Annotated in this window: 83 protein-coding genes and 2 tRNA genes (2 of these 85 cut by a window edge); 28 read left to right on the plus strand and 57 right to left on the minus strand. The window is 65.7% G+C overall.

Going from position 1 to position 115,343, the window contains the following annotated elements; all coding sequences use genetic code 11:
* Positions 1-791: the 5' portion of a peptidoglycan-binding protein gene (locus KHZ24_01575; protein ID MBS5449894.1), read on the minus strand. 163 nt of this gene lie to the left of the window's left edge; 791 of the gene's 954 nt are visible here — the first part of the coding sequence; it begins with the start codon at positions 789-791; its stop codon lies beyond the left edge, outside the window.
* Between the two features lie 300 nt (positions 792-1,091).
* Between KHZ24_01575 and KHZ24_01580 the strand changes: the two genes are divergently transcribed.
* A complete protein-coding gene (locus tag KHZ24_01580; GenBank protein ID MBS5449895.1) occupies positions 1,092-2,282 on the plus strand; it encodes a L,D-transpeptidase family protein in 1,191 nt (396 codons plus the stop codon).
* A gap of 233 nt (positions 2,283-2,515) precedes the next feature.
* Here KHZ24_01580 and KHZ24_01585 read toward each other — a convergent pair whose 3' ends face one another.
* The 6 genes from KHZ24_01585 to mazG all read right to left on the minus strand — a co-directional run bounded on the left by KHZ24_01585 (position 2,516) and on the right by mazG (position 9,578).
* The gene (locus KHZ24_01585; protein MBS5449896.1) at positions 2,516-3,532 is read right to left on the minus strand and encodes a polyprenyl synthetase family protein; all 1,017 of its coding nucleotides are present in this window, start codon (positions 3,530-3,532) and stop codon (positions 2,516-2,518) included.
* Between the two features lie 91 nt (positions 3,533-3,623).
* Positions 3,624-3,708, minus strand: a tRNA-Leu gene (locus tag KHZ24_01590).
* Positions 3,709-3,828: 120 nt separating this feature from the next.
* A complete protein-coding gene (locus tag KHZ24_01595; protein ID MBS5449897.1) occupies positions 3,829-4,914 on the minus strand; it encodes a phosphatase in 1,086 nt (361 codons plus the stop codon).
* 94 nt (positions 4,915-5,008) lie between these two features.
* A complete protein-coding gene (locus KHZ24_01600; protein ID MBS5449898.1) occupies positions 5,009-6,754 on the minus strand; it encodes a septum formation initiator family protein in 1,746 nt (581 codons plus the stop codon).
* Positions 6,755-7,344: 590 nt separating this feature from the next.
* A complete protein-coding gene (eno, locus tag KHZ24_01605; GenBank protein ID MBS5449899.1) occupies positions 7,345-8,637 on the minus strand; it encodes a phosphopyruvate hydratase in 1,293 nt (430 codons plus the stop codon).
* Positions 8,634-9,578 (minus strand): nucleoside triphosphate pyrophosphohydrolase, encoded by a 945-nt coding sequence (mazG, locus tag KHZ24_01610; protein MBS5449900.1) that lies wholly within the window; start codon positions 9,576-9,578, stop codon positions 8,634-8,636. Before mazG ends, eno begins: the two co-directional genes overlap by 4 nt.
* 288 nt (positions 9,579-9,866) lie before the next feature.
* Here mazG and KHZ24_01615 point away from each other — a divergent pair, with 288 nt between their 5' ends.
* Together KHZ24_01615 and KHZ24_01620 are read left to right on the plus strand one after the other, a co-directional pair.
* Positions 9,867-11,006, plus strand: coding sequence for a 4Fe-4S binding protein (locus KHZ24_01615; GenBank protein MBS5449901.1), 1,140 nt, complete (start codon positions 9,867-9,869; stop codon positions 11,004-11,006).
* A gap of 264 nt (positions 11,007-11,270) precedes the next feature.
* Positions 11,271-13,328, plus strand: a complete 2,058-nt coding sequence (locus tag KHZ24_01620) for a DEAD/DEAH box helicase (GenBank protein MBS5449902.1) — start codon at positions 11,271-11,273, stop codon at positions 13,326-13,328.
* Positions 13,329-14,065: 737 nt separating this feature from the next.
* Here the strand turns inward: KHZ24_01620 and KHZ24_01625 are convergent.
* Positions 14,066-15,502, minus strand: coding sequence for a flavocytochrome c (locus KHZ24_01625; protein MBS5449903.1), 1,437 nt, complete (start codon positions 15,500-15,502; stop codon positions 14,066-14,068).
* A gap of 347 nt (positions 15,503-15,849) precedes the next feature.
* On the opposite strand from KHZ24_01625, the gene KHZ24_01630 reads away from it, so the two are divergent.
* From KHZ24_01630 to KHZ24_01650, 5 genes are all read left to right on the plus strand, one after another.
* Entirely contained in the window at positions 15,850-17,496 is a 1,647-nt protein-coding gene (locus KHZ24_01630; protein ID MBS5449904.1) for a hypothetical protein, read from the plus strand.
* A gap of 248 nt (positions 17,497-17,744) precedes the next feature.
* Positions 17,745-19,151, plus strand: a complete 1,407-nt coding sequence (locus KHZ24_01635; GenBank protein ID MBS5449905.1) for a GntP family permease — start codon at positions 17,745-17,747, stop codon at positions 19,149-19,151.
* A gap of 163 nt (positions 19,152-19,314) precedes the next feature.
* Entirely contained in the window at positions 19,315-20,484 is a 1,170-nt protein-coding gene (locus KHZ24_01640; protein ID MBS5449906.1) for a glycerate kinase, read from the plus strand.
* Between the two features lie 200 nt (positions 20,485-20,684).
* Entirely contained in the window at positions 20,685-22,127 is a 1,443-nt protein-coding gene (locus tag KHZ24_01645; protein MBS5449907.1) for an APC family permease, read from the plus strand.
* A gap of 60 nt (positions 22,128-22,187) precedes the next feature.
* The gene (locus KHZ24_01650; protein MBS5449908.1) at positions 22,188-23,075 is read left to right on the plus strand and encodes a proline iminopeptidase-family hydrolase; all 888 of its coding nucleotides are present in this window, start codon (positions 22,188-22,190) and stop codon (positions 23,073-23,075) included.
* A gap of 223 nt (positions 23,076-23,298) precedes the next feature.
* On the opposite strand, the gene KHZ24_01655 is transcribed toward KHZ24_01650, so the two are convergent.
* The gene (locus KHZ24_01655; GenBank protein ID MBS5449909.1) at positions 23,299-25,254 is read right to left on the minus strand and encodes a Tat pathway signal sequence; all 1,956 of its coding nucleotides are present in this window, start codon (positions 25,252-25,254) and stop codon (positions 23,299-23,301) included.
* Positions 25,255-25,667: 413 nt separating this feature from the next.
* Here KHZ24_01655 and KHZ24_01660 point away from each other — a divergent pair, with 413 nt between their 5' ends.
* Complete coding sequence (locus KHZ24_01660; GenBank protein ID MBS5449910.1) at positions 25,668-27,044, plus strand: MATE family efflux transporter; 1,377 nt, start codon at positions 25,668-25,670, stop codon at positions 27,042-27,044.
* Here the strand turns inward: KHZ24_01660 and KHZ24_01665 are convergent.
* From KHZ24_01665 to KHZ24_01675, 3 genes are all read right to left on the minus strand, one after another.
* Complete coding sequence (locus tag KHZ24_01665) at positions 27,041-27,229, minus strand: hypothetical protein (protein ID MBS5449911.1); 189 nt, start codon at positions 27,227-27,229, stop codon at positions 27,041-27,043. The two genes, KHZ24_01660 and KHZ24_01665, sit on opposite strands and share 4 nt — an antisense overlap.
* Before the next feature lie 23 nt (positions 27,230-27,252).
* Positions 27,253-28,257: a glycosyltransferase family 2 protein gene (locus tag KHZ24_01670; protein MBS5449912.1), complete on the minus strand. Its 1,005-nt coding sequence runs from the start codon at positions 28,255-28,257 to the stop codon at positions 27,253-27,255.
* Positions 28,258-28,456: 199 nt separating this feature from the next.
* The gene (locus KHZ24_01675; protein ID MBS5449913.1) at positions 28,457-29,914 is read right to left on the minus strand and encodes a helix-turn-helix transcriptional regulator; all 1,458 of its coding nucleotides are present in this window, start codon (positions 29,912-29,914) and stop codon (positions 28,457-28,459) included.
* Positions 29,915-30,154: 240 nt separating this feature from the next.
* Between KHZ24_01675 and KHZ24_01680 the strand changes: the two genes are divergently transcribed.
* Entirely contained in the window at positions 30,155-32,095 is a 1,941-nt protein-coding gene (locus KHZ24_01680; protein ID MBS5449914.1) for an FAD-dependent oxidoreductase, read from the plus strand.
* Positions 32,096-32,180: 85 nt separating this feature from the next.
* Here KHZ24_01680 and mfd read toward each other — a convergent pair whose 3' ends face one another.
* Positions 32,181-35,645 carry a transcription-repair coupling factor gene (gene mfd, locus KHZ24_01685; protein ID MBS5449915.1) on the minus strand — a complete coding sequence of 1,155 codons (3,465 nt, stop codon included), beginning with the start codon at positions 35,643-35,645 and terminating at the stop codon, positions 32,181-32,183.
* A gap of 453 nt (positions 35,646-36,098) precedes the next feature.
* Positions 36,099-37,775, minus strand: coding sequence for a twin-arginine translocation signal domain-containing protein (locus KHZ24_01690; GenBank protein MBS5449916.1), 1,677 nt, complete (start codon positions 37,773-37,775; stop codon positions 36,099-36,101).
* Positions 37,776-38,113: 338 nt separating this feature from the next.
* On the opposite strand from KHZ24_01690, the gene KHZ24_01695 reads away from it, so the two are divergent.
* A complete protein-coding gene (locus KHZ24_01695; GenBank protein MBS5449917.1) occupies positions 38,114-39,631 on the plus strand; it encodes an FAD-binding protein in 1,518 nt (505 codons plus the stop codon).
* A 141-nt stretch (positions 39,632-39,772) separates the two neighbouring features.
* Here KHZ24_01695 and KHZ24_01700 read toward each other — a convergent pair whose 3' ends face one another.
* The 5 genes from KHZ24_01700 to KHZ24_01720 form a co-directional block, all read right to left on the minus strand.
* A complete protein-coding gene (locus KHZ24_01700) occupies positions 39,773-40,114 on the minus strand; it encodes a helix-turn-helix transcriptional regulator (GenBank protein MBS5449918.1) in 342 nt (113 codons plus the stop codon).
* Positions 40,092-40,451 (minus strand): type II toxin-antitoxin system RelE/ParE family toxin, encoded by a 360-nt coding sequence (locus KHZ24_01705; protein ID MBS5449919.1) that lies wholly within the window; start codon positions 40,449-40,451, stop codon positions 40,092-40,094. The genes KHZ24_01700 and KHZ24_01705 overlap by 23 nt, the downstream gene beginning before the upstream one ends.
* Before the next feature lie 299 nt (positions 40,452-40,750).
* On the minus strand, positions 40,751-43,069 hold the full coding sequence (locus KHZ24_01710) for an FAD-binding protein (protein ID MBS5449920.1): 2,319 nt from the start codon (positions 43,067-43,069) through the stop codon (positions 40,751-40,753).
* A 285-nt stretch (positions 43,070-43,354) separates the two neighbouring features.
* Positions 43,355-44,359, minus strand: a complete 1,005-nt coding sequence (locus KHZ24_01715; GenBank protein MBS5449921.1) for a LysR family transcriptional regulator — start codon at positions 44,357-44,359, stop codon at positions 43,355-43,357.
* A 227-nt stretch (positions 44,360-44,586) separates the two neighbouring features.
* Positions 44,587-45,690 (minus strand): P1 family peptidase, encoded by a 1,104-nt coding sequence (locus tag KHZ24_01720; protein ID MBS5449922.1) that lies wholly within the window; start codon positions 45,688-45,690, stop codon positions 44,587-44,589.
* 188 nt (positions 45,691-45,878) lie between these two features.
* On the opposite strand from KHZ24_01720, the gene KHZ24_01725 reads away from it, so the two are divergent.
* Positions 45,879-47,036, plus strand: a complete 1,158-nt coding sequence (locus tag KHZ24_01725) for a GTP-binding protein (protein MBS5449923.1) — start codon at positions 45,879-45,881, stop codon at positions 47,034-47,036.
* A 436-nt stretch (positions 47,037-47,472) separates the two neighbouring features.
* Here KHZ24_01725 and KHZ24_01730 read toward each other — a convergent pair whose 3' ends face one another.
* From KHZ24_01730 to KHZ24_01740, 3 genes are all read right to left on the minus strand, one after another.
* Positions 47,473-48,123 carry a hypothetical protein gene (locus KHZ24_01730; protein MBS5449924.1) on the minus strand — a complete coding sequence of 217 codons (651 nt, stop codon included), beginning with the start codon at positions 48,121-48,123 and terminating at the stop codon, positions 47,473-47,475.
* Positions 48,124-48,248: 125 nt separating this feature from the next.
* The gene (locus KHZ24_01735) at positions 48,249-49,277 is read right to left on the minus strand and encodes an aldo/keto reductase (protein ID MBS5449925.1); all 1,029 of its coding nucleotides are present in this window, start codon (positions 49,275-49,277) and stop codon (positions 48,249-48,251) included.
* A gap of 329 nt (positions 49,278-49,606) precedes the next feature.
* On the minus strand, positions 49,607-51,142 hold the full coding sequence (locus tag KHZ24_01740; protein MBS5449926.1) for a flavocytochrome c: 1,536 nt from the start codon (positions 51,140-51,142) through the stop codon (positions 49,607-49,609).
* A gap of 227 nt (positions 51,143-51,369) precedes the next feature.
* Between KHZ24_01740 and KHZ24_01745 the strand changes: the two genes are divergently transcribed.
* Positions 51,370-52,311 (plus strand): LysR family transcriptional regulator, encoded by a 942-nt coding sequence (locus KHZ24_01745; GenBank protein ID MBS5449927.1) that lies wholly within the window; start codon positions 51,370-51,372, stop codon positions 52,309-52,311.
* A 566-nt stretch (positions 52,312-52,877) separates the two neighbouring features.
* Here the strand turns inward: KHZ24_01745 and KHZ24_01750 are convergent.
* On the minus strand, positions 52,878-54,341 hold the full coding sequence (locus tag KHZ24_01750) for a sodium:alanine symporter family protein (protein MBS5449928.1): 1,464 nt from the start codon (positions 54,339-54,341) through the stop codon (positions 52,878-52,880).
* A 283-nt stretch (positions 54,342-54,624) separates the two neighbouring features.
* Between KHZ24_01750 and nth the strand changes: the two genes are divergently transcribed.
* Positions 54,625-55,485 carry an endonuclease III gene (gene nth, locus KHZ24_01755; protein ID MBS5449929.1) on the plus strand — a complete coding sequence of 287 codons (861 nt, stop codon included), beginning with the start codon at positions 54,625-54,627 and terminating at the stop codon, positions 55,483-55,485.
* Between the two features lie 88 nt (positions 55,486-55,573).
* Here nth and KHZ24_01760 read toward each other — a convergent pair whose 3' ends face one another.
* From KHZ24_01760 to KHZ24_01820, 13 genes are all read right to left on the minus strand, one after another.
* Positions 55,574-57,841 carry a hypothetical protein gene (locus KHZ24_01760; GenBank protein MBS5449930.1) on the minus strand — a complete coding sequence of 756 codons (2,268 nt, stop codon included), beginning with the start codon at positions 57,839-57,841 and terminating at the stop codon, positions 55,574-55,576.
* A 154-nt stretch (positions 57,842-57,995) separates the two neighbouring features.
* Positions 57,996-60,617 carry a homocysteine S-methyltransferase family protein gene (locus KHZ24_01765; GenBank protein MBS5449931.1) on the minus strand — a complete coding sequence of 874 codons (2,622 nt, stop codon included), beginning with the start codon at positions 60,615-60,617 and terminating at the stop codon, positions 57,996-57,998.
* Positions 60,523-61,224 (minus strand): vitamin B12 dependent methionine synthase, encoded by a 702-nt coding sequence (locus KHZ24_01770; GenBank protein ID MBS5449932.1) that lies wholly within the window; start codon positions 61,222-61,224, stop codon positions 60,523-60,525. The genes KHZ24_01765 and KHZ24_01770 overlap by 95 nt, the downstream gene beginning before the upstream one ends.
* Positions 61,225-61,236: 12 nt before the next feature.
* Positions 61,237-62,109, minus strand: a complete 873-nt coding sequence (locus KHZ24_01775) for a methylenetetrahydrofolate reductase (GenBank protein MBS5449933.1) — start codon at positions 62,107-62,109, stop codon at positions 61,237-61,239.
* A gap of 108 nt (positions 62,110-62,217) precedes the next feature.
* Positions 62,218-62,799, minus strand: coding sequence for a hypothetical protein (locus tag KHZ24_01780; protein MBS5449934.1), 582 nt, complete (start codon positions 62,797-62,799; stop codon positions 62,218-62,220).
* A 38-nt stretch (positions 62,800-62,837) separates the two neighbouring features.
* Positions 62,838-63,743, minus strand: a complete 906-nt coding sequence (locus tag KHZ24_01785) for a hydrogenase maturation protease (protein ID MBS5449935.1) — start codon at positions 63,741-63,743, stop codon at positions 62,838-62,840.
* A 128-nt stretch (positions 63,744-63,871) separates the two neighbouring features.
* Positions 63,872-64,606 (minus strand): cytochrome b/b6 domain-containing protein, encoded by a 735-nt coding sequence (locus KHZ24_01790; protein MBS5449936.1) that lies wholly within the window; start codon positions 64,604-64,606, stop codon positions 63,872-63,874.
* Complete coding sequence (locus KHZ24_01795; GenBank protein ID MBS5449937.1) at positions 64,607-66,274, minus strand: nickel-dependent hydrogenase large subunit; 1,668 nt, start codon at positions 66,272-66,274, stop codon at positions 64,607-64,609. It lies immediately after the preceding gene.
* Entirely contained in the window at positions 66,275-67,612 is a 1,338-nt protein-coding gene (locus KHZ24_01800) for a hydrogenase small subunit (protein ID MBS5449938.1), read from the minus strand. It abuts the gene before it with no gap.
* A gap of 880 nt (positions 67,613-68,492) precedes the next feature.
* Positions 68,493-69,032: a rubrerythrin family protein gene (locus KHZ24_01805; GenBank protein ID MBS5449939.1), complete on the minus strand. Its 540-nt coding sequence runs from the start codon at positions 69,030-69,032 to the stop codon at positions 68,493-68,495.
* A 168-nt stretch (positions 69,033-69,200) separates the two neighbouring features.
* Positions 69,201-70,100, minus strand: coding sequence for an adenine glycosylase (locus tag KHZ24_01810; protein MBS5449940.1), 900 nt, complete (start codon positions 70,098-70,100; stop codon positions 69,201-69,203).
* Positions 70,101-70,110: 10 nt separating this feature from the next.
* A complete protein-coding gene (locus tag KHZ24_01815) occupies positions 70,111-70,815 on the minus strand; it encodes a haloacid dehalogenase-like hydrolase (protein ID MBS5449941.1) in 705 nt (234 codons plus the stop codon).
* Positions 70,816-71,018: 203 nt separating this feature from the next.
* Positions 71,019-71,095: transfer RNA gene (locus KHZ24_01820), tRNA-Asp, on the minus strand.
* A gap of 241 nt (positions 71,096-71,336) precedes the next feature.
* Between KHZ24_01820 and KHZ24_01825 the strand changes: the two genes are divergently transcribed.
* A complete protein-coding gene (locus KHZ24_01825; protein MBS5449942.1) occupies positions 71,337-72,839 on the plus strand; it encodes a DHA2 family efflux MFS transporter permease subunit in 1,503 nt (500 codons plus the stop codon).
* Between the two features lie 326 nt (positions 72,840-73,165).
* Here KHZ24_01825 and KHZ24_01830 read toward each other — a convergent pair whose 3' ends face one another.
* A complete protein-coding gene (locus KHZ24_01830) occupies positions 73,166-74,557 on the minus strand; it encodes a radical SAM protein (GenBank protein MBS5449943.1) in 1,392 nt (463 codons plus the stop codon).
* A gap of 557 nt (positions 74,558-75,114) precedes the next feature.
* Between KHZ24_01830 and KHZ24_01835 the strand changes: the two genes are divergently transcribed.
* The 3 genes from KHZ24_01835 to KHZ24_01845 are packed head-to-tail and all read left to right on the plus strand — an operon-like array spanning position 75,115 to position 77,876.
* The gene (locus KHZ24_01835; protein MBS5449944.1) at positions 75,115-76,641 is read left to right on the plus strand and encodes a molybdopterin-dependent oxidoreductase; all 1,527 of its coding nucleotides are present in this window, start codon (positions 75,115-75,117) and stop codon (positions 76,639-76,641) included.
* Between the two features lie 31 nt (positions 76,642-76,672).
* Positions 76,673-77,536: a molybdopterin-dependent oxidoreductase gene (locus tag KHZ24_01840; GenBank protein MBS5449945.1), complete on the plus strand. Its 864-nt coding sequence runs from the start codon at positions 76,673-76,675 to the stop codon at positions 77,534-77,536.
* 55 nt (positions 77,537-77,591) lie between these two features.
* On the plus strand, positions 77,592-77,876 hold the full coding sequence (locus KHZ24_01845) for a sulfite oxidase (protein MBS5449946.1): 285 nt from the start codon (positions 77,592-77,594) through the stop codon (positions 77,874-77,876).
* A 160-nt stretch (positions 77,877-78,036) separates the two neighbouring features.
* Here the strand turns inward: KHZ24_01845 and KHZ24_01850 are convergent, their stop codons facing one another.
* Positions 78,037-78,912, minus strand: a complete 876-nt coding sequence (locus KHZ24_01850) for a MerR family transcriptional regulator (protein MBS5449947.1) — start codon at positions 78,910-78,912, stop codon at positions 78,037-78,039.
* A gap of 450 nt (positions 78,913-79,362) precedes the next feature.
* Positions 79,363-79,758 (minus strand): SDR family NAD(P)-dependent oxidoreductase, encoded by a 396-nt coding sequence (locus tag KHZ24_01855; protein ID MBS5449948.1) that lies wholly within the window; start codon positions 79,756-79,758, stop codon positions 79,363-79,365.
* 50 nt (positions 79,759-79,808) lie between these two features.
* Between KHZ24_01855 and KHZ24_01860 the strand changes: the two genes are divergently transcribed.
* The gene (locus KHZ24_01860; protein ID MBS5449949.1) at positions 79,809-80,042 is read left to right on the plus strand and encodes a hypothetical protein; all 234 of its coding nucleotides are present in this window, start codon (positions 79,809-79,811) and stop codon (positions 80,040-80,042) included.
* Positions 80,043-80,160: 118 nt separating this feature from the next.
* Here the strand turns inward: KHZ24_01860 and KHZ24_01865 are convergent, their stop codons facing one another.
* The gene (locus KHZ24_01865) at positions 80,161-81,915 is read right to left on the minus strand and encodes a carbon starvation protein A (protein MBS5449950.1); all 1,755 of its coding nucleotides are present in this window, start codon (positions 81,913-81,915) and stop codon (positions 80,161-80,163) included.
* The gene (locus KHZ24_01870; protein MBS5449951.1) at positions 81,916-82,692 is read right to left on the minus strand and encodes a hypothetical protein; all 777 of its coding nucleotides are present in this window, start codon (positions 82,690-82,692) and stop codon (positions 81,916-81,918) included. It abuts the gene before it with no gap.
* Positions 82,693-83,388: 696 nt separating this feature from the next.
* Here KHZ24_01870 and KHZ24_01875 point away from each other — a divergent pair.
* Entirely contained in the window at positions 83,389-85,092 is a 1,704-nt protein-coding gene (locus KHZ24_01875) for an FAD-binding protein (protein ID MBS5449952.1), read from the plus strand.
* A gap of 679 nt (positions 85,093-85,771) precedes the next feature.
* On the opposite strand, the gene pth is transcribed toward KHZ24_01875, so the two are convergent.
* From pth to KHZ24_01905, 6 genes are all read right to left on the minus strand, one after another.
* The gene (pth, locus tag KHZ24_01880; GenBank protein MBS5449953.1) at positions 85,772-86,362 is read right to left on the minus strand and encodes an aminoacyl-tRNA hydrolase; all 591 of its coding nucleotides are present in this window, start codon (positions 86,360-86,362) and stop codon (positions 85,772-85,774) included.
* A gap of 248 nt (positions 86,363-86,610) precedes the next feature.
* Positions 86,611-87,585: a ribose-phosphate pyrophosphokinase gene (locus KHZ24_01885; protein ID MBS5449954.1), complete on the minus strand. Its 975-nt coding sequence runs from the start codon at positions 87,583-87,585 to the stop codon at positions 86,611-86,613.
* Between the two features lie 199 nt (positions 87,586-87,784).
* Positions 87,785-89,224: a bifunctional UDP-N-acetylglucosamine diphosphorylase/glucosamine-1-phosphate N-acetyltransferase GlmU gene (gene glmU / locus KHZ24_01890; GenBank protein ID MBS5449955.1), complete on the minus strand. Its 1,440-nt coding sequence runs from the start codon at positions 89,222-89,224 to the stop codon at positions 87,785-87,787.
* Positions 89,225-89,874: 650 nt separating this feature from the next.
* Positions 89,875-90,561: a methyltransferase domain-containing protein gene (locus tag KHZ24_01895; GenBank protein MBS5449956.1), complete on the minus strand. Its 687-nt coding sequence runs from the start codon at positions 90,559-90,561 to the stop codon at positions 89,875-89,877.
* Between the two features lie 402 nt (positions 90,562-90,963).
* Positions 90,964-92,067, minus strand: a complete 1,104-nt coding sequence (locus tag KHZ24_01900) for a citrate transporter (GenBank protein MBS5449957.1) — start codon at positions 92,065-92,067, stop codon at positions 90,964-90,966.
* 295 nt (positions 92,068-92,362) lie between these two features.
* Positions 92,363-93,394 carry a lactate dehydrogenase gene (locus tag KHZ24_01905; GenBank protein ID MBS5449958.1) on the minus strand — a complete coding sequence of 344 codons (1,032 nt, stop codon included), beginning with the start codon at positions 93,392-93,394 and terminating at the stop codon, positions 92,363-92,365.
* A gap of 401 nt (positions 93,395-93,795) precedes the next feature.
* On the opposite strand from KHZ24_01905, the gene KHZ24_01910 reads away from it, so the two are divergent.
* From KHZ24_01910 to KHZ24_01920, 3 genes are all read left to right on the plus strand, one after another.
* Positions 93,796-95,199: a helix-turn-helix transcriptional regulator gene (locus KHZ24_01910; GenBank protein MBS5449959.1), complete on the plus strand. Its 1,404-nt coding sequence runs from the start codon at positions 93,796-93,798 to the stop codon at positions 95,197-95,199.
* Positions 95,200-95,429: 230 nt separating this feature from the next.
* A complete protein-coding gene (locus KHZ24_01915) occupies positions 95,430-97,580 on the plus strand; it encodes an FAD-binding protein (protein MBS5449960.1) in 2,151 nt (716 codons plus the stop codon).
* Positions 97,581-97,585: 5 nt separating this feature from the next.
* Positions 97,586-98,020: a hypothetical protein gene (locus tag KHZ24_01920; GenBank protein ID MBS5449961.1), complete on the plus strand. Its 435-nt coding sequence runs from the start codon at positions 97,586-97,588 to the stop codon at positions 98,018-98,020.
* Between the two features lie 159 nt (positions 98,021-98,179).
* Here KHZ24_01920 and KHZ24_01925 read toward each other — a convergent pair whose 3' ends face one another.
* Positions 98,180-99,907, minus strand: a complete 1,728-nt coding sequence (locus KHZ24_01925) for an FAD-binding protein (protein MBS5449962.1) — start codon at positions 99,905-99,907, stop codon at positions 98,180-98,182.
* A 262-nt stretch (positions 99,908-100,169) separates the two neighbouring features.
* On the opposite strand from KHZ24_01925, the gene KHZ24_01930 reads away from it, so the two are divergent.
* Positions 100,170-101,603, plus strand: coding sequence for a helix-turn-helix transcriptional regulator (locus KHZ24_01930; GenBank protein ID MBS5449963.1), 1,434 nt, complete (start codon positions 100,170-100,172; stop codon positions 101,601-101,603).
* A gap of 87 nt (positions 101,604-101,690) precedes the next feature.
* Here the strand turns inward: KHZ24_01930 and cadA are convergent, their stop codons facing one another.
* The 6 genes from cadA to KHZ24_01960 all read right to left on the minus strand — a co-directional run bounded on the left by cadA (position 101,691) and on the right by KHZ24_01960 (position 107,193).
* Positions 101,691-103,625, minus strand: coding sequence for a cadmium-translocating P-type ATPase (gene cadA / locus KHZ24_01935; GenBank protein MBS5449964.1), 1,935 nt, complete (start codon positions 103,623-103,625; stop codon positions 101,691-101,693).
* Positions 103,626-103,685: 60 nt separating this feature from the next.
* On the minus strand, positions 103,686-103,904 hold the full coding sequence (locus KHZ24_01940) for a cation transporter (protein MBS5449965.1): 219 nt from the start codon (positions 103,902-103,904) through the stop codon (positions 103,686-103,688).
* A gap of 53 nt (positions 103,905-103,957) precedes the next feature.
* A complete protein-coding gene (locus KHZ24_01945; protein MBS5449966.1) occupies positions 103,958-104,335 on the minus strand; it encodes a winged helix-turn-helix transcriptional regulator in 378 nt (125 codons plus the stop codon).
* 158 nt (positions 104,336-104,493) lie between these two features.
* Positions 104,494-105,000 (minus strand): DUF188 domain-containing protein, encoded by a 507-nt coding sequence (locus KHZ24_01950; protein ID MBS5449967.1) that lies wholly within the window; start codon positions 104,998-105,000, stop codon positions 104,494-104,496.
* Between the two features lie 7 nt (positions 105,001-105,007).
* Positions 105,008-105,556, minus strand: coding sequence for an adenine phosphoribosyltransferase (locus KHZ24_01955; GenBank protein ID MBS5449968.1), 549 nt, complete (start codon positions 105,554-105,556; stop codon positions 105,008-105,010).
* Positions 105,557-105,657: 101 nt separating this feature from the next.
* Positions 105,658-107,193, minus strand: coding sequence for an FAD-binding protein (locus KHZ24_01960; protein MBS5449969.1), 1,536 nt, complete (start codon positions 107,191-107,193; stop codon positions 105,658-105,660).
* Between the two features lie 368 nt (positions 107,194-107,561).
* Between KHZ24_01960 and KHZ24_01965 the strand changes: the two genes are divergently transcribed.
* Positions 107,562-109,031, plus strand: a complete 1,470-nt coding sequence (locus KHZ24_01965; protein ID MBS5449970.1) for a helix-turn-helix transcriptional regulator — start codon at positions 107,562-107,564, stop codon at positions 109,029-109,031.
* 360 nt (positions 109,032-109,391) lie between these two features.
* The gene (locus KHZ24_01970) at positions 109,392-111,227 is read left to right on the plus strand and encodes a helix-turn-helix domain-containing protein (GenBank protein MBS5449971.1); all 1,836 of its coding nucleotides are present in this window, start codon (positions 109,392-109,394) and stop codon (positions 111,225-111,227) included.
* 160 nt (positions 111,228-111,387) lie between these two features.
* Here KHZ24_01970 and KHZ24_01975 read toward each other — a convergent pair whose 3' ends face one another.
* The 3 genes from KHZ24_01975 to KHZ24_01985 form a co-directional block, all read right to left on the minus strand.
* Positions 111,388-111,828, minus strand: coding sequence for a (deoxy)nucleoside triphosphate pyrophosphohydrolase (locus KHZ24_01975; protein ID MBS5449972.1), 441 nt, complete (start codon positions 111,826-111,828; stop codon positions 111,388-111,390).
* A gap of 513 nt (positions 111,829-112,341) precedes the next feature.
* Positions 112,342-112,857: a YbhB/YbcL family Raf kinase inhibitor-like protein gene (locus KHZ24_01980; protein MBS5449973.1), complete on the minus strand. Its 516-nt coding sequence runs from the start codon at positions 112,855-112,857 to the stop codon at positions 112,342-112,344.
* 138 nt (positions 112,858-112,995) lie between these two features.
* On the minus strand, positions 112,996-113,616 hold the full coding sequence (locus KHZ24_01985) for a hypothetical protein (protein MBS5449974.1): 621 nt from the start codon (positions 113,614-113,616) through the stop codon (positions 112,996-112,998).
* 619 nt (positions 113,617-114,235) lie between these two features.
* Here KHZ24_01985 and KHZ24_01990 point away from each other — a divergent pair.
* The gene (locus KHZ24_01990; GenBank protein ID MBS5449975.1) at positions 114,236-114,748 is read left to right on the plus strand and encodes a ferritin; all 513 of its coding nucleotides are present in this window, start codon (positions 114,236-114,238) and stop codon (positions 114,746-114,748) included.
* Positions 114,749-114,976: 228 nt separating this feature from the next.
* A protein-coding gene (locus KHZ24_01995; protein ID MBS5449976.1) for a tRNA (cytidine(34)-2'-O)-methyltransferase crosses the window boundary here: on the plus strand, positions 114,977-115,343 show its 5' portion. Its footprint extends 257 nt past the window's final position; only the first 367 of its 624 coding nucleotides appear in the window; the start codon lies at positions 114,977-114,979; its stop codon lies beyond the right edge, outside the window.

A 115,343-nucleotide genomic window follows, 5' to 3' on the forward strand; every position in this document is an offset into this window, starting at 1 on the left:
GCCGACGCGACGCGCCCCGGCAGCAGCGCCAGATCGCTCACGATGACGTTGAGCGTTCCCTCGGACAGCTCCTTGTGCTCGGGCAGCTCGACAGTCGATACCGTGAGCACGACGTCGGCCTTTGCCAGCATGGCAGGGTCGCGCTGACCCGCCGTGTCCGTCAGCGTGAAGCTCGCGTCGGGCGTCGTGGCACACGCCACGTTCCACATGCGGCTAACCATGCTGCGCGAGATGGGATCGACGCCGCAGGCAAGCACGCGCGTCCGGCTCAGCACGTCCACCGCGCGCACCAGGCCCGTGTGCGGCTTGCTGAACTCAGGCGATGCCGTCTTGCCCATCCACACGTGATGCAGGCGCTCGATGGCGTCGAATGTGTCTTGGAACGCCATGCCGTCGGCGTACAAGCCCGCGTTGTCCTGAAACTCGCGCACGGCCGCTTCCGTGTGCGGGCCGTAGTAGCCGTCCACCTCACCGCACGAAAAACCCAGCACGTTGAGGGTCATCTGCAGATGCGACACGTCAGCGCCGTGGAAATATGGCAGGCGCAGGTAGAGCGTGCGATCGCCCAGCTGGTACGTCGCGTCGACGAGCGCCGCCCACGCCTGATCATCGATCTCGTCACCCGCCGGCAGGCCCTCGGCGCTACGGAACGCCCGCACGGCAACTAGCGTCGTGGGGCCAAACTCCGTTGCCTCGCACTCGCCAGGGTCAACCGTATAGTTGAGCGTAATGAGCCTGTGCTGCACGTCCTCGACCGCAGGCCCCGTCTGTCCCTTGCAAATCGGCTTCACGAGCAGGTCCCCTCGTCGTCCGGCCTGAGCAGGGCCTTCCGTACGACAAATCGCATAACCGCACGTAGTCGCAGGAGTAAAAATCCCTACTTCATTGGTAGTTTATTCATGGGTTCACCCGTACCAACACACAGCGTGCGCATACGAGAGAGCCCTTCCACGGTATTCTATGACATGTAGGCGTGTACGACCAACGCCCGCACCGTTTGAGCAGAGCGCGTCCGGCGGAATGACCGTCCGCGCTCACGCCTCCACGCCACCGAGACGGGGCATCGTCCCCACGCAAAGGCAGGCCTACCCATGCGTCTCAGCACTCCCCTCAAGGTTGCGCTCATCGTCGCGTTCGCCGCAGTGCTCGCCGTCGGCGGCGTCGTCGGCGTCGCATTTGCGCACGACCGCTCCGAATACGACATCGTCCCCGACAACACGTCCGTCAACGGCGTCGACGTCTCGGGACTCACGGAGGACGAGGCCATCGCCCTCGTCAGATCCCAGCTCACCGCAGCCTCACAGAACGTCTCCGTGACGCTCGTCGACCCCAACACCGGCGAGACGTACCCCCTCACTGTCGAGAACAGCGTGTCGTACAACATCGCCGCCTCCGTCGAGGATGCCCTCGATCGCAATCGCGACCGCTCAGCGCTTAGCCGCATCATGGAGGACGCGACGGGCGACGAGCTCGCGCCGCTCGACATCCCGCTCGAGTACCAGGTTGACAGCTCATCGGTCTACAGCCTCGTCAGCTCCATGGCGGGGACGATCAACCGCGATCCGGCCGACGCCTACCGCGACTTCAACGACGACGATACCGTGACGCTACACAACGAGGTTTACGGCCGCACGCTCGACGTCGACGCGACCGCCGCTGCCGTCACCACTCAGCTCCAGAGCGCCGTCAGCTCCGGCATGTCCGCCGCTGACCTCACGGCCAATCCCATCCAGGTTCCGATGACCGCGGCGACGGCCGAGCCTGCCGTGAAGGCCGCCGACCTGCCCCCCTGCATCATCATCAACTACGACACGACGACGCTTTACGTTTACGGCACCGACCCGACGACGCCCATCTTTGAGTGCGCCATCGGCTACGGACGCGGCACGGATGAGGACGGCACGTTCACGAGCCCCGAGGGCCTGCACTACATCGAGTACAAGGACGCCGCTCCCACGTGGAGCAACCCCGATCCCACGGGTTGGGGCTCCAACCTCCCGGCTTTCGTCGAGGCGGGCCCCGACAACCCTCTGGGCCTGCGCGCACTCAAGGTCAGCGACGCCCCGATGATCTACCTGCACGGCGTCAACAACCCCTGGCTGACGCACAACAATGAGAGCCACGGCTGCATCAACATCTACAACGACGACATTGTGCAGCTGTTCGACCTGATCCCCGACCCGTCGACCGTCTCGACGCCCATCTACGTCTACTTCCACGGTACGCAGGCCACCTACCCCGGCGGCGCCATCGACGCCTACTACGCGTCGCTCGGGTACTAAGGACAGGCCGACCTGCCCCAAAAGTGTCGCTCGCCACACATGGGGATGACAGCATATCGGTAGGAAACGGAGCCTGTGCCTGGTTACGCCGGGGTACAATGAAGCCACCGGCGGCCCGCAGGTCTACTTAACCTTGGGGCGGGCGGCGCGGTTGTTGTTATAGGGCCGAGGGTGCCACCTCGGCCCTATTCGTTTTCGGAACGTACGCCTCCGCCAAAATGGCAGCGCCCCTCTTACGCCAGGCGCTCGACGAAGAAGTCCGCCATGGAGAGCAGAAGCTCCTTGGGCTTGCGCTCGAGCTTGACGGACTCCAGAGCCCGCTTGGCACGCGCCGTCAGGTCAAGCGAATACGTGCGCGCATAGTCGAGCGCACCCGCCTCGTCCATGAGGCTAACCGCACGCTCAAGCCGGGCGGGATCAGCCGTATGCGCCGAGAGGATGCCCCTGAGCTCGTCGGCAACGCCGGCATTCTGGAGCGCGTACACCGCCATCAGCGTGCGCTTGCCCTCCGTGATGTCATTGCGGAAGTCTTTCTGCGCCGACTCTTTGTCGCCCACAAGGTTGAGCAGGTCATCCTGCAGCTGGAAGGCCAAACCCGTTGCCAGGCCAAACGAACGCAGGGCCTCGATCTGCTCCTCGGAGCCTCCGCCAATGATCGCGCCACAGGCCAGCGGCACCGCAGCGGAATAGTATGCCGTCTTGTGCGTCGCCATGGACAGGTAGTCGTCAACCGCAAGATCCCAGCGATCGTCGCGTGCCCAGCCGATGTCGAGCGCCTGACCCTCAATCGTGCGCGTCGTCATGTCGACGAGCTCGCCGAGCACGCGGACCTTCGTAGCGTCATCGAGTCGGTCGTCGCGCAGCACGATGCCCGTGACCTGCGAGAGCGCAAGGTCACCGTCGTTGACAGCCAGACCAATGCCCTGTGTGATGTGCAGGCACGGCTCGCCGTGGCGCAGTTCGCCCTCGTCAGCGATGTCATCGTGGATGAGCGCGGCGATGTGGAAGTGCTCGACAGCCGCCGCGGCGCTCGAGGCAAGGCGGGGATCACCGCCCACCGCAGCGCATCCCAGCATGCACACCATGGGCCGATGGCGCTTACCGCCGTTGGCCGAGTACGCGGAGAGTGGACCGTAGAGGTAGCGCCCCATGTCGGAGTGCTCGCCCCGCCCCTTGTAGTACGAGGCGATGAGCTCGTCCACCTGCTTGTAATGCTTGTTGAGAAACGCCGCGAACTCGTTCTGCTTCATGCTGGCAGCACTTCCTGATCGTCATGGATGGTGCCGGCCCAGGCCCGGACAGAGCCACCGGAACCTCGCACCGGGCGCCGAGAATCCATGCTGGTAGGAGCGGCGGGACTCGAACCCGCAAGCCTTTCGGCGGGAGATTTTAAGTCACCTGCGTATGCCAATTCCGCCACGCTCCCGTCAGCGTGAAAACTGTAGCACACGCTGCGGATATGGCCGCGCGGCACCCCCGCAACGCACACGACGCACAACGGGCAGATCTGTGGCGAAAGACAGGTGGCAAGCCAGGAAATACGCCGCTAGGCCCGACACGCCTCAAGGAACGGGCGAGCCGGCGTCGACCTCGGCAGCCAGCCGATGGGAGAGGGCGCGCCGTCACACGCACAGCGCAGGCAGGTCAGCAAGCCAAAGAGCGAGTCGGACTCGCTGGCAACGTAGGCATCAAACCCACCCACATCCATGAGCTCGTCGAGGATAAGTGCGCCCGCGGCGATGACGTCGGCGCGCTTCGGCTGCAGGCCGGGCAGGGCTCTGCGCTCGGAGGCGCCCAGGGAGAGCAAGCGTGCCGTCAGCTCGGCAACCTGAGAGCGCGACGTGCTATGCAGGTGGACAAAGGACGAGTCGTAGGGCACGAGCTCGTTAGCAACGGCGACAAGCGACGTCGCCGTGCCACCCACGCATGCAAGCGTCCCAGGGATGGCCTCTCGAGAAGAGGCGCCCTCGAAAAACGCGCCGAGCGTCGTGCGGATAAACACGCGGGCAAAATCGACATCCCGGGACGAGGGGATGTCGGAGGCACCGAAGAAGCGCTCTGTGACACGGCGGCATCCCACGTCGTACGAAACGCCGCACCCCACAGCCAGGGCTCCCTTACCACCGGCATTACGCACGCCCTCGATGAGCTCCGTCGATCCGCCACCGATGTCGGCGACCAGAACGCTTTCGCCGGGAAAGTCGGACGTCACGCCGAGCAGGGACAGCCGCGCCTCGGTCTCGCCGGGGATAACCTGCGCGTCGAGCCCAAGCGCTGCGAGGCGCCCCAGCAGCTCATCGGCGTTGGAGGCGTCGCGAGCAGCGCTCGTCAGCGTTATGGCGATGTCACTAGCAGCCTGGCCCGCATCTGCGAGCTCGGCAAGGCGCGCGCCGTAGCCAGCGATGGTCGCGCACGTTCGCTCGATGGCGACAGGATCCAGCGCGCCGCTCGCATCGACGCCCGTCCCGAGGTTCGTGATGATGGCCTGACGCTCAAGCGGCCGTACCCGTCCATCAGCAAAGACATCAGCAAGGATGAGCCGCGTCGAAACGGTCCCCACGTCGATAGCGGCGAGCAAGCGCGCATCATGCGGGGTACATGGCGCCTCGGAAGCGGTATGTATGTTGGTCACGAGCGTCCTCCTCTCGTATGGGGTGCACGCGAAACTGCGGCGAGCAGTCTCCTGCTTGCGGGCTGAGCCGGCACGCCGCCCGCGTTCCACGCGCCTACTGCTGAGCAGGCTCGCCCTCGACGACGATGTCAGCGCCCCCGTTGGCAGTGTCCCCTTCGTCCACAGCTTGAGGCGCGTCCGTCATGGCGCTGTCGCCTGCGCCCTCAGTAACCTGCGCAGGCTCGTCAGCAGGGGCATCGCTCGTCACCGCAGCCGAAACGTCGACGCCAAATATCCGATCGAGCAGGTCTGTCCCCCACGTGTGGGCGTTCTGGCCCGAGCCGCGCGGCACCTCCGCCGGCGTGGCAAAGTCGCTCTGGGTCGAGTCGTCAACGCCGACGACCTTCACGAGGTTCTCGCCGGGGAGCACGAGCCCGAAGCGAGCGCGCGCCTCATCCTCGATGCCCTCCTGGGTCTGGAGGTTGTTGACGCGCGTCTGCATCTGCTCGTTACGCGCAACGTTCTCGTTGAGCTCGTCGGCAAGGCGTTCGTTCTCGCGCACGGCAAGGTAGTAGTCCTGCGCTGGGAAGTACAGCATCGCAATGGCCAGCACGACGACGAGCCCCGACGCAACGAGCGAGACAACGGTCTCCGGCAGGCGAGCCCGCCGCCGGGCGCGCTTGGCGGCACGGTGTGCAGCTCTGCGCTCCTTGCGTGCCGCACGCAAAGCCAGGCGCGTGGGATTGTCCTCGTGACGGCGCGGCAGAGACGGGCGCCAGCCGGCGCGGCCGCGCACGCGACCGTTCGCAGTTTCGGAGGCGTTGGCAGCAGCAAACAGGTCGTCAGCGATGCCGGAGCTCGCAGCAGGATCGGCGCCCTCGGCAGGCTCCTCAGCGGAGGCGCTCGAAGCCGCCGGCGTCTCTGCGACCGAAGGATCAGCGGTGCTGCTTTGGGGAGCCCCAGAAGCATTTCGACCGGGTAGGGGCAGCGACGCCAGCAAGTTTTTCATGCCGCCCGCACGCCTCAGGCCCCGGTGCGAGGTGCGCTCGGGCACGCCCCGCTCCGCCTCGGATGCGGCGGCGTCGGCAGGCGTCGAGACAGGCTCACCCGGCAGGGGCATGTGGGGGTCGGCAGGCTGCTGGGCGTGCGCTGCAACCTCCGCAACGGCAGAGCCGTCCGCAGAAGAAACCGTCGACGGGGAATCCGACACCGCGCTCGCGACCACAGCGCCGGTAATCTGGGGCGCTGAATCGAGCTGGCCGGCAGAGGCGGCGCCCGCCGAAGCGCCCGCGTTTGGCGCCATCCACGGATAGACAGCCGCAGGATGCGCTCCATCGACGGTCGGAGATGTCCCCTGGACTCGCTCCGGGACAGCAGGCCGCACGCCCGTCCCGTGAATATCCTCGTAATCGCGCACGACCGACGTGGGCACAGACGACAGGGGGCCCGTACCAGCAAGGCGCGTCTCCCGGGGAAGCGTCGGCACAGGCGGTTGGGGCAGCGACGTCTGAGGGGGAATGTCGGGCACAACGAACAGCACGCCGCGGCGTTCCTCAGCGTGAGACGCGCTCCCTCGTGAGCTCACAAGCGTCGAGTGCGGAATGGCAGAATCAGCCAGATGCCCTCCGTCACGCACCTGACCAGCAGGAAATGCAGTCGATACACGCTGCACGCCAGCAGAAGCAGAGGGGGCGTCTGCGAAGTGCGGTCGCACCGGCTCAGCGACGCGCTCGGATGGCGCGGGATCCACGGGCGCAACCGAGGCGTCGTCCGCAGACACCGTTGAGGATACCCCCGCAGGCTGGACTCCAAACGCGCCCGGAACCGCCGGGTTGACGGGAGCGTCGGCGTTGGGCAACACGCGCGAGGAGCGCCCCCGCCCAAAGAGTCCACGCTTTTTCGGACGCGCATACGGGGAGGCGTCCTCCCTGGGAGATGGAGTCGAAAACGCAGCAGGCGCGGCATGGCGTGGCGCGCGGCTGTAGGGGCTCGGATCGTCCGCCCCCCAAGTGCCAGCGCCGGAATCAGCGGCATGGCTCAGCGATCCGGCGGGCACGCCCTGCGGCGTCGCCTCGCCAGACAGTCCCCGTTCGCCTCTGTCCTGTCGCTGGCTCATGGTGTTCGTTTCTGCTTCGCATGCGAGCCGACCACCCGCCGTATACAGGCGGGCTCAGTGCAACGATATATCATAGCCGACGCCACCAGCACCCCGAAGCGCCCCGTTCAACCCACAGATAAGCAACGGAGCCCCGTCGCCCTTCCTCCCGCCAGATAAGGACGCGCCGGCTGCCAGGGGACGAGGCATAACCCGTGAATGCGAGTTCTGCAGAAAGGGCCCCGCGTAGCGCCGCACCTCAGTGCATGCGCCCCACGGGGCCCTTTCGAAGCTGTCTGAGCAGGCACGGGTTATGCCTCGGCCCCGCAGAGAGGCCAAGCCCTCGTCCTTATCCCTTATCGCTTGATGCTGTAGAACGTGCTCTCGCCGGGGTAGTCGGCCGCGACGCCGAGCTCGGCCTCGATGCGCAGCAGCTGGTTGTACTTGGCCACGCGGTCGCTACGGCACGGGGCGCCCGTCTTGATCTGGCCGGCGTTCGTCGCCACGGCCAGATCAGCGATGAACGCGTCCTCCGTCTCGCCGGAGCGGTGCGACACGACGGCCGTGTAGCCGGAGCGCTTCGCCAGCTCGATCGTGTCCATGGCCTCGGACAGCGAGCCGATCTGGTTCACCTTCACGAGGATGGAGTTAGCCACGCCCAGCTCGACACCACGGGCCAAGCGCTTGGCGTTCGTCACGAACAGGTCGTCGCCCACGAGCTGCACGCGCTTGCCGATGCGCTCCGTCAGCGCCTTCCAGCCATCCCAGTCCTCCTCGGCCATACCATCCTCGATGGACACGATGGGGAAGCGATTCGTCAGGTCCTCGTAGTAGTCGACCATCTGATCGGCCGTCAGCTCGACGCCCTGGCCCTTGAGGCAGTACAGCTTACGCTCGGCGTCGTAGAACTCCGTCGACGCTGGGTCGGTCGCGAACATGATCTGGTCGCCCAGCGAGTAGCCGGCCTTTTCGCAGGCCTTGGCGATCCACTCGAACGGCTCGGCGTTCGTCTTGAGGTTCGGCGCAAAACCGCCCTCGTCGCCCACGCCGCCACCCAGGCCGGCCTCGTGCAGGACCTTCTTGAGCGTGTGGTAGATCTCGGAGCACCAGCGCAGGCCCTCGGCGAACGTGCTCGCGCCCACGGGCATGATCATGTACTCCTGGAAGTCCACCGTGTTGTCGGCGTGCACGCCGCCGTTGAGGATGTTCATCATCGGGACGGGCAGCACGTGCGCACTCACGCCGCCCAGGTAGCTGTAGAGCGGCATGCCCACGGAGTTGGCGGCCGCGCGGGCCACGGCCAGGCTCACGCCGAGGATGGCGTTGGCACCCAGGCGCGTCTTGTTGGCCGTGCCGTCCAGGTCGATGAGCATGGAGTCGATGGCGCGCTGGTCGAGGGCATCCTCGCCCATGAGGGCGTCAGCGATCTCGCTGTTGACGTGGTCGACAGCCGTCAGCACGCCCTTGCCCAGGTAGCGTGCGCAATCGCCGTCGCGCATCTCGCAAGCCTCGAACGCGCCGGTCGAAGCACCGGAAGGCACGGGGGCACGACCGAACGCCCCGTCGTCGAGCAGGACCTCCACCTCAACCGTGGGGTTGCCGCGCGAATCGAGGATCTCTCGACCGTACACGTCAATGATTTCGCTCACTGGTGCATCTCCTTCGACTTGGCCTCGGCCCAGAGGGCCTCCTGCTCGCTATTGGAAAGGTCGGCGATGTCCCGACCGGATTCCCATGCCTTGTGCTCCATGTACGCCCAGCGGCGGCGGAACTTGGCGTTGGCAGCCCGTAGCGCGCTCTCGGCGTCAATGTGCTCCCATCGTGCCACGTTGACGAGCGCGAAGAGAATGTCGCCGAACTCGAGCTCCCGCTCCGGGCTGCCCGGCTCGGCGGCGTCAAACTCGGCGATTTCCTCGCGCACCTTCGCGCGCACGCCTTGTTCGTCGCCCCACTCAAAGCCCGCCGCGGCTGCCTTGCGCGAGATCTTCTGGCACGCCATGAGCGACGGCAAGGCGGTGGGAACGCTGTCGAGCAGCCCCTCGCGAGCCTGACCGGCGGCGTCGGCCTCGGCGGCCTGCGAGGCGTGCTCGGCAAGCTTTACCTGCTCCCAGATGCCGAGTACCTCGCCATCGTCCTGCGCTGCCGTATGGTCGCCAAAAACGTGCGGGTGGCGGCGGATGAGCTTCTCGTTGAGGTCGCGGCACACGTCATCAATCGTGAACTCGCCGGCGTCTGCGGCGATCTGCGACTGCAAGACGACCTGCATAAGCACATCGCCCAGCTCTTCGGCCAGGTGACGCCGCGTGCGGTTGAAGTCGGGCAGGCCATCGGGCTGCGGAGCGGCGTCGGAGCGTGCGGCCTCGTCTGCCTCGATGGCGTCAACGGCCTCGTAGGCCTCCTCGACCATATTCTTCGCAATGGACGCGTGAGTCTGCTTCCTGTCCCACGGGCAGCCGTCGGGCTGGCGCAGCCGCCAGATCGTGCGCACGAGCGCATCGAAGGCAGGGTGCGCGCCGGGGGCTCCGGGGCGATCGGCGTCGGCTGGCTCGAGCACAGCCGCAGCCTGCTCGTTCGTGCCGGTATCTGCCATATGCAGGCGTCTCCCCTCGTAAAGCATCACGTCGGGTGCATACATGTAAGAAGTATAGTCCGCGCGACAGCCCCGACACGCGCGCGACGGCAACGCGGCCCCGCCCGGCGGTCACACTCGCATCGCCAGCGCCCCCTCGGCGGCCTCGCTCCACCAACCCGCCACACGGGAGCGACGGTCACTCCTGAAGATTGCGCTACGGAAGCCCTCCCTTACTTGAAATAATGCCGCTCGTCTGGGCACAATGAATTGATTCATGCGCGGCACCGTGGAGAGGATTGGGGCGTTATGGCTCGACAGTCAAAGCTGCACGTTGCGGGAGAAACCGCAGAGACGTTCGTCCGGGCCATCGGCCATGAGCCGACGCTGTGCCTGCGCGAGAACTGCAAGGACGCCAAGTGCAGCCTGTGCGTCGATGTCTGCCCCGGCCATGCCGTGCGCGTCCCTGCGACAAAGGACACGCCCGGCGGCGTAAAGCTCACCGTGTCGAAGGGCTTCTGCGTCGACTGCGGCCTGTGCGCCGCCGTGTGCCCCACGAACGGCCTCATCGTCATGGAGCCGGCCATGCGCACGCTGCGCCGCCGGCTGCGCAAGGCCTCCCAGGTGGCGCCCCAGGACGGCCACCTCTACCTCACGTGCGTCGAGACGGGCCTCGCCCAGAAGGATCCCTGCGTCGTCGAGCTCGCCTGCTTGGGCATGCTGACGTGGGAGATGTGGGTCAACCTGATGCTCGACTTCCCCAACCTCGCCGTCTACCTGCCCGGCGAGCTGTGCGGCCGCTGCAAGGCAAAGAAGGCCGAGAGCATGATCGTCGACGCCGTGTGCCAGGCACAGGAAGTTGTGGGCCGCGACATCCTGCTCGTCGAGACGATGCGCGAGCTCGACTTCACGAACAGCGTGGGCGCCGTCGACCCCAAGCGCACGGAGGCATTCTCCGGCGTAGGCAGCGGCCTGGCCGACATCGTGAAGGACATCACGACGACGTCCGACGACGACCTTCCCTCCAACGAGCTGTGCCAGCTCGACTCCCGCAAGATGCGCGTGCGCCTGCGCAAGGAGATGGCGGCCGAGAAGGGCGAGAACACCCCGGGTCTCAAGGGAATCGACGAGCTGGGCGGCACGCTAACGCACGCTCGCTGGGCCATCCTGGACGCCGCCATGCGCTTCCCCGAGATCGCCGAGCGCGTCGAGCTCGACGGCGTGCGCATCGACCCGGCCATCTGCGCGGGCAGCGAGGACAAGGACTGCTCCGCCTGCGCCGACGTCTGCCCGCTCGGCGCGCTCGTCGTGCAGGAGGACGGCAGCCTGGGCGTGCGCGACGCGATCTGCGTGGGCTGTGGCCTGTGCGTGCAGACGTGCACGGAGGGCGCCATCACGCCTTGCAAGGTCCCGTTGGCCACGCTGATCGGCGACGCGCCCACAAAGTAGGGCCCGCGCACTGAACCGCGCGCTCCATATGCATAATCATGTGCTTCTCGCGAATACTTCCGTATCGTGCCGCTGCATGCTGTCCGAAAAGTAATGCCGCGCGTACAATAAATCGATTGCTGAGCCTACGCATCCCTGGGGAACCCACGCACCCTTGCGATTCTGCACCGCTGCTTTCGTGACTTTCGCACGGCACGTCGTGCACACGCGTGGCAAAGCATCCGGAAAGAACCGTAATCGATCAACATGGGAAACTGGAGACACATGGCTACTTTTAACGAACTCGGCCTGTCCGAGAAGACGCTTGCTGCCGTTGAGGCGATGGGCTACACCGAGGCCACGCCCGTTCAGGAGCAGGCTATCCCGCTGGTGCTGGCCGGCCACGACGTGCTTGCCGCCGCCCAGACGGGCACGGGCAAGACGGCCGCGTTCACGCTGCCCGTCATGGACAAGCTCGGCCACTACAAGAAGGGCCAGGGCCCGCTCGCCCTTATCATCACCCCCACCCGCGAGCTCGCGCAGCAGATCGACACCGTCGCGCGCGCCGTCGGCAAGAAGACGGGCCACTGGGTGCTCACCGTCGTCGGCGGCCTGAGCTACCGTCCGCAGATCAACGGTCTGCGTCGCGGCGTCGACGTGCTCGTCGCCACCCCCGGCCGCCTCATCGACCTCTACGAGCAGGGCGCCCTGCAGCTCGACTCCGTGCAGACGCTCGTCCTCGACGAGGCCGACCGCATGCTCGACATGGGCTTCTGGCCCGACGTCAAGCGCATCATCGACGTGCTGCCCAAGGAGCGCCAGACGCTGCTGTTCTCGGCCACGCTCGACGAGAGCGTCATGAAGACGATCGGCAACGAGGTTCACGATCCCCAGTACGTCGAGATCGCCCACAAGGGCACGGCTGCCGAGACCGTCGAGCAGTTTGTCGTGCCCGTCTCGTCCATGCAGAAGCCCGACCTGCTCAAGGCCGTGCTCGACGAGAAGGGCCACAAGAGCGTCATCGTCTTCACGCGCACGAAGTTCCGTGCCGAGAACCTGGCCGAGCGCCTGTGGCGCGAGGGCTTCGAGACGGAGGCCATCCACGGCGACCGCTCGCAGGCCCAGCGCAGCCGTGCGCTCAAGGCGTTCCGCGACGGTCGCGTTGACATCATCGTGGCCACGGACGTTCTGGCCCGCGGCATCGACGTGTCCGGCGTCAACTACGTCATCAACTTCGACGTGCCGATGGATCCCGAGGACTACATCCACCGTATCGGCCGTACGGGCCGTGCCGGCGAGGAGGGCTTCGCCATCACGTTCGTGACGCGCGAGGAGCTGTTCGACCTCTACAACATCGAGTTCCTCATGCAGAAGACGGTGCCGACGCTCGAGATCGCCGACTTCGACTTCGATGACAACGCCCCCTACCTCGACCCCGAGCGCACGTGCGACCGTCGCCCCCGCAAGGGCGGCAAGGGTGGCAAGGGCGGCCGTGGCCGTGGGCGCGGCGGCGATCGCGGCGGCCGCGGCGGGTTCCGCGAGGAGCGCCGCGACCGCGAGGGCTTCCGTGGCGATCGCGGCGGCCGCGGCGGCGAGCGTGGCGGGTTCGGCGGCGGCCGTCCCCGTCACGGCGAGGAGGGTAACTTCGAGCGTACGCGTCGCCAGAGCGACCACGTCGAGGACGTCGTGCGCGCCGACGCCGCGCTGACGGGCGAGCCCGCTCCCCGTCGCGACGAGCGTCCGAGCTTCCCCGAGAGCAGCGCCGGCCGTCCCGCGCGTCGTGACCGCGGCTATCGCTCCGACGAGCGTGCCGATCGCGGCGGTCGCAGCTACGGTGAGCGCTCCGAGCGCGGCGGGTTCCGCGAGGACCGCGGCTACGGCGATCGTCCCGAGCGCGGTGGCTATCGTGGCGACCGCGGTTATGGCGAGCGTTCCGACCGTGGCGAGCGCGGTGGGTTCCGCGAGGATCGCGGCGAGCGTGGCGGCTATCGCTCCGAGCGTTCCGGCTCCGATCGCGGCTATCGCGGCGGTCGCTCCGACGAGCGCGGCGGCTCGCGTGATGATCGCGGATATCGCGGCGGCTCCAACTCCGAGGGTCGTGGTTACCGCTCCGAGCGTTCCGGCGGCAACGACCGCGGTGGCCGCAGCTACGGCTCCGGTGAGGACCGCGGCTACCGTGGCAAGAGCGGCAGCGGCTCTTCGCGCGTCTCGAGCAAGTACTCCTCGGGCGGCTACAAGAAGAACGAGGGCGGCAGCGGCAAGCCCGGCGGCCCCCGTGCCTACGGCGAGTCGCTCCGCAAGGGCGGGCGCGACCGTCGCCCCGGCGACCGCGGCGGCTACTAGGCCGACAACTGGCGCGCTCCCGCGCCTCCTGACATAGCGTGACCCAAACGGGCCGCAGGTGGAAGCGATTCCCCCTGCGGCCCGTCTTCGTATGCGCACTCGGCACCGGCCGTCGTGCGGTCAGGCGGCAGCCGCATCCGCTGCCGCGAGCAGAGGGTACCCCATCCAAACCCGGAACGCGTCGCCACTCGCATCAGCGCCCGCCCGCCGGCAACGAAGCTCTCTCCTGAACCCAGTTCGCCGGCTCGAAGGCCCGCCTTCGTCGCCAAGCCGCCCGTTCGCGGCCAGGAATCGAGCTCGTGTACGGCCGCCCCTCAGAACGCGGGACGGCTCTCTGACGCGACCTGCGGTTTCGCTGCGATGCACGGCCAGCCGGCCTAGATTCGGCATACACGAGCTCGATTCCTGGCCAGGATTCCTCTTTGCGCCGCAAAACACGCGCGCGACGTCCCCGGAAGCTCCCCGAGAAGGCGCCGCGGGCCACACGGGTGCCCTCGGAAGGCATCCCGCCCGCTCCCGCAAATCCGCAGGGATCCCTTTCGGGCCCTCCAGCGCCAGCCCGTCCTCTCCAGCAAACGCAAAGGGCCCCGCACGCCGAAGCGTACAGGGCCCTTGGGGAGCGCACGAGCCACGTCAGCGGCAGGGCCGCCGGCGGGCTCGAATACGCGCAAGAAAAGGGAGGCGTACCCGGACTCGCGTAAAGCTCACGGCCGTCCGGGCACGTTCCCGTGGGAGAGCTACAGCGTCGCAGCAGCCTTCTGGCCAGCGTTGATGCCGAACACAGTGATGTCACAGATGGCGTTGCCGCCGATGCGGTTGGCGCCGTGGATGCCACCGGTGACCTCGCCGGCCGCGAACAGGCCGGGGATCTTCTCGCCCAGGATGTTCAGGGCCTGGGAGTCACCGTCAACGTAGATGCCGCCCATGCAGTGATGGATGCCCGGGTACACGGGGATGGCGTAGAACGGTGCCGTCTCGAGCGGGGACACGAAGCCCGTCGTGCGGCCGAACGGATCCTCGGCGCCGCCCACGGAGGCGTTGTACGTGTCGACGGTGGCCTGCAGCGCATCGGCAGGCATGCCGAGCGTCTCGGCGAGGCCGGCAAGATCATCGGCCTTGATGCTCATGCCCTTGTTCTCATAGTTGGCAGCGGCCTTGTTGTTGTCGTAGACCGTCTGGTCGTAAATGACCCAGATCTTGCCGTCGGTCTGCTCGAGCTCGGCGGCGGACACGACGTCACGCGTGCCCATGTCGTTGACGAAGCGGTTGCCCTCGACGTTAACGAGGATGCCGCCACCGCCGCGGATGCCCTCAGCGACGAGCGAGCCGTCCGCATAGACGGTCGGGTGAATCTGGATCTGGCTCATCTGGATGAGGTTGGCACCGACCTTCTGGGCCATGACCATGCCGTCGCCGGTGATGCTGGCGGCGTTGGTGGAGACAAACGTCTCCAGGTCGGGGCGGTACATCTTGATGAGGTCCTTGTTGGAACCGAAGCCACCCGAGGCCAGGATGACGGCCTTGGCGCTGTACTCCGTGCCGTCCTCAGCCTTGACACCCACGACGGCGCCGGACTCGTCGGTCAGCAGCTCGGAAGCGCGGCACTCGTACACGACCTCGATGCCGGCCTCAACGCAGGCGGCAGCGATAGTGGGCACGTAGGAGGCGCCCACCGCGGAGCCGTCCGTGGGACGGTGGCAGCGCGGCACGGACATGCCGCCCGTCGTCGTGATGTTGTCGAGCACGAGGCCGTGCGCGGCAAGCCAGTCGATGGCGGCAGCAGAGCCGTCGCACATCTGCTCGACGAGAGCGGCGTTGTTCCAGTTCTTGCCGCCCTTGATCGTCTCCTCGATGAACAGGTCCGTCGAGTCCTCGATGCCCTGGTCCTTCTGGTACACGGTCTCAGAGGCGTTCATGCCCGACGACGAGAAGATGGTGTTGCCGCCCTCCATGGCGTTCTTCTCAAGGATGACGACCTTCTCAGCGCCAGCCTCCTTGGCAGCCAGCGCGGCGCACATGCCAGCGCCACCCATGCCCACGACGACGATGTCGTAGGCAGCGTCAGCGGCAGCGGAGCCCTCGGCAGCGAAGGCGCTCACGGCGCCAGTGCCCAGAGCGGCGGCGGCCACAGCAGCGGCGCCAACAAACGAACGACGATTCATCTCAATAGCCATGTGCACTCCCCTAGTCTTAGTGGACAATCCACTACTCGTGAGCACGACACAAAAATGTGGACGCGCTCGCGTTCTGCCTCCGGCCAGGCGCGGTCGCGCAAGGGCACGTGCTAAACCGACCCACGCCGTAGGCTTGCAATAGTATGCCCCATTTCACTCCTCTTTGTCTTCACATATTCGGAGGGAAATGCCACAAGGTTCGTGAGCTGGAGAAACGGGGAGCGAATGTCCCCTCACACTTCCCGTCTCCCCCCGAATATGTGAAGCAATCTGTCGGCGGTTACGTGAGCTAAGATGGGCCTGTAGTGCAACGCGACGGATCACAGGGCGAGAGGAGGCGGACAGACATGCCAAAACGGGAGCGCACCCTCGTCATCGGAGGCCTCGCGCTGTACTGGCCGCTCCTCACGCTGAGTAAGACAGCGCTCGATGCGGCGTTCTCCGACACCGCACAGCTCGGTGCCCTTTCGCTCGTCCTCTCGATCGCGATGATCGCGTGCGCGCTCGCCATGCCCCGAGCTAATCGCCTCCTCGGCACGCCCTCCTCCAACCCCCGGCCCGCCGTGCTCTGCGGAACAGCAACGTCGGCCATCCTTGCGCTCGGAATGGCCCTGCCTAACGGGGCCGTCATCGAGGCCCTGCTCGGCGGGCTTGGCTGCCTCGCTGCCGCCGTGACAATCTCCCTGCTGACGCTCGCCTGGGGAGAGGCCGTTGTACGCGGCCTCGATGACGCGAGCGCCTCCAGGAGCTTCGCAAGTCAGCTGCTCATCGACGTGGCCGTATCGCTGTTCCTCAGCTTCGCCGTGCGCCTAGTGACGGCCCTCCTCACGGGGGCGGGCGCTGCCGTGCCACCTGGCAGCGTCGTGCTTATCGCCTATCCCCTGCTCGCCTGCCTACCGCTGCTGGCATACGCACGCGGGGCGCAAACGACCCTCGCGCAAGGCTCCGCAGAGAGGCACCCCGACGAAAAGGAGTGCGAGCGTGGCGCCTCTCCAGACGCCGAGCGCGCTTCCCTCTCCCAGCAAATCGCATCGCAGGCACAGCGAGAAAACCGCGCGCCCCTCGTCGAGGGCAGCGAGCGATGGCTCCTCATCGTGGCAGCACTGTTCGTCGTACTCGTCAGCGCGCTGGCAGGCATACGCACATCGGGCACCTCCGTCTACCCCATCGACCCTTCGGGCACGCGCTACTACCTTGCGCTGGCATTCTCTGGCGTTCTCGCAGTTTGCTCGTGGGCCCTCCGCGCGCAGCCGGCCGTGGGGCGTGCCGTGAGCTGGGTCGCCACAATCGTGCTTGCCTTTGCCGGCGTGTTGCTCACGATGAGCGCCAACGCGGGAGCGAGCACCCTCGGCATCAACGCCCTGCTCGTCGCGCGTCTTGTCGTCTGGACGCTCTTCTGGATGCTGCCCGTCGAGGCGGCGGCGCGGCGCGCTGTCGCGGGCCGGAATATCGCGGAGATCCCCTGCGCCACGAGCGCCCTCCTGGCCCGTTACTATCTCGTGCCCCAGGCCATCGCCTACCTGGCAACGGACAGCCTGTTCATGTTCGGCCCCTCAGCGACAGAGCCCGCGGCCCGCGGCGCCTTCGACATCGTCACGCTGCTCATTGCCCTGGCCCTCATGGCCTGCGCGCTCGTCATCGCCGCACTGCTCGCCTCCCAGGGCACGCGGACCGCCTCCCCCGCCACCGGCTCCACAGACGCGACGCAGGCCGGCACGTCTGCCGGCGAGGCAAGCCCCTCCCCCAGCGCGCCTCCCGCCCTTGACCCACGCCATGCCGTCTGCCAGGCTCTCGCAGAAGAGTTCGGCCTCACCGAACGCGAGGCAGCCGTACTTGAGAGCCTCTCGCAGGGCCACACGGTGCAGCGCATCGCCGAAGAGCAGGGTGTGACGCCCAACACGATCCGCACGCACACAAAGGGCCTGTACCGCAAGCTCGACTGCCATGCAAAGCAGGAGGTCATCGACCTCGTAGCCGGCCGCATCGCACGATAGGGGCGTATCCCACCGGCACCTTGGACATCACCAAGCAAGCTCAGCGACCCCACCTGCGCAAGCTCCCCAAGCCCCATCGCACGAGCGCCACACAGAAAGCCGTTCGGCGGGGCATTTGCCGCCACAGACGGTCTGCAAGCCAAGAAAAGTCGTCGGGTTTCCCCTCCCCTCCTAGAATGCGCCCTGGTCGTTAATGCGGCCTTAATGCAGGGAGTTTCAGTAGCTGGCGTCGGAGGAAGGACAGGCCCATGACGGGCATCGCGCTCATCGTCGCGTTCGTGATCGCCATCGTGCTCATGATCGTGATGATCTCCAAGTTCAAGATCCACCCGTTCATCTCCATCATGCTCGTCTCGCTCGTGTTCGGCCTCGTGGCGGGCATTCCGCTCGTCGACCAGACGCTCGACGACGGGACGAAGGTCTCCGGCATCGCGTCGGTCATCGGCGCCGGCTTCTCGGGCACGTTCACGAGCATCGGCATCGTCATCATCCTCGGTGCGCTCGTGGGCTCCATCCTCGAGGCGACGGGCGGCGCGTTCAAGCTGGCCGACATGGTCGTCAAGCTCGTCGGCAAGAAGCACCCCGAGATCGCCATGGCGCTCATGGGCTGGATCGTCTCCATCCCCGTGTTCTGCGACTCGGGCTTCGTCATCCTGAACCCCATCCGCAAGGCCATCGTTAAGCGCACGGCCGCGAGCTCCGTCATGCTCACGGTGTGCCTGTCGGCCGGCCTGTACATCTCGCACGTGTTCATCCCACCGACGCCCGGCCCCATCGCCGCAGCTGGCTCGCTGGGCCTGTCCGAGGACCTGCTGCTCGTCATGGGCATGGGCGTGCTTGCGTCCATCATCCCGCTCATCGCCGGCATCCTGTACGCCCGCTTCATCGGCAAGCGCGTCAAGGCCGCCGATGAGGCCGACGCCGCAGAGACCGTCGCCACGTACGAGGAGCTCAAGGCTCAGTACGGCACGCTGCCCGGCGGCTTCAACACGCTGGCCCCCATCGTGGTGCCCATCGTGCTCATGGCCCTCGGCTCCGTCTCGTCCATGGCCGGCTGGACTGGCGTCATCGACGACCTGCTGACGTTCTTCGGCACGCCGATGATCGCCCTGGCCGTCGGCACCGTGTTCGGCGTCATCCAGCTCGCCTCGACGGGCAAGCTCGACAAGTTCTACGACCTGTGCCAGGAGACGCTCAAGGTCGTCGGCCCCATCCTGTTCATCACGGCCGCCGGCGGCGTGCTGGGCAAGGTCATCTCGTCCACCGACATCGTGAACTTCATCAAGAGCCAGGCAGGCGCCCTGGAGATGCTCGGCATCTTCTTCCCGTTCCTGCTCGCCGCCATCCTCAAGACGGCGCAGGGCTCCTCGACGGTCGCCATCACGACGACGGCCGGCATGCTCGCCCCCCTCATGACGACGCTCGGCTTCGACATGCCTGTCGCGGCCGCCCTCGCCGTCATGGCCATCGGCGCTGGTGCCATGACGGTCAGCCACGCGAACGACTCGTACTTCTGGGTCGTCACGAACTTCGGTGCCATGCAGCCTGACCAGGGCTATCGCACGCAGACGATCGCGACGGGCATCCTGGGCGTCTCCGGCATCGTCGGCATCTGGATCATCTACATGATCTGTGGGGCCATGGGCCTGGCGTAGGCCAGCGTTCAACCTCGGCGGGAATCCCCCCGATCGCGTTACAATTGACCGAGCTCTCGTCTGGGCCCGCGCGAGATCACCGAATCCGCGCGGGCCCGTCGCATGAAAGGAGGCCGTGGTGTACTCGAACTTCCTCATCGTCCCCGACTCGTTCAAGGGAACCATGAGCGCTATCGACGTGTGCCGCATCATGGCCGAGACGCTGCAAGAGCGCTTCCCCGACGCCACGATTCGCACCATCCCCGTGGCCGACGGTGGCGAGGGCAGCGTCGACGCCTTCCTGGCCGCGCTGCCCGGCAAGCGCATGGAAGCCACCGTGTGCGGGCCCTATCGCGAGTCCATCCCCTCGTACTACGGGCTGCTCGACAACGGGACAGCCGTCATCGAGATGGCCGCAGCGGCCGGCCTGCCCCTGGTGGGCGAGAACCGCCACGCCGAGAAGACGACGACGTATGGCGTAGGCCAGCTGCTGCTCGATGCCCTGGACCACGGAGCAACGCGCGTCATCATGGGCCTGGGCGGCAGCTCGACCAACGACGGCGGCTGCGGTATGGCAGCGGCGTGCGGCGTGCGGTTCCTCGACGAAACGGGCGAGGCATTCGTGCCGGTGGGCGAGACGCTGTCGCACATCGCGCATATCGACATGCGGGGGCTCGATCCGCGGCTCAAGGACGTCGAGATCGTCACGATGTGCGACATCGACAACCCGCTGTGCGGCACGACGGGAGCAGCGGCCATATTCGGCCCGCAGAAGGGCGCGACGCCCAGCCAGGTTCGCATGCTGGACGAGGGCCTGGCGCACCTGGCGTCCGTCATCCTGGCCGACCTGCGGCGCTACGTGCTCAGCGTGCCCGGCGGCGGCGCGGCGGGAGGCATGGGCGCCGGCATGGTGGCGTTCTTTGGGTCGCCGTTGCAGATGGGCATCCAGACCGTGCTCGACACGGCCGGCTTCAACGAGCTCGTGCGCGAGGCGGACGTCGTGTTCTCGGGCGAGGGCTGCTTCGACGGTCAGTCACTGCACGGCAAGGTCGTCGTCGGCGTGGCGAGCCGCTGCAAGGCCGCCGGTAAGCCGCTCATCGCCGTGGCAGGCGCCATCGACGACACGGTCATCGCCTCGGCCGTCGAGGCCGGAGTGAGCCACCTGTGCTGCATCAACCGTACGGGCGTGCCGCTGTCCATCGCCCTGAAGCACCCGCGCTCCAACCTTGCGCATACGATGGGCCTGCTGTCCGAGGTGCTGGCGACGACGTCCGTGAACGAGCTGCCTCCGCGTATCCATCTTCCCGGCGACGCTGGAGCCGAGGAAATGCCCGGCGCGATGATGCCGTTCTAGCGCGTTTCAGGTTAGCCGACTGCGCCGGTCGCGGGGCTCTGGAGCCCTCTCGGCCGGCGCATTATTTTTCACAACAGAAAATCCGTAAAACGTACTATTCTTCACCACAAGTCTGCTGTGCATGGGGGATGGGAATGGGGACCGTGCCCTGCGTGCAACTGAGCTGACGCAGTATAGGCAAACGACCGTTAGGAGCTGTCATGGCTCACGAACCCTCCCCCGGCAACGAGCTCAAGCACGGAGCCATCGGCACGCTCGCGCTCGTGTTCCTCGTCATCGCCGCAGCCGCGCCCCTGGGCGCCTCCGCAACGAACACGCCGCTCATCTTCATGCTGGGCAACGGGGCAGCGGCGCCGATGGACTTCGTGTTCATAGGCATCCTGCTGCTGTTCTTCTCCGTAGGCTTTACGGCCATGGCGTCGCACGTGACGAACGCCGGCGCCTTCTACACGTACATCTCCATGGGCATGGGAAAGAAACTCGGCACAGCAGCGGGCTACGTCGCCGTCGCCGCCTATAACATGCTCTCCGTCTACCTCGTGAGCGCCGGCGGAACGTTTGCAGCCTCCATCATCGAGCAGGAGATAGGCGTCGCCATCCCCTGGTGGGTCGTCTCGCTCATCATGGCGGCCATCATCTTGGTGTTCAGCTACTTCGGCATCGAGGGTGGCACGAAGTTCCTCATGGTCTGCCTCGTGTGCGAGGTCTCCGTGCTGGCGCTCGTCGACGTGAGCGTACTCATCCACGAGGGCTTTGGCGCCTACACGCTCGAGTCGTTCTCGCCCGCAGTGTTCTTCTCCGGCGCGCCAGGTCTGGGCGTGTGCTTCGCGTTTTTGTGCTTCATCGGCTTCGAGGCCACGGCCATCTTCGGCGAGGAGACGAAGAACCCGCGTAAGACGGTCCCCCGCGCCACGTTCATCGCTGTCATCGTCATCGGCCTCGTCTACTCGCTGTCTGCCTGGTCGGTCATCGCGGCCGTCGGTGCCGACAACGTCGTGCAGATGGCCACAGACGACCCCTCAGGCCTCTACCACTCCGTCGCCGTCGAATACTGCGGGGACATCGTTGGACACATATTCTTCTGGCTGCTGCTCATCTCGAACTTCGCGTCGTGGATGGCCTCGCATAACATGGCGTCACGCTACCTGTTCGCCTTCGCGCGCGCCGACCTGCTCCCCAAGGCCCTGTGCAAGACGAACGCCCACAAGTCGCCGTTCATCGCGTCGTGCGCCAACATGGTGTTTGGCGTTGGCCTCGCCTTCATCCTGGCCGCGTTCGGCCTCGACCCCTACAGCCAGATCGGTGCCATCTGCTCTGCCATCGCCATCGCAGGCATCATGGCCCTCGAGCTCATCGTCTGCATCGCCGTGTTCATGTACATGCGCAAGCACAATGCCGAAGAAGGCTTCGGCCACAACGTCTTTCAGACGACTATTGCGCCCGCCATCGCCCTTGTTGGCATGATATACGTGCTCTATCTCGTGCTGAGCAACTTCCCACTGCTCACCGGCTTTGAGGGACTGCCCGTGAACCTCTTCCTGGGCGGCCTCATGCTCATCGTCGGCATCGTCGGCTACGTCGTGGCCGTCGTCCTGGACAAGAAGGGGAAGCTGGCTGACCCCGTCTCTATCGAGGTCGACTAGGGTCCGCACCAGCACAGCCCTTCTGCACCGAACCGTCTGTATGCTTGAAAGGGAGAACACATGGCAGAGATCAAGGAAGTCTACGTCGACTATCTGGGCTACAAAACGTATTGCAAGATCGTCGGCGAAAGCCAGCCCGGCAAGAAGCCGCTGCTCGTGCTGCACGGCGGCCCCGGCGACTGCCACAACTACCTGCTGGAATATGCCGAGATAGCCGACCGCTACGGCCGCCAGGTCATCTTCTACGACCAGATCGGCTGCGGCAAGTCGGCCATCCCCCCGCAGGATCCCGACTTCTACAACTACGACCTGTGGGTCAACGAGTTCTACGCCGTGCGCAAGGCCCTCGGACTCGACAACATCCACCTGTTTGGCAACTCGTGGGGCGGCATGCTCGGCATGCTGTGCATGATGAAGGACGACACCGGCGTGAACTCGTTCGTCATCAACTCGTCACCCGTGCGCATCCAGAGCTGGCTGGACGCCGCGAACCACCTCATCACGTTCCTGCCGCTCGAGATGCAAAACGCGTTGGCCGAGGCCGAGCGCACCGGCGACTACGGCACCGTGCAGGCCCGCGCCGCCTACGACGAGTACTACAAGCGCCACGTCACCGGCATGTACGAGAAGGACTACTCGCAGAACCTCAAGGACTCGTTCGCGGGCGTCGGCGAGTGCTACATGATCATGCAAGGCGCATCGGAGTTCGTCGTGACCGGCAAGATGCGCGACTGGGACATCCGCGAGGGCGTCAAGAACATCAAGGTTCCCTGCATGGCGCTGTCCGGGACCGACGACGAGGGCTCGCCGTGGGTCATCAAGGAGGGCGTCGACCTCATCCCCGGCTGCGAGTGGACGCTCATCCAGGGCGCGCCGCACATCGCCAACGCCACGCACCCCAACGAGTGCATCGAGGCCGTCGAGGGCTTCATCAGCCGCTTCGACTAAGGCCGGGAAATCTCGCAAGTCTCGACTTTTGATTGCATGCAAGCGCTGCCCGTCCGCCAGAGAGAGGCGGGCGGGCAGCGCTGTTTTTCGCGCAGGGGGACAGCACACGAACCCCAATACGTAGAAAAGGGCCCCGCGTGCCATCAGCTAGCACGCGGGGCCCTCGTGTTGGCACATCCGGCAAAGCGCCGGGGCGTGCCCGGCACTTTGTCCTCGTAAGGCGTTATGCCGTGGCGCCGCCATCGGAGGTAGCGCTCGCGCCGGCATCGGCACTTGCGGAGCCGACGGAGCCGCTCACCTCGCCGTCCTGCGCCGTACCCGTCGCGTTCGCATCGGCAAACGCCGTCACCGTGCGCGTCGCTGCGCCGTCCTCGGGCTCTGCATAGGAGAACTCGATGTCGTCACCCACCTGGTACGTCACGATGGGCAGCAGGCCCGGCAGCGCAAAGTCGTAGATGACACCGGACTCGTCGCCCTCGAGCGTCACGTAGAAGTGCGAGTTGCCGTCGACGACGCCCTGCGCCATCGTCGCGATCGTGCCACTCGCCTGAGCACTCACCTGGGTAACGGCCTGCTGCGCCGTCTCGTCATCAAGCATGCCCTGCTCGGCGAGGAGCTTGACGTAGTTCTCCTGCGTCTCGGCCACCGTGTCGCCGACGGCCACGTTCTGGTACTGCTGGATATTGACCATCGCATACTTCTTGACGAGGCCCGCGCCGTCCTTGAGCGCCATGAAGTACGTCGGCTGGTTCTCAATATTGAGTAGCAGGGGGAACGTCGCCGTGTACTTGAGGTTCTGGACCGCGCCCTCGGCAGACGACATGGCCGAGTCCTCCGTAGCGCCCGCCACGGAGAAGAAGCGCGAGTCACCCGTGCGCTGGTTCACGAGAATGAAGCCGATGATGGAGTTGTCGGCCGTGACGGAGCTCACGCCGGAGTACAGGTAGACGTCGTCGTTCTGGGCGATGTAGTTGTAGCCGAGGTTGCCGTCGGTGCCCGGCGTCGTGCGCACGACGTTCTTCTGGCCGAGCCAGGAGTTCAGCCAGCCGCCGGAGTACAGGCCGCTCCAGTTGTACTGCTTGATGAGCAGGTCGCTCGGGTAGGCGCGGTCAACCCACTGGGGGCAGTCCTCGATGGCATAGTCCTGCGTCTCGCCCGTGCTGGCGTTCACAAGCACGACGCGCTGAATCGTCGTGCCCTCGAACAGGCCGATCGTGCGCTTCTGCACGGGGAAGACCCACCACGGCGTGCCGTCCTCATCGATCTCGAACGACTTCTCGTCGAACATGTACGTGGGATACTTGAGCTGCACGTAGCGATCAATGTTGCGGGCAAGCGGCTCGCTCTCGGAGTACTTGATGGGCTGCTCGAGCTTCACGACCTGCGCTTCCTGCGTCGTCATGTCAACGACAACGTAGGCGGGGATGCCCTCGGCGCGGTTCGTGAACCACTTGAAGAGATCGGCGTAGACGAGCGGGCTCACGCGCACCGGCTTGCCGTGGTAGTTGATCTGGCTGTATGCCGTTGAGATCTCGAACTGGCTCACATACTCGGGGATGGAGCCCATGGCGCGGTTGCCGAGCAAAATGGCAGAATCGCGGTCGATGACGGGCACCTCGGAGTAGTTGACCGGCTGGATGTCGGATGCGAAGTCGCCCTCCTGCGTCTCGAGGACCGTAGCGTAGCGCTCGGCGTTGCCCGGGATGATGGACATGCCCGTAAGGATGCCGACAACGTACGCCACGACAACGGCACCGGGAATCACGAGCAGGCGACGCAGCAGCGTACGCTTAGACTCGCAGCGGATAGAGGCCACCCACAGAGCGCCAGCGACGAGTGCGGCGATAAGGATGAGCCAGCTCCACACCTGGGTGCTATGCAGGTTGATGGCCGGGTGGAACCACCAGTAGCAGAAAACGAGCACGATAACGGCAAGGATGCCGAGCACGATGAACGCGCGCTTGCTCCACGTGGCGATCGTCTCCATAACGGAGGGACGAGGCTCGTGAGGAGGCTGGCCGTCAGAGCCGTCGCCGCCCGTCACCGTGGCGTCGACGGGGATGGTGTTTGAGCCGTCCTGGCTCTGACCTTGCTGGCCCGAGCCGCCCTGGCCGGGAATCGGGAAGCCAAACAGGCTGCCAAAGAGGTCGTTGAGGTTGGGGCCCTGTCTGTCGCTCACGTAAGGTCTCCTCTGGTTTGTGGTTGGGGGCAGACGTATTGAACTTGTACCCACAGGCCGCACGTGTGTCGCATACGCTACCCGGATATCTGAAATCTGACGTGGCCCTGACAAATGGCAGAAGATCCGCAGGCAGAGAGGTCACTCCCGTTTTGTCAGCGCAGCGTCAGGGCAAGCCGCTCGCAGAAAACCTCTCGAGAGCCAGTTGGTGAGCAACAGCCGGCCCTTCGGCGAAGTGCGGCGCAGCAGAGGCGCCCCATGGCTATAGTGTGCCACGCAGGGTAACAAACGATGGGGCAGGCCACCACAAACCAAGGCCACGCCCCACCTGGCATCCAAGGAGCCCCATGGCACCGACAGCACCGCCATCTGCATCCGCGTCCGACAAGCCCGCCGCCCGGCCGCGCGGCGACATGACGCGAGGCGCCATTCTGCCGACGCTCGTGCTGTTTGCCCTGCCGATGCTGGTGACAAACTTCTTCCAGCAGTTCTACGTCACCGTGGACTCGATGATCCTCGGCCACTGGGCAGGCAACGTCGCGCTGGCAGCTGTCTCGAGCTGCGCCTATCTCATCTCGACGATCACGTGCTTCTTCTTCGGCGTCTCACTCGGTGCTGGCGTCGTGCTCGCCCAGCTCTTCGGCGCGCGTAACTACGCCCGCTTCGGTCGGGCCGTCTGGTCGGCCGGGGCGCTCGCCATAGCCGGCGGCCTCATCATGACAGCCGTCGCCTGGCTCATCTCCCGTCCGTGCCTGGCGCTCATGAACCTGCAGGGAGACGTGCTCGACGCAGGCACGCTCTATATGCGCACGTATGCGCTCAGCATGTTGCCGATGGTCATCTACAACATGGGATCCGCCGTATTCCGCTCGCGCGGCGACTCGCGCTCCCCCATGGTCATCCTCATCATCTCGTCGTTGTTCAATCTCGCGCTTGCCTACGTGTTCGTGGCCGTGCTCGACATGGGCGTGCTGGGAGCAGCCCTCGCCACGGCGCTGGCACAGACGCTGTCGGCCTGCATCACGCTCCTGCGCATCCGCAGCCAGCGCGAGCAGTTCTATATGGCAGGCACGAGGCCCACGATAGACGGCACCATCGTCCGCAAGATGCTGTCCATCGGCCTGCCCAACGGTGTGCAGCAAACGGTGATCTGCCTGTCGAGTGTCATCATATCGTCGCAGGTCAACCTCTATGGCATCGAGGCTATGGACGGATTCGGCGCCTACTCGAAGATCGATGGCTGGCTCTACATGCCCGTCGGCGCCATTCAGGGTGCCATCACGACGTTCGTGGGGCAAAACGTTGGCGCGCGGCGCTTTGACCGAGCCAAGCGCGGCGTGCTTGCCGGCGTCGGCGTCAACGTCGGCATCACGATCGCGCTCGTGAGCGCCATGTGGGCACTGCGCTACCCCGTCCTCGGCATGTTCTCGCCCGACCCAGAGGTCGTGCGGCTCGGCATCCAGGCCATGTCCGTCATCGTGCCGCTGTACTTCCTCTACGCGACGTACATGGGCATCGGCGGGTTGTTCTTCGGCGTGGGATCGACAGTCGTGCCGATGATCCTCGCCGTGGCGTTCATGTGTGTGCTGCGCATCGCCTGGGTGCTCGGTGTGCAGGCCGTGGCACCGGGTCTGCCGGGTATTTACGCGAGCTACCCCGTTGCCTGGGTGTTCATGGTGACGGGCATGCTGGCGTACTATCGCTGGGGCACGTGGAAGTACAAGGACGAGATCCGCAGCGGCAAGAGCCTCGCGGAAAGAACGGCCGAGGCCTCGCCTACCACCAACTAGCCGCGCTTCGAGCCCTGTCGAGAAATGCCGCCCTTGTGGCCGCACGCTTTGTTGGGGCCCATGCCCTTCTTGGCGCGGACGTCCATGCCGCCCGCATGCCCAAAGCCGCGGCGGGCTTCCTTTTCGCTCAGGGCCCGCAGCCACGCCTCGCGCTGGGCGCGCGCGTCGCCGCCGTCCCCCGCCACGGCCCGCCTCTGTCCGTCCTGGCTCACTGCAGCTCCTCTTCAACGATGTAGCGGGGCCGATGCTTCGACTCGAGGTATATCTTGCCGATGTACTCGCCCACGACGCCGAGCGACACCATGACGAGGCCGCCGACGAACCAGATGGAGACCATGATGCTGCCCCACCCCGCCACGGCCCGTCCCGTCAGGGCGCTCACAAGCACATAGACGAGCATGATAAAGCTGACGAGCAGCGTGAGGGCGCCAGCGAGCGTGATGAGGTGGATCGGTCTGTCGCTAAACGACGTGATGCCGTTGAGCGCAAACGCCAGCATCTTCTTGAGCGGGTACTTCGACGTGCCGGCAAAGCGCGCCGCGCGGTCGTAGTAGAGGCGCTCCGTCTTAAATCCCAGCATCGGCACGATGCCGCGCAAGAAAAGATTGACCTCCGAGTATTGCGAGAGCGCCTCGAGCGCCGGGCGACCCATGAGGCGGTAGTCGGCGTGGTCCGGCACCGTCTCCGCCCCGAGCAGGCGCATGAGCTTGTAGAACGCCTCGGCCGTCGAGCGCTTGGCCACCGTGTCCTTGTCGCGGCGCCGGCGCACGCCGTAGACGATCTGCGCACCGCTGTCCCAGGCCTCAACCATCTGCGGGATAAGACGCACGTCATCCTGCAGATCGGCATCGATGGAGATGGCAGCGTCGGCTCCGCGCCGCAGGGCAACCATGAGCCCACAGTACAGCGCGTTTTGGTGGCCGGCGTTATGCGCGAGCTTCACGCCCGCAAACAGGCCGTCACCAGCGGCATTCCGATGCAGCCCCTCGATCAGCTCCCACGTGGCGTCCGAGCTGCCGTCATCGACAAACAGCACGCGGCTCGCCGGGCCGATCGATCCGGCGGTACGCATCGCGCGCAGGATATCGCCGAGGCGCCGCGCCGTCTCGGGCAGGACCTCCTGCTCGTTGTAGCAGGGCACGACGACATAGAGGGTCGGCGCATTCTGCACGCGGGAGGCCGTCTCGCCCACGGCAGGAGCCGTCCCCACCATCCCATCATCACCCACCGCCGCGCGCTTTTCCATGGAGTAGCCCCATCCGTCAGCAGAGAAGCAGATCCCACCACTATAGGAGGGCGCGCTGCGCCGTCCCCCACATGTGGCGTGTCTTTACCGAACTTCCGGCATGCTTAACGGGGCCTCGTGACCAGACTACTCGTCAGCTCCGCCAAGCTCCTCGAGGAGCAGACTGCTAGCATCGCCGTGCCTGAGACTCCAGCACCAGCTCGATAAGCTCCTGCTGAGAACGGATGCCCATCTTCTGATAGATATGCTTGACGTGCGTTCGCACCGTATTGTGCGAGATGTGCAGGTCTTCTTGCATAAAGGGGACGTTGCGGCCGCGCGCAAGATGGCGCAGAACGTCGCGCTCTCGATTCGTTAAGCCATACGTGACAGCCAGCTTTTCGCAGCACGCCGCAAATGCCTCCCCAGTGCCGTCGTCATCATGCGACACAACGGGCATCGGGGGCTGTCGCACGTTGCTCACCGCCTCTTCGAAGCTAAAGCCCTGGAGCAACACTAGGCTGAATGCGGTGAAAAGCAGCGTCAACAGTGCCACGATCGGTATAAATGCGGCGGAGTCGGTGGCGAGAAGCGACCCGAACAGCGTTCCTATGCCCGTTCCCGCCAACACGCCCGCCTGCATGATGCCAATGCCCCAAGCGCTCGTCAGCAGACTTGCCGCCGGGCTACGATATCCGATAACAGCAAGCCCATACCGCGCAAAAACAACGAACAGATCGGCGCCAGACGTGAGCAGAGCGTTGGGCGCAGAGCTGCCAACAAGCTGTGGCACCAGCATGGCAAGCAATCCAGATATCACAAGCAGTGTCGACCCCTGGTACAGGACGTCTGCAGACACGATACGTCGACGCGCCGCGCACCACAGCGCGACGATCACGAGGGGCACCATCACCAGCGGAGCTTGAACTGCCACACCCATCGAGGCGTTGAACGTGAGCGACAGCCCATAGGCAACCCGCAATACGAACATCGCCACAAAAAAGCGATGTGAGAACGGCAGGAATGCGCCAGGCTCCGTCACCGCATGATCACGGGCCGCCCCTCCCGCCGCGCTGGCATCGCCCCAGCGCCCAAGCGCTTGCCTGATGACCGGCCATCCGGTAGCGAGAAAAAGCAGAGGCACTGCCAGGTAGAGGCCAAATCCCCACGCAAACGGGAGGACGCTCAGAGCGCCCTCCGGCACATACGCAGCAATGAGAGCGCATACAAGCATCGGCAGAGAGCGCGCTGGCCCTATAGTTGTTAGCGCCATGGCAGCCAGGAGCTCGGCAGATGCCCGTGCGATGCCAAACACAATGGCTCCAACCGCAATGACACCCGGTGCCCTCACTGCCAGAGCGATGGCGAGCAGGCATGCCCCAAGAGCCAAACCAGAAACGGTGGCTCCCAGTATCCGACGCTCCGACAGCACGCGGGACCAGCGATACGCCAGCAGCGCGATGACGAAGTAAAGAACAAGCGACGACAAGCTCACCGCCTCGCGCAGGTATGTATGCACGCCGAGGTAGAGCGGATACGCGTACGTATTAATGAGCCGCACCTCGAAGAAGCCCAGCGCGAGAGTCGCAAAGATCCTTACAAGAGTTCGAATCTCGCCCACCTTGATATCCGTCAGGCCAGTCACGACGCCTCCCCTCGACAGGCCACACCGCCCCCAGTCGATATATCTTCTAAAAGCGCATGTCCTCACCCAGCCTGAGTGATTCTCTCGCCCTACGCATCTGAGCTGGGATATCCCCGCGACTGGGTGATTTTCCACACCGGCGTTCTGCTCATGATACTCGCACGGCATCGCGACGGACGAGGCGCGTCTCGCCGCCATGCCCGCCGCAAAGCAAGCACGCCAACATGAAAGGGGATCCGCATGGACATGACCCACACGCTCTCCGTCGATCGCCGGGGCTTCGTCAAACTCTCTATTGCGGGCGCCATCTGCGCCACCGTCTCGGGAAGCGCCATCTCACGGAAGCACAGCCGCGCCTTCGCTTCCGACGCAGGGCCCTCGTATAAGCCCGGCACGTATCGAGGCACGGGGCGCGGACGAGGAGGCGAGCTCGTCGTAGAGGCCACATTCAGCGAGAACGCTCTGACCAGTCTGGAGGTCGTCTCGCACAACGAGACGCGCTACATCTCTGACATGGCCATCGCCGAGCTGCCCGGCCGCATCGTCGAGTACCAGTCGCTTGGCCTCGACGGCATCACGGGCGCCACGCTAACGAGCTATGCCATTTTCCAGGCAACGGCAGACTGTGTAGAGCAGGCAGGTGGCGACCCGTCGGCGCTCGAGAAGGTACCCGGTCCCGAGAAAAGCACCGCCACCGAGGAGCTCGATGCCGACATCGTCATCGTCGGCGCAGGCGCCAGCGGCATGGCCGCCGCAATAGCGGCAGCTCAAGAAGGAGCCTCCAACGTCGTCGTCCTGGAAAAGACGTCGAATATTGGAGGCAACGCCCTGGTAAGCGGCGGGTACATGCACTACATCAATGCGCCGGTCGAGCTGCGCGTCGACAACAACGAGGGCTATACCGCCCTTTTCTCCGAGACGATGCAGCGCGCCGCCGATGCCGGCATCGACCAGGATCTGCTCGACAAGATCCAGGCAGACTACGACGCCTGGAACGCCGAGGGGTCAGGCAAGGTCTTTGATTCGGCAGAGTTCATGGCGCTCGACTACTACCTCGCCAACGGCGGCACATTCGAGAAGTGGCTCGCCTATGCACCTCATGTCGTCGAGCTGGACACCTGGCTCGACGAGATGGGATTCAGCTGGAAGAAGCTCACCGGCATCGTCGGCTACCCGTGGCCGCGCCACTCCGGCTCGACAACGGGCAAGTGCGGCGAGGGCTTCTTCGACCTCTTCTCAAAGGAGCTGGACACGGCCGACCTGCCCATCACCCTCATCCCGCTCACGAGTGCAACCGAGCTCATCGTACAGGACGGAGCAGTCACGGGCGTTGTAGGCGTTCACGATGACGGCACGACCTATCGCATCACGTCCAAGCGCGGCGTCATCCTCGCCTCCGGAGGCTACTCGGGCAACCCCAAGATGCTCAAGCAATACAACACGTATTGGGATTGGACCGACGACACGATCATCCCCACGACGAACGCGTATGGCCACACGGGCGACGGCATCACGATGGCACTCGCGGCAGGCGGCCAGACTGCCTATATGGAAAAGCCCATGGTCTTCCCCTATGCCGACCGCAAGGACTTTTCGACGGAGACAATTGTGGGCGACACGAGCTGCTGCCTGTTCGTAAACGCAGATGGCAAGCGTTTCGTCAACGAGTCTGCCGACCGCTACACTATGTCTCAGGCAATGATGAAGCAGCCGGGCGGCTTCGCCTTCATCATTAGCGACCGCAAGAACAGCCTCATCACCGACGAGGGCGTCACCCCCTACGGCGCCGACGAAGAGTTCCTTATCGAGAACGGCCAGCTGTTCCGCGCCGACACGCTTGCCGAACTCGCAACAAAGATCGAGGTGGACCCCGCCGCGCTCGAAGAAACGGTCGCCGCGTACAACAAGATGGCCGAAACCGGCACCGACGAGCAATTCGGCCGCACGGTGTTCAACGAGGATGCCCCCATCGACGAGGGCCCGTTCTATGCCTCCCCACGCGCCTGGGCTGCCCACATCACGCTGGGCGGCATCGTCGTGGACGACGAGTACCGTGCTCTCGACGAGACGGGTGCGCCGATCGAGGGCTTGCGCTGCGTGGGAGAGCTGGTCGCAGAACGCTCGGGCACGCACTGCATGTGCACGGGTCTGTACGCGGCGCGCCAGGTCTTTGCCCAGTAGCCAGAGCTCGGAATTCAGCCCGTTCTAGCATGCGGCCTCACCCCTCATCCATCAGGCAGGGGGCGAGGCCGCCGCTTTCCTTTCGCTACTCGTCAGCCCCGCCAAGCTCTTCGAGCAACGCCAGAGCGCTCGGCACGAGCTCTTCCTCGCCCTTGCGGAACGGATACGTCACCTTCTCGGTCTTGGGGTAGACGAGCGCGCCGCGGGAACGCCACAGCTTGGCGGTCTCGACCGGCACCTTCGTCCCGCCCAGCTGGATCTTGCCGGCAACGTAGCCCACCGAGGCGACACCCAGCCGATCGGCCCGGATGCGAATGCGCGCCCGGTCGAACAGGTTGCGAGCCGCCAGCGGCAGCTCCCCGTACGTCTGGGCGATCTCGTGCTCCAGCGCATCCACAGCCGCGAGCTCCGTGACGGCCGCGAGCTTGCGGTAGGCAAGCACGCGCCGGTCGACGTCGCGCACGTACTCCTCGTCCAGGAAGTAGTCGGCCGGCAGGTTGATGGTGACCGTGGCCTCCGCCGCCTCGGCCGGCTCCTCGCCACGCGCCTGCGCCACGGCCTCGCCGAGCATCTGCGTGTAGAGGTCGAAGCCGACGCTCGAGAGGTTGCCGTGCTGCTCGGCTCCCATGAGCGAGCCGGCGCCGCGGATCTCCAGGTCGCGCATCGCGATCTTCATGCCGCTGCCCAGGTCAGTGTGCTCGCCGATCGCGACGAGGCGCTCGGTGGCCTCCGGCGTCAACGGCAGGTCGGGCGGGAACATGAAGTAGGCGTAGGCCTGCAGCTTGCCACGACCGACGCGCCCCTTGAGCTGGTAGAGCTGCGCGAGGCCCAAGCGCTGGGCGTCTTCGATGATCAGCGTGTTCGTGTGCGGGTTGTCGATGCCGCTCTCGATGATCGTCGTGGCCACGAGCACGTCGGTCTTGCCGGTGACGAAGCTCTCCATAACGTCCTCGAGCTCGCGCTCGCTCATCTGACCATGGGCGACGCGCACGCGGGCCTCGGGCGCCACGCTCATAACGCGGTTCACGGCGTCGTCGATGGCCTTGACGCGGTTCGACACGTAGTACACCTGGCCGCCACGCGCCAGCTCCAGGCGGATGGCCGCACTCACGACATCCTCGTCCCACTCGCCGACGTGTACCTTCACGGGCCGACGGCCGGCGGGAGGCGTCTTGATAAGCGACATGTCGCGAACGCCCGACATGGCCATCTGCATCGTGCGCGGGATGGGCGTCGCCGACAGCGTCAGCACGTCGACCTGCTCGCGCATGTTCTTGAGCTGCTCCTTGTGCTGCACGCCGAAACGTTGCTCCTCGTCCACGATAACAAGGCCCAGGTCGCGCGGGTTGACGTCGTTGGACAGCAGGCGATGCGTGCCCACGAGCACCTGAACCTCGCCAGCCGCGAAGCCCTTGAGTGCCTCGCGCTGCTGCTTGGCGCTGCGGAAGCGCGAGAGGACCTCGACGGTGACGCCGAACGGGGCGAAACGCTCCGAGAATGTCTGGTAATGCTGCTGGGCGAGAATCGTCGTGGGGCACAGCACCATGACCTGCTTTTTGTCCTGCGTCGCCTTGAACGCCGCGCGAAGAGCAACCTCCGTCTTGCCGAAGCCCACGTCGCCGCAGAGCAGGCGGTCCATCGGCTTAGTCGACTCCATGTCGGCCTTGATGTCGGCGATAGCGAGCGCCTGGTCCTCGGTGACGTCGTAGGGGAAGCTCTGCTCCATCTCGCGCTGCCAGGGCGTGTCGGGCGAGAACGCAAAGCCCTGGGCGCTGGCGCGGCGGGTGTAGAGGTCGACGAGGTCGAACGCGAGCTTCTTGGCGGCCTTGCGCGCCTTCGTGGTCGCGCGGCTCCAGTCGGCGGTGTTCAGGCGGGTGAGCCGGGGCGCGTCGCCCTCGGGGCCGACGTAGCGCGTGATACGGTCAACCTGCTCGAACGGCACGAACAGCTTGTCGCCGCCCGCATACTCCAGCAGGAAGTAGTCGCGCTCGCGGCCGGCGACCTCCTGGCGCACGATCTGCGCGAACAGCGCGATGCCGTGCGTGGCATGGACGACGTAGTCGCCCGGCTTGAACGGGAACGTCACGTCCGTCACGTCGACGTTGCGGCGCTTGCCGTGCTTGGCCATACGGCTCATGAGGTCACCGGCCGAGATGACGGCCAAGCGAGCGTCGGGCAGCACGATGCCTGCCGGGATGGGCGCGTCCGTCACGAGGACCGACCCGCGGGGCAAAGGCGTGGGGGCAACGTCGGCCCAGGCCTTCGTGAGCGGGGCGGCATTGGCGGGATCGTTGCCGAGCGACTCGACGATAGGCAAGCGCTCGTCGGTCAGCGACAGCTTCATGGAGCGGCGCGCATCGGAGTCGGGGATGGCGAAAACGCAGGCGATGCCGGAGTGCGTGAAGTACGACAGGCGCCGCATGAGGCGGGCGCCACCGGCGACGTCGGGCTGCTGGACCTGCATCTCGGCCGTCGCGGCGCCGCCAGCACGCAGCAGGGCCACCAGGGTCAGGCGCTGTTGGGTACCGAAGTCGAGCTTGGCCGGCGGCAGGTAGAGGCCGTCGAGCTCGATGCGCTTCGTGGAGCCGCCGCGGCGCTCGATAGCGGCCTGAGAGAGGTCGTCGTAGGCGCGCGTCGCGTCGTCGAACAGCGAGCGCGGCTCGGCGAGCACCATGAGCGTATCGGGGCTGACGTGGGCCAGCGGGGAGACAGTCGTCGCATAGAGCTGCGGCAGGTAGCGGTCAAGCTCGGGAAAGACGACGCCCTGGGAGAGCATCTCCATGTGGGCGGCGACCTCGTCGTCGTCCTGCGCCAGCTGGTAAAGGCGCTTCTGACAGCGCTCGACAGCCTGCGGCGTCAGGGCGAGCTCGCGGCAGGGGAACAGCGTGACACGCTCGATGTCGCCGATCGTCTGGCCGGTCGCCGGCACCATGCGGCGGATGGCGTCGATCTCGTCGCCAAAGAACTCCATGCGGACGGGGCTCGACGCCTGGGCGGGAAAGACGTCGATGGCGTCGCCGTGGACGTGGAACGTGCCGGGCTCATCGGCTGCGCCCGCGTTGGTATACCCGCGGAACAGCAGCTGGGCGGGCACGTCGGCGAAGGGCACCTCCTGGGCCAGTTGGAAGGTGATCGGCTCGAAGTAGCCGCTGCCCGCCATGGGAACGCAGCGCAGAAGCGCGCGGGCCGAGCTCACGACGACGCACGGCTCGCCCGCGTTGAGGCGGGCAACGGCGCGACAGCGAGCGCCAACAACGGAGCCGTCAGCCACCTTGTCGCTCCAAGGAGCATCCTTGCGCTCGGGGAAGCGCGTCACAGTGTCGCGCCCCAAGTAGGCGGAGAGGGCCTGTGCTGTGCGATCCGCCGCGTCCTCGCCGGCCACGACGACGAGCGTGGGGCGGGGATTGCGCGCATAGACGGCCGCGATGAGCAGCGGACGAGCGGACTGGCCGATGCCGAGCGTGGCATCGTCGCCTAAGCCGAGAGAGCGCTCGATGGAGCGAAACTCGGCAGAGGTGGCAAGCTGCGCGGCAAGGCGGTGGATGAGCACGGCGAGGCCCTTTCTCCAGGAGGCGCGCGACGCAATGGCGGCCGCACACGCAAAACGCCCGGCGACCGGGGCCGCCGGGTGCGAAAGTCGCCCCCATTGTAGCGGCGCCGGCCCAGAGAAGAGCAGAAGCCCACCCTGCTGGCCAAAACTCCCCCACTTTGCGAGGAGCCAGGCGCCTTCGAGCCGCAAAAGCTCCTTCAGTCCGTCTGGCGTCCTGAACCCACCTGCGGTTTTGCCTTCGCCAGCAGTCCCCGCACTCCCTAGAGACTCGCAAAGCGGGGCAGTTTTGGCCAAACAGGTGTCGCTTGCTCCTGCTCTGGCCGCCAGCGCGGCTCCGGCAACCCCGGAGACGCCACCGCGCGTAAAAAAGCGGGCCCGCCGCGATCCCCTCGCGACGAGCCCGCCCTCTACGTCAACCGCTCAAGCACGCGAAACAACCCGCGCGCTATTTCCTTACGCGTCGAGCCAGACCTTCGTGCACAGCGGCAACATCTGCGCGTTGATCGTGAAGTCGTGCACGCGAGCCGACGTCACCTTATTGAGGCCCTTGTGCACGAGCGGGATGATCGGCACGTCCTCGGCCGCGATGGCGTCGACTTCGCACATGAGCTCGCGACGCTTATCGTTGTCGATCGTGTGACGCGCCTCGTCGAGTTTGGCGTCGAACTCCTCGCTGGAGTAGTGCGAGACGTTGTCGCCGTTGCCCGTATACATGAGCGGATACAGGAAGTTGTCCATGATCGGGTAGTCCGCGTACCAGCCACGGCTGCCGATCTGGAACGTACCCGCCGTGAAGTTGTCAAGCATCGAAGCGTACTCCATCTGCTGGATCTCGACGGTGACGCCCACGGCAGCCCAGTCGGCCTGGTACATCTGGAACTCGGCCGTGTCGCTCGACGACGACACGAGGATCGTCAGGTTCAGATCGCGCTGGCCGTCACCGTTTGCCGGGTAGCCGGCCTCGTCGAGCAGCTGGCCGGCCTTGTCGGGATCGTAGGCACTGTACGTCCAGCGCGTCTCGTCGTTGCCCTCGATAGCCGTGGGCACGATGTCGCCGGCGGGCGTCGCGAGGCCCTGGTGGATGGTGTCGCACACGGCCTGGCGGTTGATGGCCAACGACAGGGCCTGGCGGACGCGCTTGTCCTGCAGCGCGGGGTCGGTCACGCACAGGCCGAGGTAAGAGGTGTAGAGCAGATCGCCCATGAGGACCTGCTTGCCCGGCTGGGCCGTGTAGCCGTCCTCGGACTTGCCGTACTGTTCGACAGCGAGGGCAGCCTGGGTCGAGGGAAGGTCGACCTCGTCGAGGTTACCCGCCTGGAACTCGGTGTAGGCCGTGATCTTATCCTTGAAGATGGAGAAGTAGATGCCGTCGACCAGCGGCTTCTCGCCGGCGTAGTCCTCGTAGCGCTCGAGCTCGATGTACTGGCCGTCAGCCCAGCTGCCCTTCATCTTGAAGGGGCCGTTGCCGACCGGCGCCATCGTGTACGTACGGAAGTCCTCCTTGGCGCACTCGGGGATAGGCGCAAGGGCGGGGGCAGAGACAACGTAGGCGAAGTCGGCGTAGGGCTTGGACAGCTTAACCTTGAGCGTCATCTCGTCGGGGCAGCTGACGCCGGCCAGCTCGTCAGCGGCGCCGGACAGCACGTCGTTATAGCCGTCGACCATGCCCAGGTGATACGAGACAACGGACGGCTGATCCGTCGTGGAGGGGCTGCACAGGCGGTTCCAGCCATACTGGAACGAGGCAGCCGTGACCTTCGTGCCGTCGTGGAACGTGCGGCCCTCGCGAATCTTGAACGTCCACTCGTCGCCGGCCTCGTTGGACTCCCAGCTCTCGGCAGCGAGGGGCTCGAGCTTGCCCGTCTCGAAGTTGTAGTACGTCAGCGGCTCGAACAGCTGGAAGGCGACGGCCACGCCGTTGAACTCCTCCAGGTCAAACGGGTCGATGCTCGTAGGGTTGGAGATGTAGTAGCGCAGAACGCCACCCTGTTGCTTGTCGCCCGCGGCCTCGTCGGCCAGCGCAGCGTGGGACGTAAGGCCACCCGCAGCAAGCAGGGCACCCGTAGCAAGGCAGCCCTTCAGGAAGCTGCGGCGATCAAGAGCAGAGGTGAACAGGGTAGATGCAGCCATAGCAATGTCCCTTTCCCTAGGCGCGCACATGCGAGGGCCTCTTCCCGAGGCTTGGGCCGGCCCGGCTGCGCTTTGTCGGCACGAGCAGGGCGGGCACCCTTTCCGCAGCGTACGCCACAACGTAAGAGAACCCTTCATGTTCCGGGATACTTCCGCCTTGTTTCCGCCGCGTTAACAGCCCCGTCGGAAAGCTCGCGCTCTCCCCTGGCCGGCGAGGTACCCCGTGCCTGGCGAGACCCACGGGACGGCGTGTGGACAGCGCTCCCCAGCACCACTATGCTGAAAGACGGGGCGGCCGGGAGGGGCTCGGCTGCCCATCTTGAGAAGGGGGTCTCATCATGGGGATCGAACTTACGAGGCGCGACGCGATCAGAAGCGCGGCGGGGCTGGCGGCACTCGGGGCGGTGGGGACACTCGCGGGGTCACCGGCGAGCGCGGCGGAGGCTCCGGCCTACGAGCACGCCAAGACGCCCGCTGACGTGTCGGGGCTCGAGCAGCTGAGCTGCGATGTCCTCGTCATCGGCGGCGGAGGCGCGGGCATCTGTGCGAGTCTGGCTGCCTCGCAGGCCGGCGCGAAGGTCATCATCTGCGAGAAGCTTGGCATGCTGGGCGGCGCCACGATCCTTTCGGGCGGCAAGATCCCGGCCGTCGGGACGAAGCAGCAGGTTGAGCGCGGCGAGCAGGACACCGTGCGCGCCAACGCCCAAGACATCTTCCGCCCGAATAACTACAGCGTGCGCGAAGACCTCGTCTACACCGTTGCAGAGCGCGGCAAGGACATGATCGAGTGGACCGAGGGCTTCGGAGTCACCTGGACGCTCGACAAGACGCTGTACTACGGTCAAAGCGCATACCGCATGCACACGGCCGACGGCGCGGGAGCGGGCCTCACCCAGAAGCTCATCGACGCGATGGGCGCCGACGCCAATATCGAGCAGCACCTCGACACGGAGATCAAGGGCCTCATCGTTGATGGCGACACCGTCGTGGGCGCCTGCAGCGACGAGCTGGCGATTACGGCCCGCAACGTCGTGCTCGCGACGAGCGGCTTTGGCAACAACGACGAAATGATCGCCCAGTACATGCCCGAGGCCATCCCCGCCTACAAGGTCGTGGCACCGGGCGCAACCGGCGAAGGCATCAAGTGGGCGGCCGAGCTCGGTGCCGACCTGCAGTGCATGGGCGCGTGGCAGGGCTACGCGTTCCACGACGTCGACAACGACAAGGGCGTCGAGCAGGGCATCTTCAACAACGGCGGCATTGCCGTCAACCTGGATGGCCGGCGCTTCATGAACGAGTACGGAGGATATTCCGAGCTCACACCGCACATCCTAGCCCAGCCTGAGCACGTCGCGTTCATGGTGTTCACCGAGGAGCAGGTCGCCAAGAGCACCGGCTACGAGGGGTGGCAGGAGGCGGGCATCGTCTACGACGGCGCGTCCGTCGAGGAGCTGGCAGGCGTGATCGGCGTCGACGTCGAGGCGCTGACGGCTACGGTCGCCGCCTACCAGGCGGGCATCGAGACGGGCGAGGATGTCTTCAACCGCACGAAGCTGCCCGCAAGCTTTGAGCCGCCGTACCACGCGCTCAAGATCACCGGCGAGATCCGTCATACGCAGGGCGGGGCCGTCACCGACGTGGCGTGCCACGTGCTGCGGGCCGACGGGACGCTCATCAAGGGCCTCTACGCTGCCGGCGGCTGCACCGAGGGCTTCTCCTCGCGCGGCGGTGCAGCGTACATGAGCGGCAACGGCCTCATCCAGGCGCTCGTGTTCGGTCGCATCGCCGGCGAGAACGCCGCGACGGAGGATCCCGCCAGCGCGGAGCCCGTCGTGTGGGAGGGCCCACAGGAGTAACGGCAAGCGTCCTCTAAGGAGCGGGGTGCGGACCCGGTGGCGATCGTGCATGCTGGGTCCGCGCCCTTTTGCGCGACCGGAGGAACAAGGGGCGTCAGCCCCGGTCGGAAGAGAACCGCAGGCCGGACTCCCGGCAGCCTGTTACGCTTCGGCAGGCAGGAGATCGCCTCTCGCAGACACGGGGCCTTCCGCCGCTTCAGAAGGCGGCTCGAAGCGAATGGTCAGCACCCTCCCCATGCCACGCGCAAGTTTCGCTAGCGTCTCGACCGTCGTGTTTGTCCCCGCTGACTCAATAAGGCTTATCGTCTTCTGGGGCACACCCGAAAGCTCGGATAATCCGCGCTGCGACAGGCCTGCCTCCTCGCGCGCCCGCACAAGAGCACGCATAGCCTGGTACTCGCCCTCGCCCTCTCTCCAGACAGCGGAAAACTCGGGATCTTGCAGCTGCCGAGCCACATAGTCATCGAGCGTTCGTGGTGCCATATCGCCCCTCCCAGTCCCTCTTATAACGAAGTGCCCGCTCAATCTCACGCGCAGGCGTCTTCTGGGCCTTCTTGACAAAGCCGCTCGTCACGATAATTCGCTTGCCCACGTGAAAGAAGTAGAAACATCGGGTTATATCGCCGCCGAACTGGACCCTTAGCTCGAACAGCCCCTCGCGCAGATATGAGCTCTCCTCTCCCCGGAGCGCAGGTCCCATCTCCTGCAGCAAAAGCAGCCCGCGCAGCGTTTTCTCCCGCAGCTTGATGGGCAGGCCATCGAGAAAGTCCTCGACCGGCACGGCACCGCCTGATGTCTCGTAAAACTCAACCTGATACATATACCACCTCGATGATAACATAAAAGCTATCACTTTTTCGAGCGGATTACATGCCGCGCACTCCGCTCCCCTTCGAGGTAATCATACTATATACGAACATGTGTTCCCTATAGGCAACAGGGTGAGCGGCAGTCGCTTGGATTCACGCAAGTCAAACTCGTCCCATCGAAATGCGACGCGAGTAGAGGGCACGCAAAAAGGCGCGACTCCGGCGACAGCCACACGCCAGAGTCGCGCCTTTTTACAAATTGAGATGAGTCACGCCGACCCGAGTCAGGAGTCGCATCGCCCTCGAGGGTCTACAGCGTCTCGAGATCGGCCACCATTTTCTCACCGGCAGTCTTACCGGAAAGATAGGCCCACATCTGCAGCTCGCCTCCGAACGCAATAGCCGGCATGCACATGTTGCAGTTACCGCCGGCATACAGGCCGGGAATCGCCTGATTGTTCTCGTCGAGCACCTGCATGTCCAGGTTCGTCACCAGGCCGCCGCCCGAGTTGTACGTACGCGGCATAGCTTTGATGGCATAGTACGGCGCGCCGTCGATAGCCTTGAGATACTGCGCGTCCTTACCGAACTGTGCGTCATTTCCGCTGGCGCACGCATCGTTATACGTCGCGATCGTCTCGCTCAGCGCTGCCGGGTCAACACCCATCTTCTCGGCCAGCTCCTCGAGCGTTTCGGCGCTCACGATGAAGCCCTGCTCCTCGCCAGCGGCCAGAACCTCAGCCATCTCGGGAATCGGCTGGTTGAGAGGGAAGGTCGCAAAGCCGCAGCACAGGAAGAGCTGCGTGTTGTTCTCGGCAAAGCCGTTCTGCGCGATGTCGTCGATCTGCGGCTGCGACCACACCGTCCAGTACAGCGGGCCATCCGTGCCCCACGACCATGTGCCGCCCTCGTTGATGTGACGCGTGCCGTCGGGGTAGACGTAGATGGCGTCACGTGCCGCGCTCATGATGTTGGGCACGTCGTTGAGCGACCACGAGGCCGTGTCGCCACGCCACGCATCCTCCCGTCCCTCGAGGAAGTTGATCGGGAAGCCCGTCAGAATCTTGGAGGACGCGATGTTATGGACACTGCCGGCGATGCAGCCCTCCATGCCATCGAGCCGGCCGCCTGCATCAAGCGCCGCGGCCATCATCGTGCCGGTGTTCTGCGTCATGCCCAGCACGGCCCAGTCGCCAGCCTGAGCGCCCTGCACCCACGTCTGCATCTTCTCGGGATCACCCGCAAAGCCACCCTCGGCGATCATGACGGCCTTGGCGTGGATGACGTATTGCGTGCCATCGGCGAGGTTGTGCGCGCGAACGCCCACAACCTTGCCGCCCTCGACGATGAGCTCGTCGGCCGGCGTCTCAAGCAGGTAGCGACCGCCCATACCCACGTAGTCGCCGACCATCTGGTCAAAGCAGCGGTGCAGCGTGGCCAGGTTGTCCTCGCCCTGATAAGCGCAGTAGTAATACTGCGAGGCGTACTGCGTGCCCCAGAAGCCCGGACGCGGCTCACCGAAGTAGAAGCCGTGGCTGTAGAGCCAGTCGACCATGGGGCCGCTCTCGGCCAGCTCGTAATCCCACGTCGCCAGCTTAGCCTCGGTGGGATTGGTGGACTCGACGATGTACTGCTTCATCTCGTCGATGTCGTACATCTGCTCGCCACCGTAGTAGCAATCCTGCGTCACCTGCGAGTTCACGGCGAACAGGCTCGTCGTGGCGCACGAGGTGCCGCCGTAGAGCGCGGCTTTCTCCAGCGCGAGCACACTGACCTCGCGCCCGGCCTGCTGCTGCATCTCGGCAACACGCGTGCACGCGGCGCACCCCGTGCCGCCCATGCCGCACACGACGACATCGACGTCATACTCGACCGTCTCGCCCTCGTGGGCCTTAGCCGGCTTGTTGCGGTGGAAGTTCTCGAGCGCGGCCGCGTCGGTACCCGCCGCCTCAAGCGCCTGGACGAGGCACTTGTCAACGGCCGCTTTGATGGCATTCGACGTGATCGTGGCGCCGGAGATGGCGTCGACAGCCGTGCACTGGGAGTCGCAGATGCGCGGGATGACGAGCTTGGCAGCGTCGAGGATGTGGCCAGTCTCAACGCACTGATCGATGCGAATACCCTTGATGAGCTTCTCGTCAACCGTCACCGTGACGGGCACCTCGCGCACGACGGAGAAACCCGGCGCGGAAGCCTTATACGTACCCGGTGCCATGACGACCTCAGGAATCTCCATCGAGCCACCTGTCGCCTGCGCAACGCAATCGGCCGCGCCCCTAAGCACGGCATCGCTCGTGTGCGTGGCGCCGCTGACGCCGTCGACGTCGGCGCTCTGGGCATCGAGAATGGCATGCTGTAGCGTCTGGGCAGCCGGGCCGCCTACCGTGCTCGTCTCGGCCACGGCATCGATTTCCACATCGGTGATTGAGGTAGCATCAAACGTCATCGCGACGGTGACGTCGCCGCCAAAGCCCGGATACGTCGCCTCGTACGTACCGGGCGTGTACGAGGTCGCGCCGGTCACCTCCGCAGCAAGCGCCTTGCCGACGGACGATGACGCGACGCCGATGGCGGCAGCCGCTGCGGCGCCGGCGGCGATGACCTGGCGACGGGTCTGCATGAGCTCCATAGTGGATCCCCTTTCCCTGTCCTTGTGGGAAGGTCACCGCACGGGCGTGGCATGAGCCCGGCCCCGAGCGAAAACGCGCATCCTAACGATGGCACGTGAACCCGACTTGCGATGCCGCTCTTGCCCGAATCGGCGACCCCCTGCGGCACATCCCCTTATGCGCCGCTCGTTGAAACCATGGTGCCCCCGCCGTGCAGGGATTGCCAACGAACGCTCTTCATGGAATGCGTGCATAACACTCATGGGAGCAGGCCGGAGGGCCCGGCGACGCCCACGCGGCATCTCTTAGGATCCCGACACCGTGGCCCCGTCCTCGACGCGGATGACGTCGATGCCACGCTCGCTCGAGACGGCGCGGGCCACCTCGGCAAAGCGCTCTGCCGGGGAGGCAAACTCGGGTGGACAAGAATCGCCAGACGCGCCAGCATCATCGTCCCGACGGCACACGAGCGTGACCGGCAGGTATTCCAGTTCGTCGATGCGCCGGTAGACCAGGCCGCCCTCCTCGAAGCTCGGCGCGTCGGCGTTGCGAAACGACAGCGTGCGGCACTGCCCGCAGCGCACGAGCAGCCTCACATCCTCCATGCTGTCGTTCCACGAGATGAGGGTCGAGTCGACGCCGAAGTCCTCGGCCAGCCAAGCACGCATCGCGGCCACATACTCGTCAGTACGCGACGCCCGAAACAGACAGATGCTCGCAGCGACCGGTCCCAATCCCCCGCGCGGCAGAGATGATCGTTCGTCAGCAAGTTCGTCATCGGGGGCACATGCGAGAAACACCCGGTTGTAGGCGACGACGATCTGACGCGCCCAGCGGTCATACTCCGCAATCGGCGCATGTGCGATAAGAAAGGCGTCGATTGCCCCAAGGCGCACTTCAGCAGCGAGATCGTCGCGTGCGGCATCGGAGTCGGCCCCGCGCAACACGACATCGAGACCCGTCTGTGCGCGAAAGCGTCGAATCGTTTCGGGAAAATCGTCACCCAAGCCAGCACCATAGTAGCCCAGCAGCAACGCGTCACGCTGGGATGACTGCCGGCGTCGAAGATCGCGCTCGGCGCGGCGTACACGCTCAACGACTGTGCGGGCATCGGACAACAGCACGCGCCCCTCAGGTGTTAGGCGCACAGAGCGCCCCTCGCGCACGAACAGCTCGACACCGAGCTCACGCTCAAGCGCAGCGATCGCATGACTCACCGTCGTCTGCACGACATGGCACACCTGCGCCGCCCGCGTAAACCCGCCCATGTCGGCCACCGCGACGAAATACTCCAGTTGCCTGATCTCCATAGGCTACCCCACGACCCTCCGCGCCCTAGCTGCCAACCTCCGGTGAGCTACGACTAGAGCAGCTGGGCCCAATCCTGAGTCTGGTGAACGATACGGACGCGCGCACAACACCCCGAGCACGGCATGAGATGGCGTGGCCATACCACGATCATGGCATGCATGGATGCCAGCCGCAACCCGGAGTTGGCCGGAGCACGTGCGCGGCCAGGGGCATGCCATCGTGCGGGCTACAGAAACTCTGCGAGGCTGTGGACTCGCGTGCCATCGAGCGCTATCGCCGGACCGGCCACAACCATCGAGTTGAGGATGGCCTCGTGCGCGGCTTCGGCAACGGCCTTGAAGGCGCCGTCGAGCAGCTCTTCGCGCAGGACGGACACCGAGCGCAGGCCGCTCGCGTCGGATTCGGCTGGTTCGATGCGATTCGCCGTCGTAAAACCGATCATGACCTCGCCAGAGCCATTACCCGTGTAGCCGCCCGTCCGAGCAATGCCCACGCCGGCGCGACGAATGACCCTGCGCAGCTGGCGCGCGTCAAGCGGCAGGTCCGTCGCGATGACCGTCATGATGGAGCCCCGGTCATCATCCGAGCTCAGAGCCGGCGAAAAGCCCGCTTCTCGCGCGAGACGTTCGACTATCCCGCGCCCCAGCGGGCGCCCACCCACAACGAGATCTACCGTCGCTCCGTAATTCGACTGCACAAGCACGCCGATCGTATAGGTGCGACCGCCCACCTCGACAAGGCGCGATGCCGACCCGATGCCCCCTTTGAGCCCAAAACACACCGTGCCCGCGCCTGCCCCGACCGCGCCCTCCTCGAAATCACACGTCGCCGCCACAAGCGCCTGCTCAAGCTCGACACCTCCCACCGCCCGCAGCGCGATTCGATTAAGCCGAGCATCGTTGCACTCCCCCACGACCGGGTTGATCGAGAGTGCCTCAGCGCCCTCTCGCCCACAGCGATCAAGCACGCTGCCCACAAGCGCGTCAGCAACGCGACCCACGCACAGCGTATTCGTCAGCGCGATGGGCGTTTCGAGTGTGCCGAGCTCCTCGACCTGCACGGTTCCACATGTCTTGCCAAAGCCGTTGTGCACGTAGGCCGCCGCAACGAGCTTTCGCACGAAAGGATTGTCCTCGCAGGGCACAACGACCGTGACGCCGGTGTTCACCGCGTTCGCGCCCGACCCGTGCCGCACGGTTGAATGGCCCACCGCCACGCCCGGCACATCCGTGATCTTGTTAAGTGCCCCGCATGGCAGCATTCCGACATCCACGCCAAAATCTCGGATGCGCCGAGGCTGGCTCGCCCCTGCAGACGTCACGTCTCCCATATCCGCCCCCCTCGTCAGGCCCCACGACTGCGCGCCAATCGGCATTCGTCGCGTTCAGGATAGCTCGCGCGCTGTTCTTATATGCGCGCAGCACAAGGTGAGGGATGACCGATACAGCGGGCATATAATCCCCGGAAATCGCAGGCCCGGCGCATCGTCCCAGCCTGCCCGCAACCTAAGGAGTCCCGATGTCCGAAAGCACCCCCGCCCGCCGCAAGCCCGGCGAGCCCACGCAAATCGTCCTGCTCACCGGCTATCTCGGCGCCGGCAAGACAACGCTACTCAACCACATCCTTGCCAACGAGGAGGGCATCCACGCCGCCGTCATCGTCAACGACATCGGCGAGATCAACGTCGATGCGCGCCTCATCAAGGACGGCGGTCTGTCGCAGGTCAGCGGCGACCTCATCCCGATGACGAACGGCTGTCTGTGTTGCACGCTCTCCGACGACCTCTCTCGCCAGCTCGGCGAGCTCGCAGCATCGGGCGAGTTCGACTACATCCTTATCGAGGCATCAGGCATCTGCGAGCCCATCCCCATCGCCTACACCATCTCAGCATTCTGCGACCAGAGCCGCTATGACGGCGATGCCCCGCTCGCCCTGGACAACATCGTTGCCGTTGTGGATTGCGCCCGCATGTACGACGAGTTCAACGGCGGCAAAGCACTCGAGGCCGAGGACATCGACGAGGACGATATCGAGAGTCTGCTCATCCAGCAGATCGAGTTCTGCACGACGCTCATCCTCAACAAGACGGACCGCGTGACGCCCGAGCAGGTCGCCGAGCTCAAGAGCATCGTCCGCAGCCTGCAGAAAGATGCCGTCATCGTCGAGGCCCAGCAGGGCAACGTCCCCATGAGTGAGCTGCTCGACACGGGCCGCTTCGACTTCGAGACGGCATACAACTCGGCAGCGTGGGTCGACGCCATGGAGCACCCCGAGGAGCACGACGATCCCGAGGTGCTCGAGTACGGCATCGAGACGTTCGTCTACGCGCGCCGACAGCCGTTCGACGTCAACAAGTTCGACGCGTTCGTGCAGACGTGGCCCGACAACGTCATTCGCTCGAAGGGCTCGCTGTGGGCAGCGCAGGACCCCGACATGTGCTACCTGTTCGAGCAGGCCGGGCGCCAGGCAAGCCTGCAGGAGAACGGCCTGTTCGTCGACAGCGCACCGGCCGACGAGAAGGCGAAGATGCTGGAGGAGAGCCCCGAGCTGCTCGCGGACTGGGATCCCGTCTGCGGCGATCGCGAGACGAAGATCTGCATCATCGGGCGCCACATGGACCGCGCCGCGCTCGAGGCGGGTCTCGACGCCTGCCTCACGGAGTGGGTGCGCGCGTAAAGTGCGACGAGCTTGCGGGGTGCCCGAAAAGCCGCCCCTCACTGCGCCGTGCCCGAAGGCCCTTAGGAGGCCCTCCGGGCACGGTAGGCAGGTGAGTTTAGCGGGTTCAAGGCGTGTCCCCAATGGATGTGCCCGAGACCCGGCACGCTTTTGCGGTTGTGCTAGGTTTTGCAAAACCGGGCGCCGGATCTGACCCCGAATTGCGGTCGTGCGAGGTTTGCGCGAGATATCGCGGTGCAGGGCAGGCGTGCCATCTGAAAAAACCGCAGGTAGACGGGCCGCGCGGCACCCGGAGGGCAGGCATCCCGCCTCCCAGGCGCCGCGCAAACCTAGCACAACCGTCATTCGGGGCCATTTTGGGGCCCCGCTTTTGCAAGACCTAGCACAACCGAAAAGATCGCCCTCCAGCGCCCGGCGCATTCGGGACGCGCAGCCCCTATCCCTGCGTCTCCGCACGTGCCCGCTCGCAGGCAACCTCGAGGTCGACATCGCGCGTGAGGTGTTCGGGCGTCCAGGCGACGTGGACATCGGGAGCGATGCCGTGGCCCAGCGTTGCCATGCTCTCGCGCGCAGCAACGTAGGTCGCCGTGGGGATGATGAGCGCATAGTCCTCGTCGAGGCGCACAACACGCGGGCAGGTGTTGTCGAGCGAGCCGAGTGTCGCGCGACCCACGACCGTCGCAAAGCCCGCCTCGCGAGCAGCTCGAACGAGCCACTCCGCCGCCTCGCCGGTGAAGCGGTCAGCCAGCACGACGACCGTGCGCGTTAAGGCGCCCGCCGACAGAGAGGCGGCGTCGAACGACAGGCCCTCCGGATAGAAGCCGTCATTCGGGCCCGTCATCTCGGCGACAAGGCCCGCGCCTCGTTTGGCCTGCACGTCAGCCTCGAACGCGTCGAGTTCCGCCAGCTCGGAGGCAAGCTCGTCGGGAGTGCCCCCGGCACTCAGATGGGCCTCATCGTAGGAGCATCCAGAGCTTCTGGGCTCACCCGAAACATACGAATTGCAATCTAGCAGGAGAAACGGCAGGTCAGAGGCGCAATCGGTCCTCGCAGCGCCGGCAGCCGCGCACATGCGCTCCAGCACCACAGGACGCGCCAAAGCACAGAGAATGCCGTTTCGGGTGACCCCCAAACGCAGCGCGGGGTGCCGGCCATCATCGTCCTGGCCGGCACCCCGCATCGGTGTTCCCAACGCTGCCTTATGCGGCGAGCTTAGACCGCCGTCTCGCCCGCAAGGACGCTGCGGTAGTCGGCGAGGTTCGCCTTGAGCAGCTCGGGGATGTTGAGCTCGTAGGGGCAGTGGCGACGGCAGCGTCCGCAGTTCGTGCAGCCCTCGATCTTGGCCATCTCCTGCTGCCAGTGCTCGGACAGCCAGCCCTGCGACGGGGCGCGACGCAGCATGAGCGACATGCGGGCGCACTGATTGATCGTGATGCCCTGGGGGCACGGCATGCAGTAGCCACAGCCGCGGCAGAAGTTGCCCGTGAGCTCGGCACGCTCGGCTTCGATGAACGCCGCCATCTCCTCGTCCATCGTCGGCGTGGCATCGCCCATGTACGACAGCCACTCGTCGAGCTCCTGTTCCTTCTGGACGCCCCAGATCGGCACGACGTTGTCGAACTGCGACATGAACGCCATGCAGGCGCGCGAGTTCGACAGCAGGCCGCCAGCCAGGCCCTTCATGGCGATGAAGCCGACGTTCTTCTCGGCGCAGCGGCGCACCAGGGCGATCTCGCGATCGGAAGCCAGGTAGCTCAGCGGGTACTGCAGCGTCTCGTACAGGCCGCTCTCCACGAGGTCCTCGGCCACGCCGATCTTGTGCGCCGTCACGCAGATGTGCCCGATCTTGCCCTGGCGCTTGAACTCCTCCATGGCCTCGTACATGCCCGTGCCGTCGCCAGGTCGCCACACCTGGTTGACGCAGTGGAACTGGTAGAGGTCGACGTGGTCGGTGCGCAGCAGGCGAAGCGACGTCTCGAGGTCCTCCGCCAGAGCCTCGGGCGTCTGTGCCATGGACTTCGTGGCGATGGTCACCTGGTCGCGCATGCCCTCGAACGCCAGGCCGACGCGCTCCTCGCTGTTGCTGTAGGCGCGCGCCGTGTCAAAGAACGTCATGCCGCCGTCGAATGCGCGGCGCAGCAGGTGAACGGCCTCGTCGGTCGTAACGCGCTGGATGGGAAGCGCGCCGAACGCGTTCTGCGGCGTGACGATGCCCGTGCCCCCCAGGGTGATTTGCTTCATGGTGTGGATGTCCTCTCCCTCTCCCGATAACGGCATGCAGCATGGACGCAGCCTACGTATCGGGGTCTCTGCCCGCGCGCATCATAGCAGCTAGAGCGCACTCCAAGAAAATGGTCGAGCCTCCCGGACCACCAAGGCACGCGCAAAATCCAGCTCGTCCGCGCCGCCGCTGCACAAGCAATACCAAGGCCGCGCAGCCAGAACAACTCTCCGGCACAATTTCACCCATGGAGCAATTCAATAAAGAAGCGTGCGGGTACCCATGGCACCCGCACGCCCATGCACCGCGATCGCGCCTGCAATCCCGGAGACATCCGGTGGTTCTGATGTTACGCCACAGGCTCCTCGGCGGCGGCCTTCTGGCCGGCTATGCGGCCAAAGACGACGCAGTCGGTGATGGCGCAGCTTCCCAGGCGAACGGCGCCGTGCGTGCCGCCGGTCACCTCTCCGGCCGCGTACAGGCCGGGGATGACGTTGAAGTCCTGGTCGATGACCTGGCAGTCAATGTTCGTGTGCACGCCGCCCATCGTGTGATGGACCTTGGGCCACAGGCGAGCCACGTAGAACGGCGGCGTCTGCGTGGGCTCGGCGCCCTCCATGATCATCGTGCCGAAGTCGGGGTCCTCGCCGGCCTCAACGTAGCCGTTCCACTTCTCCACCTCGGCAAGGAACTCGTCCTTGGGTATGTCGTATTCCTCGGCGATTTCCTCAAGCGTATCGAACTTCTTAAAGACGCCGTTCTCAAGGCCGCCGTTCAGAATGCGCTCGACAACCTGGCGCTTCACGGTGGGCTCGTCGCCGAAGATAATCGTGACGTGATTGAGCTCGATCATCTTGTCAGCACGTACCTTGCGGTCGCCCGTCTCCTTAACGAAGCGCTTGCCCGTCGCGGGGTCAATCATCGGGGCATAGCCGACCAGGCGCTCGCAGAACTGCGGGCAGAAGCCGAAGCCCACCTCGTCGGGGCTCGTCCACGGGCCAAGCTGAATCCAGTCCAGATGCACGTCCATCGCCTTGTGCTTGAGTACCTCGCGCAGGGCTTCTCCGGTTGCGCCCTCGTGGTTCGTGCTGCCAAAGGCGTCGGTCAGACGGGGCTCATGAACAGTGCGCATCTGCACATCCTGAGCAAAGCCGCCACTTGCGATGACGACGGCCTTACGGGCCTTGATGCGCTTGGGCGTACCCGACGCGTCGTCGCCCAGTTTGTAGTCCTCGAGCACCTCGGCACCGATGATGCGGCCGTCCTCGTTCTCGACGAGGCTGACGAGCTTCGTGTTCAGGCGGGGAATAACGCCGAGCCCCTCCATGAACGTCTCCTGGGCCTCGGTGATGTCGCGGCCCGTCGCGTTGGACGTGGTGTTCGTACGCGGCACTGAGTGGCCACCGTGGAAATTGAGCTTCGTGAACTCGACGCCAATGTCCGTGAGCCACTGGACGGCCTCGGCCGAATGCTCGACGAGCTTCTTTACCTTGTCGATATGGTTGTAATACTTGCCGGCGACAAGCATGTCGTTTTCCATGAGCTCAAAGCTGTCCTCGACGCCCGCATCCTTCTGCAGAGGTGTGCCCACGGCCGCCATGTCGCCGCCGTTGAGCGAGGAGTTGCCGCCCCACATGCCCATCTTGTCGATGATGATGACGTCGCTGCCTGCCTGCTTTGCCTCGATAGCCGCGGCCATTCCGGCAAAACCCGTGCCCACGACAAAGACGTCCGTCTCCTCGTCCCAGGAAACCGCAGGAGCCTCGGTCGCCTGCGCCGACGTCGCCATCATGCCCGCAGCAGCCGCGGCCGCGCTGCACACGCCCACCGTCCTCAGGAAGTCGCGGCGACCCACGCTGCGGTTGGAAACGGAGTTCTGAGCCATGATTTCCCCTTTCGTTGCGGCTATCTCTCAACGTGTCGATCCCTCAATCGACACATCCATCGTAAGGGGGCGCATCCCGTCTTGGGTATCAAAAGGTGCTTGAGGAGCTGCAAGCAGAACTTGCTACTTCATTAGCCATGATTCGACTATAATTTAAAGAATGCGAGGATAAGGCGCCTGAGCACACGGGGCCCGTCCGACGCATCAGCGAGCTAGGGGGCATATACGTGGTTGACCTCGATATCCATCAGCTCGAATACTTTGTCCAAGCCGCCCGCGCAAGCAGTTATTCCCAAGCAGCTCGCGACCTCTTTGTCACGCCGCAGGCCATATCGCGAAGCATCCAGCTGCTCGAGGCACGCATGGGCGTGCGCCTCTTCCGGAGAACGCCCAGCGGCATCGCCCTGACCGACGCCGGGTCAGCCTGCCTCAAGCCGGCCCAGGAGGCCCTCGAGGCGCTCTCTCGCCTGTTGGACACCACCCAGCGCTATCGCCAAACGGACAGCCTCACCATCGTCCTCGGCATCCATTCGCTCTGCTTCCGTGAGAACGGAGGGAGCATCAGCCGCGCCGATCTGCTCACATTCCAGAAACAGCACTCCGCGCTCACGTTGACGTTCATCGAGATGGCGGGAAATGCCATCATCGACGCGCTGCGCACCGGCGCTATCGACATCGGCATCACCGTACCGCCGCGAGAGGTGGCCGAATCGACCGATCTGAGACGGTGGTTTCTCAAGACGTTCCGCATCGCTGCCATCACCTCGCGCGGCTTTGCCGAAGCATTTGCCCATCGCGAGGGCGAAAACGAGTTCATCACCGTTCAGGATTTGACGAACGGCGAGCTCATTCTGTTTTCAGATGAGACCGAGTACAACAATGCCCTCGTCGCAAACGCGCGGACAGCCGGCATTGACCTGCCCATCTCGTCGCTGAGAATCAGCCCGCACGGCGACATAGGGTTCATCTCCGACAGCCATCTTTACGTCGTGCGCCCCCTGCAGCACGCCCTACGCACGATCACCAACGAGGGGCTCAGCATCCTCCCCATTCGCGATGCGCACAATCAAGACATCCGCATGCCGCTCGAGCTGTTGATGAGGCAGGACCGCATCCTGTCCGACGAGGAGCGCAGCCTGCTGTCTTTCATCCAGCAACGCTACCGATAAAGCGGGGTGCTGGCAAACCTCCGTGGCACAGCGGTGGGGTGAGAGACGGGGTCGCCCTGCTGCGCCATGCGATATGCGGCATCGCGCAGTCCCTTCTTCGGGGGCAATTTGGTGGCTCAGCGCCGCGTTTCGCCTATCCGCAGGATCCGGCCCCGCTCCACGGTGGCGCCTTTTTCGATTGTGCGAGGTTTTGCAAAACCAGAGGCCGAATCTGGGCGCGATTTGCGGCTATGCAAGGTTTGCGCGACATTTTAGGTGCCCAAGTCGCGGACGTCCCGACGTTCCTAGTGCTCTGGCCTGCGGTTATTCTAAGCAGCGGCGATTTCCTCAGCCACAGAGAGCCTTGCAAACCTCGCATAATCGGAGTTTGCGCCCATCTCAGAGGCGTCACTTTGCAAAACCCCGCACAACCGCGAATCGCGCCACACCCCAGATGCGCTCGACCGCATTGCGCCGCGGGCGACGAGGGCGTTTGCGATCCTGCGCCTCATCCAGGGTGCGTCCATCCGCGCCACACCCCGGAGCTCCCGCCCGGGGCGCGTCTGCCTTCCCTCCCGCGTTCCCTCCTACTTGTCCTCGTGGACGGGAATCTCCTCGTCGAACTGCTCCTCGATGTGGCCGTCCCACACGTAGTGGCGCGTCTCGCGGGCAACAAGGCCCGAGAGCAGCAGCACGCAGATGATGTTGGGCACGACCATGAGTGCGTTTGCGATGTCGGAGCACGTCCACGCAACGTCGCCCAGGCCCACGGCGCCCAGGAAGGCGATAGCCACGTAAATGATCTGGTACGGCAGGATGGCGCGCTTGCCGAACAGGTACGTCACGCAGCGGTTGCCGTAGTAGCTCCAGCCGATGATCGTCGTGAACGCGAACAGCACCATGCCGAACACGAGCGCCGGCGTCCCGATGACGGGGATCTTGGCAAACGCCGCGCTCGTGAGCTGCGCGCCTGCCGTGATCGTACCGTCCGCAAGAATCTCGGGATTACCGACGAGCGTCGACACGAGCACGAGGCCCGTGAGCAGGCAGACGACGACCGTGTCCCAGAACGTCCCCGTCATGGAGACGAGCGCCTGACGCGCCGGGTTCGTCGTCACAGCCGCCGATGCCACGATCGGCGCCGAGCCCATGCCACTCTCGTTGGAGAACAGGCCGCGCGCGCAACCGAACTGCAGGGCCACCGCGATGCCCGAGCCCACCGCACCGCCAAATGCCGCCTTGGGTGTGAACGCGCACTCAACAATGAGCTGCAGCGCCGACCACACGTACGGCCCGTTGATGACGAGGATGGCGATGCAGCACAGCACGTAGACGATCGCCATGAACGGCACGATGCGCTCGCACACCTTCGCCAGCCACTTCACGCCGCCGAAGATGACGAGCGACACGAGCACGACCACGCCGAGGCCCACCGCCCACGCGGGCACGCCGGGCGCGTTGGTCGTGATGACGTCTGCCAGCGACGTGGACTGCACCGCCGAGCCGATGCCAAACGAGGCAATGGCCGCCAGCAGGGCAAACAGAACGGCTCCCATGCGCGCCCACACAGGCGCCTTGCCGTCGGGACGCCGGTTCGAGCCGTCCTTGTGCTTGAGGAAGCCGCGCTCCCACGCATACATGGCACCGCCGAGCATCTCGCCCTTGTGGTCCTTGACGCGATACCTCACGGCCACGAACGTCTCGGCGTACTTCGTCGCGATGCCAAACACGCCGGTCAGCCACATCCACAGCACGGCACCGGGACCGCCCGCGAACACGGCCGTACCCACGCCGACAATGTTGCCCGTGCCAATCGTCGACGACAGAGCCGAACACAGGGCGCCGAACTGCGAGATGTCACCGCTCGAACCCGCGTCCTTCGCAAACGTCATCTTGATGGCAGCAGGGATCTTTCGCTGGATGAAGCCGGTGCGCACCGTCAGGAAAATGTGGGAGCCGAGCAGCACCACGATCATCGGAATGCCCCAGATCCAGGCGTCCACGGCCTTGAGCGCGGCAACAGCGGCATCGGCAAGCGAGGCGACGTCCATGAGGAACCTCCAGGTGGACGGCCCGGGCCTTGACGATCCGGGCGGGGCGGTCAGGTCGGCCATCCGCAACTTCGCAGATGGCTCCGAAGGCGAGACAGTATTATTCGCTGCCGTGTATTGCCGACTGATTTCGCGAGGGATACGGCTCCGCGACATGGCAGCCCGTTTCGACCGGCGGCTCATCTCAGGCGTGGAGCGGTGCGCTAGAATGGGCCGACGTGATGGCATGGGCCTCGGCAGCCCGCGCCGGGCGCGGAAGGTCGCAGGGAGAGGAGCCGTTCGGATGCCCAGAGAGTCGCTCGCATCAAAGCGGGAGCGCGCCGTCGAGATGTGCCGGCGCATGAGCGCGCTCTACCCGCAAGCCGAGTGCGCGCTGCACTATCGCGACGCCTTCGGCCTCGTCATAGCCGTGCTGCTCTCAGCCCAGACGACCGACGCCGCCGTCAACCGCGTGACGCCCGTGCTGTTTGAGCGCTGGCCCACGCCGGCCGACCTCGCCACAGCCCCGCTGCCCGAAGTCGAGGATGTCGTGCACCCGCTGGGCTTCTTCCGCTCCAAGGCGCGCCATGTCGTCGATGCCGCCCGCATGGTCGTAAGCGACTTCGGCGGTGAGGTACCCCAGACGATGGAGGAGCTCACAAAGCTGCCCGGCGTGGGGCGCAAGACGGCAAACATCGTGCTCAACAACGCGTTCGACATTGTGGAGGGCATCGCGGTGGACACGCACGTGTTCCGCATCGCGACCCGCATGGGCTTCACGACAGTCGCCGAACCGCTCGACGCCGAGCAGGATCTGCTCAAGCTTATCCCGGCGGATCTGTGGAAGCCGGTTAACCACCAATGGGTGCTGTTCGGCCGGCAGGTGTGCGATGCCCGAAAGCCCGCCTGCGTCGCCGCAGCCGAGGGGTCTGAGGCGAGCGCCAAGGTGCAGCAGTTCCTCGACGCCATCGGGACATACCCCGACGCGAGCGGCCGAGACGCGTGGGCAGAGGTCGGCGCAGGCCTGCCATGCCCGCTCGCAGACATCTGTCCGAGCTGTGGGAAGGCGCCCCAAACAAAAGAGGCCGCCCGTAAGGCCGCCGTCAAGAAAGCGGCGAGCGCCAAGAAGCGCGCCGCCGCGCGAAAAACGGGCGGGGCGGCGTAGAGTCGCAAGGCACGAGCGCACAAAAAAGCGGGGGAGGAACCGACGGCTCCTCCCCCGCTTGCGTAGACCTACCTTGCCAAGCCGCGCGCTACAGCCACCACATGAACGTCTGGCGCAGATACTCCCACAGCGGAGGATAGCTGCCGCCGGTTGACAGGTCACCCGTCGGATCGTGCATCGCGATCATGATGAGCATCGTGAACAGCAGGCTCGCCACCACAGTCGCAAACAGCGCGATCGCCCAGCCGCGGCGGGGCTTCGCAACGAGAGCGCCGGATTCGACGGGAGCCTCCAGGGCGGCCGGCGTGCCCGCATCGGCAGTGGGCGTCTCCTCCTCACAGCTCGCAAGCGCCGGAGCGCAGACCGCCTCAACGCCAGCGCCGCCCAAGTGGTGCAGGAACACCAGGCCCGCCGCCAGACCAATGATGAACCCGAAGTCCTGCGTGTAGCGCAGCAGGATGCCGGCACCCTCCGTATCGAACAGCACGAGGATGACAGCCGCAGCGAACAGGTAGCCCGCCATCCAGAACACGGGGCGGTCTGCGTGCGGTCCCTTGCGCACGCTCCCGAGCATCACGAGAGACCACAGCATCGGGAACAGCAGGAACGCGCCGCCAAGCATGGGCTCGTACGTCGTCGTGCCCGAGAAGCCCGGGTAGACGTTGGCCATGTGCATGAACGGGAACGTCGACACGACGTACGGCGGGTTGAACAGGTAGTAGTAGGCGCCCTCGAGCATGCGCACGATGCTGTGCCCGCGGTGCGTCATGTCGTTGTACGTCAGGTTGTACGCGGCGCCGAAGTCGGTCACGGAGCCAAAGCGCGCCCAGTTGTACCACATGACGCCAGCCGCCACGACAACGACAGGCACGAGCAGCCATGCCGACCAGGTGATCTTCTGCTGGCGCGGCATATCTTTGCTGCGCACGATGAGGAACAGGATGACGAACATGAGCGGGATGAGAATGAGCAGCTGGGGACGGCACGCCGAGATGAGCGCGATGCACAGCGAGCCGCCGGCAAGCCGCACGGGGCTGCCCTTGCACCAGCCGCGATACCACAGGCACAGCCCCCACACCGACAGGCAGCGCGCGAACGAGACAGGCACGTTGTACAAGCCCGGACGCCCAAGCCCCACAAGCAGCTGCGAGGCGCACAGGATGCCCAGGAACACGAGCAGGAACGTCCCGAGGCTCGTCTTCGTAAACCGGTAGCGCACAAGCGCGCGCATCAGCGAGTACAGCCCCACAACGAACAGCAGCGTCGGGATGAGCACGGCAACCGAGTTGGGGAACGTCAAACCGGTGAGCAGGTAGTACGGCAGGTAGAACACCAGCACGGGAAGCACGCCGAAGTAGACGTAGTACTGGCCGTCGTAGTAGGCCGTGTCCCACAGATAGCCGCGCAGGTGATGCGTGCTCTCCTCGCTGCGGGCGCCGTAGTCGTACGGGTTATCCATGTCGATGAGCCACTGCGGCGGCTCCTGGAGCAGGTCAAGCTGGCCCGCCGCGAAGGCCTGCGCCAGCTTGGCGTACTCGTTCGTCGCGGTATCGGGCTGGTCAAACACCTCGTAGAGCTCGCCCGTGCGACCGGAGAACTCGTCGGCGTTGTAGTTCGCCGTGGCGATGGCGACCCACTTGGGGAACGACGTCCAGTAGACGAACAGCAGCACGAGCACAACAGCCAGCACGCCGCCGCGGATGGCGCGGGCACCCCAGCCAGTCGACAGCGCCGGAATGCGGCCGAGCGCACCGTTGGGACGTAGGAACCAGACGACGCACAGCGCGAGGAACGTCAGCGAGAGACGCAGGAAACTGAAAGCAAATGGAACCTCGGCATTGATGCTGATGCTGTTAACCGTGATGGGGAAGCTGTTGCTCGCGACGAGCGTCCGCCCGTCGACTCCACCCCACACGTCACCGGGGAACGAGACGCGCAGGCTCTTGATGTTGCCGTACGTAAAGACCGACTGTACCTCGCTGCGCTCGTTGTCGGGGTGCAGCTGGGCGACGGGCAGGTAGTACGGCTCGCTATTGCCCTCGTCCGTGACGGCGTAGCTCACCCACACGCTCGAGTTGTCGTTGCTCGTGCTGCTGGCAACCTCAACCTTGACGTTGTGGATCTTTGTGTCGAGGCTCGAGAAGCCCAGCGAGTAGTCGGCTCGCGTCACGCGGATAGGCGTGTCGCGCAGCACCTGCTCCTCATAACCCAGCGACTCCCAGTGCCGGAAGTTGAAGAGGAACACCTCGAGGAGGACGGCGATAACGACGAGGATGATGAGGTGTGCCCACGAGGGCAGGCGTTTGCGAGAGGGGTCGGTCCATCGCGCGCGCAGTTCGCTGAGCTTGTCGAGCATCGCTTCTCCTCGTCCGAGACGTCCCGGTCTTCCGCGCCTCTCACAGCGGGCGCATCCGGGCATACGTATTCAATTGTACGTTTGGGGAAGTCGAGGCGCACCGCCCGTCAGCCAACGCCCACAACACCAAACAGCCTTTCGAGCGATGCGGCCTCTACGCGAACACCTCCGCCGCGATGCGAGCGGCCGTGGCAGCGTCTTTGGCATAGAAATCCGCGCCCACCATCTGGGCGTATTCGGGGTTGAGCACGGCGCCGCCCACCATGACGCGACACCAGGGGGCTTGCTCGTGCAGCAGCTCGATCGTCTGCCCCATGGCGCCCACCGTCGTCGTCATGAGCGCCGAGAGGCCGGCGAGCTGCAGGTGGTGCTCGACGACGCAGTCGGCCACCTTCTGCGGCTCGACATCGCGGCCCAGGTCGTACACTTCGTAGCCGTAGTTCTCGAGCAGCATCCGCACGATGTTCTTGCCAATGTCGTGGATATCGCCCTTCACCGTCGCGATGGCGACGGCTCCCTTCGACGTGGCAGCAGCGGCGCCCGACGAGGCCGCCTGCTCGCGGATGACCTCAAAGCCGACCTTTGCCACCTCGGCCGCGGCCATGAGCTGCGGCAGGAAGAACGTCCCCTTCTCGAAGCGCTCGCCCACCTCGTCGAGCGCCGGGATGAGCACGCCGTTGATGACGTCCATGGCGTCGTGCGTAGCAAGCAGCTCGTGCACGGTGTCGGCCATGGGGCCGCGACGGCCCGTGAGGATGAGCTCGTGGGCCCGCGCCTCCGGGCTCTCGGGGACATCCGCAGTGCCGGCCTCGGCCACGCCGGGGGCTCCGGCCGGCCCGCCCTCGACCACCACCGGCGCACCAGATGGGCCGCTCGATGCCTTCTTGTCCGAGCGCCCCGCGTATACCGCGATGTAATCGGACGCGCCCTCGTCCTGGCAGTTCAGCACACGCCAGCTGCGCACGACGTCCATGTAGCGCTCCGACAGCGGGTTCATGATGGGCAGGTCGAGCCCCGCCTCGAACGCCGCCGTGAGAAACGTCGCGTTGAGCAGCTCGCGAAACGGCAGGCCGAAGCTCACGTTGCTCACGCCGAGCACGCAGTGCGCCCCCGGCAGGCCCTCGCGCACAAGCCGGATAGCGCGAAGGATCTCGGCGGCGCCCGCCTGGTTTGTCGACACGGCCATGGCGAGGCAGTCGATGAGCACGTCGGAGCGTGGGATGCCCCGGGCCTCGGCGGCGTCGGCGATGCGACGCGCCACCTCGTAGCGCGCCTCCGCCGTCTCGGGGATGCCGTCATCGTCAAGCGTCAGCCCCACGACCGCGCAGCCATAGTGCGCCGCGATGGGCAGCACGGCGGCGATGCTCTCGGCTGTGCCGTTCACGGAGTTGATGATGGGCTTGCCCGGGTAGGAGCGCACGGCAGCCTCTATGGCCACCGGGTCGGACGAGTCGATCTGCAGCGGGCACGTCGTGACGCCCTGCAGCTCGCCCACGAGCCGCTCGAGCACGGCGGGCTCGTCTATCTCGGGCAGGCCGGCGTTGACGTCGAGTATCTGGGCGCCCGCCTGCACCTGAGCGATGGCCTCCCCCATCACGTAGTCGTGGTTGCCGCTGCGCAGGGCCTCCTTGAGGCGCTTCTTGCCCGTCGGGTTGATGCGCTCGCCGATGACGGCGACCTCGCGGCCCTCCAGTGTCACGAGCTCCTGCGCCGAGCACACGGCCAGCCCCTCGAAGCAGGCACCGCGCGGCGCAGGCTTCCCGCCCCGCGCGTCGATCAGCGCACGTTCGCCCGCGATGATAGCCGGGTTCGTGCCGCAGCAGCCGCCGATGACGGAGACGCCTGCATCGAGCATCTGCGCGACGGGGCCGCAGAACTCCTCGACCGTGATGTCGTACACCGTGGCGCCGCCGACCATCTTGGGCAGGCCGGCGTTGGGCTTCACCATGACGGGGCAGCTGGCATAGGGCAGCATGCGCTTAACGAGGGGCAGCGTGTCATCGGGCCCCAGCGAGCAGTTGATGCCGAGCACGTCGACGTCCAGCGCGCTGAGTGTGACGGCGGCCACCTCGGGCGTCGTGCCGAGGAACGTGCGCCCGTCCTCGCCAAACGTCATCGTCGCGAAGATAGGCAGGTCGCTCTGCTCGCGACACGCCAGCACAGCGGTCTTCATCTCGGCCAAGTCGGCGATCGTCTCGACGAGGAAGGCGTCGGCGCCGTGAGCCGTGGCGGCGCGCACCTGCTCGGCGTAGAGTTCGTACGCCTCGTCAAAGCTCAGCGTACCCAGCGGCTCCATCAGCGTGCCGATGGGCCCCAGGTCCGCGGCGACATAGCGCGCCCCCGCCGCCCGGGCGCATGCGATGGCAGCGGCGAACACCTCATCAACGCTCGCCTGGCCCTGCAGCTTGAGGCGGTTGGCGCCGAACGTGTTGGCCGCGACCATCTCGGTGCCCACCTCGACGTAGGCGCGATGGACGCTCGTGATGAGGTCGGGGTCGGTCAGATTGAGCAGCTCGGGGATCTCGCCGGTCTTCGCACCGCGCGCCTGGAGCTGCGTCCCCATGGCGCCGTCGAACAGCAGCAGGTCCTCCCCCGCCAGAACGCGGGCGAGATGCTCGTCTTTGCAACGGCGTGGGCGCGGCGTCAGGCGATCCTCCGGCCAGGCATGGCGGGGTGCGGCGTTATCCACGGCAGGTCCTCCCGGTCTTTCGAATCTCGCAGAACTCGCGGCAGTGGCACTTGGAGCACAGGCGCAGGTGCGTAGGCTGGGGCTCATCGAACAGGCCGATGACGGCCGTCACGCTCTTCGTCGGCACGAGCAGCAGCGTCGGCGTCAGCGTGAGCCCTAGGCGACGCTGGGCGTCGACGGCAGCGAGCATCTGGGGCTGCGCGTCGAGCCCCCAGTCCCCATGGCCGGGGCTGTACCGCGCGTTGGGAAACAGCCCGCGCTCACGGCCCTCGGCCACGATCTGCGCCTCCGTAGCGTCAGCGGCGCGCTCCACGAGCGTTGTGCACGCGGCGTCGAACACGACGGCGTCGAGCGGGTCAGCCTGCGAGAGGCGGCGCAGCTCGCGCTCGCTTGGGATGCCGAGCGTGCAGGCAAGAACGCCCACGGCGCGAGCCCCGGCGAGATGCGCCGTGATGTCGCGCCCATACGGAGCGAGGGCGCAGCCATCGAGCTCCAGCTCGGGAATGCCGTCATCACGCGTGCGAACGCCGGCGACGTCGTAGACGCGCCACGCCCCCGCTGGCTGGCACAGCGAAAGGCAGCGCGCCACCATCGCGTCGATGCGCGCGGAGAGCTCTTCGGTCATGTCCTGGCCGGCATATCCCAAATAGCGCAGGACTTCGGCCCGGTCGATGCTCGCGATGTCGAACCTCATGCGGCGGAGGCCCTACTCAGAGAGATAACCCACGGCGCGCAGGGCGGCAGCGGCGCTGGCGGCGACGGCAGGCTTGTTCATCGCGTAGACGTGCAGGCCGGCCACACCGTGATGCGCCAGATCGCACAGCTGCTCGCAGGCGTACTCGACGCCAGCCTTGCGCAAGCCCTCCGGATCGTCGGCATAGCGGGCCAGGCGCTTGACGACCGGCGAGGGCAGCGTGGCGCCGCAGGTAAACGTCATGCGCGTGACCTGCGACTGGCTCGTAAACGGCATGATGCCCACGACGATGGGCACCGTGATGCCCGCCGCGTCGGCCGCGTCACGGAAGCGGTAGTACAGCTCGTTGTCGAAGAACAGCTGCGTCACGAAGAAGTCGGCGCCGGCGTCCTGCTTGGCCTTGAGGCGCTCGATGGAACGGCGGAAGTCCAGGCAGGCAACGTGGCCCTCGGGATAGCACGCCGCGCCGATGCACAGGGCATCCCCGCAGCGACGGCGCAGGTAGGCGATCAGATCGCTCGCATAGTTGAAGTCGACGGGCTCGCGGCCGGGCATCGGGTCGCCGCGCAGCGCAAGCACATTCTGGACGCCGCCCTGAGACAGGCCATGCATGAAAACGTCGACGTCGGACTCGTGCAGGCCCATGCACGTGAGGTGCGCCATCGTCGTGACGCCCGTGCGTTCCTGCAGCTGGCAGGCGATGGCCGACGTGTTGGCGGAGTTGCCCGTGCCACCGGCCGAGTACGTCACCGACACGAAGTCGGGAGCGAGCTTCGCAAGTTCGCCGCCCACTTCGAGCGCCGTCTCGATGGGCAGGTCGCCCTTGGGCGGAAACATCTCGAACGAGAACGTGCGCTTTTGGGCCAGGATGTCGCTGATCTTCATGGACTTCTCCTCGTTCGTCGCGTCGCAGGGCGCGGGCGAGCGAGGGCCTGTGCACCGGGCGAGCAGAAGCGCTGCACCACAGCGCCGCCGCCAACCACATCTCGCAGGCTATACGCTCAAACCCGGTCTGATTGCGAGGTTATACCACGTGGCGAACGCGATGAACGCCACCCCTATGAGGACGAACAAAATGCTCCATTTGCGCTCTGTCGCCAGATACTCTTCAAGCGACTTCTCTGAGGCGACGCGGATGTAGCCGTGGACGTTGGCGCGCATGGCGTAATAGATGGTGAAGGCCGCCGTGCCGATGGCAGCAAACGCCGCAAGCCACGCCATCTGCTGGCCGTGGACCGCGGCGTAGATGAGGTTGTCCAGCACGAGCCACAGCGGGTAGAACAGGATCATGAACCACTGGCCGTGCACCGGGCCCCACAGCGCCGGCATGAACAGGGCGCCGATGTTGAGCGAGGGCATGTGAGGCTTGGGCTCGTCGAGCCCCAGCAACAACGCGACGGCGATGCTCTGGCGCGGGTGTCCCTTGCTCTTGCACGAGAAGTCGGGCCCCACCTCGACGAACTGCCCGCACTGCCGGCAGAAGCCCACATAGCGCATGCCACGCGGGGCATGAGGGATCTTGTCGCCGTCGTTGGGCGAACCCACAAATCTCGCGTTGTTGTTGCCGTCGGCCATGGGGCCTCCTTTATCGAACGCGCACATCAGGCGCCTCGCTACCGGGCATCGCCTTCCATCGTAGCGCACGAGCGGACGAGCCGCTGCACCGCTCCGATGACCACATCACAATCGTGGTCGTTCGTCGTGGGGCGCACATCCACGACGAGCAGAGCGCGGCCGGTGGCGTCCCCGTCTACGGCAAGGCCCAGCTCCACGCGGGGGCCCAGCCGGGCAGCCAGCTCCGCAAATGCGGTCGCAGCCTCACCAGCGCAGCCGGGGACAGTGCAGACGACCCGCTCGAGCGCCCTGTCGGATCCCTCCGTGCCGCGAGGGTCACCCACGATCTCAGCACCCACAGCCCGCAGGCCCGCCGTCAGATAGCGCGTCATCACGGAAACGTCGGGCGCGCCTATCACCTGCGGCATCGGCAGCGTCGAGCGCAGCTGGGAGGCAGCCACGGCGTCCTCGTCATCAAGGCGGTCGCACACCTCCAGGCCCAGCTCGTCACGCAGCCAGCGCGCCGCGGCGGCAGCCAGCAGCGGGACGGCGGCGGCGACACGCGGCGTCAGCCCCATCGTGAAGTTGGCGGGCGACATGTTCTCGACCTGCACGCCCAGGCAGTGTCCCTCGCAGCTCACGCCCATGAGCGCGGCCGCCGCCAACACGTCGGCGAAGCGCATCTCATGCAACGACAACGTGCCCGGGCCGCTCGTCGCGGCGTCCTCCGGAGCGAACGAGAACAGCGCGCCCGGCTCGGCACCTGGCACTTCCACGGCGTCGAGCACGAGCGCGCGATCGTATGAGCGCAGGTCGGAGATGATGGCCATGCCCATGACCGCGCGGTCGAGCACATCCACCTCAGTCGGCAGCTCGTAGCGGGCTGCGAGATAGCGACCGCACGCCGGCCCCACGCCCTCGTCGAGCAGCAGCTCATTGCCGATGCAGATCACCGCGACGCGCATTGTGTCCCCTTCGATAGACAAAAGCCGGCCCCGGACCCATCGCGCGGATCCGAGGCCGGCCATCTCACACATTTACGCGCCCCACACGCAAGGGCAGCGCATTTGTGGCAGAGAAGCGCCCGAAAAACTTAGCTGCGGGTCTTCATCGTGCCGGTGGCCGGGGCCTCGCCGAAGCTCGGCTCCTCGCCCATGCCGTCGAAGCCAACGACGTTGCGCTTCACCGGGTCGTACACCAGGCCGCCGTGCTCCTTGCGGAACAGGATGAGCTTCGAAGGCGCGATGCCTTCGATGTTGGCCAGGTAGATGTGGAACATCATGATGATGATGATCACGAACATCACGAAGAAGTGGAACAGACGCACGTTCATGATGCCCATGCCATTGATCAGGAACTGCGAGATGCCCCACTCGCTCGTCGGGATCCACAGCGCGAAGCCCGTCCAGGCCATCAGCAGGATGCACACGGGGATGACCAGGTAGGCGATCTTCTGCGGAACGCCGAGCTTGGCTCCCAGGGGGTGCTCCTTCTGGATGAACAGGTAGTACTTGATCCACGCGATGAACTGGTGACGGCTGTTCTTCTGGGGCAGCCACGTCCAGATGTCGCGGACCTGCGAGCGCGTACCACCGGTCGGCGAGCTCTTGATGAAGAACGACAGGAGGATACGGGCCAGGCAGTTGAGCGTGACGACGATGCCGCAGAACACGTGGATGCCACGCGCCATGCTCATGGCCAGCGGGAAGAACGGGTAGTGAATGTAGAAGCCCGTGAAGATGAGCAGGAACATGCACACCAGGTTGATCCAGTGCGTGATCACGAAGGGCATCGGGTGCGCTTCACGATAGTGCGCGAGGTGTGCCATTTACCTCACCCCCCAGGGGCTCTCAAGCGACGTGAAGCTCTTGCCCGTCTTGGGCTCGAACACGTGCACGGAGCAAGCCGTGCAGGGGTCGTAGCTGTGGACGAGGCGCAGGGCCTTGATCGGCTTCTCGACGTCATCGACCTCGACGCCGATGAGGGCGTTCTCCAGCGGGCCGAGCACGCCGGAAGCGTCGCGCGGGCTCAGGTTCCACGTCGAAGGGATGATGATCTGGTAGGACTTGATGTTGCCACCCTCGTGGGCCGCCATGTGATACAGGGCGCCACGCGGGGCCTCCCACAGACCCTCGCCCTGGCCGGAGTCGTTCGTCGGCTTCGTATACCAGTCGCAGCCGCCGTTGGCGATGTAGGCGATGAGATCCGTGACCTCCTGCTGGGCGCGCTCAGCCAGGTAGACCGTCTCGCAGGCGCGGGCGACGATGCGGCCCGTCGTGGACTCGAGATAGTGCAGCTCGCCCTTGTGGCCCAGGGCCTCCAGAGCCTCGTCAACGAGCTCGACGATGCGCTCGACGCCGCGCTTGTACGCGACGAGAACGCGCGCCAGGCTGCCGGCCTCGCAGGGCTTGCCCTTGTAGCGCGGGGCCTTGCACCAGGAGTACTTGGACTCGGTGTCGTAGCCCGTCGCCGGGAACCACGGGTCAGTGATGCCCTCGATGGGGTCCTTGGCCTCGTGCTCCTTGTAGTAGGCGTGCGTCGTGTCCTCGACGATGTTGCGAGGATCGACGTCCTCGAGCACCCAGTCGTCACCCTCGGCCAGCAGGACGCCGGCGGGCAGGTAACGGTCGTTCAGCTCGAACGACGAAGACTCGAACACGCCCCACGCGATGTAGTCGCCGTAACTCTTGCCGTACTCGAAGCCGTTCTCATAGGCCTTGGCCAGGATGAGGGCGTCGGGCCAGAGCGTGGCCTTGACCCACTTGGCGATGTCGTCGAAGCGGAACTTGATGTCGTCGAGCTTCTCCGCCGTGGGATAGAAGGCCGTGCCACCGGTCAGGCACGTCGTGATGTGGGGCATCTTGCCGCCGATGATGCCGTTGATCTCAGCTGCCTTGGCCTGCTGCTCGAGAGCCTCGAGGTAGTGGGCCGTGCAGATGAGGTCCAGCTCAGGGGAGAGCTGGTAGGCAGCGCTGCCGTCGGCGTTGTTCGCGTCGAACCAGTTGCCCGAGAAGATGGACAGCTGGCCGTTCTCGGCGAACGCGGCGAGGCGGTTCTTGATGTTCTGGAAGTCGGCCGTGGACGTGCCAGCCTCCTGGGCAGCCTGGAGGGCAGCCGCGACATCAGCGTTCACAGCGTTGAGCGGGTTGATGTAATCAAGGCCGTTCAGCACGTAGAACCACGTGATGTGGGAGTAGAGGAACTGGCCGAACTCCGTGAGGTTGCGCACCATGCGGCCGCCCTCGGGCGGGTTGACGCCCAGGGCCTTCTCGGAGGCCATGGCGGCGGCGTTGGCGTGCGACACGGGGCAGACGCCGCAGATACGCTGGGCGATCTGGATGGCGTCATCAGCCGTGCGGTTCTCGAGAATGAGCTCCATGCCGCGGAACAGACCGGCAGAGGACCAAGCGTCGACGATCTTGCCGTCCTCGACCTCCATCTCGATACGCAGGTGACCCTCAATACGGGTTACCGGGTCGATAGTCGTACGTGCCATTTATCGCGCACCTCCCTTCGTATCGGTATCGTTGAGATCGATGCCGTTCTCCTCGGCCAGCTTGACCGAGTGGGCCTTGCCGCGCAGCTTGCGCTTCTCGACGCCCTCGTCGTCCAGCTCGTCGTAGAGCTTGTTGGCGACCTTGGCGTACTCGGTGGCCTGGCCGTTGTGCTTCTTGATGTCGTAGGCGCGCTCAACCTCGAAGTCAGCGCCGCCGTCCGTACGACCCGTCAGCTTCATGCCGAACGCATGCACGCCGATGACCACGGCGATAGCGGCCGTGAGCACGCCGCCGATAGCCGCCGGGGAGATCTTCCAGTCGAAGAGCTGGTAGTAACGATGACGCGCGTGGAAAGGCGTGTTCTCGTCGACCCAGTTCATGGCCGGGTGCATCGGGGTGATGACGCCGCAGCCCAGGCAGGGCGAGCCGGCCTCGATGCAGAACGACGTGCGGCGGTTCCACTTGACGATCGGGCAGTTCGTGAACGTCTGCGGGCCCTTGCAGCCCAGCGGATACAGGCAGTACCCCTTCTTCTCCTCCTCGGAGCCGAACTGGTACACGAACTCGCCGTTCTCGAAGTGGCCACGACGCGGGCAGTTGTCATGGATCGTCTGATTGAACATCAGCTTGGGCTCGTTCTTGGCGTTGAGCTCAGGCAGACGGCCCATCAGCAGGTACTCGACGAGCACAGCCACGAGCCACTCGGGGTTAGCCGGGCAGCACGGGATGTTGATGACCGGCGTCTCGATGCCGTTCTTCTGCAGGAACTTCTGGACACCGCAGGCATGAGACGGGTTGGGGCGCGCAGCCTGCCAACCGCCATCGCATGCGCAGGAGCCCATGGCGACAACGGCGTCGGCGCTGGCAGCGCTCTCCAGCAGGATCTCCGTGCCCTTCTCGCCGGCGACGCGCAGGGCATTGCCCTCCCAGCCCTCAACGACGGAGCCCTCGTAGACGAGGATGTAGCCGCCGTTGGCGATGGTCTGCTTGCGCGCCTCCTCCGTCGAATAGCCAGCCGCAGCCGAGATGGTCTCCATGTAGTTCACGGAGAGCAGCTCGAGCACGACCGTAGCAACATCAGGCGACTCCACCTGGACAAACGACTCGGTGCACCCCGTGCACGACGAGCCCTCCACCCAGATGATCGGCTTGAGATTGCCCTGAGCCTGACCGATCACATTCTCGAGAGCGCTGGCGACCTGCGGGGCCGCCACCTCGGAAAGACCGATCATCGCGGCGAGGCCGGCGCAATACTTGAGGAAGCTGCGACGGGAGATACCGCGGGACTCCAGGATCGACTCAGCCTTGCTTGCCTCGACGACCTGTTGTGTTGCCATTCAAACACCTCCCTCTTCCTCAACGTGCGACCGTGGGGCTCAAAGCCCCCCTCTCCTTTTAAACACATCCTTCTGCTGGCATTAAAACCGCAGGTAGGACATGCCCACAAAGTGGTACCGCCATTATTTCAGACACGCCCCTCTTTGCAAACGACAATCGCCCGATGGTTTGTCCCAGAGGGCAAAACATCGGGCCAGCAAGGGAAGCGCGACTCAAATAATCACAATTGAGCCAGCGCGTTGTTACGTTCTTAAAAATGCGTAACAACGTCTGTACTGCACATGTATGATTCTAGCATACGGGGATGTAGGCAATACCGTCTGCCGCCGCACACAAATCCTACGAGTTCACTCAGGGAATCGCAAGCATGAGCGAAGCGACGTGCGCCCGAGAAAGCGGCACTCCCCAGCAAACAAGCCGCCCCTCCTCCAAGCGCGAGCGAAGCGATGCGCGCCCGAGCAGCCGGCGCTCCCAATCGTCCGGCGCCCCCTCTTCCAAGCGCAAGCGCAGCGACGCGCGCCCGAGAAAGCGGCGCTCCCCAGCAAGCAAGCCGCCCTTCCTCCAAGCGCGAGCGCAGCGATGCGCGCCCCCGCCCACGCCCTTCGACTTCTGGGGCCGCGACCCCCGCACCAGCCCGCGACCCTTCCCTCGCCGGCCCCACGCCCTTGACCTTTCCCCCCACGGAGAAGCGAGGACGGCGCGCAGGGGCCGCTGACAGGTGACTGCAGGGCGAGATTCCGCAGTGCAACGAGGAGGGGCAGGGGCGCGTTCCCATCTTCAGGAAACGCAACCCCTGCCCCTCCAACGTTGCGGTACGAGGACTGACCGAGCCAGGCAGTCACCTGTCAGCGGCCCCGTCCCAGCACACCGCCCCTCGACTTAGTAGTTAATGCTCTGCTGCGTGAAGAACGCCTGCGGGTGGCCGCAGACGGGGCAGACCTTCGGGGCCTCGTTGCCCACATGCAGATGGCCGCAGACGGAGCACTTCCACACGACGACGTCCTCGCGCTTGAAGACCTCGCCGCTCTCGAGACGGGCGAGCAGCTTGTTGTAGCGCTCCTCGTGAGCCTTCTCGATGGCGCCCACGGCCGCGAACTTGGCCGCGATCTCGTCGAAGCCCTCGGCCTTGGCCGTCTCGGCGAAACCGGCATACATGTCGGTCCACTCGTAGTTCTCGCCGGAAGCAGCGTCCTTCAGGTTCTCGGCCGTCGTGGGGACGTCGCCGCCGTGGAGATACTTGAACCACAGCTTGGCGTGGGCAGCCTCGTTGCCCTTCGTCTCGTTGAAGATCTCCTCGATGCCGACGTAGCCCTCCTTGTGGGCCTTCTTGGCATAGTAGCCGTACTTCATGGACGCCTGCGACTCGCCGGCGAAAGCGGCCTGCAGGTTCTTCTCGGTCTGCGAACCCTTGAGATCCATGGTCCCTCTCCTCTTCTTCGTCTCCCGAGGTCTGGTTGACCTCGTACAGATTCCTAATAATGGTACCCGGATGCCTCCGCGAGCGCCCGCCGGGCACATCCCGCCACGCTTTCTACGTGTTTACTTTGGTTATCTTATGGGCAATGAGCTGCGGCAGCGCGCTGCAGCCTACGCGCCCGAACCGGCATGCCACAGCCCGCCCGATACGCGGCAGAACCCCTCGCGCGCCAGCTCGGCCAAGATGGCCTCGACATCCTTCTCATCCACAGCCGCCCGTCCCGCCTTGAGCTCGGCCGCCGACAGCGCGTCGGCAAGCTCGGGCGCAGCCATGCCGCCTTGTGCACCGGTCTGGCGGGCGTCAAGCAGCGCGCGCAACACAAAGGCGCGCTTCTGGCGATGCGAGCCCTCGAAGCGCGACTGCCGCGTGTAGGCCGTCGCGCGGCGCGTCGGGTTGGGAATAGAGCGCTTGAGCCAGGCTCCGTAGTCCAGCAGCGCGTAGTACCAACCACGCACGTCAGTCGCAGAGCATGCCTGGCGCACGAGCGGCACGAGCGAGGCGTCGGCCACCGCCTGCGCCGTCGGGAACAGCTCGTGAATGAAGACGGCGCGCACGTTCGTCTCAAGGTAGACGTCGGGCTCATCAAAGGCGAAGGCCCGGATGCCCGCCGCCGTGGAGGGGCCGACGCCCGGCAGGGCCAGCAGAGCCTCACGCTCTCGGGGAAACGCGCCGCCGTGATCCTCGGACACGCGCCGGGCCGCCTCGTGCAGGGCGAGCGCCCGTCGGTTGTAGCCCATCCCCTGCCAGGCGGCCAGCACGTCGGCGTCGCTCGCCACAGCCAACGCATCGACGGTCGGGAAGCGGTCGAGCCACTCCTCCCAGCGCGTCTGCACGCGGGCGACCTGCGTCTGTTGGAGCATGACCTCGGAGATCCAGATCTCGTACGCGTCATGCGTGTGCCGCCAGGGGAGGTCGCGCCACGTGCGGGCCCCCTCCTCGCGGATCTTCGCCTGGAACGCGGGCACGTTGAGCGGTATTTCGGGAGGCTGAATAGGCCGCTTCGTCGCCATGCGAGACGGCCTACTTCCACATCAGCTGAGGCCAGCCGCGACGTTCGGCCTCACGACGCAGCGTGGGACCAGGGTCGACGGCAAAGCAGGAGCGCGCCATCTCGAGAAGAGGCAAGTCGGTGTAGTGGTCGCCGTAGGCCCGGACAACCTCCCAGGCGCCTTCGCCAAAGCGCTCGTCAGCAAAGGCCTGCACGCGCCGCACCTTTTCGGGGCCCGCCGTGACCTCCCCCTGGACGCGCCCGGTAAAGTGCCCCTCCTCGTCGCGCTCCATAAGCGTAGCGAGCGCAGCATCAGCCCCCAAGTAGGCGCAGGCGGCCTGAGCGATAGCGTTGAATGTGGCGGAAACGATAATGGTGAACTCGCCCGCCTCGCGCCGGCGACGCAGCTCGGCGATGCCGTCTTTGCGATAGAGCGGGACCATGACTTCGTTGTGAAAGTCGCGCATGATCTGCCCAATGCGCTCGGAAGGCAGCGTACGCAGCTCCTCGAAGATGATCTCGCGCACCTCTGACTGGCGATAGGGCAGGTGTAGCTTGTAGCGAACGCCCCACCAGGCCGCCTTGGAGCCGGCTTTGCCCGACAGCAAGCGATGCCGGAGCAGGTACCGCAGGACGAGCGTCCCCGACTGGCCATCGAGTAACGTTCCGTCAAGGTCGAATACCGCGATGCGCGTGCACGCCTTCTCCACAGGCTTCTGGCGCCGTGCCTCGTCCATCGCTCCCCTCCCGTTAACACTACTCGACCCGCATTGGCTCTCCACCATGCAGCGTGCACTAAGACGCGCGAGTTTGGAACGCGCCACTCTCCCGCGCAATGATGCCCTGCGCCGACGGTTTCACATCCGTGGCCTTTGCTGCATTCATCTCGTGAACACAAAAAAGCCCGAGGCCGTAAGACCTCGGGCTTGGCAAGTCGCTATGGCGGGATGGACGGGGATCGAACCCGCGACCTCCGGCGTGACAGGCCGGCGCTCTAACCAGCTGAGCTACCACCCCATAGCTGCGACGCTCGGTGCCGGTGAAGCTCGTCGGCGTTCCCTTGCGTGCTGCGGGAGGTATTCTTGCATACCTTTACCCGCCTTGTCTAGCAAAAGTTTTCGGAACTTTTTGATCGCAAGTTATCCACGATTTCCCGACAGGAGCGCGAGTAGAGTACGAAGGACAAGACGGGGAGGTGGGGCGTACGGCAGGCAGGAAAGAACAGGCGCATCGCGAGCAGCCCAACGCCGCCCCGGCGGTGGCAACGGCAAGCGCACCCGATCGGCGGGCCGCGCCCGCGTCCTCAGGGCCGTCGCCCGTCACCAGCCAGGTCCCCCGTCCCGCAGAGACGCCCGCTCCCGATGACCCGGATGCGTTTCCCTACGGCCTGACATCCCGACTCGCCTGGGCCATCCTGGGCGCCATGGTCGTCGGACAGATGGCCTCGGCGCTTAACGCCTCAACGATGACGTCATCGCTTCCGGTCATCATGCGCGAGTTCGGAATCACGCCCAGCCAGGGCCAGTGGCTCACGACGACGTATACGCTGTTCCTCGGCGTCATGGCCCCGCTCACGGCCTTCTTTATGACGCGCTTCCGGCTGCGGCCACTGTTCTGCTCGGCGCTCGGCGTGTTCGCGCTCGGCGCGGCCATCGGAGCTCTGCAGGACAACTTCGTCGTGCTCGTACTCGGACGCGTCGTGCAGGCATGCGGCTCAGGCATCGCCATCCCCGTCGTCCAACTCGTCGTGTTCCGCATATTCCCCTACCACCGACGCGGCGAGGCCATGGGCGTCGCGATGATGGCCGTGTCCATCGCCCCCGCCGTCGGGCCCGTGCTCGCCGGGATTCTCACCGACACACTCGGCTGGCGCAGCATCTTCTCCATCACAGGCGCCATGGCAGCGCTGAGCATCGCGGCCTCGTTCGTCATGCTGCGCCGCGTGCCTGACGACGCCCGCCCCTGCCACCTGGACGTCCCCTCGTTCGTACTCTCGAGCGTCACAGCCATAGCCATCGTGTTTGGGCTGTCTGACATGGGTACGTTCGGGCTGGCTGCCCCCCAGACGTGGGGGCCCGTGCTTGTGGGCGTTGCGATGGGCGCGGTGTTCGTGCGCCGGCAGCTACACATCGACGAGCCCCTGCTCGACGTACGCACGCTGCGCAACGGGCCATTCGCCCTCGCATGCGTCGCCGTCGTCCTGCTGCAGGGCTCCATCCTGGCCATCAACGCGCTCGTGTGCCTGTTCGTGCAGGATGCGCAGGGATACTCCGCCACGCTGTCGGGCCTCACGATGCTCCCCGGCGCGCTGGCCATGGCCGTGCTCTCGCCAATCGCCGGACGCCTGCTCGACCGGAACGGGCCGAGGCGCATCGTCATCGTGGGGTTCGCGCTGATGATCAGCGCGTCGGGACTGCTGTCGACGCTCGAGCCGGACAGTCCGCTATGGATGCCCATCGCCTTTCAGACGCTGCGCTTCTCGGGAACGGCCTGCCTCAACCAGGTTCTGACGACGTGGGGCATCAACCAGCTCGGCAACGCGAAGCAGGGGACGGCCGTGTCAAGCACGTTGCGCATGACGGGCGCGGCGGGCGTCAACGCAGCGTTCTTCTCGATGATGGACCTCATGACGCCGGCAATGGGAGAGGCGGCGGCCATCACGACGACGTTCAGCGCGATGAACGCTCTGCAGGTGACGCTCGCCGTCGTCGTGCTGGGGCTCTTCTTCACGAGGATGCGAAAGGCGGCGGCGCGGGCATAGGCCGGCGAGGAGCGACGCTTTCGTGGCCCGAAATGCCGATCGTGAATAGGCGGCATCTGGTGCGCGGTTGACGGGATTTCGTAGGGATCCGCAAAGTTAAGCTGTGCCGTACGATTGTGCAGGCCGGAAGCTAACTTGCGGAGTCGCACGGCGGCCCGAGGGGAGGCGCCCCCAGAGGGCCCCATACACGGCTCGACTTTTTGGCCGCATACCCGCCGCGCGTCTGCAAAGTCACGCTTTCCCCAGTGGGGACGCCTACCTCACGCGAGCCCAGCGTGCCCCGGTCCAACCGCGAGGCAGCGAGCAACCGGACCGGGGCGCATCTCTTACAGCTGAGTGCCGTCGCCAAACGTGAGCTTGCTCTCCTCGCCCTTGAGCGCGGCGCGGGCCTGGTCGCGCAGGTTGTTGAGGCCGCTGAGGAACTGGCGGTACATGACGAGCGTCAGGTAGCGGCCCATGGGCGTCAGCGTGAGCTCTTCGGCCGTGTTCGTCGCGAACGCCTTGTTGGCCCGCATGAACGTCATCTCCATCGGCAGGCCGGCCTCGACAGTGCAGCCGTAGCGGCGCTCGAACGCCTTCTTGTCGAGGCGCAGCTTGTAGAGCTCCACGAGGAAGCTGTAGCGCATGAGGTCGCGCTTGCTCATGACCGACTTGCCCATAATGGACATATGGCTGGCGTCGATGGCCGCGTTGTAGTCCTTGATGCTGAAGTTGTTGACGTAGAGGTTCCCGTTGAGGTGCGTGACAGAGCCGCTGCCGATAGCAGGATACTCGTCGTAGTTCGTCTGGTACTCCTCGATGTGCGCCGGCTTGGCCTGGGCACCGTCACCCGCCGAGCGCCCGCCGCAGATCATGTCGCCCGCGCCGGCCTGCGCCCCCGCCGCGGCAGCCGAACCATCGTTGAGGCTGAATGTCCAGATCGTGCTGCGGTGGTAGCGCGGATTGTCGCCGCCAGCCAGCGTGTCGTCGATGATGCGATAGAAGCGGTACTCGCGATCCCAGTCCATCTTGCCAAGCGTCGCCTGCATCTTGCGCGACGTAGCTGACGAGACGTAGAGCGGCGAGAACGTCGTCTGCTTCGCGTTGATCTCGATAAGCGTCTCGAGATCCTTGCGCAGAATGTCCTCCGTCTGCGAGGGGAAGTTGAAGATCATGTCGACGTTGAGCAGGTCGAAGTAGGGCTCGGCCTCGGCGATGCGCTCTTTGATCTCCTCGCCACTTCCGTACTTCTCGTAGCGGTCCATCTGCTTGAGCAGGTCATCGTTGAAGCTCTGGACACCGACGGACAGGCGCTGGACGCGACCCGTGAGCTGCTCGAGGTAGGGCTTCGTGAGGTGGTTGGGGTTCGTCTCGGAGGCAACCTCCTTGATGTCCCAGGTCTCGCGAGCCAGGTCGAGCGTCTTGCACAGCTCGTCGAGCAGGATCGTGGGCGTGCCACCGCCGCAGTAGATGCTCTCGATGTCGTAGCCGAGGTCCTTCACCATGAGCATCTCTTTGCGCATGTGCTCGAAGTAGGGGCGGGCGATGTCCTCACGGAAGGCGTAGCGGTTGAAGCTGCAGTAGGGGCAGAGGCGCTCGCAGAACGGCACGTGCATGTAGAGCATGTAGCGCTCGCCCGGGTTGGGAGCCGGGAAGAACTGCTCGTCAGTCGGCTTGAGCGCGAGCTCGCGCTTCGTCATGACCTTGATGACCTTGGTGAGCATGCGCTCTGAAAGCATGGCACTTCTCCTGCCTACGTGGAGCCTGTGTACGGTTTTAGGCGCCTCCTCCCGGTGGTGACCGGGGCAAGAGACGCGTCACTGAGCCGTAGCATGCCACAAGCGCGGCCCTGAGGCGACGGGCGCAAGCGGCACCATAGAAGATGCCCGCGAGAAGGGGCGACGGGAGCGGGCGGGGGTCGCGAGGCGCGCGGACAGCCGAGACCCACAGAGCACCCCGACACCCAAACCTTCGCAGACACCCAAAAGCGTGCCCCAGGGGCACGGCACAACAGACGTCCTTCAGGCCTCACATGAGGCGGATTTTGAGCAACAGGTGGAGATAAATGAGCAGCGATGGCGGCCCTTACGAGGATACGCGCTCAAAAACGGGGCGCCCCTCCCCCGGAAAGTAGCCTCTTGCGCAAGCCCAAGGGGCACACCGTATCGTACTCGCCCAACCTTTCGTCGGATCGTCTGCGCCCGCCCGCCAACGCGGCACGCCCTGCAAGGTGGCCCACTCGACAACGCCGCAACGCCGCCGGAAGGCATAGCAACCCTTGAGGGAGGAGAAGCACATGCAACCAAAAAAGAGCAGAAGGGCAACGCTCGCGCTTGCGCTGTGTCTTGCCGCGACACTCGGGCTAGGAGGGGCCTCTGCCGCCTCAGCAGCCGAGGAGTCGCCATCCGGCGAAGACGTCTACACCGTCTATGCACCTGAGGTGACGCGCCTAGCTGACGGCACCCTCGTCCAGCGCACGCCCACCGAAGGCGACAACCACACAACGCTCGACACATCCTACACGTACCACCTGCCTGAGGAAAACGTCCCATACAACACGTATTACCTCAAGGCCGACGCCCGAGGGTGCAACTCTTGCCATCCCGATCTGGCCGAGCTGCTCAACACAATGACTTACTCGCACGTTGACATCACGAACGACTACGGCATTCAGACCACCGTACAAATGTGCATCGACTGCCACACAAGCGTATTCAGCTTCGGCTACATCACGAACCAGGAGTCGTTCGGATCCCTCATCCACGGTATCCACAGCACGGGCCAGGCAGACTGCTGGAACTGTCATGTTGCGACGGGCTCCGGTGATGGCATGCAGCTGTGGGACGAGGCCAAGCACGATCAGCTGCGCGGGATCGTGCCCATAGCTGACGTTCAGGGCGTCTTCTCTTACGATCAGGACCTCACGACGCCCATCGACAGCGTTTTCGACTTCGACTGGAATAGCTACGACCTGGACTACCTGCGCCACGACAAGACGGCAGAGAACGCTCCGCTCGACAAGGAGACGTTCGACTCATGGACCATCACCGTCACCGATCTCGACGGCAAGACAACAACGTGGACGCTGCCCGACATCATCGAACAGTTCGACAGCGTCACGCTTCCGCTCAAGATGCACTGCGTGTTCAACCCGACGGGTGGCCCCCTCATCAGCAACGCTGTCTATACCGGAGTTCCGCTCAGCGCCCTTCTCGAGGCGGCCGGGATTGATCCCGATAGCAAGGATTTTGGCGGGGTGCAGGTCAGCGCCCCCGACGGATTTACGGGCACGGCGGTAAAGGACAAGTACTACAGCGACGTCTACCTGTGCTACGAGATTGACGGGGAGCCTCTTCCCTGGGCACAGGGATATCCCGTGCAGGTTATTGTGCCCCATGCCGGTGCCGGCCAGTGCGTCAAGCAGGTCAGCGACATCTCCGTCCTTCCGGCCTCAGAAGATGAGGAGGACTCCGGCAGCGGCGGCTATCAGCCCATCGCCGGCATCTTCAACTTCAGCGAAGGCCAGGTCATCCAAACGGGCCAGCCATACGAGTTCAGCGGGTACGCAGACGCCATGGACCAGAAGATCGTCGCGGTTGAGTTTTCGATGGATGGTGGCGCCACTTGGACGCGCTTCGACACGTCGGATTCCACGCCTGACAACTGGGTCATCTGGCACTTCTCGTTCACTCCCGAGACTGACGCCGCCTATGTGCTGTCTGTCCGATGCGAAAGCGAGAGCGGCCTCGTGACGGAGGAGCCCGTTGAGATCATGTTCAACGCGACCTCCGACATGTCCGCCATCGAAGAAAACGCAGCGTAGACGACCTCGCAAGAGGAGAAGGAGCGTCCTCATGAACGCAAAGCGCAACGCAACGAGCGCATTTGGCAAACAGGGAGCACTGGCTGGCACAGTCGCACTCGCCTCGATAGCGACGCTCGGACTGGCGGGGCACATCACACTCGCCAGCGAAGCCGCAGGCACGATCCAGGCAAATGCGCCCGGCGCAGAGGCATCGGTCAGGGAAGCGCCCACATGGAACGCCCCGACGAGCCTTCGCTCGATCCACGATATCCAGGGGGCATTCGCCTGGGATCAGGGCGTGAATACAGACAACGCGTCGCTATCCAAGTCACTTTATGGCGCATCGCGCGTGCTTTGCGGAGCACAAGTTGACGAAGCGAACGCAGGAGGGCTATCCCGCGAAGTTGAGACCGAGGGTACGGTTGACGCCATCTGTCAGATTCTTGTAAACGGCAATGTTGCCAACCCCGGTGCCTACGACGTCGGGCAGCTTGAGGATCAGGCGCCTGTCAGCATAACGATGGGCTGCACGTGTGCCGGAAATCCCGCAGACGGTCTGGCGAGCGCCAATGCAGCGGTCGAAGGCTTTGAGCTGGCAGCGCTCGTCGAAGCGGCCCAACCAACAGAGGAGGCCAACACAATCACGCTCGTTTGCTCTGACGGCTACGAAGTCGCCATGCCGCTCTTCTACGTGTTGCAGCACCGTGGCATCGTCGTGACCGCGCTGAACGGCGAACCGGCGATGGAGGCGGTGGGCTGCGCAAACCAGCTGTGGCTCGGCGGTACGTCGGCCCGATCGTTTGCACGCGACATCGTGGAAATCCTCATCACCGAACAGGACGAGCCGCCGGCACCCCCGACCATAGGAGCCGAGGCGAACCAGCCCAACGTGGGGATCGTTGCCGGCGCATAGACCAGGCGCCTGCTAGACACAGGCAAAACGAGCAAGCACCCGGAGGTGGATTGGCTTGATTGGGACAATAGCCGGTCGCGTGGGACAACAGGTTACGGTTCAGGGGTATGCGCAGGATTTTACGGCGCCCATCGCGCGGATGTTGTTTTCCGCAGACGGAGGTGCCACGTGGGCAGGCCATGCGACCGAGGGCGCCGATCTCGACCGCAACGTAAACTGGTCGTTTTCGTTTACGCCCCCTGAGGCAGGCGACTACGAGCTGCTTATCCGTGCCGAGTCCGCCGACGGGCGCCTGACCCCCGAAGCCGGTCGCGTTCATATCAAGGTTGCGCTCACGTAGGAGGTTGATGGGCACCGAAGAGGGTTGCTCCCCCTTCGGTGCCGCAACCCAATCGACACAAGGCAGAGTCGGCCCTCTACGGAATCGGCTCTGTCTTGTGGCAGGCACATCGGCGAGAACGGGCATAGGCCCTGATGCGCTTGGCATACAGGAGCCCTACTTAGTCAAGACGCACGGGAATGGCTAGCTTAAAGAACATCTCACGACCCTCGCAATGAAAGGCGGGCGTTTCGGCGATAACCTGGCCATAGTAGTCACCCGCCACGTGAAAGCCACGCTCGGCAACATAGTCTAAAAGCACGCCGAGGCCTTCGAGCTCGGCGTTACGGCCATCGCGTCCCGAGTAGCCCGATTTGTACATCGTTGCATACTCGCCAGCGGGAAACGTCTGCGCTTCACAACAGCGAGCAACCTCGTCAACATCAATAAAGACAAACGAAGCGTCCAGATTGAATTCCCGCCGCTCAAGGTCGTCCCGTGCAATGCGACACCCCACGTGATGGAAGATCGACAGAGGCAGCCCGCGATCAATTATGTGCCGCTTTGTGTAGCGAAGATTGAGCTCCCATTCACGCATTGCGGTGACAGCATCATCAGCAACCCTCACCGAAGCCGGGTTGAGAATCGGGAACGTCAGCATATGCCGAGCAGGCAGGTGCTCAAGAATCGGCATGTCATAGATGGGCTCGTGATGGCACCAGCGGCAGTTGGACAGTAGCTGCTCGGCATTCTGGCGGGCAATGAGTATGTCGAGCGCCTGCCACTTAATGGCCTCGAGGCGCTCAAGCAGCACGGCAGACAGCCCGCGCTGATCATGGTCAAATACCTCCTTGATGCGAGCAAGGGGCACGCCGAGGTTTTGGAGCTGCTGAATCAGGTCAACTGTCGAGCACTGGTCAAGCGAGTAGAAACCGTAGCCGGTCTCCTCGTTTACGCGCGCGGGCACAAGGAGCCCCATCTCGCGATAGAGACGCAGCGTCTTTTTGCTCACACAATTGAGCTCGGCGAAGCGGCCCGTTGAGATATCTGCTTCCATCAAGGTGTTAGCCTCCGCCAAGATGCCCGCCACATATGGGGACACCCATCTTGCCCCCGACCCGTCTGGAGTGTATCACGGGGGCAGTCGGCGGCATCGAGACAGAGTGGCCGGGCGCTGCACGCCGCAGAGGGCAAATGTGGACAAGGCCAGGCATGGATGCGCTCCGAGCAGGCAGCCGAGACCCAGAGCAGTGGGAAACGGGCCCCAGATGGCCAAAAGTACCTAGCTTTGCGAGTCCTCGGGGCGCTCAGAAGCCCCCGCGAGGTGTCAGCGCGAGAGAAAGCCCAGGTGGACGTCGGCAGGGGCCCAGCTTTCGAAGGCATGCATGCCGAATTGACTCGCAAAGCTGGCCACTTTTGGCCACGGGGACATTGGCTGCCCTGCTCTGCCCTCGCGAGTGGCTCCGAAAGGCGGAAACGGTGCCAGAGGGCCCCGGACCACGCCCCCTTATGCCTGAGGGGGCACGTCAACCGAGGCTGCAAGCTCACCCATCGTGCGGAAGCTCTCGAGGCGCTCCTCCGTGACGCGGATCGTCTCGGACAGGGCGCGCTCCCCCAGCACGAGACGCAATGGCGCGGGCTCCACCTCGACGCTCTCGACGATGCGCTCACACATGAGCGCGGGGTCACCCGGAGCAAGACCCTTGGCCAGGTCAAGCATGTCGAGGAAGCCATGGCAGCTCGCGTACTCGGGCATGAGCTCCGCCACTCGGGCGCTCCCATAGCGGAACTCCGTGCGCGCCCCGCCTGGCTCGACGATCGTCACGCCGATAACAAACTGCGCGACCTCCTGGGCAACGGACTCGCAGAAGCCCTCGATGCCGAACTTCGTAGCGTGGTACATGCTATTGGCTGCATGGTCTCTCGACCGAGACGCTGGAGCAAGCCCGCTTCATGGTGGCGGGTAACCGCGGCTTCCTGCCGGTGGAGCGGCGCGAAGACGCGGCCCCGTCGGGTACCGTCATCCGCCGCATCCCGCTCGTGGGGCCAAACCCCGACGGGGCCGCGAGGACGAGCGGGCCGCGCCTACGCCACCTGAGCCACGACTACTACGCCTTCTGGCTCAAGGCGCGTACAAGCCCCCTCGTCGAGGAGTTTGCCGACATCCTCGCTAGCCTTTTCGCGTAGGATACGGCCCGCAAGCACACGCAAAGAGGCCGGCCACCTCCGCAAAGGAGATGACCGGCCTCAAACTAGCTGCGACGCATGCGCTTGAGATGGGGCCGCAAGCGTGTCCCGGAACCCCTTACGCCTGGGCGACCTTCTTGCCGCCGAAGATGACGCGCGCACCCTTGACGGCGAGCACGATGGCCAACACGAACAGCAGTGCGCCGATGACGAGTTGCAGCACGTTGGCCAGCGTGATCGCGCCAGCGATGACGGCCGTCAGCTTGGCCCACACGGTCATGGCGAGCGACGTCAGCGTCACGAGCAGCATGAACACCATCGGGATGTAGAACATCTTGTTGTTCTTGCCCGCGTTGCCCAGCCACGCGCACACGGCGAGCAGGCCAAGGGCGGCCAGCAGCTGGTTGGCAGCACCGAACAGCGGCCAGACGAGCTGGTAGCCGGTGATGCCCAGCGCCACGCCCAGCACGACGGTGATGACCGTCGCGACCCACGGGTTCGTCAGCACTTTACGCCAACCGGTGAGATCGCTCGGCTCCACGCCGGCCGGGGTGAACAGCTCCTGGAACATGTAGCGAGCCAGGCGCGTAGCCGTGTCGAGCGACGTGAGGCAGAACACGGACACAGCGAGGATGAGCAGCGAGTACGCGATGCCCTGCGCGCCGGACAGGCCGGGGATGAGTGCGAGCATCTTCGACAGGCCGTCAGCGAATACCTGCGTCGGCGAGGCGTACGTACCGTCCATGTAGCCGGTGAACACGAAAGCGACGGCGCACAGCGAGATGATGGCGACGAGGCACTCGAGCAGCATGCCGCCGTAAGCGATGGGCTGGGCCTCAGACTCGCGATCGAGCTGCTTGGACGTCGTGCCCGACGCCACGAGGCTGTGGAAGCCCGAGATAGCGCCGCACGCGATAGTGATGAACAGCGCCGGGAACAGGAAACCGGTCGTGGCGACGCGGCTCTCGCCCTTCTCGGCGACAAAACCGGTGAACGCGGGGATGTCCAGGTTCGTGGCACCGCCCATGATGCCAGCGCCGATGATGCCGACGAGCGCCAGCGCAATCATGCCGTACAGCAGATAGCTCGACAGGTAGTCGCGCGGCTGCAGCAGGATCCACACCGGGGCAACGGATGCCACAAGGATGTAGATGCCCACGATGATCATCCACGTCGTGTTGTCGAGCGAGATGATAGGCAGGTTGTAGCCGATGAGCACGACGGCCACGATGACGACGAGGGCCAGGCCGATGTTCACCGGGCCGGGGATGTTGCGGCCGCGCAGGGCGATGCCCCAGATGACGGCGGCAACGATGAACAGTAGGGAGATCATGGCCGTCTGGCGGTTGGCGAGGTTCGTCGCCTCGACGGTGGCGGCGTTGGCGGCCGTCGGGTCAACGGGAACCACGGCGAACGTGCCGGCAACGATGGACGCGAACGCGGCCACGACGAGGATAAGCGTGAGGTAGGCAAAGACGCAGAACAGCTTCTTGGCCGTGCCGTCGATGTTCTCCTGGATGACGGTCGCCAGCGTCTGGCCCTTGTGGCGAATCGAGGCGAACAGGGCGCCAAAGTCGTGCATGGCGCCGAAGAAGATGCCGCCGATGAGCACCCAGAGCAGCACGGGCACCCAGCCGAACACCGCGGCCTGGATGGGGCCGTTGATGGGGCCCGCGCCGGCGATGGACGAGAAGTGGTGGCCGAGCACGACGTAGGGCTTGGCGGGAACGTAGTCCACGCCGTCCTCGAGCTCGTGCGCGGGCGTGGGACGATCGGCCTTGACGCCCCATTGCTTGGCAAGCCACCCGCCGTAGAAGATGTATCCCACGACGAGGACGACGATGCCTACGATCAGGATCAGCATGGCGTTCATCTAGATGTCCTCCTTCTCCAGTGTCGCGCAGGAAGTGCGCAGGGGCAGATCTATCGCAGGCGACGAGGCGGCCATGTTCGCCTCGAGCGTCGTACGCAGGGTTTTGCCCGCGCCGTTCGTGATAACGGCCGAGCGGATGGCCCTCGGGGGGCGAGAAGGGCGGGAGCCGAACAGGCGGGCCCGCGCCGGGGAGGTAGGTGCGCGGCCCACGTCGGAGCCGGAGGCTGCGCGAGAAAGATTGATAGCCGCGAGGCGCAGGTCGGTCCAGCCCCACACGCCGAAGCGGTAGTTCTTGCGGTACCGCGTGGAACGCAGGACGCGGGCCGCCTCTTCGTCCACGGCGTCAGCAACGAGCACGAGGCCAACATTCGTAGACATGTGGTTGGGAGCCGGATGGACGAGCTCTGCCACGGCGGCGTCTCGCATGAAGGTGACGTAGTTAGCGAGCAGGGCAGCGCTTAGGTGAGGGACGGCGTCAAACAGCAGGTGCTCGCCGGTATCGACCTCCCAGAGCTTCGCCTTCTTTGAGAGGACATACTTCTCGCCATGCTCGCGGTACGTCGCATGGCCCGCAAAGCGGCGCCCGGCGATAAGAGCGGGGCCCTCGACATCGAACCAGCCCTCGTGGGCCGCAAGAAGGGCTCGCACGACAGCCTGGGCGCCGGCGCTCGGCATCTGGATAGGATCGACAGGCGCGGCAGCGTCGAGCTCCGCCTCGCGCGCGTACAACGAGTCGTAACAACAGGACGCCGTCGAGGGGGCCATCGTGGATGCCATGTCTGCACCTCGCTTCAACAAGATAGGGGACCTACCAGCGATTTTGATGGCTGAGCATGGTATCAGCGATCCCGATTGGCATGTTCAGAAATCTTAATGTGACCTTAATGCTCGGTCAGCGAACCGTATGGCGGGGCGGGCGGCTCCCCACGTGTGCGGCCGACACCGCAACCTCACACCGTCAGCACCGCAAATCAGGAAAAAGGCGAGGCGTTCTGGCCAAAAGTGGGCCGCTTTGCGAGGCTCTTGTCGAGAAAGCGTGCTGCCGCGGGGCTCGAGCGGGTTCCTCGCCCGCCGGCGCTCGGCAAAATCGCAGGTCGCCGAATCTGCTCCTGCGGATGGGCACCTCACGTCCCCAGGGTGATCTCGCAAAGCACGGTACTTTTGACCAGAGGAGGCCCTCTTTTCTCGTTTTAGGGGCCCACCAAGCCGATCAGCGTCATCGCGCAAGGACGCCCCAAGCATCTGTCCCGCATGCGTCGCGCGGCCAAAACGAGGCGCGCTCCCCCGCTCTTGACAGCGCATAACCGCAGGTAAATTGCCTCATACTATGCATCGTAGGAGCCAGGCGGGCACGTTTCATACGCATGCTCGCACATGTCGATTCCCCGAGCCCGTAGAGTTCTCCTTGGTATGCGCGCCCCGAGCATCAGCGTCGAGGCGTTACGCAATCCCTTCAATCAAGGAGGACGTCACATGAGCACTGAGAACATCTCCCGTCGCGGGTTCGTCGCCGGCGCCGCCGGCCTGGCTGCCGCCGGTATGGCTGCGGGCGCCGCAAGCGCCTTCGCCACCGAGGGCGAGGCCACGCAGGCCGCTGCAGCGACCCCCGCGTTCCTGGACAAGCCCGCCGTCCCGACCGACGTCGTCGAGGAGAAGGACTGCGACGTCCTCGTCATCGGCATGGGCCTCGCCGGCACGGCCGCCTTCAAGGCCGCGGCCGAGAGCGGCGTCAAGACCATCGCCCTCGAGAAGCAGCCCGAGGACACGTACTCCGTCATCTACATGGCCGGCGACTTCGGCGTCGTGGGCTCGAAGATCCAGAAGGACCTCGGCATCGAGTGGGCGCCCAAGACCGTCATCATGCACGAGATGCAGAAGGAGTGCACGAGCCGCATCGACCCGTGGATGCTGAGCTACTGGTACGACCACTCCGGCGAGGACTTCGACTGGTTCGTCGAGACCGCCGACTTCGAGGTGCTCGAGTCCACGGCCGCCGAGAAGAAGACGGACAAGGAGTTCTACATCCGACCGAAGTGCTTCCCGCCGCTCGAGGGCTATGACTACTCCGAGGAGTTCTACCCGTACTACCACGGCACCATCACGACGAACCCGAACATGCAGTGGGCCTGCCAGGCCGCCATGGACGCCGGCAAGGCCGCCGGTGGCGAGATCGTCTTCGGCGCCGCGGGCGAGCAGCTCATCCAGGACGAGAACGGCACGGTCATCGGCGCCTACGCCAAGACCGACGCCGGCTACATCAAGGTGAACGCCAAGGCTGTCGTCCTGACGTGCGGCGACTACGGCGCAAACCAGGCCATGAAGGAGTACTACGCCCCCGAGTACGCCGACTACGGCGGAGGCGTCGACACCGGTGACGGTCACCTCATGGGCATCTGGGCCGGCGGCATCATGGAGAATGGCCCGCACGCCCCGATGGCCCACCACATGGGCGCCGCGCTGGGCGTGGATTCCTACCTGATGCTCAACAACCTCGGCAAGCGCTTCATGGACGAGGACGTGCCTGGCCAGAACATGACGCAGATGCTGTGCCGCCAGCCCGTTTCGACCGACCCCGAGAAGGCCGAGGCCGACATCCGCTCCTACCAGATCTTCGACAGCGCCTGGCCTGAGCAGATCCAGTACATGCCCGACGGCCACGGCTACACGAACCACTTCGTGGCCGACGAGGACGTCGACAAGTACCCACTCGTGCTGAGCGGCTTTGGCCTGGGCTGGACGACCCGTCAGATGGTCGAGGACGCCGTCGACTACAAGGCCGACACGCTCGAGGAGCTCATTGACATGATCGGCCTGCCCAAGGAGACGGCGCTGGCCGAGATCGAGCACTACAACGAGCTGTGCAAGGCTGGCGAGGACACCGACTTCTACAAGATGCCCAAGCGTCTGTTCGCCCTCGAGAACCCGCCGTACTTCGCCTGCGCCTTCAGCGCGAGCAAGTACATGCTCGTCATGATGGGCGGCCTTGAGTGCGACCACGAGCTGCGCGTCACCGACGCCACGGCTAAGCCGATCCCCGGCCTGTACGTCGCCGGCAACAACCAGGGCCGCCGCTTCCTGGTCGACTACCCGGTCATCGTCGCTGGCATCTCGCTGGGCACGGCGCTGACGTTCGGCCGCCTGGCCGGCACGAATGCCGCCGCGAGCGTGAACGCGTAAGGAACGCCGCCTGCCCATCTGGCGCGACCAACCAGCCCGCCCGGTCCTCTCTCGCGAGGGGGTCGGGCGGGCTTTTCGTATGCGGGCGGGCGGCGGGTGGGACGGTCTGCACGCCTCGGGCCGATTCTCGGCCAGGAATCCCGCTCGTGCATGCCGCCTCTGGGAGCCGGCGCAACGGCGCTCGGGAAAAGCCCAGGTCGCGCGATTCCGAGTGGGCGGGCAAGCGGGCCCGGGCTCGGGCGACACATGCACGAGCGGGATTCCTGGCCGCGAAGGCGCGCCGTCCGTGCAAAACCAGCGTAGAGCGGGCGTTTTCGAGCGCGTGCAGCACGTACACGAGCGCAGTTCTTGACCGTCAGGGCATCTGGAGCCTGCAGGATCGGCGCAGAGCAGGGCAGTCGGGCTCCCCCGGACGCAAACGGCGCATGCACCAGTGGGATTCTTGGCCGCCCGAGCGCCCGGGGCGCGCGAGGTCGGCGCGGGGCCAGCCGCCGGACAATCTCGGGCTCGGGCGGCGCGTGCATGGGCGGGATTCCTGGCCGCTCTTGGCCCGGGACGCGAGGGGCGGCAACGCGGGGCCGTAAAGCGGAGCGCCCTGGAGCCTGGGGCGCGGGACCAGCGGCGAACCGGCCGCGCCCCCGCGCCGTCCGCACGGGGTCGGCGCGCCCCGGGGCTCGCCTTACTTTCCGCCGAAGCGCGCGAGTGCGGCGGGGAGGCCTTGCTCCAACGCGAGCCGGGCCGCCGAGGCCGCGTCAGCCACCGTAACCTGGAAGTCCTCGAGGTCGCGACCGCGCAGCTCCTTGAGCACGAAGTCCGCCGGCGCCATGCGTCCCGGCGGGCGACCGATGCCCGTGCGCACGCGCGGGAAGTCGTGCGTACCCAGCTTGTCGCACAACGAGCGCAGGCCGTTGTGCCCCGCATGCCCGCCGCCCATGCGCACGCGCACGGCTCCGGCGTCGATCTCGAGCTCGTCGTGGATGACGAGGACGCCCGCGGCAGGCACGCGATACTCCTCCGCCAGCTTCTTGACGGGACCGCCCGAGCAGTTCATGAACGCCTGCGGCTTGACGAGCACAATCTCGCGCGGGCCACCTCCCGACGCAGCCGCCGATGAGCCAAGCGCGACCTCGGCAACAAGCGCGCCAGGCTTCGTCTTCCAATAGCTCGCGCCCAGCTCCCGTGCCAGCTCGTCTATCGCGAGAAAGCCGGCGTTATGTCGCGTCGCGGCGTATTCCGCGCCCGGGTTACCCAAGCCGACAACCATGCCGATGGGCGCCCCCGCAACGGACTTGCCGCCGGAACCGGAGGCACCGCCCTTGCCGCGGCCGCCCTGACCGTCTCGCCCGTACGAACCCATGGAACTACCTCTCGTTCCTCTTCCTCATGCGGCGCCGGGCGAACCCATCCCCCCGCGCGCATTCTCGCAGCAAAAAGCCCCGGCAGCGCAAGGTATCCGCCGCCGGGGCCATTGTCTGTTGCTCTGAGCCAGAATTTGCCGGCGTCTCGCTCCCGTAGCTCTTAGAACTCGGGGTTGATGCCGAACATGCCGGACACCGACGACTCGGTGTACACGTTCTGGATGGCGCGGGCCAGCTCGTCGGCCAGCGAAAGCACCTTGAGCTTGGCGCACGCGGCGCAGTGCGCGTCCTGCGGCACGGAGTCGGTCACGACGACCTCCTCGATGGGCGCGTCCATGAGGCGATCGCACGCCGGGCCCGACAGCAGGCCGTGCGTGGCGCTCACGTAGATATCGCCCGCGCCCTTGGCCTTGAGCTCGCGCACGGCACCGCACAGCGTGCCAGCCGTGTCGATCATGTCGTCGTTGATGATGCAGGTGCGGCCCTCGATCTCACCGATGATGCCCATGACCTCGGCCTGGTTGTGCGCCGGACGGCCCTTGTGCGCCACGGCCAGCGAGCAGCCCAGCATGTCGGACAGGCGCTTGGACGCCTTGACGCGGCCCACGTCCGGCGAGACGACAACCGTATTGTTCATGTCGAAGCCCTTGGACTTGTAGTAGTCGGCGAACAGGGGCAGCGCCGTCAGGTGGTTCACCGGGACATCGAAGAAACCCTGGATCTGGCCCTGGTGCAGGTCGACAGTGATGACGCGGTCGATGCCAGCCGCCTCGTACAGGTTGGCGACGAGACGTGCCGTGATGGGCTCGCGAGGAGCGGCCTTGCGGTCCTGGCGGGCATAGGCGTAGTGCGTGATGACGGCGGTGACGCTGCGGGCCGAGGCGCGCTTGGCGGCGTCGGCCATGACGAGAACCTCCATGAGGAGGTCGTTGACCTTCTCGCCGGCCTCGGACTGGATGATGAACACGTCGCTACCGCGCACGCTCTCGGGATAGCGGGCATAGATCTCGCCGTTGGCGAACGTCTCGAGCTGCAGCGGGGCAAGATCCGTACCTAGCTTCTCGACGATAGCCTGGGCCAGGGGCCGGTTGGACGACCCCGCAAAGATGTTCATACCCTTCTCGATGACTGCCATGTGAACGAATGCACCTCTCCCTTTGATGAGAACCCGACCGACGAGGACGACGCATGCAAAACGGAGCCGCCGGTGAGCAAACGTGCGGGCTCAACCGGCGGCACATTCTCTGACATGCATCTTACACGCGGCAACGTGCGTCTTACACGGCACATACGAGGTTCATGGTATGTGCCGAGGGGATGGCGGACGCCTCGGTTTACTCGTCGCGCTGCTCGCGCTTCCAGCGAGGCAGCCAGCCCTCCTTGACGATCTGCCGCCCGCGCGCCACGGCGAGCGCCCCGTCGGGAACGTCGGTGGTGATGACGCTGCCGGCACCCACCGTGCAGTCGGAGCCGACGTTCACCGGCGCCACGAGCATCGTGCTCGATCCGACGAACGTGCGGTCACCCACGGTAGTCGCCCACTTGTTGCAGCCATCGTAGTTGCAGGTAATCGTGCCCGCGCCCAGGTTGACGCCCTCGCCGATCGTCGCGTCGCCCACGTAGGAAAGGTGCGGAACCTTGCTGCCGCGTCCGATCGTGGACTTCTTGATCTCAACGTGCGTGCCGGCCTTAGAGCCGTCCATCATGTGCGCGCCGGGGCGCAGGTAGGCACGCGGCCCGCACTCGACGTTGTCGTCGACGATCGCACCGACAGCCACCGTCTCGTCAAGCACGCTCGCTGTGCCGACGCGCGTGTCCGTGAGGCGCGAGTTCGGGCCGATGATGCAGTCCTCGCCGATCACCGTGATGCCCATGAGCATGACCTGCGGCAGGATGGTCGTGTCGCGACCGATGCGCACGTCGGGACCCACCCACACACTCGTGGGGTCGACCATCGTGACGCCCTGGGCCATGAGGGCCTCGTTGATGCGCGCCTGCATGACGCGCGTGGCCTGAGCGAGCTGGACGCGCGAGTTGACGCCCATGAGCTCGTCGGCATCCTCGCAGTTCAGCGCCGCCATGGGGCTGCCGGCCTCGCGCAGGATGCTCACAAGGTCCGTGATGTAGTACTCGCCTTGGGCGTTGTTGGGCGTGAGCTCGCCGACGTGAGCCGCGAGCAGCGCCGCGTCGAAGCAGTAGACGCCGGCGTTGCACGTCGTGACCTTGGCCTGCTCGGGCGTACAGTCCTTCTGCTCGACGATGCGCTCGGCTAGGCCGTCGGCGCCCGTCGTGACGCGGCCGTAACCCGTGGGGTCGGCGTACTCCATCGTGAGGAGGGCACCGCCGAGAGCCTGCGCGTCAGGCGACGCGGTGGCCACCTCGACGAGGCGAGCGAGCGTGGCGCCGCGCAGCAGGGGTGTGTCGCCGCACAGCACGAGAACGGGGCCCTCCGCGATGCCCGTCTGCTCGAGCGCCACGCGGATGGCGTGGCCGGTGCCGAGGCGCTCCGTCTGCTCGACGCATTCGACGTCGGACTCGCCAGCCAGCAGGGCGCGCACCTCGTCGGCGTGGCTGCCCACGACGACGACGATGCGAGTGCAGCCGGCCTCACGCGCAGCCTCGACGACCCACAGGATCATGGGGCGGCCGAGCACCTCGTGGACGACCTTGGCGTGCTTGGACTTCATGCGCGTGCCTTCGCCCGCGGCCAGGATGATGCCCGTGAGCTGGGGAGTATCGGCCGGCTGCTGCGCGGCCTCAGTCTGGTTCGCCATGGTATATCCGCCTCTCAACGTCTGGACGCCGCCGGGGAACGCGCCCCTCGCCCGCGCAATAGGCGAGCGAGCTGCGGCGTCCCTGGGCAGCGCTTACTGTCGGTTTCCCGGGACCAGACGCGCCCGTGGCGACGTTCGGCCCCATCATTGCCGCGTCAGTGTACCCCGTCGGCGCGTGCGTCGCGTGGAGAGAGCGGACGGGCGGCAGAGGCCAGCTCCGTCAGGCGCGACATGGCGTGAACGCCTCAGCCACCCGCACGCCCTAGAGGGTGCCCGGGAGCGAGCTAGAAAGGAATAGGCGCAGTGGGAGGCCTGCTGATGCCATTGCCCGCGCTCACGAAATCCAAGGCATCATCCGATAGGCGCTCCCCCTGGGACGCTTCTTCGGTGCCATCGCACACGGGGGAGTCACCGCGAGCAGCTGGGCAAGAAGCGGCGCCTGCAACAGTCGACTCGGAAGCCCTCCGCAAGGGAAGCGCGTCGGAATTGGCAGTCATGGGGCGGTCCTTCCCTCTGAGGAGCGTTCTCTCCAACTCGGGATACGATATGAGCGCCCTGGCCGGAAGGCAGGCAAACTTCCGCGAGCAAACGCGGCGACATAGGGAACGAACGCCAGCAGCGGGCGAGCACGGGAGCCCAGCGTCTCCGGCCTACACCCAAGCTTGTACAACAGCACTCGCAAAAGCGTAGGGCGCGAGCGCAGGATCGGCGTCCTCGCGCTCGGGGCGAATCGGGGCAACATCCGAGCAAGCCACCTGCGAAAAGCCCGCCACACGCAAGGCCTCTTCGAGCGCCGCCCGCATCGGGGCAGCACCGAACGCGTTGCCCGCGAGCATCAACCGAGCAGCAAGCTCAGCCGGCAGCTCTTCGACAGCGAGCAGCGCGTCCAGATAGAGATAGCCTCCCGGAGCAAGCACGCGTGCGATCTCCCGCAGGGCAGCCGCGCGATCAGGCAGCACGTTGAGTACGCTGTTGATGATGGCGACGCCGACGGAACCGTCTTCGACACCCGCCGCCCGCAGATTATCGGGGCGCGCGACCGCTAGGCGCAGGTGATCGCGCCACCGCGCGCCCGCCCAGTGCTGTTCGGGAGCACGGGCGATTGCCTTCTCTATGTGCGCGAGCGATGAGTCGAGGCCGATGACGAAACCACGCTTCCCCACGAGCTCCGCGAGTTTGAACGCGCCCAGACCGCCGCGGCACTCCAGGTCGAGGACGTGCTTCCCCTCCAGTTCAGATGCCGGAGGCAGCACCATGGCACACCGGTTGTAGCGGCGGCTTCCCCGCTGGATACGCCCGGCTCGTGCTGCCTCACGAGATGTGTCCTCGATCCCCATGGCCCCATCAGCCTCCCCCGCGTGGGCACACCCGTAACTCGAGCCATGCCCGCGCGAATACCGCGCGCCAAACGCCGCCGCAACTAGACAGCAGGCTGCGATTCGAGCCACGCCGTCCCAAAACAGCCTTAAGTGTACGTTTCTTCCGAGCCGCGTGCGAAAAACGGCGTTAAGTGCACGTTTCTTGCTCGCAGCCTGGCCCTACCCGGAAGACTCCGCGACGCGTTACCTGGGATTATGCTGCAGCAGGTCCTCGCGACAGCGGCACAAGCCCCGCTGCGTGACCAAGAAACGTGCACTTAAGGGGCAAAACGAACATGGGAGCCCCAAGAAACATGCACTTAAGGGCAAACTGTGCGCGCGACCCGAAGCTGGCCCCCAAAATCGTGCCCGTCGGCCTCCCTACCAGCCGAGCGCGACGCCAGCGCCCAGGAGAATCGCAAGACACGCCGCATTGAGGGCGCAAAGCATCCCCAGGAAGCGGCCCATCGTCGGGCGCGAGTCCGCCGACCCCAGCTCGCGAGAGATCACCCCGTACTGCGCGATCACGATGAGCGTGGCGAGCGAGGCGATGGGCGTACCCGCGCCGCCCGCGTTGACGCCGGCCAGCAGACCGACCCAGTCGCCCGTGAAGCGCGAGAGAACGATGGCAGCCGGCACGTTGCTGATGAGCTGCGAGAGCAATGCAGCGGGAACGAAAGCACCCCCTGCAAGCCACGCGGCAAACGCCGCCTGCACCACCTCGACGCGCGCGAGGTTGCCCGAGAACACGAAGAACGCCGCGAACGTCACGATGAGGCCCCAGTCCGTGCGCACCACCAGGGCAGGCCCCCGCTCGACAAGCAGCGTCATAGCGAGGCAGATCGCCAGGCAGACAGGCACGGGCACCACGCCCAACACCGTTGCCACGCACAGTACGAGCAACGCCCCATAGGCGGCGGCGCGCTGTCTGTCAAGCGGCTGCGAGGGCGGCGTAGCCACAGTCCGCCCACGCGGTACCAAGACGAGACAGCCCAGAACGACCAGGACAACCGAAATCGCAAACGGGGGCGCCATCGCGCAGACAAACGCACTGAAGTCGATGCCAAACATCCCGCTCAGGTAGATGTTCTGCGGGTTGCCGAACGGCAACAGCATGCCACAGAGGTTCGCGGCGATGCCCTGCAGCACGAACACGGGAGCGATGAGCTCGCGTCGGTCCATCGCAAGCAAGCAGGCGGCGCCCAGCGGCAGCAGAGCAAGCAGCGCCATGTCGTTGGTGACGAGCATCGAAGCCAGCGAGGTCACGCCGACGATGGAGCCCACGACGCCCCGCACGCTCGTACAGCGCGCCACGAACCACGAGGCCAACGACGGGAACACGCCCGACGCGCGCAGGCCGCTCACGGCGAGCAGCATGCAAGCGAGGCGCCCGAGCGTAGCGCCATCGACATAGCGTGCGTAACCGGCATCGGGCGGCACGATCACGCAAGTCGCCAGCGCAGCGGCCACCGAGATGATCGGCATCGCGTTGCGTCGCGCGAATCCCCGCACGTCGTGTCCCCGCCGCATCGGCCCGCCTCCCCCATCGTCGCAGCCCATCGCACACGCGCCATAGCCCCTGGCAGCACGCGCCTCAGCGGTCTCCTCGAAAGCGCAAACATGACGGTCCCAAAGAGCCCGCGCGACACGCGCATCGCGCTCTATCGCACGCGCCGCAAACCCCGCTGGACTCGCGAGACGCAGCCCTCCAGACAAAAGCGGCCCGCGAGCACACCTGCCTCGCGAGCCGCCTTACAACCAGCATGAGCGCCTGAGCAGCCTACGCAACCACGAGGCGGCACTCGTCGGCATGCCCAGTGACCATGGCGATAGCGCCCTCGACAGCGCCCTCGATCATCTGGCGCACGTCCGTGTCGGTGTAGAACGCGGTGTGCGGTGTCAGGATGACATTGGGGAACGCGCGCAGGATAGCCATCGGACGGTTCTCGATGACATCGCCCACGCGATCGGCGTAGTACAGGCCGTCCTCCTTCTCGAGGACATCGAGCGCCACGCCGCCCGAGAGGCGACCGGCCTCAAGCGCGCTGATGAGCGCTTCCGTATCGATGAGCCCGCCGCGCGCCGTGTTCACGAGCACGGCGTCGGGCTTCATGAGACCCAGGGCGCGCTCGTCGATCATGTGATGGTTATCGGCGGTCAGCGGCGCGTGCAGCGTCACGACGTCGGACTGCGCCAGCAGCTCGTCGAGGCTCACGTACGTCGCGTCGGCGGCCACGCTCTCGTTGACACGCACGTCGTAGGCCAGCATCTTGCAGCCGAAGCCCTTGAGATGGCTGACCACCGTGCTGCCGATGCGGCCAGTGCCCACGATGCCCACGGTGCAGTCGCACAGCGCGCGACCCATCTTGCCGCGCAGCGTGTAGTCCTGCACGCGAGCGCGATCCGTGATCTGCGGCATGCGGCGCAGGCACATCATGGCAAGCATGATGGCGTAGTCAGCGACGGACTCGGGCGTGTACGTGGCATGCGAGACGCGAACGCCCAGGTCACGGCAGGAATCGAGGTCGATGTGATCCACGCCGATGTTGCGCGTGGCAATGGCGTGGATGCCCAGGTCAAGCCAAGCCTGAATGAGCGGGCGATCGATGGTCGACGGCATGACGCACACGACGTCGTAGCCCGTAGCAAGGGCGGCGTTGTCAAGAGAAGGGTAGTCGGACGTCCAGCCGAGCTCGACGTTCCGCTCGCGGCAGACCTCCTCAAAAAAGCCCAGCTCATCAAACGTGCGCATAGCGTAGGCAAACAGGCGGACACGTGCCTCGGGGGCGGCGCTAGCAGAGGCGACACTCATACGTAGGACGACCTTTCTCGTGGGGTACACGCGCCACTCGCGAGCGGCGCATCCCGTCCATGGTAGGCGCTCGGCGCAGACCGGGCCAGCCTCAACAGGCCGCCTCCCGAGAAAAGCAGGGGGTGCCCAAGCAGCCTACCGCCAATCGTAGGCGATGCGTTTGTGACACGTTGGCACCCAAGTTTCGTATACCCTAGAGCACGATCATCGGCGTGCGCCATGCACGCTCTCGCCTTTAGCTGGGGCATCGTAAGGAGGCAGCATTGTCTCAGTCGCCAAGGAAGCAGACCGCCCTATCTGCCCTAAAGAACCCCCAGGTCATGCGATGCATCCTGGCTATCTCCGGCCTACTGTTGTGGTACAGCTCCGCATGTCGGGTTTCAGAGGGGCCATTTCTCACGTTGCCCCTGGCACCCCTCTCCTACCCCCGTCGCGACGGCTCGTGGCTCTGCGCCCTAGCCTTGTGCATCCTCACCGCCCTGGCCGTGGCCGGTCTGCGCCGCCTCGGCCATACGAGCAGCGGTGCCCCTATGGTCAGATGTCCCCAGGCATTTCGGAGCGTCCCGCTGTTCTCGAGTGCCCTGCTATGCGCAGCGGGCACGGCGATGGTCGTTCTCGGGTCGTCGAGCATCGTCATCTCGACGGTCGGCGGCGGCCTGGCGGGTGTCGGTTTCGCTCTTGAGTGCGCTCTGCTACTCGGAAGTGCGCACCAGCAGCCGTCGCCCCAAAAAGCGGCGCTCATTGGGGCGGCATCCCTAGCGATCGCCGCAGCCGCCAGCCTCGCGCTCGCTCCCCTGCCCGCTCCCGTGGCGCATGTCGTCGTATGCGCGCTGCCCCTGGCGTGCGCCTTGTGTGCCCCCAGGACGCACGAGACTCCCAATGCCGCCAGCGAGAACGTACCGCACGCCATCGCCAAAGACCAACCCGTGCGCCTCCGCGCGACAGTACCTGACCCCCTTCGCCGCATACATGCGGCCACGCTCATCTTCTGCTTTTTGGGGATCGGTCTGTTCCTCGGTATCATAGGGTTCAGTCAAGACGCAATGGACTCGGGCGATAGAAGCGCGTTTCACCTGCTCACGGCGGCCGGGGGCGGCACCGTCGCCGCAGCAGTCTGGCTCGGGTCGCATCGCCTCACCCCCGACGGGCCCTACATCGCGGCCCCTATCCTGTTGGGAACGGCGGCGCTGGCCCTGCCCTTCTTCGGCACGGCAACCGGCAGCGGCCTGGCGAACGTCTTCGGCAAAGCCGCTGACGACCTTACCTTCGTGCTCGCGGCCCTTTTCCTCGTCAAATGCGCGTCGCACGGTGCAAGCGAGCCTCGTGGGGCAAATGCCCGGCCCTTGGGGTACACGACCGTTCCGCTGCTCATCGCGGCGCTCGCCGCCCTCGCGCTCACAGGCATCCTGCTCGGCGGTGTGTTCGTCAGCGTTATCGGGCAGGACGCAAGCTCGCTCGCCCTCGTCGCGGCCTCGCTCGTCTACCTGGCCATGCTGGCCCTCGCCCTCATGGCCAAGCGTAAGAGCCAGGACAGCTACATTATCGTGCGCAACCCCGGCGACGTCGCCCGCATCGCGACCGCCCAGGCCCAGGCCATCGCTCAGGAGTTCCCCGACCTCTCGGCCCGCGAGATCGACGTCTTGGGTCTGCTGCTCCAGCATCAGAGCATCGACGGCGTCGCCCAACGCCTCGGCGTCTCGCGCAACACCATCAAGAGCCACATCGCCCACCTCTATGCCAAGACAGGTGTGGCCTCACGCCAGCAGCTGATCGATCTCGCCGCGTCGAAAACGATTGAGCTGTAACGGGGTGTTTGAGACGGCTCTCCTTATCAAAAGAGGAGACATCATCGCAAAGCGGCAGGTCAACGCACCTGCCAGGCTGTCAATACCCATACGCTCATTTTTTGGGAATGAGGCGCGCAGTTCCCTCGTCATCCGCTGCGAATACTAGTGCGCGTTCCCCTGTCCGCCTCATGATGGGATCACCTTGCGCAGGCAGGGCATCGACTCCACACGGACGAAAGGGAAACCACATGCACGCCACGATGACTCGCAGCGACTTCCTCAAGAGTGCGGCGGCAGGGGCGGCCGCGCTCGGGCTGGCCGGCACGGGCACGCTCGCCTTCGCAGCAGAGGGAAGCGCGGCAGGCGACACCCAAGAACTCGCGCCGTTCGCCTTCACGCCGGGGACGTACGTCTCGAAGCAGACGACGGGCTTTGCCGAAATGGACATCACCGTCGAGCTGTCCGCTGACACTATCGACTCGGTGTCGTACCAGGTCACAAAGACCGGCGAGAAGGACTACTCCGAGAAGTTCATGGACCAGATCGTCGACCTGTGCACCAGGGTCGTCGAGGCAAACAGCCCCTTCGTGGATGGCATCTCCGGCGCCACGCTGTGCGCCACCGCCACGCTCGACGGTGTCAAGGACTGCATGGAGCAGGCCGGCTACGCGTTCCCTGAAGAGGAAGCGTACGTCCCCGAGACCCCCGCGTGGCTCGGCGAGGCGCCCGTCATCAACGAGAGCGAGATCGTCGACACCATCGAGAGCGACGTCGTCGTCATCGGCGGTGGCAACGCGGGCCTGGCCTGCGCCGTCACGGCCGCCGAGGAGGGGTTGAGCGTCAGCGTCATCGAGGCCCAGGCCAAGGACAGCATCTTCTGGTACGGCCTGCACGACATCGCCACGGTCAACTCCAAGTACTGCATGGACCAGGGGTGCCCGGAGATCGACAAGGCCGAGTTCATGGCCGACTTCCAGCGCCGCACGCTCAACTACACCGACCCACGCCTCGTGAAGTCGTTCGTCGACAACTCCGGCGAGATGGTGGACTGGCTCATTGAGAACTCGCCGACCGACGTGGTGGAGAAGACGTTCATCCACACGATGAACTCCCATGTCGAGTACTTCGCCGACGGCAACGGCATCAACGGCTACAAGTGCTGGAAGGGCAGCATCAACCTGCCGTTCAACCAGGGCGCGGGCATGGCGCTCATCGAGAAGTCCGAGAGCCTGGGCGCCACGTGGTACTGGGAGCACAAGGGCATCGTGCTGGAGACCGAGAAGAGCGACGTCCCCACGAAGGTCGAGCAGGTGCAGGCGGATGGCGTCGACGCGTTCGTTGACGGCACGGTCACGAAGACCTCCGTCACCGGCGTCATCGCGCAGGACGCCGAGGGCAAGTACCACCGCTTCGTCGGCCGCTCCTACGTGCTGTCGTGCGGCGGCTACGGCGCCAACAGCGAGATGTACCGCGAGCTCTCCCAGAACCAGCGCTGGCTCTACGACGCGCACGGCCTGGACATCCGCACGATGAGGACCGCCGGCTTCGGCCGCGACGGCTCGGGCATCAAGATGGGCATGTGGGCCGGCGGCTCGATGGACCCCATCTGCCGCACGCTCATCTCGCCCGAGGTCCTCTACCAGAGCGACCAGTACTCGGTGAACATCCTCGTCCGCCAGGGCACCTACCGCTTCGCCCTGTGGCTCGACAGCGATATGGAACGCTTCACCGACGAGTCGTTCATGGGTGTGTTCGGCCTGATGGCCCGCATGGAGCGCAACCGCCCCGGCCGCCACTACGCCTTCTTCGACAACAAGTGGAAGACGCTCGTGTCGCGCTCGGCGCCCGAGCACTTCTGCGCGACGGAGGACGACAACTCCCTGGCCGACACGCTGGCCACGTGGGTCGAGCGCGGGCCGCTCGGCGAGGAGACGGCCGGCTCTTCCGGCGAGACCACGTGGTCGGCTGGCACGCCGTGCCACTTCGCCGCGCAGACGCTCGACGAGCTGTTCGAGTACATGGGCTTTGACGAGGAGCAGGCGGCCAAGGCCAAGGCGCAGATCGAGCGCTACAACGAGCTGTGCGCCAGTGGCAAGGACGACGACTTCGGCCGCGACGCGCGCCTGATGCTGCCCATCGACGAGCCGCCCTTCTACGGCATGATCCAGGTGCAGGAGAAGCCCGCTATCGGCACGTGCACGCTCAACGGCCTGGTCATCGACCACAAGCAGCGCGTCCTCGACAAGAACTACAACGCCATCGAGGGCCTGTACGCGTCGGGCAACAACTCCGGCGGCCGCTTCGGCACGCACTACTCCACGTCGCTGCAGGGCCTGTCGCTGGGCTTCGCACTGACGCTGGGGCGCGTCCTTGGCAAGCAGCTCGCACAGGAGGCGTAGGCCAGATGTCCACGCATGAGAGCCAGGCGGCAGCCGACTGGGCAACGCGTCACATGGAGGAGCTGGTGGACGAGCTGCCCGCAATGCTTGAGAAGCAGGCGCGACGCGAGCGCCACGAGAAGGCCGTGCCCGTCTACCAGCAATGGAAGTGCGTCGACGAGCTGGAGCAGGCCCTGGCAATCCTGCATGGACAGAGCCCCTTCGAGGCGGCGGCGTACGGTGGCATGCACGAGGCCGTGATCCGGGAGAAGGAGCTGCAGCTCGCCCAGGAGCAGGCACGACTCGCTTCGGATCTGGTCGCAAGCCCCTTTGCCGACGTCCAGGAGGCTGCGGCGGCGCTGCTGGACGAACGGGCGCTCAACGGGTGCATCGACGAGCTCAACCGCTATCGGCGCGACTACGCCTACACGCTGGCGCAGTGCGAGCGGGCATCCGCGTAAAGGTAGCGCTTCCCACCTCGGTCGATATGCATGACAGGGGCGCCCGCCAGGGATCTCTCCCGGGCGGGCGCCCATGCGTTATGGTGCGCTTATGCGACCGCATGCGTCCCCGCGTGCCGACAGGCTATGACGACCCCGTCACCACCGCCGTTTGTGCAGTTACTCCGTGTAGTCGCTGCCGTTAGCGGTGGGCGTGGAAGCCACAACCGTCAGCTCGACGGGCGCCGGGGCGTCCTTGGGCTTCGCAGCGTTCTCGCCGGCGGTGCGGCCGGTGTAGCACGTCTCGGAGATGTTGCCGCCGCAGATGTACACGCCCGCCCAGAACGAGCCGAGCTCGCCGGCGGAGTACAGGTTGGGAATCGGGTTCCCGTTGGGGTCGAGCACCTCGCAGTTCGTGTTGCGCTTGGGGCCGCCCTGGCAGTTCACGCACGCCGGGTAGAGACGCACGGCGTAGAACGGCGCCGTCTCGATCGGGGCCATCGAGATGTCGAGGCGGTCGAACTTGGGGTCGACGCCCGCGGCCACGACGTCGTTCCACTCGGCCACGGTCGCGCTCAGGGCCTCGGCGTCCAGCCCGATGGCCTCCGCCAGCTCCTCGAGGCTCGCGCCCTCGATGATCTCGGCCTCGTCCATCGTGGCGATCGTGCCGCCGCCGTTGCGTCCCGTCGCGTCCATGACGGCCCACATGACGTCGGACACGGGCTGGCTGATCCAGCTGCCACCGATCTGCACGTGGCCGTGCTTCTGCGTGCCGGACTCGTTCATGAAGCGCTTGGCATCGCTACCGACGTAGATGCAGTTGCCGGCCGTCGTGATGCGCTGACCCGCGATGTTCGTGCCGAAGTAGCAGCGGTCGATCTCGTGGAACTTGGGGAGGATCCAGGGACCGGACAGCGCGTCCATGTGCCACAGGTCGGCGCCGATCTCCAGGCCCATCTTGATGCCGTCGCCGGTGTTGTTCGTCGTGCCGACGGGATACGCCTGCGAGAACTGCGCGTAGTTCTCGAACATCTCCTGGTTGGACTCGTAGCTGCCGCACGCAAGCACGACACCGTTCAGGGCGCGCACGTTCAGCTCCTTGCCACCGCGCTCGATCTTGAGGCCGAGGATCGTCTTGGTGAACGGGTCCTGGATGAGGTGCGTCGCCGGCGACTCGTACCAGATGTCGATGGAGTCCTTGAGCGCGATGACGTTGTCGCGCAGCAGGTTCCAGTACTTCTTCTCGTTGTTATCGGGCGGGTTGACCATCTTGAACTCGTCGATGCGCCCGTCCATGGGCGTGCCGTCGGGCCAAACGGGGTACTCGCTGATGCCCATCGAACCGTCGGACTTCTCGTAGATCCACGACATCATCTCGGCAGACGGCGTACCGTTGGGATCGGGCTCGCTCTCCTCCTGCTCGATCTCGTGCAGGCCAACGACAGCCGGAGCGCCATGAGCGAGCAGCCAGTCGACGTTGCCGACGGAACCCTCGGCCATGTACTGAATGACCTCGGGCGTGGCCGTGTCGAAGCCAGCGGACATCGCCGTGTAGAACGCGACGCCGTCCTCGACGGTGTTCGGCGTACAGATGTACTGCTCGCACACCTTCGTGTTACCGCCCTCGCCGCCCTCGGACGCCTTCTCGGTCAAAAGGACCTTGGCGCCATTCTCGGCCGCGGTGATAGCCGCGACAGAGCCTGCGCCGCCCCAACCCACAACGACGACGTCATACTCGGCGTCCCAGGCGATCGTGTCGACGAACGAGACCGTGACCTTGTCGCCCTCGGAAGCCTTCGCGAGGCCCGTCAGCGCCGTCGAGCCCGCGACGACCGCCGCAGCCGCGCCGCCGGCGCACACAAAGCTGCGGCGAGAGAGCGTCTCGTGAGCGGATGTAGCCTGTGCCATATCGCATACCCCTTTCGTTGCCCATACCGTACGTATCACGTGCGGCCGTGGCACGAAGCCCCGCGAAGCTCCGCCTGTCTGCGGGCTTCCGCTGCGCCGTCGCTGGCCGCGTGATTCCGAGTGTCGCCAGCGGGATGGGAAAGCGCATCGAAACGCGGGTATGACATCGCCCGATTCCGCCCGATTAAGCGATTCGCTTATGCCATGAGCTGGTATAACGTTGATACTTGTAAGGATGTCGCCACAGGGGGAGGCGCCTGACATGACCGCATCACCCGCCCGTGGAACCCGCGCCGCCGGGCTCAGCTGGGCCCTCGTCGTCGGCGCTGCGCTGCACTGGGCCTCGCTGCTCTACCTTGGCTTCGGGACAGAGGGAGCCCTTTCCGCGGCGGGACCCGCCGACGCGGTCGACGGTCTGATCTCGTGGGTGCACACGCCGCTGACCGCCCTCATCGCCCTTGTCGCCATCGCTCTGCCTCACCTGTTCGAGCGCGAGCGACCCCGCCTCGGCCTCGCCATCGCTAGCATCCTCGCGGGCCTGGGGACGCTCGGCACCATCGGCGTCGCACATGCGCGGGAAGCTGCCGGCTTTGACCTCCCGCTCCTGCTGGCATTCGAGCTCTGCCTCGCTGTGAACATCTCGCTGATGGTGCTGCTCTGGGGGTTTGCGTTCGCCTCGCTCGACAAGCGCACGGCAGGCCGGCACGCCGTGCTCACCGCGCTGCTCTCCCTCGCACTCGCCTTGCTGCTCCACCTCGTGAGCCCCCTCGCCATCGGCGGGGGCACGGCGCTGGGCGTCGTCGCGCGCATCTTGTCGGCCTCTGTACTGCTGGGCCGGCGCGTGCGCTTCGTCAACACGAGGCGCCCGCTCAGCAAGCAAGCTCCCGTCCGCGCCGCCATCGCCCGGTTCTACTCTTCGCGTGTCGTGCTCGGACTCGCCATCGGCGCCGCCTACTGGGCAGCCGTGCGCGCGGAGCCTTCCGAGTCGTTCTCTCCCCTGCTCATCGGCGCAGGGCTCGTTGTCTGCATTGCGCTGCTCGCCGTGTTCCTGCACATGGGCGACGAGTTGTACGGTTTTCTGCCCATCATGCCGCTCGTGCTCGTCGGCTGCCTGTTCGCCCCCTATGCCCGCGGCGGGGCGACCATGCTCGTTCCGCTGGCCCCGACCGTGCTGTGGCTCAGCTGGATATTTGCGTCGTCGTTTCAGCTCTCAGGCCTCAAGGAGACGTTCGGCATGAGCGAGACGACGCTCAGCTTCAGCGAGAAGGCCGCCCTCATGGTGGGATGGAGCGCTGGAATCGCGCTCGGCCCGCTCGTCGTGCCCACGCTGGGAGCCGAGCCGCTCGGGCTCGTCGCGACGTACGGTGCCGTGCTGTGGGCAACGTTTGCGAGCTTCCGAACCGTATACAACCGCCGCGAGGACGCGTTCATCGCGCAGCTCGAAAGCGAGCGGGCTGAGCAGGACGCACGCACATACGACGAGATCTGTCGGCGCTTCGGGCTGACACCCCGCGAGCGCGAGGTCATGGTGATGCTGGCGCAGGGGTACACGCGGCCCCACATCTGCCAGGAGCTCTCGATCTCGGACGGGACGGCGCGAGCGCACGCGTTCCACGTCTACCAGAAGATCGGCGTACACAAGAAGGATGACCTGCTCAAGCTCGTACGCGAGATCGGCGAGAGCGCTCCGCGGTAGGTTCGGCGCCAGTGCCGGCTTACGAAAACGGCCCGCCGCCCTCGAGGGGACAGCGGGCCGTTCGGTCATTTCGCGCGTAGGGGGGACTTACTCCTCGTCCGCACGCTTTACGTTCATGCAGCGCATCGCGTTGAGGATGGCGATGACAGCCACGCCCACGTCGGCAAACACCGCGAGCCACATGTTGGCGATGCCCACGGCGGCCAGCACGAGCACGAGCAGCTTCACGGCCAGCGCGAAGATGATGTTCTGCCACACGATGCCCATCGTCTTGCGGGCGATGCGGATAGCCTTCGCGATGTTGGACGGCTTGTCGTCCATCAGCACGACATCGGCCGCTTCGATGGCGGCGTCGCTGCCCATGGCACCCATGGCGATGCCGACGTCGGCGCGGGTCAGAACCGGCGCGTCGTTGATGCCGTCGCCGACAAACGCCAGCTTGCCCTTGCCGCTCTCAGCAGCGAGCAGCTTCTCGACCTCGGTGACCTTGTCCTGCGGGAGCAGCTGCGCGCGATACTCGTCCACGCCCAGCTTGCCCGCCACTGCAGCGGCCACCTCGTCGCGATCGCCCGTCAGCATGACGGTCTTGCGCACGCCCGTCGCCTTGAGGTCAGCGATGGCCTGCGCGGCGTCGTTCTTGAGCACGTCGGCGATGACGATGTGGCCGATATAGCTCCCGTCGAGCGACACGTGCAGGATGGTGCCCGTGAGCTCGCACTCGTGGTACGAGATGCCGTGGCCCGCCATGAGCTTGCCGTTGCCCACGAGCACCGCATGCTCGTCGACCGTGGCGACGACGCCGTGCCCGCTCTCCTCCTGGACGTCGCGGATCTTGGCCTGGTCGATGTCGCCGCGATAGGCCTCCTTGACGGAGATGGCGATCGGGTGGTCGGAGTACGCCTCGGCGTGCGCGGCGATGGAGAGGATGCGCTCGGGATCGGCGCCGGCCTCGGGGTGCACGGCCACGACGTTGAACGTGCCGTTCGTCAGCGTGCCGGTCTTGTCGAACGCCACGGCGTCCACCTGCGCCAGCGCCTCGAGGTAGTTGCCGCCCTTCACGAGGATGCCCAGACGGCTCGCCCCGCCGATGCCGCCAAAGAACGACAGCGGGACGGAGATGACGAGGGCGCACGGGCAGCTGACGACGAGGAAGATGAGGCCGCGCTGCACCCAGTCGGCCCAGCCGCCACCAAGCGCGAGCGGAGGCACAATGGCCAGCAGCGCTGCGACGATGACGACGGTGGGCGTGTAGTAGCGGGCGAAGCGCGTGATGAAGTTTTCCGTGCGGGCCTTTTTGTCGCTCGCGTTCTCAACGAGCTCGAGGATGCGGCTGACGGTGGACTCGCCGAACGGCTTCGAGACACGCACGGTGAGCACGCCCGTCATGTTGACGCAGCCCGAGATGACCTCGGCGCCCGTCTCGACGTGGCGCGGCACGGACTCGCCGGTCAGCGCGGCAGTGTCGAGCTGGGAGGAACCGTCGAGCACGACGCCATCGAGCGGGACGCGCTCGCCGGGCTTGACGACGATCTCATCGCCGGGCTTGACTGCCGAGGGGTCAACCTGGACGAGCTCGCCGTCGCGACGCACGTTTGCGTAGTCAGGCGCGATGTCCATCATCGCGGCGATGGACTTGCGGCTCTTGCCGACGGCATAGCTCTGGAACAGCTCGCCTACCTGGTAGAACAGCATGACGGCCGCGCCCTCGGAGAAGTGCTGCTCCGCGTCGGGGAACAGCACGAGCGCAAACGCGCCGATCGTGGCGACGGCCATGAGGAAGTTCTCGTCGAACACCTGGCCGTGGCCGATGTTGCGCGCTGCCTTGAGCAGCACGTCGTAGCCGACGATGAGGTAGGGGATGAGGAACAGCGCGAACTCGACGTAGAGGTCGAGCGTGGGGCCGAGCCAGGACAGGAGCAGGCCCGACTTGCTCAGGATCATGACGACGACGAAGATGGCGAGGCCGAGCAGGATGCGGTTGAGCGTCTTGCGCTGCTTCTTGTTGAGGCCGCTCTTGGCCATGGGAATCACCTCGAATCTAGAGGCGAGGCCCGTGCGAGGAACCCGCAGGCGTCGCCCGGGCTATCGCACGATCTCGCAGTCGGGCTCGAGCTTGGCGGCGAGCTTCACGACGCGCTCTAGAACCTCGTCGAACTCGTCATCGGCAGCGGTGAGCGTGAGCTTCTGCATCATGAAGTTAACGGACGCGTCCTGGACGCCCTCGACTTTCTTGATGGCGTCCTCGAGCTTGCGGGCGCAGTTGGCGCAGTCGATCTCGTCGAGCTTGAAGTGCTTGATCATGGGAAGTCCCTTTCTCTCAAAGGGGCGCGGGCGCCCCGGCTAATAACCGATGTTTACTCGCAGATGTGGCTCATGCCGACGGAGAGCATCGTGTACACGTGGTCGTCGGCCAGCGAGTAGACGATGTTGCGCCCGTCGCGCTCGAACTTGACGAGGTGAGCCTGCTTGAGGATGCGCAGCTGGTGGGAGACGGCGCTCTGTGACGTGCCCGTTGCCTCAGCGATGTCGGCGACGCACAGCTCCGTGCCCATGAGGCAGTAGAGGATCTTGATGCGCGTCGTGTCCGAGAAGATCTTGAACAGGTCGGCGAGGTCGTAGAGCAGCTCCTCGTCGGGAATGTCGGCGGGATCACAGTCGCAGGGGCCGGGGCTGGGCGCAGATGCGAGCGCCTCCGAGGCATTCAGGGTCGTCGCCTTTTCAAGCTCTGCCATCGTTCTCTCCATCTCCTTTCATATGAACATTTGTTCATATGTTAGATGGCAGTATAAACCGCGTCAGACCAGTGTCAAGTTCCAAAATTGGCAAGGTTACTTTGCCAGTTTTGGCAAAATTGGCAGGGCTATCTTGCCAGTTTGGGAATCCCGCAGGGCTATCGGTCCAAAAGGCGCTCGAGGTTGCGCGTGAAGCGGGCGCGATCCTCGTCTGTGAAGGGGTCGGGGCCTTTCGTACGGCCGCCCGCGCGGCGCACCTTCTTCTCCTCGTGTCGGATGAAGAGCTGCATGTCTATGGTCGCCTTGTCGTAAATGCGCCCCCGCACGCCGATGGCCGCAGCGTCACGCCCGAGCACCATGCTCGCCAGCCCGATGTCCTGCGTCACGACGACGTCGCCCGGACTCAGACGCTCCACGATGGCGAAGTCCGCACTGTCCGCCCCTACGCTCACGTCGAGCGTCTCCACCCAGAAGCCGCGCCGAGCCGTCTCTGGCGTCCGAGGGTCATCGGGCCGAATGTGGCGCGCGAGGTTCTGCGTCGAGTTGCCCGCGATCACGACTGGCACCCGCTTGCGCCGCGCCACAGCCAGCGCGTCACGCGTCACCGGGCACGCGTCAGCGTCGATAAACAGCGTGGGCACGGGCGCACTTTCGGCACTCGACATGAGGCGCCTACTTCCCCTCGTAGGAGACGATGGCGCTCACGGGGCAGACGCCAGCGAGGCGGTCACGACCGTGGAGGCCGGCGAGCTCCAGCAGGCAGACCACCTTCACCACGGGGGCCTCGAGCTGCTCGAATATGCGCACCGCCGCCTCGAGCGTGCCACCCGTCGCGATGAGGTCGTCGATGAGCACGACGCGCATGCCGGGGCGCACGTCATCGCGGTGCACCTCGATCTCCGCCGTGCCATACTCAAGCTCATATGAGGCCGACACCGTCGCCCGCGGCAGCTTGCCCTTCTTGCGCACGGGGATGAACGGCTTGCCCAGCTTGTAGGCAACGGGCATACCGAAGAGAAAACCGCGCGACTCGAGCCCCGCCACGGCGTCGAACTCCACGCCGTCGAGCTCGGCCACCATCGCGTCGACAGCGAGGCGCAGCCCCTCGGCGTCCGCCAGCAGCGACGTGATGTCGCGGAACAGAACACCGGGCTCCGGGAAGTCCGGAATGCCCACGATCCGTCGCGCGATCTCCTCGGCAATACCCGTTGCCTGGCTCATGAGTTCCCCTCGGGTTCGTCCTGCGATACGCCCCGATTCTACCGGGCGCGCCTGACATTTCAAGCGCGCCCGGCCGTCTCACGAGCTCGAAAACCGGTTGCTTACCTGGCCGCAGCCGAAGCGCCGGCGACGTAGCCGAACGTCATGCCGTCGCCGATAGAGCTACCCGAGCCGGGGTAGCGGCCGAAGAAACCACATGCCGTGCGCCCAGCCGCGTACAGGCCCTCGATCGGAGCGCCGTCCAGGTTTATGACGCGCGCCTGGGCATCGATCTTCAGGCCGCCGAGCGTGTGGAAGCCGCAGGAAGAAGCGGCGCCGTTGATGGCCGAGAACGGCGGCGTCACGATGGGCTTCAGATACTCGGGGCTCTTGTGGTAGTCCGTGTCCTCGCCCGCCTCGCAGAAGCCGTTGTAGCGCTCGACCGTGTACGCGAGGTTGCCCGCCGGCACGCCGATGGCAGCCGCGAGCTCGTCGATCGTGTCGGCCTGTGCCACGGGCTGCAGATAGGCGCCGTAGGGCGTCGACATCGCGAGCTGCAGCACGTCATTGTCGACGATGATAAAGCCCTTCTCGGGCGAGTGTTGATTGATCGTCAGGCCCACCTTGCCGCCGTGCCAGTCTTCGCACAGGTAGCGCAGGCCGTTGTAGTCAACGAGAGCACCAGCCGCCAGGTCACCGTACAGGTAGATGGAGCGGTTGAAGTTGACGCTGCCCATGGAGCGCGTCGCCGCGCCGATCCTCTGGCCCATGAGGATGCCCTCGCCGCGGTCGGTCTCGCAGCCCGTACGCGAGCCACATAGCAAGGCATCGGCCGCGTAATCGGCGAGCATGGCGTCGTTGTACGTGAAGGCACCGGCGCTCAGGATGACGCCCTTGTTCGCCTTGTACGCGACGTCGTTGCCGTCGGCGCCTATCGCGCGCACGCCGATGACCGCACCCGCCTCGTCCGTCACGAGTGCCGTGCCCGTCGTCTCGTAGTGCATCTCGGCAAAGCCCTCGACCTCCGCCTCGAGCGGCTCGAACAGGCCCATGGCAGCGTCGCTGGGTGCGTGGCCGCGCGGGGCGGGCGTGGCGATGGACGCATACTCCCACGCGCGCTCGTTGCCCGAGTACATGAGGCTCACGCCAGCAGGCGGCTCAGTGGAGTGCGACGTGTCGTCGAGCGTGCCTCCGAACACGACACCGTGGCTCACGAGCCAGTCGTACAGCTCGACGGACGTATCGCAGAAGACGTCGATGAGCGCGGGGTCGGCGCTGGGACCGGCAAGCGCCGTGACGTAGGCCTTCATGGCCTCGGGGGTGTCCTCGACACCCAGGTCCTTTTGCAGCTGCGTGCCACCGCCCATGTAGATGAGGCCGCCCGAACGGAACGTCGAGCCACCGCCGCGCGACGACGTCTCGATGACAAGCACCGAAGCACCCTGCTCGTGGGCGCGGATGGCTGCGACGACGCCGGCGCCGCCCAGGCCGACGACGATGACGTCGGCCTCGCTATCCCACGCAGGGGCGCCAGCTTGTTCGGATGCGCTTGCGGGTGCTGCGGCCAGGGCAGCACCTGCGAGGGTGGCGGCGCCCATGCCGCGAAGAAAAGCGCGGCGCGTCGGGGCGGCGGAGTGCGTGGTGGAAGACGTGCTCATGGTGGATCTCCCTTCGTTGGGGGATGGATCTTGCGTGAGTGCGAACTCGAGGCGAAACCGGTAGCCCTGCCTTCGCGACGACCGGGCCGTAGGTCCATCGTCAGGGAGCGCGAGGGGCGCCCTCCTGCCCACACCTCCCCTTTGTTGTATGCCAACGAGACGCCACAAGCCATCGGCCACGAGGCGGGCGGAGCCCCTCCCATGGGATGAGCCGCCTCGTCCTCGCGGATGATTGACGCTCCTGCCTGCCCAGACGCTAGTATCGCGGCGAAAGAGCCCAAACGCTTTGCTACCATGGGTCGGATGTGTTGCGCAGGGGCGTCTGCCCGCAGCACGCACTCATCCGCCCCTCGAGAAGAGGTCGCGCCATGTCCTTAGGTTCCCCGCACCCCGTCACATCCGCCCCCAAGCAAGAATCCGTCGTCAGCCTCACATCCACCTGGGGGCTCGGCGGAGCGCCGCTGCTGCTCATCGTGGTCACCGCGCTCGCCAAGACACCCTACCCGCTCATCGGCGATCCCGCCGGGTCGTTCTGGTTTGTCTGGCTGCTCGGGTCTCTGGCAGGCGTCGCTGTCGCGGCGCTCGTCCTGAAGCGTGCCGGAGCCGCGTCCGCCCGGCAGCTCCCCGGAGCCCCCGTGCAAACCACCCGCACGGGCACGCTCCTGGTATGGGTGCTTACGGCAGTGCTCATGCTCGCGTGGGTCGCCCTCTACGCCGTCGATCCTCACGCCGCCCCTCTGCTCGTACGCGCGGCGACGTTGCTCGTAGCGCTGGCGTCAGCAGGGCTGGTCGCCACTTGGATAGGCCTGAGTCCCGCAGTCCAACCCGCTGCGACGTTCACGGAGCTCTCCCTTGCGCTCATGGGGGCGTTCATCCTCTTCACGCTGATGTCGCTGCTGCAGCAGCCGCTCGTCGCCAGCTACGCCTATCCGCCGGTCGCGGGCGCGCTTCTGACGCTCTGCCTGCGCACGAGAGGGGGCGCTTCCGACAAGGCGGGCAGTGACGAGGACGAGCTCCCATCCCATGCGCTCCGCCAGGACGTCCCCGCCGTAGCCGCGACGCTCGCGCTGTGCGCCGTGCTCGGGGCCGGCCTGCCCGTCGTCGGCGGTGTCGCCCCTGCTCCGGGGATGTTCTGCGCCCTCGGCATCGGTTCCATCGTGCTGGCGGTGCCGCTGATCCCCGCCATCCCCGGCGAGCGCGTCAGCGTGCTTGTGGGGTGCTGCCTCGCCCTTGTCGGCGCCTGCCTCAGCATTGTGCTCGACAGCTCAGGAGCCCCGCTGGCACTCATGCTCGCCGGCGGCGGAGCCCTGCTCGCCTGGACGCTCGCGCATGTGCGGGCATCCAAGGTGGCGGTTGCTCTCGGCAACGGCACCCGCTTCCTCGTGCTCGCGGGTGTAGCCGCGCTCGTTGGGTTCGTGATTGGACGCGCCGTGACGACAAGCCTGGCGCTCGGGCCCCAGGTGCAAGGCGTCCTGCTCGCTGTCACGTTCTGCATCGCGCTCAGCATCTGGCTGGGCATTGTGGGTCCCACTGTGATGTCGGCAGGCGTGCCCGCCTCATCGCCTGCAGACAGTGACGGGCACGCGGCACACGACGCGTCGTACGGCGCCGTGTTGCTGGCAACGACGTACGGTCTGTCGCCGCGCGAGGCGGAGATAGCGCTGCTGCTCTACGAGAACCGCAGCGTGCGCGAGGTCTGCGACGAGCTGCACGTCGCGATCAGCACCGTGAAGACGCACGTCGCCCACGTCTACGAAAAGGCAGGCGTTCACAGCAAGAGCGAGCTGCAGGAGCTCATCGCGCGGCTCATGAGCGAGACAGACTCGACAAGCCAGTAGCGGCGGCCCGCGAGTTCGCTCCCGATAACCACACAGGGTCGCCACAGGGCGGCCATCATGCAGCGCGGCAAAAACATCCCGGGATGAGGCACGGTACGAGGGCGATATGAGGCCTCAGCACGCGCTCATATCGCCCTCGACAACAGGCTGGTCAAGGCCGTCGTTCCCGGCCGCCTCGGCCTTCGGCGCGGCGATCGCTCACAGGAGAAGGGAGCCCTCTCACGCTGCACCGATGTTGAGACGCCGCAGGCTGCCCCCGACAATTCATCACCGGCCATCCGATGCGCATTACGCGCGCTTATGCGAGGGTGCACGGGACACGCATGCGCCTCGGCGCCCCGCCCCTCCCAGGAGACCGCCATGTTCCCTCGCATCGACACCCGTCATACATGCCGCCTCTTACGGCCCGCTTCCGAGCGCGACCGCCTGCGAGCACCCCTCGCCCTCGCGCTCGGCCTCTCGCAGGCCGTGACGCTCGTGCCGCTGCTGCTCGCTCCCCTCGGCCTCGGTATAGGTCGCGCAGTCTGGACGCCCCTGCTCGCACTGGCTTTCTTTGCCGCGAGCGCCACGGCAACGGCGCTCGCAAGCCTCGTCCGCGCCCGAAACCTCGCGGTGCTGGGAAGCGCCCTGCGTGCCGGATCCGTGCACACGGCGCTGCTCGTCGCAGGCAGCCTCACCGTCGCCCTGCACCAGCTCGCCGAGAACCCGGCGCTTCGCCTCGGCATCGGACTGGCGGGCGCCCTACACATGGGAGCGGCCCAGGCGTGCATCCGCCTTGAGATCGCCCACGCGCTGGCGCGGCTCGAGCCCCTTGAAGCCAGCAGGCTCATCCGAGACGCGCTCGCCGCGGCAGTCAGCTGCGTCTTCGTCTGCGCCCTGCTTCCGTTCGCAGGTGCCGCCGCGTTGTTCGCCCTCGCTCCCCTCGCCTATCGTCCACTCATCGAGGTGGCCCGCGGGTATTTCCCGCTCGAGACGCAAGCTCAGCCCGAAGCCGGACCGCCTGAGCCAGCCTTTTCCGCGTCGATGGTTCGCCGCTCGGCCGCTATCGTCCTTCTTGTCAGCACAGCGGGCGTGTACGCCCCGCTTGCGACCTGCGCGGCGCGGGGTGCGCGGGGCGCTCTTGAGACGGTCTGCACCCTCGTTGGTCTCGCTGCCGCCCTGGTGGCTGCGTGCTCCATGACGCGCCGCCTCCTGCTGCTTGCAAGACGATCGTGCGTCAGCGCCCCGCTTGCGACGGCGCGTCTGTGCCTGCCCCTCGTCGCGACCGCCAGCATCGTGGCGGGCCTCGTCCCCGAGCTTTGGCCGCTCGTCATCGCGCTCTCGGGGGCGGCGCTGCTCGTGATGGACGAGGGGCTACTCATCGCCTCCCTATCCCACCTGCGGTCGAGCACCTCAGACGAGGGCGCATTCGAAACGGCGTGCACGGCCCAGGCAGTCGGCGCCGCGTTTGCCTGCTGGCTCGGATGCCTGCGCGAGGAGGCGCTTCACCCTCTGCCCGCCCTCCTCCTTGTGGTCGCGCTGTTGCTGCTCACGTACGCCCTGTGCGTGCCTGCTCATGGCTGGCACGTGGTGCCGTGCCGGTTCGGCGGGGGCGAGATCCCAGCAGAAACCGCCTGTTCCAGCGATCCGGGCGCGAGTATGGAGCCCCCCGACTCGTATGCCCCGCCAGTAGAAAGCGCGCACTCCGCCGCCTCCGAGCAAGAGGGCATCGACCTCGACGGAGAGCTCGCGCGCCTGGCCGTGCCCATCGCGCGTGGCGACCTCACGCGGCGCCAGGCTCAGGTGTACGTCCTGCTCATGCGAGGCCTGAGCCCCACCGACATCTGCCGCGAGCTGGAAGTCACCCGCCCGACGCTTAACACGCACCTGCAGGACATCTACTACAGCTTCGGCGTCCATTCGCGTGCGGAGCTCGCCGACATCACAGACGTCCTCATGCGCCCGGGCCTCGACGAAAGCGAGCTTCCCCAACTGCCCGGTCGACGCAAGAGGCCGCGACGCGTCACCGTCAAGGAAGATACGAGGGAAAAGCGAGCGCCTCGGAAAGCCCCGGAGAGAGAAGGCCGGGCAAGAGCGGCGCACTCGGAAGAGGCGGTCGTGGGGAACGCGGAGCCGGCGCGGACCGGCGAGCAAGATGTAGAGGAAGCGCCCGAGCTGCGCGAGTACCGAGTGCCACTCGAAGGGCCGGAGGGATAGGGGGCGTGGGAGAGGGCGGCGGCGCCAGCGCGCGAGCAAAGCACCGGAGAGACGCTTGGGGGTTGGCGCACGCCATCCCATGAAGCAGGGGCGCCAGATACCGCGAGGTCACCGGCCCGAGGGGAGTGCCCACAGCGCGTGGGCCCCGCGGCGCGCCTCGCTATACCAGCATCGTGCGCAGGGCCTCGATGATCCCCTCGTCAGCGGGCAGCCAACGCACGTCGTCCAGCTTGTCCCTGCCAAGCCAGCGCATGGCCTCGTGCTCGAGCAGGCTGATTTGCTCGCCAGGCGCAAGACGGCAGGTGAAACAGTCCATCGTCAGATGAAAATCCGGGTAGTCGTAGTCAACCGTCATGAACGGCACGACGTCCGCCAGCGCGACGGCGAGCTCTTCGCGCAGCTCGCGGGCACACGCGTCAAACGCCGCTTCGCCCGGCTGTACTTTGCCGCCTGGAAACTCCCACCAATCCTTGAACTCACCATAGCCGCGCTGCGTTGCCAGAATCTCGCGCGAAGCCCCCTCACCTCGCACGATAATGGCCGCCGCCACATGGATGCATTTGCGAGATGCCGGCTTTTCTTCTTCGGTTTGCTGCCCCAAAGTATCCACCGCCCGTCTTTACCATGATTGGTTACACCTCTGGCACCGCTCGCCCAGGTAGAATCCAGCGCCATATCAGCGCCCGGGCACCGTGGCCCCTTCGGCCTCATCCACTCGAGCGCAATCCGGTGGGCAGGATTTGCGGCTGTGCTAGATCTTGCAAAACGAGAGCCCGAAACTGGCCCCAAACGGCGGTCCTGCGAGGTTTGCACAAGCATCTACGAGATAGAGCCGCACCCCCGTTCAAGGAACATGCAGGTAGAACGGCTGCGCACATCGTGGGGCCGGCTCCCAGGCGCCTCACGGAACCGCGCAAACCTCGCACAACCGTAATTCGGGGCCAAATCCAGCGCGCGGTTTTACAAAATCGTGCATACCCGCAAAACGCGCCCAGCATCCGCACGCCCCGGGGCGCGAGTTCCGGGGCGCGGGCCTCGGGGCGCGGGCCCACACCACCCAGCCCCACGCTTCCGCGAGCCCGCAGCGCCAGCCCCTGCGTCCCGCACCCCGGCGCTACGCACGGCTGGGAAGCTGGGCGACCGCCTCGCCGAGGACGTGCCCACGGCAGGCGCCCACGAGCTCGTTCACCCAGAACGGACGATCCCGCGGCAGGTCAGGCACCATATCGAGCGCCACGACGTGCAGCGTGTACGTGTGATCCTTGTCGGGCGGGCACGGCCCCACGTAGCCGCTGCCAAAGCTCCCGTCGGAAAGGCGCTCGCTGTTGTGGCCCTCGTACATGCCGCCGTAGCCAAGGCGTGACGCGTCCTCCATGAGCATGACCTCGCCCACGTCGTCGATGTCGGCCAGGTAACCGCACCAGTGAATCCAAGGGAAGCCGCACACCGGCACGCTATCCCAGTCGAGGAACACCCACGCAATAGCGCGCGTCCCGTACGGCACGCAGTTCAGCACAAACGGAAACGAGCGGCGGCTCATGTGCCCGCCCTCGCGCTCTTCGGGCGCACAGTACTTGCCAAAGCGGTCGGGCAGCATCCCGTTCTCGTCCAGATGAATGACTAGCTCCATGACTCGGCTCCTCCTCGTCGGCGTGGCTGATACGGACAATCATAGGGCTCGCGCAGGTCGGAGGGGTTCGACACGGCGCCAGAGCGTGAACGCACACAGAGAAGCGCGGCCCTGGGGCATGTATCTCGGAAGGCGGCGCTACGCGGTGGCACCCGGTTCGGTCGGGGCCTGTTGACCGCCTGCGGTCAGGTTTGAGAGAGCGCCGCCGATGCGTTCTCCCAAAGACGCCCCATCATCCGGCAGCGTATTGGAAGCCGGCTCGGAACCCTGTTCGTCTGCCAGCTCGGTGGCCGACGTCGAGGAGCCCTCCTCGCCCGCAGAAGGAGCGACCGCGAGCGAGCCGTCCTGAGCCTCTCGGCTCCCCTGAGCGTCGCCTGTGTCGAGCAGGGAGACCGCACGGTCGAGAAGGACACCGGTCTCGGCATCAGCCTCCTCCGGCGTGATGCCAAGCATCTCGAGGCTCCGAACGGCCAGCTGTGACGCCAGCAGGCCCGCGCCGATACCGATGAGGATGATCACCAGAAGAGACAGGACGACAGCAAGGCCCCGCGGGCAACGCGAGGCGGCCGAGTCGTTCACGAACGGCTGTGCCGACGCCACGGGAAGGGGCGCACCAGGGCACGAAGACTCGGGGGTAGGCCGGCTCTCAGAAGACGAGCCCGCACCTTCCGTCAACGGGGCGCCCGTGACCCGGGCCGCCTCTGAGGACGATACCGCAGGCTGCGGCATCGCCTCGCCGCCACCGTGGAGCTCGCCCATGTCGTCCTCCTCACTGAAAGCCGGGCCCCGCGGGGCGACGGCGCATTCGTCGTGCGCATAGAGTACGCCCGGCACAACTCCCGTAAAGCCCCCACGTACGAAAAGACCCGCCGCCCAGCCCACGTAGGGCAGAGACGGCGGGCCAGCTCACGCAAGAGGGGGCGCACCCGCGCGCGGCGACCTTCCCCTTATGGGCCCCAGCTCGCGGCACGTCCGGAGACTCCAGTCGCTCAAGCCGAGAGCCCATGGAAAAACCTAGGCAACGACCGGCGTCGGGGCGCGACGGACGGCAGCGACGAGGTCGAGCTCGTCAGCAGCGGTGAAGCTGTTGATGGCGACGCCCGTCACCTTGCCGCCCTCGACAGTAACCGTCAGGACGCCGTCGGCGACGGCCTTGAGATACCCGGACGTTCCCCCCTATTGAGATTCGTTCCTACCGTGGCGTTCCCGTGGCAATCGGGATGCGCACGCGAAGTGGACCTCGCCCCACTACCAAGCGGGTATAACTACGCACGTACATGCGCCGGAGCCCGCGCTGCGGCGTTCGCGACGGCGCGGCCGCCCGTTGGGAGCTGGCCGCGTCATCGCGTTGGGAGCACTGAGGACGAAGAAAGGTTTCATCATGGACAAGAAGGTCTACGAGCTGCTGAACGCCCAGATCAACAAGGAGCTCTACTCCGCCTATCTGTACCTGACGTTCGCGAACTACTACGAGGAGCGCGGCCTGAAGGGCTTCGCCAACTGGTACGTTATCCAGACGCAGGAGGAGCGCGACCACGCCATGCTCTTCCGCCAGTACCTCGTCAACGAGGGCATGCCCGTGACGTTCGACGCCATCGCCAAGCCCGACAAGGTGTTCACGAATGACCTCGAGCCGCTTGAGGCCGCCCTTGAGCACGAGAAGTACATCACGGGCACGATCAACGACATCTACGCGGCCGCGTACGAGGTTCACGATTTCCGCACGATGCAGATGCTCGACTGGTTCGTGAAGGAGCAGGGCGAGGAGGAGGACAACGCCCGCACGATGATCGACAACTACAAGCTGTTCGGCACCGATCCCAAGGGCCTCTACGCCCTCGACCGCGAGTACCAGGCCCGCGCCTACAACGCCCCGTCGCTCGTGCTCTAAAGGCGCAGGGCGGGGAGCGTATTCCCCGCGATGCCAAGCTCTTTTTTGCGCGACCGGACTTCTGGCTGGGCGATGAGCCCACTCCGGAGTCCGGTCGCGTTTTTAATGCCCGCCGCAGTCGAACCGATCCGTCGAGCGTTTATGGCCGCGCTGGAAGATCAGGATTTCCGCAGGCCTATACTGGCATGTGCAGGCGCTACCGTCCGAGAGATCGAGGTCCCCTTCACCATGTTCAACGTCGTGCTGTACCAGCCGGAGATCCCGGCGAACACGGGCAACATCGGCCGGACGTGCGTCGTCACGGGGTCGCGGCTGCATCTCGTAGGTCCGCTCGGGTTCTCGCTCGACGACAAGCTGCTGCACCGCGCGGGGCTCGGCTACTGGGGCAGCCTCGACGTGACGGTATACGCAAGCTGGGAAGACTTCCTTACGCGCAACGGGCTCGCCGCGGATAGCACCGACTCGTCTCGCCTGCACCTGCTCACCAAGAAGGCCGCGCGCACCTATGCGCAGGCAACGTATCGCGACGGGGACTTCCTCGTCTTTGGCCGCGAGAGCACCGGCATTCCCGAGAACGTCCTGGCCGCCCACCCCG

The organism is Coriobacteriia bacterium, assembly GCA_018368455.1.
GTDB lineage: Bacteria > Actinomycetota > Coriobacteriia > Coriobacteriales > UMGS124 > JAGZEG01.

Excerpts from the sequence above, each read along its gene's own strand:
- KHZ24_01585 (MBS5449896.1), bottom strand. The coding sequence starts at position 3,532 with ATGAAGCAGAACGAGTTCGCGGCGTTTCTCAACAAGCATTACAAGCAG.
- KHZ24_01580 (MBS5449895.1), top strand. The coding sequence starts at position 1,092 with ATGCGTCTCAGCACTCCCCTCAAGGTTGCGCTCATCGTCGCGTTCGCC.
- KHZ24_01895 (MBS5449956.1), bottom strand. The coding sequence starts at position 90,561 with ATGGGGATCGAGGACACATCTCGTGAGGCAGCACGAGCCGGGCGTATC.
- KHZ24_01970 (MBS5449971.1), top strand. The coding sequence starts at position 109,392 with ATGTTCCCTCGCATCGACACCCGTCATACATGCCGCCTCTTACGGCCC.
- KHZ24_01835 (MBS5449944.1), top strand. The coding sequence starts at position 75,115 with ATGCAACCAAAAAAGAGCAGAAGGGCAACGCTCGCGCTTGCGCTGTGT.
- KHZ24_01805 (MBS5449939.1), bottom strand. The coding sequence starts at position 69,032 with ATGGATCTCAAGGGTTCGCAGACCGAGAAGAACCTGCAGGCCGCTTTC.
- KHZ24_01915 (MBS5449960.1), top strand. The coding sequence starts at position 95,430 with ATGCACGCCACGATGACTCGCAGCGACTTCCTCAAGAGTGCGGCGGCA.
- KHZ24_01785 (MBS5449935.1), bottom strand. The coding sequence starts at position 63,743 with ATGCGCGTCGCGGTGATCTGCATCGGCAATGAGCTGCTGCTCGACGAG.
- KHZ24_01810 (MBS5449940.1), bottom strand. The coding sequence starts at position 70,100 with ATGGCGACGAAGCGGCCTATTCAGCCTCCCGAAATACCGCTCAACGTG.
- KHZ24_01960 (MBS5449969.1), bottom strand. The coding sequence starts at position 107,193 with ATGAGCACGTCTTCCACCACGCACTCCGCCGCCCCGACGCGCCGCGCT.
- KHZ24_01640 (MBS5449906.1), top strand. The coding sequence starts at position 19,315 with ATGAGCGCTATCGACGTGTGCCGCATCATGGCCGAGACGCTGCAAGAG.
- KHZ24_01705 (MBS5449919.1), bottom strand. The coding sequence starts at position 40,451 with ATGTATCAGGTTGAGTTTTACGAGACATCAGGCGGTGCCGTGCCGGTC.
- KHZ24_01955 (MBS5449968.1), bottom strand. The coding sequence starts at position 105,556 with ATGAGCCAGGCAACGGGTATTGCCGAGGAGATCGCGCGACGGATCGTG.
- KHZ24_01690 (MBS5449916.1), bottom strand. The coding sequence starts at position 37,775 with ATGGCTGCATCTACCCTGTTCACCTCTGCTCTTGATCGCCGCAGCTTC.
- KHZ24_01980 (MBS5449973.1), bottom strand. The coding sequence starts at position 112,857 with ATGGAGCTAGTCATTCATCTGGACGAGAACGGGATGCTGCCCGACCGC.
- KHZ24_01790 (MBS5449936.1), bottom strand. The coding sequence starts at position 64,606 with ATGGCACACCTCGCGCACTATCGTGAAGCGCACCCGATGCCCTTCGTG.
- KHZ24_01885 (MBS5449954.1), bottom strand. The coding sequence starts at position 87,585 with ATGGCAGTCATCGAGAAGGGTATGAACATCTTTGCGGGGTCGTCCAAC.
- KHZ24_01875 (MBS5449952.1), top strand. The coding sequence starts at position 83,389 with ATGAGCACTGAGAACATCTCCCGTCGCGGGTTCGTCGCCGGCGCCGCC.
- KHZ24_01765 (MBS5449931.1), bottom strand. The coding sequence starts at position 60,617 with ATGAGCCCCAGCCTACGCACCTGCGCCTGTGCTCCAAGTGCCACTGCC.
- KHZ24_01620 (MBS5449902.1), top strand. The coding sequence starts at position 11,271 with ATGGCTACTTTTAACGAACTCGGCCTGTCCGAGAAGACGCTTGCTGCC.
- KHZ24_01795 (MBS5449937.1), bottom strand. The coding sequence starts at position 66,274 with ATGGCACGTACGACTATCGACCCGGTAACCCGTATTGAGGGTCACCTG.
- KHZ24_01630 (MBS5449904.1), top strand. The coding sequence starts at position 15,850 with ATGCCAAAACGGGAGCGCACCCTCGTCATCGGAGGCCTCGCGCTGTAC.
- KHZ24_01940 (MBS5449965.1), bottom strand. The coding sequence starts at position 103,904 with ATGATCAAGCACTTCAAGCTCGACGAGATCGACTGCGCCAACTGCGCC.
- KHZ24_01735 (MBS5449925.1), bottom strand. The coding sequence starts at position 49,277 with ATGAAGCAAATCACCCTGGGGGGCACGGGCATCGTCACGCCGCAGAAC.
- KHZ24_01860 (MBS5449949.1), top strand. The coding sequence starts at position 79,809 with ATGGTGGCGGGTAACCGCGGCTTCCTGCCGGTGGAGCGGCGCGAAGAC.
- KHZ24_01760 (MBS5449930.1), bottom strand. The coding sequence starts at position 57,841 with ATGCTCGACAAGCTCAGCGAACTGCGCGCGCGATGGACCGACCCCTCT.
- KHZ24_01715 (MBS5449921.1), bottom strand. The coding sequence starts at position 44,359 with ATGGAGATCAGGCAACTGGAGTATTTCGTCGCGGTGGCCGACATGGGC.
- KHZ24_01780 (MBS5449934.1), bottom strand. The coding sequence starts at position 62,799 with ATGGCCGACGGCAACAACAACGCGAGATTTGTGGGTTCGCCCAACGAC.
- KHZ24_01710 (MBS5449920.1), bottom strand. The coding sequence starts at position 43,069 with ATGGAGCTCATGCAGACCCGTCGCCAGGTCATCGCCGCCGGCGCCGCA.
- KHZ24_01905 (MBS5449958.1), bottom strand. The coding sequence starts at position 93,394 with ATGAGTGTCGCCTCTGCTAGCGCCGCCCCCGAGGCACGTGTCCGCCTG.
- KHZ24_01625 (MBS5449903.1), bottom strand. The coding sequence starts at position 15,502 with ATGGCTATTGAGATGAATCGTCGTTCGTTTGTTGGCGCCGCTGCTGTG.
- KHZ24_01985 (MBS5449974.1), bottom strand. The coding sequence starts at position 113,616 with ATGGGCGAGCTCCACGGTGGCGGCGAGGCGATGCCGCAGCCTGCGGTA.
- KHZ24_01950 (MBS5449967.1), bottom strand. The coding sequence starts at position 105,000 with ATGTCGAGTGCCGAAAGTGCGCCCGTGCCCACGCTGTTTATCGACGCT.
- KHZ24_01680 (MBS5449914.1), top strand. The coding sequence starts at position 30,155 with ATGGACATGACCCACACGCTCTCCGTCGATCGCCGGGGCTTCGTCAAA.
- KHZ24_01855 (MBS5449948.1), bottom strand. The coding sequence starts at position 79,758 with ATGTACCACGCTACGAAGTTCGGCATCGAGGGCTTCTGCGAGTCCGTT.
- KHZ24_01850 (MBS5449947.1), bottom strand. The coding sequence starts at position 78,912 with ATGGAAGCAGATATCTCAACGGGCCGCTTCGCCGAGCTCAATTGTGTG.
- KHZ24_01965 (MBS5449970.1), top strand. The coding sequence starts at position 107,562 with ATGTCCTTAGGTTCCCCGCACCCCGTCACATCCGCCCCCAAGCAAGAA.
- KHZ24_01830 (MBS5449943.1), bottom strand. The coding sequence starts at position 74,557 with ATGCTTTCAGAGCGCATGCTCACCAAGGTCATCAAGGTCATGACGAAG.
- KHZ24_01700 (MBS5449918.1), bottom strand. The coding sequence starts at position 40,114 with ATGGCACCACGAACGCTCGATGACTATGTGGCTCGGCAGCTGCAAGAT.
- cadA (MBS5449964.1), bottom strand. The coding sequence starts at position 103,625 with ATGGCCAAGAGCGGCCTCAACAAGAAGCAGCGCAAGACGCTCAACCGC.
- KHZ24_01945 (MBS5449966.1), bottom strand. The coding sequence starts at position 104,335 with ATGGCAGAGCTTGAAAAGGCGACGACCCTGAATGCCTCGGAGGCGCTC.
- KHZ24_01615 (MBS5449901.1), top strand. The coding sequence starts at position 9,867 with ATGGCTCGACAGTCAAAGCTGCACGTTGCGGGAGAAACCGCAGAGACG.
- KHZ24_01740 (MBS5449926.1), bottom strand. The coding sequence starts at position 51,142 with ATGGCTCAGAACTCCGTTTCCAACCGCAGCGTGGGTCGCCGCGACTTC.
- glmU (MBS5449955.1), bottom strand. The coding sequence starts at position 89,224 with ATGGCGAACCAGACTGAGGCCGCGCAGCAGCCGGCCGATACTCCCCAG.
- KHZ24_01645 (MBS5449907.1), top strand. The coding sequence starts at position 20,685 with ATGGCTCACGAACCCTCCCCCGGCAACGAGCTCAAGCACGGAGCCATC.
- KHZ24_01925 (MBS5449962.1), bottom strand. The coding sequence starts at position 99,907 with ATGGCACAGGCTACATCCGCTCACGAGACGCTCTCTCGCCGCAGCTTT.
- KHZ24_01670 (MBS5449912.1), bottom strand. The coding sequence starts at position 28,257 with ATGGTGGGGACGGCTCCTGCCGTGGGCGAGACGGCCTCCCGCGTGCAG.
- KHZ24_01650 (MBS5449908.1), top strand. The coding sequence starts at position 22,188 with ATGGCAGAGATCAAGGAAGTCTACGTCGACTATCTGGGCTACAAAACG.
- KHZ24_01725 (MBS5449923.1), top strand. The coding sequence starts at position 45,879 with ATGTCCGAAAGCACCCCCGCCCGCCGCAAGCCCGGCGAGCCCACGCAA.
- KHZ24_01695 (MBS5449917.1), top strand. The coding sequence starts at position 38,114 with ATGGGGATCGAACTTACGAGGCGCGACGCGATCAGAAGCGCGGCGGGG.
- nth (MBS5449929.1), top strand. The coding sequence starts at position 54,625 with ATGCCCAGAGAGTCGCTCGCATCAAAGCGGGAGCGCGCCGTCGAGATG.
- KHZ24_01660 (MBS5449910.1), top strand. The coding sequence starts at position 25,668 with ATGACGCGAGGCGCCATTCTGCCGACGCTCGTGCTGTTTGCCCTGCCG.
- KHZ24_01870 (MBS5449951.1), bottom strand. The coding sequence starts at position 82,692 with ATGGCATCCACGATGGCCCCCTCGACGGCGTCCTGTTGTTACGACTCG.
- KHZ24_01920 (MBS5449961.1), top strand. The coding sequence starts at position 97,586 with ATGTCCACGCATGAGAGCCAGGCGGCAGCCGACTGGGCAACGCGTCAC.
- KHZ24_01770 (MBS5449932.1), bottom strand. The coding sequence starts at position 61,224 with ATGAGGTTCGACATCGCGAGCATCGACCGGGCCGAAGTCCTGCGCTAT.
- KHZ24_01865 (MBS5449950.1), bottom strand. The coding sequence starts at position 81,915 with ATGAACGCCATGCTGATCCTGATCGTAGGCATCGTCGTCCTCGTCGTG.
- KHZ24_01930 (MBS5449963.1), top strand. The coding sequence starts at position 100,170 with ATGACCGCATCACCCGCCCGTGGAACCCGCGCCGCCGGGCTCAGCTGG.
- KHZ24_01750 (MBS5449928.1), bottom strand. The coding sequence starts at position 54,341 with ATGGACGTCGCCTCGCTTGCCGATGCCGCTGTTGCCGCGCTCAAGGCC.
- KHZ24_01815 (MBS5449941.1), bottom strand. The coding sequence starts at position 70,815 with ATGGACGAGGCACGGCGCCAGAAGCCTGTGGAGAAGGCGTGCACGCGC.
- KHZ24_01840 (MBS5449945.1), top strand. The coding sequence starts at position 76,673 with ATGAACGCAAAGCGCAACGCAACGAGCGCATTTGGCAAACAGGGAGCA.
- KHZ24_01720 (MBS5449922.1), bottom strand. The coding sequence starts at position 45,690 with ATGGGAGACGTGACGTCTGCAGGGGCGAGCCAGCCTCGGCGCATCCGA.
- mazG (MBS5449900.1), bottom strand. The coding sequence starts at position 9,578 with ATGGCAGATACCGGCACGAACGAGCAGGCTGCGGCTGTGCTCGAGCCA.
- KHZ24_01775 (MBS5449933.1), bottom strand. The coding sequence starts at position 62,109 with ATGAAGATCAGCGACATCCTGGCCCAAAAGCGCACGTTCTCGTTCGAG.
- KHZ24_01635 (MBS5449905.1), top strand. The coding sequence starts at position 17,745 with ATGACGGGCATCGCGCTCATCGTCGCGTTCGTGATCGCCATCGTGCTC.
- KHZ24_01800 (MBS5449938.1), bottom strand. The coding sequence starts at position 67,612 with ATGGCAACACAACAGGTCGTCGAGGCAAGCAAGGCTGAGTCGATCCTG.
- KHZ24_01900 (MBS5449957.1), bottom strand. The coding sequence starts at position 92,067 with ATGCCGATCATCTCGGTGGCCGCTGCGCTGGCGACTTGCGTGATCGTG.